This is a genomic window from Pseudenterobacter timonensis (genome assembly GCF_900021175.1).
GTDB classification, from domain to species: Bacteria; Pseudomonadota; Gammaproteobacteria; order Enterobacterales; family Enterobacteriaceae; genus Enterobacter; species Enterobacter timonensis.
In genome coordinates this window covers 1-87,576 of the sequence record NZ_FCOP01000004.1, presented here as the reverse complement: position 1 = coordinate 87,576, position 87,576 = coordinate 1, and the positions used below count along the sequence as shown (strand labels likewise).

The window sequence follows — 87,576 nt, the reverse complement described above, 5'->3', positions numbered from 1 at the left end:
ACGAGAGGACCGGAGTGGACGCATCACTGGTGTTCGGGTTGTCATGCCAATGGCACTGCCCGGTAGCTAAATGCGGAAGAGATAAGTGCTGAAAGCATCTAAGCACGAAACTTGCCCCGAGATGAGTCTTCCCTGAGACTTCGAGTCTCCTGAAGGAACGTTAAAGACGATGACGTTGATAGGCCGGGTGTGTAAGCGCAGCGATGCGTTGAGCTAACCGGTACTAATGAACCGTGAGGCTTAACCTTACAACGCCGAAGATGTTTTGGCGTGAGAGACCGATTTTCAGCCTGATACAGATAACAGAATTTGCCTGGCGGCTTTAGCACGGTGGTCCCACCTGACCCCATGCCGAACTCAGAAGTGAAACGCCGCAGCGCCGATGGTAGTGTGGGGACTCCCCATGCGAGAGTAGGGAACTGCCAGGCATCAAATTAAGCAGTAAACCGGGGCATTAAACCGGTGTGTAAAGAAGTATTCGGTGGAGCGGTAGTTCAGTCGGTTAGAATACCTGCCTGTCACGCAGGGGGTCGCGGGTTCGAGTCCCGTCCGTTCCGCCACCCTATTTAGGGGCGTAGTTCAATTGGTAGAGCACCGGTCTCCAAAACCGGGTGTTGGGAGTTCGAGTCTCTCCGCCCCTGCCAGAAAGAGAAAAATCCTTTGCTTCGGCAAAGGATTTTTTTTGTCTGTAAGATACCCTTTCGTTTTTATCTGTCTGCATCCATGCAATTTTGTATCATTCCATTACATTGATTTTTAAAACATCTTTTATCTGTTCCTGTTTATCGCTGTTCTGCAGCCAGATCGCATAGAGCGGTCTTTGCAGCGTAGCCGAATCAGTCACGGTATGTAATTCACCCTTTTTATTGGCCCAATTCATCGGCAGCCAGGTGCAACCCTTGAGAGAAGAGAGCTGCTGGCAGGCGATCTCTGCAGAACTGGTTGTCAGAACCGGCACGTCGTCAGCGGCAATCAAACCCGCCTCATGCTGATGAAAATCAGGACCCCATTCCAGACGTAAATAGCTCAGCTCGGCTTTCGTTCTGGCCGGTTCCGAGGCGTAAAGCGCAAGGCTGAATTGCCCCAAGACCTGGCTGCTGAACTCATCCATTTTCGGCGCCTCCGTCGTGATCAGCAGATCCAGCTGGCGCTCATGCAGCTGCTTAACCAGTGATTGCCGCTGTGCAATTCGTGCTTCAAATTGCAGATACCCGTGTGAACGATACAGCCGGCTGAGCCAGGCGCTCAGCATACACTCCCACAGAGAGGCGCTTGCACCGATTGAAAATTCATTATGCCGGGAGGTCTGCGCCACCTCCTTACGCGCTGTTTGCCAGGTGCTCATCAACGTTTCTGCATATGGCAGAAGCTTTTCACCGGCAGGTGTCAGACGTATGTTATTCCGGTGGCGAGTAAAGAGATTTACGCCGAGTTGGTTCTCCAGCTGACGAATACGAAAACTCACCGCTGACTGCGTCAGGTAGAGCGCTTCCGCGGCACGCCCGAAGTGGCGTGTTCTGCTCACTTCAAGGAAGGTTTTTAACAATTCCGTATCCACATCTCTCTCCGCAAATTTATTTGTCGTTATGATTTAAATGTTTTGTTTTACTCTCTGTCAAGCGTAACTAATACTCCGCGCCATAAATAGCTCGGCCAAAGAATTAGGAGCGTGTAGGATGGCGGAAAGCTTTACGACGACTAATCGATTTTTCGACAATAAACATTATCCACGTGGGTTCTCTCGTCACGGCGATTTCACCATTAAAGAGGCGCAACTGTTAGAGCGCCATGGTTATGCCTTTAACGAGCTGGATCTGGGCAAACGCGAACCGGCAACTGAAGACGAAAAGGCTTTCGTTGCTGTTTGCCGCGGTGAACGTGAGCCAGTCACTGAAGCGGAACGTGTATGGAGTAAGTACATGTCCCGTATCAAGCGTCCGAAGCGTTTTCACACCCTTTCTGGCGGTAAGCCACAGGTAGAAGGTGCTGAAGATTACACCGATTCAGACGATTAATGATGAAAGGGGCTTCGGCCCCTTTTTTCATGCCAGCAATTTTTGTAAGTGCAGTAAAAGTCGATCGATGGCCCGGTAGCTCAGTGCCTCCTGTAAATGGCTCCGTGTAATCAAGTCGCACGCTTCCAGATCGGCAATTGTGCGTGAAACTTTCAGCAACCGCTGCCAGGCCCTTACCGAAAGGCCAAACCGTGTCAGTGTCTCCTCCAGCCAGCGCGCATCTGCCTCTTCAAGTTCGCAAAACTGACGGATTTCCGCGTTTTCGAGCCTGCTATTAAGTTTTTCCTGACGGGCATACTGCCGGGCCTGTGCGGCGATCACTCTCGCCCTGACGGTAGCTGTACATTCACCCCGCCTATTTGTCTGACTAAGAAATCCCTGAGGCAGAAGCGGAATTTCAATGGATAGATCAAAGCGGTCGAGAAAGGGGCCAGAAAGACGTCCGAGATAGCGCAACGTCTGTTCAGGCGTACAGCGGTTATGATTGCCCTGATAATGGCCTGTGGGGCTGGGATTCATCGCCGCCACGAGCTGAAAGCGTGCCGGGTAGCTGATTTTAGCCCGCGTACGCGAGATATGGATTTGCCCGGATTCTATGGGTTCCCTGAGCGCATCCAGAACACGACGTTCAAACTCGGGTAATTCATCCAGAAATAAAATACCGTTATGGGCAAGGGAGATCTCCCCCGGCGCAGGAATAGCGCCGCCGCCAACCATTGCGTTCAGGGAAGCGCTGTGATGAGGGGCGCGAAAGGGTCTCTGTCGCCATTGGGTATAGAGGGAAGTAGCGTTAACCAGGCTCAGGATCGCTGCGCTTTCCAGCGCCTCATGATTGGTCAGGGGCGGCAGCAGGCCATTCAAACGGCTGGCCAGCATCGTTTTGCCTGTGCCTGGCGGGCCTATCAACAACAGGTTGTGCCCACCCGCCGCCGTAATCTCCAGTGCCCGCTTTCCCTGCTCCTGTCCGATAATATCACTTAAGTCATCCCTGCTTTCTGTATAAACAGCCGGATTGTCCTCAGGTTCTGCCAGGAGGTGTTTCCCTTCGAGAAAAGCGCAGACCTCCTGTAAATGACCAGCTATCAGACATCCCTTATCTTCTATAAGACTTACCTCAGCACCATTATCACTGGCAACAATAATTTCGCGTCCCGCCTTCAGGGCCTCCAGCGCGCCCGATATCGCCCCGGGAACCCCTCTCAGTGCGCCTGTGAGCGCCAGTTCGCCGATAAACTCGTACGAGCTAAGCCTCGGGCTGTTTAGCTGCTCAGACGCGACGAGAAGCGCGATAGCGATAGGTAAATCATATCGCCCTCCCTCTTTAGGCAGATCGGCAGGCGCCAGGTTAATGGTGATCTTCCTGGCAGGGAAGGTATAACCGCTATTGATGATAGCGCTGCGGACACGGTCTCTGGCTTCCTTAACCGTGGTCTCCGGAAGCCCGACCAGCGTCAGCCCCGGCAGGCCATTACTGAGATGAACCTCAACGGTAATAAGGGGTGCCTTAACTCCTAATGCGGCGCGTGTGTAAACAACCGACAATGACATATGACTCCTCCTGAGGCTGCGACTATGCCATTCTCTTTGCCGTTTTTTTAATGTGATTTGTTAGCATTACGAGGCAGTTTCCTCTCTTTTCGCAGCATAATGTAAGTCTTACATTTTTTCGGAACCAGGCTCGCAATCCCCTGATTCACGTTTTATCGGTCGCCCTTGTGCATAAAAAAATGAAAATTATTCATTTTTAATTTTTAGCCTTATAAAACAATCGTTTTAGTTAAATCCATTCGCCTGCTAAGTAAGTGCGTCATAAAAAAATCTTGTGCTTGCTTTGATATCTGTGATAACTCTTTAGGCATTCCTTCGAACAAGATGCAAAAAGAACTGAAAATGACAGCCCTTCTACGAGTGATTAGCCTGGTCGTGATTAGCGTGGTGGTGATTATTATCCCACCGTGCGGGGCTGCACTTGGACGAGGAAAGGCTTAAAAATCAGGCCTTAACGAACTAAGACCCCCGCACCGAAAGGTCCGGGGGTTTTTTTATGACTAAAAAATAATAATGAGGAGCAGAGAATGAGTAATAGCACAAAATTCTGTTTCTCCCGATTTATGACGGGGAACTAACTATGAACGGGGCACAGTGGGTAGTACATGCGTTGCGGGCGCAGGGAGTCGAAACAGTATTCGGTTATCCAGGCGGCGCAATTATGCCGATTTACGATGCATTGTATGACGGCGGCGTTGAACACCTCCTGTGCCGACACGAGCAGGGCGCAGCGATGGCGGCCATCGGCTACGCGCGTGCGACGGGCAGGACCGGTGTCTGTATGGCCACCTCCGGACCGGGTGCGACTAACCTCATTACCGGCCTGGCTGATGCCCTGCTTGATTCTGTTCCTGTGGTGGCGATTACCGGTCAGGTCGCCGCGCCATTTATCGGTACGGATGCGTTTCAGGAGGTGGATGTCCTCGGGTTATCGCTGGCCTGCACCAAGCACAGCTTTCTGGTGCAGTCCATCGAAGAGCTGCCACGCGTTATGGCGGAAGCTTTTCAGGTCGCCAGCTCAGGCCGCCCCGGTCCGGTACTGGTCGATATCCCGAAAGATATCCAGTTAGCCCAGGGCGATCTGGAACCCCATTTCTCCACTGTAGAAAATGAAGACGCTTTCCCGCATGAGGCGGTTGAAGAGGCACGCCGGATGCTGGCGCAGGCGCAGAAACCGGTACTTTATGCAGGCGGTGGCGTTGGCATGGCGCAGGCGGTACCGGCGCTGCGTACATTCCTTGCGACAACGGTGATGCCGGCGGTCTGTACGCTGAAAGGACTGGGCGCGGTAGAGGCAGATTTTCCTTACTATCTGGGCATGCTGGGGATGCACGGCACCAAAGCGGCTAACCTGGCGGTGCAGGAGTGCGATCTGCTTATCGCCGTTGGCGCACGTTTTGACGACCGCGTGACCGGCAGGCTGAATACCTTCGCCCCCAACGCCAACGTGATCCATATGGATATCGACCCGGCGGAAATGAACAAACTGCGCCAGGCGCATGTGGCATTGCAGGGCGATCTGAACGCGCTGCTGCCTGCGTTACAACAGCCATTGCACATTGATGAGTGGCGTTCGCATACCACCGGCATGCGTGCCGACTATGCCTGGCGTTATGACCATCCGGGGGAGGGAATCTACGCGCCGTTGTTATTAAAGCAGCTCTCGGATCGTAAACCAGCAGACTGCGTCGTTACCACCGACGTGGGCCAGCACCAGATGTGGTCAGCCCAGCACATGACCTACACCCGCCCGGAAAACTTCATCACCTCCAGTGGGCTGGGGACCATGGGTTTTGGCCTGCCAGCCGCCGTTGGCGCACAGGTTGCCCGTCCGAACGATACCGTGATCTGTATCTCCGGCGACGGCTCTTTCATGATGAATGTCCAGGAGCTCGGCACCGTTAAGCGTAAACAGTTACCGCTGAAAATCGTCTTGCTCGATAACCAGCGTTTAGGGATGGTTCGCCAGTGGCAGCAACTCTTTTTCGAGGAGCGCTACAGCGAAACCACCCTGACCGATAACCCCGATTTCCTCGTTCTGGCCAGTGCCTTCGGCATCCCGGGCCAGCACATCACTCGTAAAGACCAGGTTGAAGCGGCTCTCGACGCCATGCTGTCAAGCGAAGGGCCTTACCTGCTTCATGTCTCAATCGATGAACTTGAGAACGTCTGGCCGTTGGTGCCTCCCGGTGCCAGTAATGCCCAAATGATGGAGAAATTATCATGATGCAACATCAGGTCGCCGTTCAGGCTCGCTTCAACCCGGAAACGCTGGAGCGCGTATTACGCGTGGTCCGTCATCGCGGCTTTCAAATTTGTTCCATGAATATGGAAACCGCTGCCGATGCGCAGAACATAAATATCGCGCTGACCGTTGCCAGCCCGCGGTCAGTGGACTTACTGTTTAGTCAGTTAAGCAAGCTGGTGGATGTCGCCCACGTCGCCATCTGTCAGAGCACCACAACATCACAACAAATCCGCGCTTAAGCGTGACAGGAAGAAAAAATGACAACAAAAAAAGCTGATTACATCTGGTTCAATGGCGAGATGGTTCGTTGGGAAGAGGCTAAAGTCCACGTGATGTCCCACGCGCTGCACTACGGTACCTCCGTTTTTGAAGGTATCCGCTGCTACGACTCTCACAAAGGACCGGTGGTGTTCCGCCATCGCGAACATATGCAGCGTCTGCATGACTCAGCCAAAATTTATCGTTTCCCGGTTTCCCAGAGCGTGGATGAACTGATGGAAGCGTGTCGCGACGTGCTGCGCAAAAACAACCTTACCAGCGCCTATATTCGTCCGCTGGTCTTTGTTGGCGACGTCGGTATGGGGGTCAACCCGCCAGAAGGCTATACCACCGATGTGATCATTGCCGCGTTCCCGTGGGGCGCTTACCTGGGCGCGGAAGCGCTGGATCAGGGGATCGACGCAATGGTCTCTTCCTGGAACCGCGTCGCGCCAAACACCATTCCGACCGCCGCAAAAGCGGGCGGTAACTATCTCTCCTCCCTGCTGGTGGGTAGCGAAGCGCGCCGTCACGGCTATCAGGAAGGGATCGCGCTGGATGTGAATGGTTACCTCTCCGAAGGGGCGGGCGAAAACCTGTTTGAAGTAAAAGATGGCGTGCTCTTTACCCCGCCGTTTACCTCCTCCGCGCTGCCGGGCATCACCCGCGACGCGATCATCAAACTGGCGAAAGACCTCGGTATCGAAGTGCGCGAGCAGGTGCTCTCCCGTGAGTCCCTTTACCTGGCGGATGAAGTGTTCATGTCCGGCACTGCGGCAGAAATCACGCCGGTGCGTAGCGTAGATGGTATTCAGGTGGGCGCAGGCCGTTGTGGCCCGGTGACCAAGCGTATACAGCAAGCCTTCTTTGGCCTCTTTACTGGCGAAACAGAAGATAAATACGGCTGGCTGGATCAGGTTAATCAATAAATAAAAGATGGGACGGCACGCACCGTCCCATTTATCAGACAGAGACTGGGAGTAAAAAGCATGCCTAAGTACCGTTCCGCCACCACGACACACGGCCGCAATATGGCGGGCGCCCGCGCACTGTGGCGCGCAACCGGAATGACCGATGCCGATTTCGGCAAACCGATTATCGCTGTGGTCAACTCCTTTACCCAGTTCGTGCCGGGACACGTGCACCTGCGCGATCTTGGCAAGCTGGTTGCCGAGCAAATCGAAGCCAGCGGCGGTGTGGCGAAAGAGTTCAATACCATTGCGGTGGATGACGGTATCGCGATGGGGCACGGGGGCATGCTCTACTCCCTGCCGTCACGTGAGCTGATCGCCGACTCGGTAGAGTATATGGTCAACGCCCACTGCGCTGACGCGATGGTCTGTATCTCCAACTGCGACAAAATCACCCCGGGGATGCTGATGGCCTCCCTGCGCCTGAACATTCCGGTGATCTTCGTCTCCGGCGGTCCGATGGAAGCGGGTAAGACAAAGCTTTCCGACAAAATTATCAAGCTCGACCTGGTCGATGCGATGATTCAGGGGGCGGACCCGAAAGTCTCCGACGAGCAGAGCGACCAGGTTGAACGTTCCGCCTGCCCGACCTGTGGCTCCTGTTCCGGTATGTTCACCGCCAACTCCATGAACTGCCTGACCGAAGCGCTGGGCCTTTCTCAGCCGGGCAACGGTTCGCTGCTGGCGACCCATGCCGATCGTAAGCAGCTGTTCCTGAATGCTGGTAAACGCATCGTGGAGCTGACCAAACGCTATTATGAGCAGGATGACGAAAGCGCCTTGCCGCGCAATATCGCCAGTAAAGCGGCGTTCGAAAACGCGATGACTCTGGATATCGCCATGGGCGGCTCTACCAACACCGTTCTGCACCTGCTGGCGGCCGCGCAGGAAGCGGAAATCGACTTCACCATGAGCGATATCGACAAGCTCTCCCGCAAAGTGCCGCAGCTGTGTAAAGTCGCCCCGAGTACCCAGAAATACCATATGGAAGATGTCCACCGTGCGGGGGGCGTTATTGGTATTCTCGGCGAGCTGGATCGCGCCGGGCTGTTAAATCGTGACGTGAAAAACGTGCTCGGCCTGACGCTGCCGGAGTCGCTGGACAGATACGACGTCATGCTGACCAAAGACGACGCGGTGAAAAATATGTACCGCGCCGGGCCAGCAGGCATTCGTACCACCCAGGCATTCTCGCAGGATTGCCGCTGGGAGACGCTGGATGATGACCGCGCTGAAGGCTGCATCCGCTCGCTGGAACACGCTTACAGCAAAGATGGCGGTCTGGCCGTGCTGTACGGTAACTTCGCGGAAAACGGCTGTATCGTGAAAACGGCGGGCGTGGATGACAGCATTCTGAAATTCACCGGTCCGGCAAAAGTCTATGAGAGTCAGGAGGCCGCGGTAGACGCCATTCTCGGCGGCAAAGTGGTGGAAGGCGACGTGGTGGTTATTCGCTACGAAGGGCCGAAAGGCGGCCCGGGGATGCAGGAGATGCTCTACCCGACCACCTTCCTGAAATCGATGGGCCTCGGTAAAGCCTGTGCGCTGATCACCGATGGTCGTTTCTCTGGCGGCACGTCAGGCCTCTCCATCGGCCACGTCTCTCCGGAAGCGGCAAGCGGCGGCAATATTGCCATTATCGAAGATGGCGATCTGATTGAAATCGACATTCCGAATCGCGGCATTCAGCTGAAGCTGAGCGACCAGGAGATCGCTGCCCGTCGTGAAGCTCAGGAAGCGCGCGGCGATAAAGCCTGGACGCCGAAAGATCGTCAGCGTGAAGTCTCCTTCGCCCTGCGTGCCTACGCGAGTCTGGCGACCAGTGCGGACAAAGGCGCCGTGCGCGACAAGTCCAAACTGGGAGGCTAATCATGGCCGAATCGCAACCCTTATCCGCCGCCCCCGATGGGGCGGAATATCTTCGGGCGATACTGCGTGCGCCGGTCTATGAAGCGGTACAGGTTACGCCGCTGCAAAAGATGGAAAAACTCTCCTCGCGCCTCGATAACGTCATCCTGGTGAAGCGTGAAGACCGGCAGCCCGTCCACAGCTTTAAGCTGCGTGGCGCCTACGCGATGATGTCGGGACTGAGCGACGCGCAAAAAGCGCGCGGCGTTATTACCGCCTCGGCGGGTAACCACGCGCAGGGGGTGGCCTTTTCCGCTGCGCGGCTCGGCCTGAAGGCGCTGATTGTTATGCCGGTCGCCACCGCTGATATCAAAGTGGATGCGGTGCGCGGCTTCGGCGGCGAAGTGCTGCTTCACGGCGCCAATTTCGATGAAGCAAAAGCGAAGGCGATTGAGCTGGCGCAGCAGCAGGGTTTCACCTGGGTGCCACCGTTCGACCATCCGATGGTTATTGCCGGACAGGGGACGCTGGCGCTGGAGCTGTTGCAGCAGGACGCCCATCTTGACCGCGTCTTTGTGCCGGTCGGCGGCGGCGGGCTGGCGGCGGGCGTGGCGGTGTTGATCAAACAGCTGATGCCGCAGATCAAAGTGATCGCGGTGGAAGCGGAAGATTCAGCCTGTCTGAAGGCGGCGCTGGATGCGGGACAGCCGGTGGATCTGCCACGCGTCGGGCTGTTTGCCGAAGGGGTGGCGGTGAAACGCATCGGCGATGAAACCTTCCGTCTCTGCGAAGCCTGTCTGGATGACATTATCACCGTGGACAGCGACGCCATCTGTGCGGCGATGAAAGATCTGTTTGAAGATGTGCGTGCGGTGGCAGAACCGTCCGGCGCGCTGGCGCTGGCGGGAATGAAGAAATATATCGTACAGCACAACATTCGCGGCGAGCGTCTGGCGCACGTGCTTTCGGGAGCTAACGTGAACTTCCACGGCCTGCGCTACGTTTCCGAGCGCTGCGAGCTGGGGGAACAGCGTGAAGCCCTGCTGGCTGTCACCATTCCGGAAGAGAAGGGCAGCTTCCTCAAGTTCTGCCAGCTGCTCGGCGGCCGTTCGGTGACGGAGTTTAACTACCGTTTTGCCGATGCGAAAGATGCCTGCATTTTTGTCGGTGTGCGTTTAAGCCGCGGACTGGAGGAGCGCAAAGAGTTCCTGAGCCTGCTGCGCGAGGGCGGTTACAGCGTGGTGGATCTCTCCGACGACGAAATGGCGAAGCTACACGTGCGCTATATGGTCGGCGGACGGCCTTCCAAACCGTTACAGGAGCGTCTCTACAGCTTTGAATTCCCGGAATCACCGGGTGCGTTGCTGAAGTTTCTCTATACGCTCGGCACTCACTGGAATATTTCCCTGTTCCACTATCGCAGCCACGGCACCGACTATGGCCGTGTGCTGGCAGCGTTCGAGCTGGGCGAGCATGAGCCGGATTTCGAAACCCGGCTGAACGAGTTGGGCTATGAGTGTCATGACGAAACCCATAACCCGGCGTTCCGGTTCTTCCTGGCGGGTTAAATGGTTCGGGAAAATGCCTGATGGCGCAGCGCTTATCAGGCCTACGTTCTAAGGGTTGAACTGCGTGTAGGCCGGGTAAGCGCAGCGCCACCCGGCTTTAGTGGTTGGGCAATATCTTCCAGAACGCATCAATAAGCGGCTCATGCAGCCGCTTTTTTTGTGCGCACACGCCAAGCTCGAACGGCGTTTTCTCGTCGCTGCGCTCCAGAATCATCACGCGATTGCGCACCGGCTCCGGGCTGTTTTCCAGCACCACTTCCGGCAGCAGCGCTACGCCGCAGCCGAGCGCTACCATCGACACCATCGCCTCATGGCCGCCGACCGTGGCGTAAATCAACGGGTTACTGATTTTCTGACGGCGGAACCACAGCTCGATGCGGCGGCGTACCGGTCCCTGATCGGCCATGATAAACGGCACCGTGGACCAGTCCGGTTTCTCTACCGATACCTGGTTACGCACCGGGCAGGGCAGCGCCGGGGCAATCAGCACCACCGCCAGATTCTCCAGGATCGAGAACGCCACCGCACCCGGCAGGGTTTCGGGCTTCCCGGCAATGGCGAGATCCGCTTCGCCCGTGACCACTTTTTCCATCGCGTCGGCGGCATCGCCGGTAGTGAGCTTAATTTCAACCGAAGGATGTTCCGCGCGGAAGCGGTCGAGGATGGGGGGCAGATGGCTGTAGGCGGCGGTGACGGAGCAGAAAATATGCAGCTCGCCGGAAAGCGACGGCCCCTGCTGGTCGATGGTGTGCCGCAGCTGCTGATACTGCAACAAGGTTTGCTGGGCAAAGATGCGCAGCTCTTCACCTGCTTCCGTGAGGGTGACGGTGCGGTTATCGCGCACGAAAAGCGGCTGGCCGAGGTCTTCCTCCAGGCGCTGGATCTGGCGCGACAGCGTGGAAGGGCTGACGTGCATCGCCCTGGCGCTGCGGCCAAAGTGGCGGCTTTCCGCCAGATGCAGGAACATTTTCAGATCGCGTAAATCCACCGATTCCACTCCCTCTTTTTACATTGCAAAAATTGCAATGTGACGTTGTGAATATATCAATTTCCGCAATAAATTTCCTGTTGTAATGTGGGTACATTCTCGCAAATCAAATTTGCGAACCGAACAATAAGCACGACAACACAACATCACGAGGTATCACCCATGGCTAACTACTTTAATACACTGAACCTGCGCCAGCAGCTGGCGCAGCTGGGCAAATGCCGCTTTATGGGCCGCGAGGAATTTGCTGATGGCGCGAGCTACCTTCAGGGTAAAAAAGTGGTTATCGTTGGCTGTGGCGCACAGGGTCTGAACCAGGGCCTGAACATGCGCGACTCCGGTCTGGATATCTCCTACGCCCTGCGTAAAGAGGCGATTGCCGAGAAGCGCGCTTCCTGGCGTAAAGCGACCGAAAACGGCTTTAAAGTGGGTACCTACGAAGAGCTGATCCCGCAGGCGGATCTGGTGGTTAACCTGACTCCGGACAAGCAGCACTCTGACGTTGTGCGTTCCGTACAGCCGCTGATGAAAGACGGTGCGGCGCTGGGTTACTCCCACGGCTTCAACATCGTTGAAGTGGGAGAGCAGATCCGTAAAGACATCACCGTCGTGATGGTGGCGCCGAAATGCCCGGGTACGGAAGTGCGTGAAGAGTACAAGCGTGGTTTCGGCGTACCGACGCTTATCGCGGTTCACCCGGAAAATGATCCGAAAGGCGAAGGGATGGCGATTGCCAAAGCATGGGCAGCCGCCACCGGCGGTCACCGTGCGGGCGTGCTGGAATCCTCTTTTGTCGCGGAAGTGAAATCTGACCTGATGGGCGAGCAGACCATCCTGTGCGGTATGCTGCAGGCGGGCTCTCTGCTCTGCTTCGACAAGCTGGTGGAAGAAGGCACTGACCCGGCCTACGCCGAGAAACTGATTCAGTTCGGCTGGGAAACCATCACCGAAGCGCTGAAGCAGGGCGGCATTACGCTGATGATGGACCGTCTCTCCAATCCGGCGAAACTGCGTGCTTATGCGCTCTCTGAACAGCTGAAAGAGATCATGGCGCCGCTGTTCCAGAAACATATGGATGACATCATCTCTGGCGAATTTTCTTCCGGCATGATGGCGGACTGGGCGAATGACGACAAGAAACTGCTGACCTGGCGTGAAGAGACCGGTAAAACCGCGTTTGAGACCGCGCCGCAGTATGAGGGCAAAATCAGCGAGCAGGAGTATTTCGACAAGGGCGTACTGATGATCGCGATGGTGAAAGCGGGCGTTGAGCTGGCATTTGAAACCATGGTTGATTCCGGCATCATCGAAGAGTCCGCTTACTACGAATCGCTGCATGAACTGCCGCTGATTGCCAACACCATCGCCCGTAAGCGTCTTTACGAGATGAACGTGGTTATCTCCGATACCGCTGAGTACGGCAACTACCTCTTCTCTTATGCCTGCGTACCGCTGCTGAAGCCGTTTATGGCGGAAATCCAGCCGGGCGATCTGGGCAAAGCGATTGTGGAAGGTGCGGTAGACAACGCGCAGCTGCGCGATGTGAACGACGCAATTCGTAGCCACGCTATTGAGCAGGTAGGCCAGAAACTGCGCGGCTACATGACCGATATGAAGCGTATCGCGGTAGCGGGTTAATACCCTCGTCGGGTGGCGCTTCGCTTACCCGACCTACCAAACGTTAAGACGTAGGCCGGGTAAGGCGCAGCCGCCACCCGGCTTTTTTGCATTTTGTAGGCCGGATAAAGCGCAGCCGCCATCCGGCAAAGCCCGGAGCTTTGGCTCCCCCGGGTTTGTTATCAGTTACGGTACAGCACTTTAATGATGTGATAGCCGAACTGCGTATGCAGTGGGCCAGTCGGCTCCAGTACCGGGCAGGAGAAAACCACTTTGTCGAACGCCGGTACCATCTGCCCCTGGCGGAACTCGCCCAGGTCGCCGCCGCGTTTACCTGACGGGCAGATAGAGTGTTTTTTCGCCAGTTTGCCGAAGTCGGCGCCGTTTTTAATCTGCTCCAGAAGATCTAACGCCAGTTTCTCTTCTTTAACAAGGATATGCAGTGCTGCTGCCGTTTTTGCCATGATCGTACCTTGAGTGGGGTGGTTGAGGCTGGCTATACTACCACGCTCTAAATTCCCCCTCCCGACTTTCATTGAGTGACCTGCTTATGCGTTTAAACCCCGGACAACAACACGCCGTCGAATTTGTCACCGGACCTTGCCTGGTGCTGGCGGGGGCGGGATCCGGCAAAACGCGCGTGATCACCAATAAAATCGCCCACCTGATCCGCGGCTGCGGCTATCAGGCACGGCATATCGCCGCGGTAACCTTTACCAACAAGGCGGCGCGGGAGATGAAAGAGCGTGTGGCGCAAACGCTGGGGCGTAAAGAGGCGCGCGGCCTGATGATCTCCACCTTCCATACCCTGGGGCTGGATATCATTAAGCGCGAATACGCGGCGCTGGGGATGAAATCTAACTTTTCGCTGTTTGACGATACCGATCAGGTTGCGCTGCTGAAAGAGCTGACCGAAGGGCTGATCGAAGACGACAAGACGCTGCTGCAACAGCTGATCTCGACGATCTCTAACTGGAAAAACGATCTGCTGACGCCCGCGCAGGCGGCGGCTGCGGCGAAAGGTGAGCGCGATCGGATCTTCGCCCACTGCTATGGTCTGTATGATGCGCATATGAAAGCGTGCAACGTACTGGATTTTGACGATCTGATCCTGCTGCCGACCCTGCTGCTGCAGCGTAACGCTGAGGTGCGGGAACGCTGGCAGAACAAGATCCGCTACCTGCTGGTGGACGAATATCAGGATACCAACACCAGCCAGTACGAACTGGTAAAGCTGCTGGTAGGGCAGCGCGCGCGATTCACCGTGGTAGGGGATGACGATCAGTCCATCTACTCCTGGCGCGGCGCACGTCCGCAGAACCTGGTGCTGCTGAGCAAGGATTTCCCGGCGCTGCAGGTGATCAAGCTGGAGCAGAACTATCGCTCCTCAGGGCGCATCCTGAAAGCGGCCAATATCCTGATCGCCAATAACCCGCACGTTTTTGAAAAGCGCCTCTTTTCCGAGCTGGGCTACGGCACGGAACTGAAAGTACTCAGCGCCAACAACGAGGATCATGAGGCCGAGCGGGTTACCGGGGAGCTTATCGCCCACCATTTCGTCAATAAAACTGCCTATAAAGATTACGCTATTCTCTATCGCGGTAATCATCAGTCGCGTGTTTTTGAAAAGATGCTGATGCAGAACCGCATTCCGTACAAAATTTCCGGCGGGACCTCCTTCTTCTCGCGTCCCGAAATTAAGGATCTGCTCGCCTATCTGCGCGTGCTGACCAACCCGGACGACGACAGCGCCTTCCTGCGCATCGTTAATACGCCGAAGCGTGAGATTGGCCCCGCCACCCTCCAAAAGCTGGGTGAATGGGCGATGACCCGTAATAAAAGCCTCTTTACCGCCAGTTTTGATATGGGGCTAAGCCAGACGCTGAGCGGGCGCGGCTATGAGTCGCTCACCCGTTTCACCCACTGGCTGGGGGAGATCCAGCGTCTTGCCGAGCGCGAGCCGGTGGTAGCGGTACGCGATCTGATCCGCGGTATCGACTATGAATCCTGGCTCTATGAAACCTCCGCCAGCCCGAAGGCGGCGGAGATGCGCATGAAAAACGTTAACCAGCTCTTCAGCTGGATGACCGAGATGCTGGAAGGATCAGAGATTGATGAGCCGATGACGCTCACCCAGGTGGTCACCCGCTTTACCCTGCGCGATATGATGGAGCGCGGCGAAAGCGAAGAAGAGGCAGATCAGGTGCAGCTCATGACGCTTCATGCCTCGAAGGGGCTGGAGTTTCCTTACGTCTATCTGGTGGGAATGGAAGAGGGATTACTGCCTCACCAGAGCAGCATCGATGAAGATAATGTCGATGAGGAGCGCCGTCTGGCCTATGTAGGCATCACCCGCGCCCAGAAGGAGCTGACCTTTACGCTATGCAAAGAGCGACGTCAGTATGGCGAGCTGGTGCGTCCGGAGCCGAGCCGCTTTCTGCTGGAGCTGCCGCAGGACGATCTCATCTGGGAGCAGGAGCGAAAGGTCATTACGCCTGAAGAGAGGATGCAAAAAGGGCAGGCCAACATCGCCAATATCCGGGCGATGATGGCGAAAGCGAAGAAAGCGTAACTATCAGGCGATAAAGTGTTGCCAGCATGCTGAGAAGGGCATCACCAGAACGAGCGCCGGTAGCATGTTCGCCGTAGGAAACGCGCGGATGCCACACAGGCGAAACCCGGTTGCCAGCATGATAATGCCGCCGCAGGCGGTGAAGTCAGCGATCATGGAAGGGCTGATCATCGCCATAATAAAGCCAGCGGCGACAAAGAGAATGGCAAATACGATCAGCTGCGGTACAAAGATCACGGCGATAATGTAACCTAACGCGGAGGCGAAGATAGCCGCGGTAAAGAAATCGAGAATCGATTTGGTAAACAGGATGGTGGCGTCGCCCGTCATACCCTCCGTTAAGGCGCCAAAGATACCGGTGCCGCTGGCGCAAAACAGAATCAGGACCGCAATAAACTGGTTAATAAAATCCTCCGCATCCATGACGGCGCTCTCTTTAGCCGGAAAGATTCGCTCAATCGGGACGCGGAGCCTGGCACCTATTTTCTCGATCCGCTTTTCAATATTTAGCAGACCGCCAATAATCGTCCCGACAATAATTGCCAGCGCAATCGGGGGTAAATTTATCAGTTTGTTAAGGAAGAATACCCCCATGCTGATTGAAATTAGCCCGGCAATTAGCGGTAATGTCTTTTTAAAATGATCCGGGATATAACGGTTAAGGGAGGCTCCACATAGTGCCCCGGCTAATAATGAGCCACTGCAAACAAAAATACCTACCGGCATGGCATTTTCTCCTTGTGCTAAAAAAGAAAAGGGCCTGATGACAGGCCCTCGTAATAAAAAAGCAATTAATCAATATGGAAGACGCGGCTGGCGTTACCCCAGGCGATTTTATTTTTCAGTTCGGTCTCCAGCTCCAGCGGATCGAACCAGTCGCATGCCTGATGGATATCTTCATAAGGATAATCAACCGAGAACATCACGCGGTCCGGGCCCATAATATCAATCGCATTCTGTAAAGAATAGGTATTGAAATGGCCGCTGGTGGTCACGATGAAGTTATTCTGCAGATAATGCATCAGCGGTTTTTCCGCTTTACCCAGACCAATGCCGAAGCGCTGGCGATAAAGACGGTGCTGGGTACGCGGCAACATATGCACCAGGCCTTCACCCAGATGACCCAACACGATGTTGAGGTCAGGGTAACGGTCAAACAAACCGCTCATCATCAGGCGGATAGCGTGAACGGCGGTTTCCTGCGCAAAACCCCAGGCGGAACCAATCAGGCTTTCATAGCCGGTGTAAATGCCGCGCGCCGGGCCTTCCAGCGGTTCACGCGGATGCAGGTAAACCGGCACCTTCAGCTCATTCACTTTATCCCAGAAAACCAGCATGGATTCATCGTCCAGATAGAGGCCATGCTCATTATCTTTAATATTGGTATAGCCGTTAATTAATGCCCCTTTCATGCCCAGTTTTTTCACCGCACGCTCCAGTTCATCCGCTGCGGCTTCAGGATTTTGCAGCGCCAGCGTAGCAAAGGCGCTGAATTTATCCGGGTTAGGCTTAACGTAATTTTCAATAATATAATCGTTAGTCTCGCGGGCAAAAGTTACCGCTTTAGCTTTATCCAGAATAGACTGTGCACCCGGGGAGGTCAGAGAAAGAATAACGTGATCGATATTCCTTTGCGCCATTTCATCAAGCTGATAGCTGCGATCCAATAAGCGGCGCTCAACATCTTTCATATATTCTGAGCCGTTTCTTGCGGCTTCGCCGGTAGAATCCCACAGGCTGTTATTTGCGGGTGTGGATACATGTTCTTCTAGAGCGATTTTACCACGCATAATTTATTCCTCTGCTTTGTTCATTCACGAGAATCGATGAGAGGAGAATAGAGCGTTTAATAAGCGGCCAGCAATATCGGGATCTTTATAGTGACTATCGGGAAAACGAATAGAAGGTTGCTCTTCAGCTATAGTCTGCGCTCACGGCCGCGACCAGCGAGCGTAGCCAGACATGGCCCGGATCACGATGCAGACGCTGATGCCAGATCTGGCGAATGGCGATGTCCGGCAGTCCAAAGGGTAACGGCCAGCAGCGGCAGGGATAGCGCTTGCTGATATAGTGCGCCAGTTGCTCAGGCACCACCGCTACCCGATCGCTGTCGGCAATGAGTTCGCCGATGCCGAGAAAGCTGGGAAGGGTAAGGGCAATATGCCGGGGCATACCATATTCATGAAGCCATTTATCGATATCGCCATGTCCGGTTCCGTTGACATGGATCGCCAGATGTTTTTCTTCCCGCCAGTGGGTCGTGGTAAAAGCCTCGTGAATACGCGGGTGATTTTCCGCCGCCAGGCAAACGAAGGACTGGTTAAACAGGCGCTGCTGGTAGACGTTATCCGGCAGTTGCATCAGATAGCCAACGGCTAAATCGCATTTCCCGGATTCGAGCGCCCCCAGCGTTTGCTCATCAATATTCAGAATGGAGAAGGTGATGCCTTCCGCATTCTGCTGCTGCAGCTGTTTTTGCAGCGAGGGCAGGAGGGTCATCTGGCTGATGTCGGTCATGCCGAGCGTAAAATTTCGCCTGCTGGTTTGCGGAACAAATTCAGGATTAGCAGGCAGCTCGTTATCTGCCAGTTGCAGAATGGCGAAGACCGTATGGGCAATCGTATCGGCGCGAGGAGTGGGCGACATACGTTGTCCAACCCGGACAAAAAGCGGATCGTCAAAATAGTCGCGCAGCTTTTTCAGAAGCTGACTGCCGGTCGGCTGGCTGATGTTCAGCGCGTCGGCCGCCGGTGAGACGTTTCCCAGTCTGTAGAGCGCAGAGAAAAAACGCAGCGACTTAAAATCCAGCTCTTCCCGCATGGCGACTCCTTGCGACACTTATCCTGCGATGCTGGCCTCAGATTTATCGTTATACCGTAAAGGCCAGTGAACATAGCTTTGCCACTGGCTTTCCTGCACGATTAACTCTTTCCCTAACGGATGGGTCTCCAGCCAGCCATCAGGCAGGGTTAACGCCAGGCTCTCCTCTTCGGCCTGCAACATGACTTGCGGCAGAAGATCGTCGCGACGACGGCTGGCAAAGAGGATCGCCAGGCGCAGCAGGCGACAGAGGTGCTCCGCCACGCGCGGCGGCACCGCATTCTGCTGGTGGAGGGACGAGAGATCGACCGGGTTGGTCTGATTGAGCAGTAGCGTGGCTAACAGATTTTTCTGTGCCGGGGTAAAGCCGGGCAGATCCAGGTTACGCACCAGATAGGCGGCGTGCTGAGGCGCCTGTTTGAAATCAACGCTCAGGCCAATTTCATGCAGCTGACAGGCGCTTACCAGCAGTTCGCGGCCGACTGGCTCCAGTTTCCAGGCTTTTTCCGCCTGGTTAAACAAGGCGAGGGCCAGGTTTGCCACGCGGTTGGCCTGCTCGGTATCCACCATAAACCGACGCTGGATGTTACGTAGCGTGCGGCTGCGAATGTCGTGATCGACCGCCAGATGCAGCATGCCATAGACCAGCCCTTCGCGAAGCGCGCCGCCAGCCAGCGTCATGCCGCTGATGTTTAGCTCGGTAAAGATAGCGATCAGGATCGCCAGCCCGCTCGGGAATACCAGCGCCCGTTCAAGCGTCAGCCCCTCGATTTCAAGCTCTTCCAGACGCCCGCACTGAATGGCGCACTGCTTCAGCTGCTGGAGCTTGGCAAGGGTGATACGTTCATCCATCCCCTGCGCCATCATGATCTCCTGCAGCGCCTGTACGGTGCCGGAGGCGCCGACGCAGACCTTCCACCCGTGATAACGCAACGCCTCGATTACTGGACGCAGCACGTCGCGGGCCGCCTTTTCCGCCTCGTCAAAATTTTCCTGCGCGAGATGGCGGTCTGAGAAGTAGCGTTCCAGCCAGGTAACGCAGCCTATCGAGAGGCTGAACAGCGAGGTTGCCTGCGCGCCGGTGCCGGTAATCAGCTCCGTGCTGGCGCCGCCGATATCGACGACCAGGCGGCGATCGTCCCCGCCGGTTGTATGGGCAACGCCCTGATAAATCAGGCGGGCCTCTTCTTCACCGGAGATGACCTGTACCGGACAGCCGAGAATTGCCTCCGCTTTGGCAAGAAACTCCTTCGCGTTTACCGCCAGACGCAGCGTGGCGGTAGCCACAACACGGGTCTGACTGTGAGGAATATCCTGCAGGCGTTCGGCAAAGAGGCGCAGGCATTGCCAGCCGCGCTCCATCGCATCCCGGGAGAGGATGTTGTCGTGGCTCAGGCCCGCGGCGAGGCGGACCTTACGTTTGATGCGCGTGAGGGTTTGTATGCTTCCCGCCACCTCGCGCACAACCAGCATATGAAAACTATTTGAACCTAGATCAATAGCTGCATAGAGCGAGGGCGTGGTGCGCATAACATTTTTTAACCTGAACGACGACGATTACGCGGTGCGCCGGTACGGCGCGGACCGTTACCGGAGCGGGCGCGGGTCAGGCGCTTCGGCGGCGGCAGTTCGCTCAACAGAGCGTCCGGGTTATATTTGCTGACCGGGATCGAGTGCGCGATATAGGTCTCAATCGCCGGCAGGTTCAGCGCATACTCTTCACAGGCGAGGCTGATGGAGTGGCCGCTGGCCCCCGCGCGACCGGTACGGCCAATGCGGTGAACGTAATCTTCGCAATCGTCCGGCAGATCGTAGTTAAACACGTGGGTGACGGCAGGGATATGCAGACCGCGCGCAGCCACGTCTGTTGCCACCAGAATGTCTAAATCGCCGCGGGTAAACTCATCCAGAATGCGCAGGCGTTTCTTTTGCGCCACGTCGCCCGTCAGCAGGCCGACACGGTGCCCATCCGCAGCCAGATGGCCCCAGATATCTTCACAGCGGTGCTTGGTGTTAGCGAAGATGATCGCACGATCCGGCCACTCTTCTTCAATGAGCGTTTGCAGCAGACGCATTTTTTCTTCGTTAGACGGATAGAAAAGTTCTTCTTTAATGCGGTGGCCCGTTTTCTGTTCCGGCTCCACTTCGACATATTCGGCGTTGTTCATCTGTTCAAACGCCAGTTCGCGCACGCGATAAGAGAGCGTAGCGGAGAAGAGCATGTTCAGGCGCTGGGCAGCAGGCGGCATGCGGCGGAACAGCCAGCGGATATCTTTGATAAAGCCGAGATCGTACATGCGATCGGCTTCGTCCAGCACCACTACCTGAATGGCGCCGAGGTTAATATGGTTCTGCTTGGCGTAGTCAATCAGGCGACCGGTGGTGCCAATAAGAATATCGACGCCGCTTTCCAGCACCTTGAGCTGTTTATCGTAGCCGTCGCCGCCGTAGGCCAGACCAATCTTAAGCCCGGTGGACTCGGCGAGCGGTTCTGCATCCGCATGAATCTGCACCGCCAGTTCTCGCGTCGGAGCCATAATTAGCGCGCGCGGTTGGTTAACTTTTCGGTCAGCAATTGCGGGATGAGAGAGTAAATAATGAAACGTTGACGTCAAAAACGCCATCGTTTTGCCAGTACCGGTTTGCGCCTGCCCTGCAACATCGCGGCCTGCCAGGGTTAATGGCAGTGCGAGAGCCTGAATGGGCGTGCAGTTATGAAACCCTTTCTTTTCAAGGGCTTCGATGACTTTAGGGTGCAGGGCGAAGTCGGAAAACTTCTGTTCTGTTAAATGTGTTTTGCTCATAGTGTGGTAGAATATCAGCTTACTATTGCTTTACGAAAGCGTATCCGGTGAAATAAAGTCAACCTTTAGTTGGTTAATGCGACATCAACAGGCCGTTGATTTATCCTACACCAACACGCCAGGCTTATTCCTGTGGAGTTATATATGAGCGATAAAATTATTCACCTGACTGACGACAGTTTTGACACGGACGTACTTAAAGCCGACGGGCTGATCCTCGTCGATTTCTGGGCTGAATGGTGTGGTCCTTGCAAAATGATCGCCCCGATTCTGGATGAGATCGCTGACGAATATCAGGGCAAACTGACCGTTGCCAAGCTGAACATCGACCAGAACCCGGGCACCGCGCCGAAGTATGGCATTCGCGGTATCCCGACCCTGCTGCTGTTCAAAAACGGCGAAGTGGCCGCAACCAAAGTAGGCGCGCTGTCCAAAGGTCAGCTGAAAGAGTTCCTGGACGCGAATCTGGCGTAAGGCTTCTCTGTCCGTGGCGTCTGGGATCCGATTTAAGCCGGATCTCTGGACGCCCGGCTTTAGTCATGCTAAGTTACTTATGACTTCGTTTTAAACATACCTTGTCGTTCTGTTTTACCCGATACTTTCCGCCGTATGTAAACGGCGCGAGAAGTGGATAGATTCCGGGCTTGTCACTCAATCCGTCTTGTCGTTTCAGTTCTGTGCTCTTTCTCTTTGACCAGACCGCGATCAGACATGAGATGATGGCCGTTAACAGGCATGGATGACCCTGCCATACCATTCACAACATTAAGTTCGAGAATTACCCCGAGTTTAAGAACCCACACCATTATGAATCTTACCGAATTAAAGAATACGCCGGTTTCTGAGCTGATTACTCTCGGCGAAAATATGGGACTGGAAAACCAGGCTCGCATGCGCAAGCAGGACATCATTTTTGCCATCCTGAAGCAGCACGCTAAGAGTGGCGAAGATATCTTTGGCGACGGTGTGCTGGAGATACTGCAAGACGGATTTGGTTTCCTCCGCTCCGCAGACAGCTCCTACCTTGCCGGTCCCGATGACATCTACGTTTCCCCCAGCCAAATCCGCCGTTTCAACCTCCGCACTGGTGACACCATTTCAGGTAAGATTCGTCCTCCGAAAGAGGGTGAACGCTACTTTGCGCTGTTGAAAGTTAATGAAGTTAACTACGATAAGCCGGAAAACTCGCGCAACAAGATCCTCTTTGAGAACTTAACGCCGCTGCACGCGAACTCTCGCCTGCGTATGGAGCGTGGTAACGGTTCTACCGAGGACCTGACCGCACGCGTTCTGGATCTCGCTTCACCGATTGGTCGTGGTCAGCGTGGCCTGATTGTGGCGCCGCCGAAAGCGGGTAAAACCATGCTGCTGCAGAACATCGCGCAGAGCATCGCCTATAATCACCCCGACTGCGTACTGATGGTGCTGCTGATTGACGAACGTCCGGAAGAAGTGACCGAGATGCAGCGTCTGGTGAAAGGCGAAGTGGTTGCCTCTACCTTCGACGAACCGGCATCCCGCCACGTTCAGGTTGCCGAAATGGTGATCGAGAAGGCGAAGCGTCTGGTTGAGCATAAGAAAGACGTGATTATTCTGCTCGACTCCATTACCCGTCTGGCGCGCGCCTACAACACCGTGGTGCCTGCATCAGGTAAAGTTCTTACCGGTGGTGTGGATGCCAACGCCCTGCACCGTCCGAAGCGCTTCTTCGGCGCCGCGCGTAACGTGGAAGAGGGCGGCAGCCTGACCATCATCGCGACCGCGCTTATCGATACCGGCTCCAAAATGGATGAGGTTATCTACGAAGAGTTTAAAGGTACAGGCAACATGGAACTGCACCTCTCGCGTAAGATTGCTGAAAAACGCGTCTTCCCGGCTATCGACTACAACCGTTCCGGTACCCGTAAAGAAGAGCTGCTCACCACCCAGGAAGAGCTGCAGAAAATGTGGATCCTGCGTAAGATTATTCACCCTATGGGCGAAATCGACGCGATGGAATTCCTCATTAATAAGCTGGCGATGACCAAGACTAACGACGAATTTTTCGACATGATGAAGCGCTCGTAAGCAAAATAAAGCCGCTAAACGCCACGTTTTTACGTGGCGTTTTTCTTTTATGGACTATAGGCTATTAACGCGCGCTCCCATTTTGGTCTAACCAGTGCGACAATGCGTTAGTAGCACCGTTAAAAAATTAATTGATTGAAAAATATACAAAGGGAGTTGAAAGAGAGCTGCTTCGATTCTTCAGCGGCAGACTCTTCATGGGTATACTTCCGGGACTAACTTTTGTTGAGAGCAACCATTGTGAATCTACTCACTGCGGCAACTGAGCTAATCAGTATTTTTCTATTCACAACCTGCTTTTTGTTTATTGCGCGTAAAGTGGCAAAAAGAGTCGGGTTGGTGGATAAACCAAATTTTCGTAAACGTCATCAGGGATTGATTCCTCTGGTCGGGGGGATTTCTGTTTACGCAGGTATCTGCTTTACCTTCGCCATTGCCGATTACTATATTCCTCATGCGGCGCTCTATCTCGCCTGTGCGGGCGTGCTGGTCCTGGTTGGCGCGCTCGACGATCGCTTTGATATCAGCGTTAAGTTCCGCGCCTCGGTTCAGGCCGCCATCGGTATTATCATGATGGTAGTGGGCAAGCTTTATCTGAGCAGCCTGGGCTATATCTTCGGTTCATGGGAGATGGTGCTGGGGCCGTTTGGCTACTTCCTCACTCTCTTTGCCGTGTGGGCCGCCATCAACGCCTTTAATATGGTGGATGGTATCGACGGTCTGCTGGGCGGGCTCTCTTCCGTCTCCTTCGCCGCGATTGGCATTATCCTGTGGTTTGACGGCCAGTACAGCCTCTCCATGTGGTGTTTCGCCATGATCGCCGCCATCCTTCCCTATATCTGTCTCAATCTTGGCGTGCTGGGCCGTCGCTATAAAGTCTTTATGGGCGATGCGGGCAGTACGCTGATTGGCTTTACGGTTATCTGGATTTTGCTCGAAACCACCCAGGGCAAGACGCATCCTATCAGCCCGGTCACGGCGCTGTGGATTATTGCCATTCCGCTGATGGATATGGTGGCGATTATGTACCGCCGTCTGCGTAAAGGGATGAGTCCTTTCTCGCCTGACCGTCAGCATATTCACCATCTGATCATGCGCGCCGGTTTTACCTCTCGTCAGGCATTTGTGCTGATTACCCTTGCCGCCGCTATCCTCGCGGGGATTGGCGTCGCTGCAGAATATGCCCATTTCATTCCTGAATGGGTCATGTTGGTACTATTCTTGCTTGCCTTTTTCCTGTACGGCTATTGCATTAAACGCGCCTGGAAAGTGGCGCGCTTCATAAAGCGTCTTAAACGTCGGATGCGCAGAAGCAGTGGTAAAAATCCAACATTAACTAAGTAAACCGGGATTGTGATGACTGAACCGTTGGCAGGAGCGAAATCAGTGGTAACAGAAAACGAGCTGGATATTCGTGGTTTGTTTCGTGTTTTGTGGGCTGGCAAGCTTTGGATCGCAGGATGCGCGCTGGGGTTCGCCCTGCTGGCGCTGGCTTACACCTTCTTTGCTAAACAGGAGTGGAGCGCCACAGCAATTACCGACAGGCCAACGGTGAATATGCTGAGCGGGTTCTACTCTCAGCAGCAGTTCCTGCGTAATCTCGACATTAAAGCGAATCCGGCGACGGCGGATCAGCCGTCGGTGATGGACGAATCCTATAAAGAGTTCATCATGCAGCTCGCCTCCTGGGATACGCGCCGCGACTTCTGGTCCCAGACCGACTATTACAAGCAGCGCCGGGTGGATAACACCAAAGCGGACGCTGCACTGCTGGATGAGCTTATCAACAACATTCAGTTCATGCCCGCCGATCCGCTGCGCAATATCAACGACAGCGTCAAGCTGATTGCTGAGACCGCGCCGGATGCCAATAATCTTCTCCGTCAGTATGTCGCCTTTGCAAGCCAGCGTGCGGCGAGCCATCTTAACGAGGAGCTTAAAGGCGCCTGGGCGGCGCGTACTATCCAGATGAAGGCGCAGGTCAAACGTCAGGAAGAGGTCGCACGGACGATCTTTAACCGCCGCGTGCATAACCTGCAGCAGGCGCTGATTATTGCCGAGAAGAGCAATATTTCCCGCAGTGAAACCGACGTGCCGGCCGACGAACTTCCCGATTCTGAAATGTTCCTGCTGGGCCGCCCTATGCTGCAGGCGCGCCTGGAAAACCTGCAGGCGGTGGGGCCGGACTACGATCTTGACTACGACCAAAACCGCGCCATGCTCAACACACTGAACGTTGGGCCGGTTTTAGATCCGCGTTTTCAGACCTATCGTTATTTAAGAACTCCTGAAGAACCGGTAAAACGCGATAGCCCACGTCGTGCATTCCTGATGATCATGTGGGGGATTGTGGGCGCGCTGGTCGGCGCAGGCGTCGCGTTAACGCGTCGTCGCACACATTAAAAACGCCGTCTACGATGAAGGCTGTAGCCTTCATCGCCTACTCGAAGAGAATCGATGTGAAAGTACTTACCGTATTTGGCACAAGGCCGGAAGCCATCAAGATGGCGCCTCTGGTCCATGCGCTGACCAACGACGCCTGTTTTGAGGCAAAAGTCTGTGTTACCGCGCAGCATCGGGAGATGCTTGATCAAGTTTTAAATCTCTTTTCTATTGTCCCGGATTACGATCTCAATATTATGAAACCGGGACAAGGACTGACTGAAATTACCTGCCGTATTCTGGAAGGTTTAAAACCTATTCTGGAGTCTTTCAAGCCTGACGTCGTGCTGGTTCACGGCGATACCACTACCACCATTGCCACCAGCCTCGCCGCGTTCTACCAGCGTATTCCGGTTGGGCATGTGGAAGCGGGTTTACGCACGGGCGATCTCTATTCGCCGTGGCCGGAGGAGGCGAACCGCACCCTGACCGGCCATCTGGCAATGTATCACTTCGCACCAACTGAAAATTCCCGTCAGAATCTGCTGCGGGAGAATATCAGCGACAGCAAAATTTTCGTCACCGGTAATACGGTCATCGACGCGCTAATCTGGGTGCGCGACCGCGTCATGGCGAGCGACCATCTGCGTGCCGAGCTGGCGGAACGCTATCCCTTCCTCGACAGCAACAAAAAGCTGATTCTGGTCACCGGGCACCGCCGCGAAAGCTTTGGTCGCGGCTTTGAGCAAATCTGCCATGCGCTGGCGGAAATCGCGGCTAACAACGAGGATGTGCAGATTGTCTATCCGGTTCACCTGAACCCTAACGTCAGCGAGCCGGTTAACCGCATTCTCGGCCACGTTAAAAACGTGATGCTGATTGAGCCGCAGGACTACCTGCCGTTCGTCTGGCTGATGAATCACGCCTGGCTGATCCTCACCGACTCGGGCGGCATTCAGGAAGAGGCGCCGTCGCTGGGCAAACCGGTGCTGGTCATGCGGGAAACCACCGAAAGGCCGGAAGCGGTTGATGCCGGCACCGTGCGCCTGGTCGGCACCGACTCTCATCATATTGTTGAAGAGGTAACGCGGCTGCTGCGCGATGAAAAAGAGTATCAGGCCATGAGCCACGCCCATAACCCTTATGGCGACGGTCAGGCCTGTAGCCGTATTTTGCATGCACTTAAACACAATCGGGTATCGCTATGAGTTTTACTACCATCTCTGTCGTGGGTCTGGGCTATATCGGGCTGCCTACTGCGGCCGCCTTCGCCTCTCGTCAAAAACAGGTTGTGGGGGTGGATATCAACCAGCATGCGGTTGATACCATTAACCGGGGTGAAATTCATATCGTGGAGCCAGATCTCGATAAGGTGGTGAAAACCGCCGTCGAAGGGGGATTCCTGAAAGCCAGCACCACGCCGGTAGAAGCGGACGCTTACCTTATTGCCGTTCCGACGCCATTTAAAGGCGATCATGAGCCTGATATGGCCTATGTGGAAGCGGCGGCGAAAGCAATCGCCCCGGTGCTGAAGAGAGGGGCGCTGGTGATCCTCGAATCCACCTCCCCCGTCGGCGCCACTGAACAGGTGGCGGCCTGGCTCGCCGAGTCTCGCCCGGATTTGACCTTCCCGCAGCAGGCGGGGGAGCAGGCCGATATCAACGTGGCCTACTGCCCGGAGCGCGTGCTGCCGGGGCAGGTGATGGTGGAACTGATTAAGAACGATCGCGTTATCGGCGGCATGACGCCGGTCTGCTCCGCCCGCGCCAGCGAACTCTACAACATCTTCCTTGAAGGCGAGTGCGTGGTGACCAACTCCCGCACCGCTGAAATGTGCAAGCTGACGGAAAACAGCTTCCGCGACGTCAACATCGCCTTTGCCAACGAGCTGTCGCTGATCTGTGCCGACCAGGGGATTAACGTCTGGGAGCTGATCCGCCTGGCGAACCGCCATCCGCGCGTGAATATCCTTCAGCCGGGCCCGGGCGTCGGCGGCCACTGCATCGCGGTCGACCCGTGGTTTATCGTGGCGCAGAACCCTGATCAGGCGCGCCTGATCCGTACCGCCCGCGAGGTGAATGACGGCAAGCCGCACTGGGTGATGAATCAGGTGAAAGCCACCGTGGCGGATTGTCTGGCGCAGAGCGGCAAGCGCGCCAGCGAACTGAAAATCGCCTGCTTTGGCCTGGCCTTTAAGCCAAACATTGACGATCTGCGCGAAAGCCCGGCGATGGAAATTGCGCAGATGGTTGCCCAGTGGCACGCGGGCGAGACGCTGGTGGTCGAGCCGAATATCCACTCCCTGCCGAAAGCGCTGGCGGGGCATTGCCAGCTGGTCACCATTGACGAGGCGCTGGCGACGGCGGACGTACTGGTGCTGCTGGTCGATCACAGCCCGTTCAGGGCGATTGACGGTGAAGCGGTGCGCCAGCAGTACATCGTTGATACCAAAGGAGTGTGGCGTTGAGACGGCTCCTGATTACCGGCGGCGCGGGCTTTATTGGCTCCGCCGTGGTGCGGCATATTATTCAGCACACCCCCGACGCTGTCGTGGTGGTCGATAAGCTGACCTACGCGGGTAACCTGGCCTCGCTGGCGCCGGTTGCCGACGATCCGCGTTTCGCCTTTGAGCGGGTGGATATCTGCGACCGTGAATCGCTGGCGCGGATTTTTGACGCCTACCAGCCAGACGCGGTGATGCATCTGGCGGCGGAAAGCCACGTTGACCGCTCCATTGATGGCCCGGCGGTGTTTATTGAAACCAATATCGTCGGCACCTATACCCTACTTGAAGCTGCCCGCACTTACTGGAGCACGCTGGAAGCCGGGAAAAAAGCGCAGTTCCGTTTCCACCATATCTCCACCGACGAGGTTTATGGCGACCTGCACTCCGCGGATGATTTCTTCACCGAAACCACGCCGTATGCCCCGAGCAGCCCCTATTCCGCGTCGAAGGCCAGCAGCGACCACCTGGTTCGCGCCTGGCTGCGCACCTACGGGCTGCCAACGCTGGTTACCAATTGTTCAAATAATTACGGTCCGTACCACTTCCCGGAAAAGCTGATCCCGTTGATGATACTGAACGCCCTCGCGGGCAAGCCTTTGCCCGTTTATGGCAACGGCCAGCAGGTCCGCGACTGGCTCTACGTGGAAGATCACGCCCGGGCGCTCTATCTGGTTGCGACCGAAGGCAAGCCTGGTGAGACCTACAATATTGGCGGCCACAACGAACGGAAGAATCTTGAGGTGGTTACCACCCTCTGCGATCTGCTGGAGGAGCTGGTACCTGCCAAACCACAGGGCGTGAACCGCTATCGCGATCTCATCACGTATGTCACCGACCGTCCGGGCCACGATCTGCGCTACGCCATCGACGCCTCAAAAATTGAGCGCGAACTGGGCTGGAGACCGCAGGAAAGCTTCGAGAGCGGCATCCGCAAAACGGTGGAGTGGTATCTCACTCACGAAGCCTGGTGGCAGCAGGTTCTTGACGGTAGCTATCAGGGCGAACGGCTGGGCCTGAAGGGCTAAGCAGAGGGGGAGTTTATGAAAGGCATCATCCTGGCGGGCGGTTCCGGCACACGGCTGCATCCCATTACGCGCGGCGTATCGAAACAGCTGCTGCCCATTTACGACAAGCCAATGATCTATTATCCGCTCTCCGTGCTGATGCTGGCCGGGATCCGCGACATTCTGATCATCACCACGCCTGAAGATAAGCCCGCTTTCCAGCGTCTGCTGGGAGATGGCTCGGAGTTTGGTATCGCCCTGAGCTGGGCGGAGCAGCCCAGCCCGGACGGACTGGCACAGGCCTTCATCATCGGCGAAACTTTTCTGAACGGCGAACCCGCTTGCCTGGTGCTGGGAGATAACATCTTCTTTGGCCAGGGATTTAGCCCGAAGCTACGCAGCGTGGCGGCCCGTACCGAGGGGGCAACGGTCTTTGGCTATCAGGTGATGGATCCTGAGCGCTTCGGCGTGGTGGAGTTTGACGATAACTTCCGCGCCGTTTCGCTGGAAGAGAAGCCGAAACAGCCAAAATCAAACTGGGCGGTAACGGGGCTCTATTTTTACGACGGTAATGTGGTTGACTACGCGAAGCGGGTGAAACCCTCCGAGCGCGGCGAGCTTGAGATCACCTCCATTAACCAGATGTATCTGGAGGAGGGGAAGCTCACCGTCGAGCTGCTGGGTCGCGGTTTTGCCTGGCTCGATACCGGTACTCATGACAGCCTGATCGAGGCCAGCACCTTTGTGCAGACGGTTGAAAAACGACAGGGTTTCAAAATCGCCTGCCTGGAAGAGATCGCCTGGCGTAACGGCTGGCTGGACGACGATGGCGTGAAGCGCGCCGCCGCCCGGCTCTCAAAAACCGGCTACGGCCACTATCTGCTGGAGCTGCTCCGTGCCCGTCCACGCCAGTATTGAACCGCTCGCCTGGGAGAGCGATTTTTTTGGACTCTCGTCAGCCATTGTGCGTGTAAACGACGCGGCGTCCGCCCTGACTGAGGCCGATCTCGCGGCGTGGCAGCGGGTGCAGGTTAAGGTGCCGGCGGAGCGTACCGATCTGCTGGATGCGCTGCAGTCGCTGGGGTTTCAGCTGGTGGAAGGCGAAGTGGATCTGGCGATGCCGGTTACGCAGCACAGCGCGCCGGGCGCGGAAGTTGCCACGCAGCAGGATATCCCCGCGCTGCGCGAGCTGGCTGCTCAGGCGTTTGCCCGCAGCCGGTTTCGCGCGCCGTGGTATGCCCCGGACGCCAGCGGACGCTTTTACGCGCAGTGGATCGAGAATGCGGTAAAAGGCACGTTCGATCATGAGTGTCTGGTTTTCCGCGCGCCGGATGGCGAGATTAAAGCCTTTGTCTCCCTGCGCCAGCTTAATGCGCGCGAGGCGCGCATCGGCCTGCTGGCCGGTCGCGGGATGGGCGATAAGCTGATGCAGGCCGCGCTAACGTGGGCGCAGATGCGAAAGCTTTCAATATTGCGGGTGGCGACCCAGCTGGGCAACACCGCCGCGCTTAAACGATATATTGCAAGCGGGGCCAACGTAGAGGCAACCGCTTACTGGTTATACAGGTGAAACCATGATTCCATTTAATGCGCCTCCCGTTGTGGGAACCGAACTCGATTACATGCAGTCTGCGATGGGCAGCGGCAAGCTGTGCGGCGACGGCGGCTTTACCCGCCGCTGTCAGCAGTGGATGGAGCAGCGCTTTCACAGCGCCCGGGTGCTGCTGACGCCATCCTGTACCGCCTCTCTGGAGATGGCGGCTCTCCTGCTGGATATCCAGCCGGACGATGAAGTCATCATGCCAAGCTACACCTTTGTCTCCACCGCTAACGCCTTTGTGCTGCGCGGGGCAAAAATTGTCTTCGTGGATGTTCGCCCGGACACCATGAATATCGATGAAACCCTGATCGAAGCGGCGATTACCGACAAAACGCGCGTTATCGTACCGGTTCATTATGCGGGTGTGGCGTGCGAGATGGATACCATCATGGCGATTGCCAAAAAGCACAATCTCTACGTGGTAGAAGATGCCGCGCAGGGGGTGATGTCCACCTACAAAGGGCGCGCGCTGGGCACCATTGGCCATATTGGCTGCTTTAGCTTCCACGAAACCAAAAACTACACCGCAGGCGGTGAAGGCGGCGCGACTTTAATTAACGACCGTGAGCTGGTGGAGCGCGCGGAAATCATCCGCGAGAAAGGGACCAACCGCAGCCAGTTTTTCCGCGGGCAGGTGGATAAATATACCTGGCGCGATCTCGGCTCCAGCTACCTGATGGCGGATCTGCAGGCGGCCTACCTCTGGGCGCAGCTGGAGGCGGCGGATCGTATTAACCAGCAGCGTCTCTCCCTGTGGCAAACCTACTACGATGCGCTGGCCCCCCTGGCGCAGAGTGGTCGCATTGAACTGCCCACCGTCCCGGCAGAGTGCGCGCACAACGCGCATATGTTCTATATCAAACTGCGCGATAACGACGATCGCAGCGCGCTGATTGAGTGGCTGAAAGAGGCGGAAATCCTGGCGGTGTTCCACTATATCCCGCTGCACTCCAGCCCCGCCGGAGAAGCCTTTGGCCGGTTCGCGGGCGAAGATCGCTACACCACGAGTGAAAGTGAGCGTTTGCTTCGCCTGCCGCTGTTCTACAACCTCACGCCGGTGAATCAACGCACGGTGAGCAATACGCTTCTGAGCTATTTCCGCTGATATGTCGCTGGCGAAAGCATCGGTGTGGACCGCCGCGTCCACGCTTGTAAAAATTGGCGCCGGACTGCTGGTGGTTAAGCTGCTGGCGGTCTCATTTGGGCCTTCCGGGGTCGGGCAGGCGGGTAACTTCCGCCAGCTGGTGACCGTTCTCGGCGTGCTGGCCGGGGCGGGCATCTTCAACGGTGTCACCAAATATGTGGCTCAACATCATGACGATGCGCAAAAACTGCGTACCGTGGTTGGGACCTCCTCCGCGATGGTGCTGGGCTTTTCCACGCTGCTGGCGCTGGTCTTCCTGCTGGCGGCGGCGCCCATCAGTCAGGGGCTGTTCGGTAATCACCACTACCAGGGGCTGGTACGCCTGGTGGCGCTGGTACAGATGGGGATCGCCTGGGCTAACCTGCTGCTGGCGCTGATGAAAGGCTTCCGGGATGCGGCCGGTAATGCGCTGTCGCTCATTCTGGGCAGCGTGATCGGCGTCATTGCCTATTACCTCTGCTACCGGCTGGGCGGTTATACCGGCGCGCTGCTGGGGCTGGCGCTGGTGCCGGCGCTGGTGGTCATTCCGGCGGCCTTTATGCTGATGCGCAGAGGTACGATACCGCTGCACTACCTCAGGCCGCGCTGGGATCGCGCGCTGGCGGGCCAGCTGGGGAAATTCACCCTGATGGCCCTGATCACCTCCGTCACGCTGCCGGTGGCTTATGTGATGATGCGAAACCTGCTGGCGGCGCACTATAGCTGGGATGAAGTGGGGATCTGGCAGGGGGTAAGCAGTATCTCCGATGCCTACCTCCAATTTATAACGGCTTCCTTTACCGTCTATTTGCTGCCAACCTTATCGCGCCTGAGCGCAAAGCCAGAGATCACCCGCGAAATTTTGCGTTCTCTGCGTTTTGTGCTGCCGGCCGTGGCCGCCGCGAGTTTTACCGTCTGGCTGCTGCGCGATGTTGCCATCTGGCTCCTCTTCTCCGCGAAGTTCACCGCCATGCGCGATTTGTTCGCCTGGCAGCTGGTGGGCGATGTGCTGAAAGTAGGCGCTTACGTATTCGGTTACCTGGTGATTGCGAAGGCCTCGCTGCGCCTCTATGTGCTGGCGGAACTGAGCCAGTTTGCGCTGCTGACCGCCTTTTCTCACTGGCTGATCCCGAGCCACGGTGCGCTGGGGGCGGCTCAGGCCTATATGGCAACCTATATTGTTTATTTCGCCGCCTGTTGCGGCGTATTCGTGATTTGGCGTAAACGCGCATGACTGCACTGATTCATGTTCTGGGATCGGATATCCCACATCACAACCAGACCGTTCTGCGGTTTTTCAACGATGAACTGGCGGAACAGCACGCCAGCGCCCGCGAATTTATGGTCGCGGGGGCGGATAACGGCCTGAGCGCAGCCTGCCCGGCGCTGTCGATCGCCTTTTTCCCGGACAAAGCCCAGCTGGCCCGCGCGGTGGTCGCCAAAGCGAAGGCCAACCGCGCCCGGCGCTTTTTCTTCCACGGCCAGTTTAACGCGAGCCTCTGGCTGGCGCTGCTGAGCGGCGGGTTAAAGCCGTCGCAGGTGAGCTGGCATATCTGGGGGGCCGATCTCTATGAAGTCTCGCGCGGCTGGAAATTCCGTCTGTTCTATCCGCTGCGGCGGCTGGCGCAGGGGCGGGTCGGCTGCGTGTTCGCCACCCGCGGCGATCTCAGCTACTTTGCAAAACAGCACCCCAACGTGCGGGGCGAACTGCTCTACTTCCCGACGCGAATGGATCCGGCCCTGAACGCTATGGCCAACGACCGCCCGGGTGAGGGCAAGCTGACGATTCTGGTGGGCAACTCCGGCGATCGCAGCAACGAGCATGTGGCTGCGCTCAGGGCGGTACATCAGCAGTTTGGCGACACGGTGAACGTGATTGTGCCGATGGGCTACCCTGCCCATAATGAGGCCTGGATTGACGAAGTGCAGCGGGAGGGGCTGGCGCTCTTTTCCCCTGAGAACTTCACCGTGCTGCGCGAAAAGCTGGAATTTGACGATTACCTGGCGCTCCTGCGCCGGTGCGATCTGGGCTACTTTATCTTTGCGCGCCAGCAGGGGATCGGCACGCTTTGCCTGCTGATACAGGCGGGTGTGCCTTGCGTGCTTAACCGCGAGAATCCTTTCTGGCAGGATATGGCGGAGCAGCATATTCCGGTCCTGTTCACAACTGACGCGCTGAACGAGGCGGTGGTGCGGGAAGCGCAGCGCCAGCTGGCGGCGGTCGATAAAAATGCGATCGCCTTTTTCCGTCCTAACTATCTGGCCCCGTGGCATAACGCGTTGCGGATTGCAGCAGGAGAAGAGGCATGAGCCCGTTACAATTTAGCGGCCTGCTGGTGATTTGGCTTCTCAGCACGCTCTTTATCGCTACGCTCACCTGGTTTGAGTTCCGCCGGGTGCGTTTTAACTTCAACGTCTTTTTCTCGCTGCTGTTCTTGCTGACGTTCTTCTTCGGCTTTCCGCTGACCAGTATTCTGGTCTTTCGCTTTGATGTCAGCGTCGCGCCGCCGGAGATCCTGATGCAGGCGCTGCTCTCGGCGGCCTGTTTCTATGCCGTCTACTACGTGACCTACAAAACACGGCTGCGTCCGGCTGGCGGCGCCGCACCGCGCCGCGCGCTCTTTACCATGAACCGGGTGGAGACACATCTCACCTGGGTGATGCTGACGGCTATCGCGCTGGTGAGCGTGGGCATCTTCTTTATGCACAACGGCTTCCTGCTGTTTAAGCTGCACTCTTACAGCCAGATATTCTCGGCGGAAGTCTCCGGTGTTGCCCTTAAGCGCTTCTTCTACTTCTTCATTCCGGCGATGCTGGTGGTCTATTTCCTGCGCCAGGACAGCAAGGCGTGGCTTTTCTTCCTGGTGAGTACCGTCGCTTTCGGCCTGCTGACCTATATGATCGTTGGCGGCACCCGCGCCAACATTATCATCGCCTTCGCCATCTTCCTCTTTATTGGCATCATTCGCGGCTGGATCTCGCTGTGGATGCTGGCGGCGGCTGGGGTCTTCGGCATCGTCGGCATGTTCTGGCTGGCGCTCAAACGCTACGGACTGAACGTGAGCGGCGATGAGGCGTTTTACACCTTCCTCTATCTCACGCGCGATACCTTCTCGCCGTGGGAGAACCTGGCGCTGCTGCTGCAAAACTACGACAAAATCGAGTTTCAGGGGCTGGCGCCCATCGTGCGTGATTTTTACGTCTTTATCCCGACCTGGCTGTGGCCGGACCGACCGGGCGTGGTGCTGAATACCGCGAACTACTTTACCTGGGAAGTGCTTAACAACCACTCGGGGCTGGCGATCTCCCCGACGCTGCTCGGCTCGCTGGTGGTAATGGGCGGCGTCTGGTTTATTCTGCCGGGGGCGCTGGTGGTCGGGCTGATCATCAAATGGTTCGACTGGCTCTACGTGCGGGGCAATGAAGAGACTAACTGCTATAAGTCAGCGATTTTGCACAGTTTCTGTTTCGGTGCCATCTTCAATATGATCGTGCTGGCGCGCGAGGGGCTGGATTCATTCGTCTCCCGCGTGGTGTTTTTTATGGTGGTATTTGGCGCCTGCGTGGTGCTGGCAAAACTGCTGTACTGGCTGTTTGATAGCGCGGGACTGGTGCATAAACGCCAGCCTCAGGCCGCTGCCAGAACGCTGTCGCAAGTGTAAATAGGGACAAGAATGAGTGAAACGACTTCTGCGCCGGTCTACGCGTTACGCGGGCTGAAGCTGATCGGCTGGCGTGATATGCAGCATGCGCTGGATTATCTTTGGGACGGCGGCAGTATGAAATCGGGCACGCTGGTGGCGATTAATGCCGAAAAAATGCTGGCGGTAGAAAATAACGCTGAAGTGAGAAGCCTGATAGAGGCCGCCGAGTTTAAATATGCCGACGGCATCAGCGTGGTGCGCTCCATCCGTAAAAAATATCCGCAGGCGCAGGTCTCCCGCGTGGCGGGCGCCGATCTGTGGGAGGCGCTTATGGAACGCGCCGGAGAGGATGGCACGCCCGTTTTCCTGATTGGCGGCAAGCCGGATGTGCTCGCCCAGACGGAGCAGAAGCTGCGCACCCAGTGGAACGTCAACCTGGTGGGGAGCCAGGATGGCTATTTCAGGCCCGAGGATCGCCAGGCGCTGTTTGAGCGGGTTCGCGATAGCGGGGCGAAAATTGTCACCGTCGCCATGGGCTCGCCGCGCCAGGAGATCCTGATGCGCGACTGCCGGCAGGTCTGCCCCGACGCGCTCTATATGGGCGTCGGCGGTACCTATGACGTCTTTACCGGCCACGTTAAGCGTGCGCCGAAGGTGTGGCAAAACCTGGGGCTGGAGTGGCTTTATCGGCTGTTATCCCAGCCGAGCCGCATCACCCGCCAGATTAAACTCCTGCGCTACCTGGCCTGGCACTATACCGGCCGACTCTGATCGTTACGCAGCGCGATATGCCGATCGCGCTGCCCTTTCCCTGTAAAACTGCTGCATTTTTATCCATTGCGATCATTTTTTTAATGCATCGTTTGCCATTTGACACATTTTAAGAAACCATTCGCTCACTTATGGCGCGCCGCATGGCCTGCCAGAGCGCATATCGTTATGCATAACAATAACCGGCCTGGCCGGAAAGCAGCACGCAACAGAGGAACTATGGCAGAGAAGAAACCGGAGCTACAGCGTGGGCTGGAAGCTCGACATATTGAATTGATCGCCCTGGGGGGAACCATCGGCGTTGGCCTGTTTATGGGCTCCGCCAGCACGCTGAAGTGGGCGGGACCCTCCGTTCTGCTGGCCTATATTGTCGCCGGACTATTTGTCTTTTTTATCATGCGCTCTATGGGCGAAATGCTCTTTCTGGAGCCGGTAACCGGCTCCTTCGCCGTCTACGCGCACCGCTATATGAGCCCCTTCTTCGGCTATCTCACCGCCTGGTCCTACTGGTTCATGTGGATGGCGGTCGGGATATCAGAAATCACCGCGATAGGGGTCTACGTTCAGTTCTGGTTCCCTGAGATGGCCCAGTGGATACCGGCGCTTATCGCCGTCGGACTGGTGGCGCTGGCTAACCTGGCCGCCGTACGGCTTTACGGTGAAATTGAGTTCTGGTTCGCCATGATCAAAGTGACCACCATTATCGTGATGATTGTGGTTGGTCTGGGGGTCATTTTCTTCGGCTTTGGCAATGGCGGGCAGCCGATTGGTTTTGGCAATCTGACCGGGCACGGCGGCTTCTTCGCCGGCGGCTGGAAGGGATTCCTCACCGCGCTCTGTATTGTAGTCGCCTCCTATCAGGGGGTGGAGCTGATCGGCATTACTGCTGGTGAAGCGAAGAATCCGCAGGTTACCCTGCGCAGCGCGGTGGGTAAGGTGCTATGGCGTATCCTGATTTTCTACGTGGGCGCGATTTTCGTTATTGTGACCATCTTCCCGTGGAACCAGATCGGTACCACCGGCAGCCCGTTTGTCCTCACTTTTGCGAAAATTGGCATTACCGCGGCGGCGGGGATCATTAACTTTGTGGTGCTGACGGCGGCGCTGTCGGGCTGTAACAGCGGCATGTACAGCTGCGGACGTATGCTCTATGCGCTGGCGAAGAACCGCCAGCTTCCGGCGGTGATGGGTAAGGTCTCCCGCGCGGGCGTGCCGGTGGCGGGCGTGGCGGTGTCGATTATTATCCTGCTGGTGGGCTCCTGCCTGAACTACATTATCCCCAATCCACAGCGCGTGTTTGTTTATGTCTACAGCGCCAGCGTTCTGCCGGGTATGGTGCCGTGGTTTGTCATATTGATAAGCCAGCTGCGTTTTCGCCATGCCCACAGAAAAGCGATCGCCAGCCATCCGTTCCGCTCGATTTTGTTCCCCTGGTCCAATTATCTGACGATGGCGTTCCTGATTTGCGTTTTAATCGGGATGTACTTTAATGAGGATACCCGCATGTCGCTGTTTGTCGGGGCTATCTTTATGGCCGCGGTAAGCGTGGGGTACAAACTTTTTGGACTTGGCCGCCGTGGCGAGAGCCAAAGAGTGGGGGAATAAGCGGCGAAATGCGCAAAGCGTAACCAAACGCGCATTTATTTTAAAAAAGCACTAGACAGCGAGGCTGGAGGTCCGTAATATCCAGCCCCGCAACGGCGCTAAGCGCCCGTAGCTCAGCTGGATAGAGCGCTGCCCTCCGGAGGCAGAGGTCTCAGGTTCGAATCCTGTCGGGCGCGCCATTTTGTCCCGGCGCTTGAGCTGCGGTGGTCTGTAAAGTACATACCGCGTGAAAGAATAAAGTAGTGGTGGCTATAGCTCAGTTGGTAGAGCCCTGGATTGTGATTCCAGTTGTCGTGGGTTCGAATCCCATTAGCCACCCCATTATTAAAAAGTTGTGAAATGCGAAGGTGGCGGAATTGGTAGACGCGCTAGCTTCAGGTGTTAGTGTTCTTACGGACGTGGGGGTTCAAGTCCCCCCCCTCGCACCACGACTTTAAGGTATTGAACTAAAAATTCAAAAAGCAGTACATCGGCGAGTAGCGCAGCTTGGTAGCGCAACTGGTTTGGGACCAGTGGGTCGGAGGTTCGAATCCTCTCTCGCCGACCAATTTTGAACCCCGCTTCGGCGGGGTTTTTTGTTTTCTGCGATTTATGTATTTGTCTCAATCCCCCGACAGCGCTGTTCAATCCTGTCTCGTATTAACGACATTTAACTCATTAAAAATAAAAGAATAATTCTGCTTTTTTGAATTTGATGTCGCTATATAACGACACTTTACGGCCTGCGGTGCTGCGTGTCGCCCACGCGTAAGATAAAACTTAAGGCTAAAAACGCCTTTTATCTTAAAATGTTGCTCAATGTAAAAGTTTTGCCTGTAACGTTGGCACGTTACATGCAATAATATACGTGTAGATGCTCATTCCACTTTTTATGTTCGCCTTCGTGCCTCATATACCCCGGAATGACGCAGAGCCAATTTACGGTGCTTATCGTCCACAGACAGATGTCGCTTCGGCCTCATCAAACACCATGGGCATAACGTTGAGTGAAGCACCACTATGTTGTCAAACAGACCTGTTTAACGCCTGCTTTTATAGCAGGCGTTTTTTTATGGTTATTTCTGATAGCGGAGCGCAAGAATGGCTACCAGTACGAGCGCGCAACCTGAAACGGTATAAAACGCCCCTGTTGCGCCAAGTCTGGCGGAAACCAGCGCTGTGATGCAGGTAAAGCACGCGCCACTTACCGTCTGCCATCGCCAGGCTTTACCACTGGCCTCGGCTATCGACGCCGTCTGGAAATGGTGCAATATCCCAAATGTCCCCACCGCAAAAACGATATTCGACGCCACGTGGGCGATAAAAATCATTCCTGACGCGAGCGTTTGCAATCCGGTTAAAAACGGCACGACGCCGTAGGCAAGAAGAAATATGCTCAGGCAGGACAACAGGAGCCTGTTTTGACTGGCGTAACGGGGAAGCTGTTCTTTCTTCAGCAGCAGCGGGCCGCATAGCTGCCCCATACTTCGCGCAAAAAGTAAGGGGAGCGCCAGCCCGGTGGCATCCGAAGGCGATATCTGCTGGGCAAGAGCGGGGAGAAGTGACATGGCAGGCGCCCCCACCGCCGCCAGGGCAGGCAACATCAGCAGGGCCCGTTTCTGCGCTGGCTTAAGCGTGCGCCAGCGGAGCGCGGGTGGAGGCGTACTCTCTGCAAAAGCGTTCCCGTGCGGAGCGGCAAAAGCCCCACCTGCCAGGCGTAACATCAGCAGGGAACCAGCAAAACTAGCGGCATCGAACGCCAGCAAGACTTTTGGCGAGACCTCTTGATATAACATCACTCCCACGCCTGTTCCCAGGAGTACCTGCGACGCAAAAATAATATTTTCAAGGCACGTGGCGGCGGGAAGTTCCGCCTGCGTTAACCCACGCTTGAACAACAGCGTGAGCGCTGGCCAGCTCATTCCCCCCAGCAGGGCTTCCATGGTTTGCACCATCAACAGCGCGCTGACGCTGTGGAAATGAAGCGCTGCGAGGGGAAAAAGCAGGGCGAGAAGGCCTGCCATTTCAGCCACGATTAGCACCGCAAAGGGCGAAAATCGCTGGCAAAGCTTTTCACCCAACAGGCTACCTGCAAAGCCGGGGAGGGTGGCAAAAAGCCAGGCAAGGGTCAGGAGCGAGCCGGGCGTATTCCAGTCCAACAACAGGCCGAGGATGACGACCTGCGTTAATCCATTGCCCAGGGAGGTAAAAATGAAGGCGCAGCTAAGCCAGCGGAGCCAGCGATGGTGTCGCAGCGCTCCAAAAAGCGCGTACAGAAGAGTATTCATGAAGACGATCCTTTCAAAAACGGTTTATTCCACGCGCGAAAGCACGTGTACGAAAAAAGTTAATGAAAGGAGTTCGTTACATTGGCAGCTAAAGTCTCGTTGACGTGAGAAGAATGTAGCAGGGGTAAGAGAATAAAAAAAGGAGGCCGGTTGGCCTCCTGGTATTTTAACTGCCGTTATTTTGCAGGGTCAGCAGCAGGCCGTCGCGACGCATGGTCGCAGCCTCTTCCGGCTGATGCAGCCGGTCGAGAACGTCCGCCAGCCACGCATAATCAAACGCATCCGGGCGCTGTTTCAGCGCGGCGCGGAAAGCCAGGCTCGCCTCCTGCCACTCGCCATGCTTCATTAGCGACTGCCCCAGCGTGCTCCACAGCAGAGGGCGGTCGCCCACGTTCTTAATCTGCTGGCGCAGCATCTTCTCGATCTGTTCCGGGTTGTTGGTTTTCAGACGCGGGATCACCATCACCAGACGATCGTCATACTGGCGCTTCAGGCCGTCGAGAATGATCTCCTGGGCGGTGTCATGATCGTCACATTCAATAAGATGTTCCGCCATGGCCACCTGCAGCGGAACCTGCTGACGCGTTTTACGCGGCTGGTTTTTCCACCACTCTTTCAGACCGTCGCTGCCGCGATCGGCGCGCGCCTGCTCCATCAGACCAATCCAGGCCTGGCGCTGCAACGCTTCCCGGTGCTCCTCATCGCCCACGTTGGCTTTTGCCATTGATGGGATGATATCCAGCAGGGAGCTCCACGCGCCGGTACGGATATAAGCTTGCTCGGCGAGGCGCAGCACTTCAGGATGGCGGGGAGTGACCTCCAGCAGCCGGTCAACGCCGTGGCGGGCCGCGTGGTTTTCATTACGCGCCAGCTGCAGACGAACCCGGGTAATTTCAACCGGGATCTGATCGTCGTTAGCCAGTTCGGCGGCGCGCTCCAGATGCTGGTTGGCGCGCGCCTCATCGCCACGCTGCTGCGCCGCTTCCGCCGCCAGCAGATAGTTCACCACCGGCTGCTCGGCATGATCGGCGTTTTTCGACATCAGCTTTTCAACCTGCTGATAATCCCCTTCGGCCAGCTTCAGCAGTGCCTGTTCGGTCTGTTTACGGGCGCGACGACGCTTGCGACCGAGGAACCAGCCGCGGGTATGCGCCCCGGTGCGGAAGATGCGCCGCAGGATCCACTCGATCGCAAAGAGCACCACCATAGTGAGGATCAAGACGATCGCCAGGCCCGTGACGCTGGTTTCGATATTGTAGTTATCGGTCTGGATCAGCACGTAACCCTGATGTCCGGCCAGCATTGGGCCAAGCACGATCCCGGCGATCAGCAGTAAGAAGAGTAACAGAACTTTTAGCATGATTACTCTCCTTGCGGCGCGCTGTCAGGGGCGGCTGCCGTCGGTGCTGCCGGTACGCCGGGCTGCGCCAGCAGGTTACGCACGCGCGTCTGCATCAGCTTCTCCAGTACGGGCTGGCTTTCCAGCTTGTCCGGTACGTTCATGGCGATGTTCTGCTGGCTCAGCTTATCTACCTCATCCAGGAAAGCGGTGGTGCTGGCGTCGCTGGTATCGTAGTAGGCGCGTACCCATGTCGATACGTTGTCCAGCGCCTGCTTGTAGGTCTCTTCCTGATGGCGTGGCACGGCCTGGGCGGCTACCAGCAGACGGGAACGGATGTTCTCGCGCAGGTAGATATCCTGGTTCGGGGCCAGCAGTGGAACGGCGGTTTCGTCGCGGCGGCGAATAGTGATAAAGCTGTCCATAAAGTTCTGCCAGCTTTTTTGCAGGTTGATGCGCCACTCGCTGATGGAGCTGGAGAGTTCGCCGCCGTCATCATCCATCGGGGAATCGTCATCGTTATTATCCGCCAGACGCAGGTTGTCGATCTGGTTCGACAGCTGGTTCACCTTGAGGATAATGCCGTCGTAGTCGATCTGGGAGACGGCCGCCAGGCTGGCGATATCTGCGGTAATGGCGCGACGCGCATTAATCAGGCTGGGGTCGTTCATGTCCGCCAGGCTGGCGTCGGCGCTCTTGAGGAGCGCGGCGGCGGTCGTGACATCCTGATCGCTCCAGAGCTTACGTCCGGCCAGCTTCACCAGGAAGTCGGCCTGGGAGAGCAGCCAGGTTTTGGCGTCGGTGCCGGAGATAGTCGCGACTTTTTGCTGGAGATCGTCCAGCTGCTTCGTCAGCTGCTCCTGCCTGCTGGCGGCGTCGGCAAGGACGGTGGACTGCTGTTTAATCACCGCTTCCAGTTCAGTTTTTTGCGTTTGCTGGGCTTTTTGCAGGGCGCTGATTTGCGTGACCAGCGCATCGCTGGTTTCGGACTGGTTTACGGCCTGCTTTTTCACCAGACCATACAGGCCAACGCCTGCCGCCAGCGCAATGGCGATAGCAACCGCGCTCAGGGCCAGGCTGGTTTTATTACTGCCCTGCTTTTTTTCAGCCGTCGTCTCGATCGTCTCTGACTGGGGCGGGGTCTCCACAGTCTCCCTGGTTTCATCAACCACGGCGGAGGATTTTTCTTGTTCCGTCATTATGGCTTCCCATTTGAGAGTTATTGTAATGCGCGCAGCAGCGCATCGTTGTCAGCGTTATCAGCGATCCGAATATCATTCCAGCCCATCTCCCGGGCGAGGTTCGCCAGACGCTCGCTGACGACCAACAGCCGACAGCGGAGTAACCAGTTTTCACGATACCAAAGCGGTACCAGCGTCCAGAGCTGCTGCAGCATTTCGCCGCTGGTGACCACCAGGGTATTGACGCCACGCGCCTGCCAGCGCATCGCCTCTTGCGCACCATCGTAATGTTTCGCGCAGCGCTGGTAGCATTCCAGAAAAGTGACGTCGGCGCCGCGCCGGGTTAACGTCTCGCCCAGCAGTTCGCGTCCGCCGTTGCCGCGCAGTATTAGCGCGCGTTTTCCCGCAATAGTTTGTAATTCAGGTAATTGTAGCAATACTTCGCTAATTTCCCGATCCGTTGGATAGCGAACGTCAATTCCGCTGGCGGTATGCAGTGCCAGCGCGGTGGTACGCCCGATGGCAAAATAGCGCGGCGCGGTGGGCCACAGGCGACCCGCCTGCTGCAATCGGGCATGGGCAAAGGTCACCGCATGCTGCGAGAGGGCGAAAAGCAGATCGCCCTCCCGGAGGGCGACGAGCGCGTCGGTGAGCGCGGGAAGTTCCCGGCCGGGGGAGAACTCAATCAGCGGAAAGTGCCAGGCCACCTGCCCGAGTGCGCGCAGACGGCTCACTAATTGCTCTCCCGAAGGAGAAGGGCGGGTGACGAGAATACTCATGCCGGGGGTTCTCCCTGATAAACCTCTGCCAGAATTTCGCGGGCGCCATTGTTAAGTAGCTCCTCCGCCAGCGAGATACCGAGGCTTTCCGCCTCATGCGGCGGGCCTCGCCGTTCACCGCGGACCATCTGCGAGCCGTCCGGCGCGCCGACCAGCGCGCGAAGCCACAGTTCGCCCTCGGTTAATTCAGCATAGCTGCCAATCGGCACCTGACAGCCTCCCTCGAGGCGGGTATTCATCGCGCGCTCCGCTTTAACGCGAATCGCGGTCTCTTCATGGTTCAGCGGTGCCAGCAGTTCGCGGGTGCGCAGGTCGTTGAGACGGCATTCGATCCCCACCGCGCCCTGGCCTACGGCGGGTAAAGAGAGTTCCGGCGGCAACGCCAGCCGAATGCGCGACTCCAGATCGAGGCGCTTAAGACCCGCGACCGCCAGAATAATGGCGTCATACTCGCCGTTATCAAGCTTGCCCAGGCGGGTGCCCACGTTACCGCGCAGGGAACGAATCTCCAGATCCGGGCGGCGGGCGGCCAGCTGGCACTGGCGGCGTAAACTTGACGTGCCAACCACGCTGCCTGCGGGCAACGCGTCAAGCGAGTCATATTTATTCGACACGAAGGCATCACGCGGATCGTCGCGCTCGCAGATGGTCACCAGCCCCAGCCCCTGCGGGAACTCCACCGGGACATCCTTCATGGAATGTACGGCGATATCGGCGCGGTTTTCCAGTAGCGCCATCTCCAGCTCTTTAACAAACAGCCCTTTTCCGCCCACCTTCGCCAGCGGCGTATCAAGGATCACGTCGCCACGCGTCACCATTGGCACCAGCTCGACGCGCAGGCCGGCATGGCACGCCTCGAGGCGTTCCTTAACATAATGTGCCTGCCAGAGCGCAAGAGGGCTTTGGCGTGTGGCAATTCTTAAAACCTTGTCTAACATGCTTGTTACCGTCATTATCAGTCGCTGACCATCCTAACATTGTTGTCTCCGGGATGTCAGTTTTACGGTCGATGATGGCACGCGGGACAGGACGGAACGCAAAGCGCTCCTTGCCGTATGCGGGAATTTATACGTACAGAACGGTGCTACACTTACAGGTAGCGCATCTTTCTTTACGGTCAATCTGCAAGGTGTTAAATTGATCACGTTTTAGACCATTTTTTCGTCTGCGCCATGACAAAGATAAGGACGAAAAGGGTTACGGCTATTTTTGAAATACTGCGGGCCCGCCACCTTTCGCGTCATTAAACGGTAGCGCTGCCCGGAAACATCAGGCGATATGTCTTGTACCTCTATATTGAGACTCTGAAACAGAGACTGGATGCCATTAATCAGCTGCGTGTCGATCGCGCGCTGGCTGCTATGGGCCCTGCTTTCCAGCAGGTTTACAGTCTGCTGCCAACATTACTGCACTATCACCACCCGCTGATGCCTGGCTACCTTGACGGTAACGTTCCCAGAGGCATCTGCCTTTTCACGCCTGATGAAACACAACAGCATTATCTGCAGGAACTCGAACTCTATCGCGGCATGCCGCCCCAGGAGTCGCCGAAGGGTGAACTGCCCATTACCGGCGTCTACTCTATGGGCAGTACCTCGTCGGTAGGGCAAAGCTGCTCTTCCGATCTCGATATCTGGGTCTGTCATCAGGCCTGGCTCGATAATGAAGAACGTCAGCTGCTGCAGCGTAAATGCAGCCTGCTTGAGAGCTGGGCAGCCTCGCTTGGCGTTGAAGTCAGCTTCTTCCTGATCGATGAAAACCGCTTCCGCCATAACGAAAGCGGCAGCCTTGGTGGAGAAGACTGCGGTTCAACCCAGCACATCCTGCTGCTGGATGAATTTTATCGTACCGCCGTGCGTCTGGCCGGTAAGCGTATTCTGTGGAATATGGTGCCGTGCGAAGAAGAGGAACATTACGACGATTATGTGATGTCACTCTACGCGCGCGGCGTGCTGACCCCTAACGAATGGCTCGATCTGGGCGGCTTAAGCTCCCTCTCCGCCGAAGAGTATTTCGGTGCGAGTCTCTGGCAGCTCTATAAAAGTATCGATTCCCCCTATAAAGCGGTGCTGAAAACGCTGCTGCTGGAAGCATACTCCTGGGAATACCCCACGCCGCGCCTGCTGGCGAAAGATATCAAACAGCGCCTGCACGACGGAGAGATTGTCTCCTTCGGGCTTGACGCTTACTGCATGATGCTTGAGCGCGTCACCGAGTACCTGAAGGCGATCGATGACGAGACGCGTCTTGATCTGGTGCGCCGCTGTTTCTACCTCAAAGTGTGCGAGAAGCTCAGCCGCGAACGCGCCTGCGTAGGCTGGCGTCGCGAGGTAGTCAGTCAGTTAGTCAAAGAGTGGGGATGGGACGAGGCGCGTCTGGCAATGCTCGACAACCGCGCCAACTGGAAGATAGACCAGGTGCGCGAGGCGCATAACGAACTGCTCGACGCGATGATGCAGAGCTACCGTAACCTGATCCGCTTCGCGCGCCGTAACAACCTCAGCGTCTCCGCCAGCCCGCAGGATATCGGCGTTCTGACCCGTAAACTCTACGCCGCGTTTGAAGCGCTGCCGGGTAAAGTCACTCTGGTGAACCCGCAGATTTCGCCGGACCTCTCCGAACCGAACCTGACCTTTATCTATGTACCGCCGGGCCGCGCCAACCGCACCGGGTGGTATCTCTACAACCGTGCGCCGAGCATGGATTCGATCATCAGCCATCAGCCGCTGGAATATAACCGCTATCTCAACAAGCTGGTGGCCTGGGCCTGGTTTAACGGCCTGCTGACCTCTCGCACGCGGTTGTTTATCAAGGGTAACGACGTCGTCGACCTGGCCAAACTGCAGGAGATGGTGGCGGACGTGTCGAGCCACTTCCCGCTGCGCCTGCCCGCGCCGACGCCGAAAGCGCTCTACAGCCCGTGTGAAATTCGCCATCTGGCGATTATCGTCAACCTTGAGTACGACCCGACGGCGGCCTTCCGCAATCAGGTGGTCCATTTTGACTTCCGCAAGCTGGATGTCTTTAGCTTTGGCGAGCAGCAAAACTGCCTGGTGGGGAGCGTCGATCTGCTCTATCGCAACTCGTGGAACGAGGTGCGTACCCTGCACTTTAACGGCGAGCAGGCGATGATCGAGGCGCTGAAAACCATCCTCGGTAAGATGCACCAGGACGCCGCGCCGCCGGACAGCGTGGAGGTGTTCTGCTACAGCCAGCATCTGCGCGGCCTGATCCGTACCCGTGTGCAGCAGCTGGTGTCGGAGTGTATCGAGCTGCGTCTCTCCAGTACCCGTCAGGAAACCGGCCGCTTTAAAGCGCTGCGCGTCTCCGGCCAGACCTGGGGGCTGTTCTTCGAGCGCCTCAACGTGTCGGTGCAGAAGCTGGAAAACGCGATCGAATTTTACGGGGCCATTTCTCATAACAAGCTGCATGGCCTGTCGGTGCAGGTGGAGACCAACCACGTTAAGCTGCCGCCGGTGGTGGATGGCTTTGCCAGCGAAGGGATTATTCAGTTCTTCTTTGAAGAGTCCGGGGACGATGCCGGTTTCAACATCTACATTCTGGATGAGACTAACAGGGCAGAGGTCTATCACCACTGCGAAGGCAGCAAAGAGGAGCTGGTGCGCGACGTCAGCCGCTTCTACTCCTCCTCGCACGACCGGTTTACCTACGGCTCGAGCTTTATCAACTTTAACCTGCCGCAGTTCTACCAGATTGTGAAGGTGGATGGCCGCGCGCAGGTGATTCCGTTCCGCACGCAGGCGATTACTCCTGCCGTGCCCGCTAACCAGGAAACCGCGCCGCTACTGCAGCAGTATTTCTCCTGAACCTTTTGCCCGGGGGCGGCTACGCCTGCCGGGCCTGTCGCAGCTCGAACCGTAGGCCGGATAAGCGCAGCGCCATCCGGCAAAAGATCCTAGCGGAAACTCACCTCTTCGCCCGCCTGCGCGGTCGCCGCCTGTTCCAGCAGATCCCAGAAGTTCTCTCCGCTGCGATCGCAAATCCATTCGTCGCCTTTCAGGTCGAAATGGTAGCCGCCCTGTCGGGTCGCCAGCCACACCTGATGCAGCGGCTCCTGGCGGTTAATAATAATTTTGCTGCCGTTCTCGAAGCTTAAGGTCAGCACGCCGCCGTTGATTTCACAATCGATATCGCTGTCGCCGTCACGGTCGTCCAGACGTTCTTCGATGGTCTGCCAGAGGGTGTCGGCAATGCGATGAAATTCACTGTCGTTCATGATGGTATTCCTGTTTTTCGTGATGGCGGCAGTATAACGCTAAATAATTCCCATTGCAGGAAAGCGGCAAACTCTTGCTTTTGTGTCTTCTCCTGCGATGATAGAAAAAAGATTTGAATCGACGGGCAACCAAATAATGAAAAACGTTTTTCGAACGCTTGCTGTTCTCGTGACGCTGTTCAGCCTTACGGGCTGTGGACTGAAAGGGCCGCTCTACTTTCCGCCTGAGGATAAAAGCGCGCCGCCGCCAACCAAACCGGTGGATACCGGCATTGAGTCCACAACGCCCGTCACCAACGATCGTGGCAACGATGGTGGCCCAAGCCAGGTGAATTTCTGATCGACACTGTCTGAACCGCGTACTGGAGTAGATAATGCAGTTCTCTAAAATGCATGGCCTTGGCAACGATTTTATGGTCGTCGACGCGGTAACGCAGAATGTCTTCTTTTCGCCGGAGCTGATCCGTCGCCTGGCGGACAGGCACCTGGGGGTCGGCTTTGACCAGCTGCTGGTGGTCGAGCCGCCCTACGATCCCGATCTCGATTTTCACTACCGCATTTTCAACGCCGACGGCAGCGAAGTCTCGCAGTGCGGTAACGGCGCCCGCTGCTTCGCCCGCTTTGTGCGGCTCAAAGGGTTAACCAACAAGCGCGACATTCGCGTCAGTACGGCTAATGGACGCATGGTGCTCACCGTGAACGAGGATGAACTGGTTCGCGTGAATATGGGCGAGCCCAATTTCGAGCCCTCTCAGGTGCCGTTTCGCGCCAACAAAGCGGAAAAGACCTATATCATGCGCGCGGCGGAGCAGACAGTCTTGTGCGGCGTCGTCTCAATGGGCAATCCCCACTGTGTAATTCAGGTGGAGGATGTTGAAACCGCCGCGGTAGAGACGCTGGGGCCGGTGCTGGAGAGCCATGAGCGCTTTCCTGAACGTGCCAATATCGGCTTTATGCAGGTGGTGAAGCGCGATCATATTCGCCTGCGCGTCTACGAGCGTGGCGCGGGTGAGACGCAGGCCTGTGGCAGCGGCGCGTGCGCCGCCGTCGCGGTGGGCATTTCGCAAGGCTTACTGGCGGAAGAGGTGCGCGTGGAGCTTCCAGGCGGCCGGCTTGATATCGCCTGGAAAGGTCCGGGACAGCCACTGTTTATGACCGGCCCGGCGGCACATGTTTATGACGGGTTTATTCATCTATGAAGCAACCAGGGGAAGAAGAGCTGTTAGCAGGGACGGAACTGGACGATCGGGCCGTCGTTGATTATCTGCTGAAGAATCCCGACTTTTTTATCCGCAACGCCCGCGTGGTCGAACAGATGCGCGTGCCGCATCCGGTAAGGGAGAGCGTGTCGCTGGTAGAGTGGCATATGGCGCGGGCGCGTAATCAGATAAGCCAGCTTGAAGAGGATATGTCGCTGCTGATGGAACAGGCCAGCAGCAACGAAAGCCTCTTCTATCGCCTGCTGCGTCTGCAGGCGCGTCTGGCCTCGGCCCCGAGTCTGGAGGAGTTTCTCAACCGGCTGAACCGCTGGGCGCGGGATCTGGGGCTGGCGGGGGCCACCCTGCGGCTTTTCCCCGATCGCTGGCGCATCGGAGCACCTTCCCGTTTTACCCATCTGGCGCTCAGCCGCCAGGCGTTTGAGCCGCTGCGCATCCAGCGTCTGGGCCAGACGCGCCATTATCTCGGGCCGCTGAACGGGCCTGAACTACTGGTGGTGCTGCCCGACGCGAAGGCGATCGGCTCGGTGGCGATGTCGCTGATGGGACGCGAAGGCGATCTGGGCGTTATCCTTTTTACCAGCCGCGACGCCCATCACTATGAGCGTGGGCAGGGAACGCAGCTGTTAGAGGAAATCGCGCGGATGCTGCCGGAACTGCTTGAACGGTGGGTGGAGCGCGTATGACCGCCGCGCCGCTCGCCACGCTTGTTACGCGATTTCTGCGCTATCTCGGCGTGGAGCGCCAGCTTAGCCCGATCACGCTGCTCAACTACCAGCGCCAGCTCGACGCCATCATGGAGATTGTGGAAGAGACGGGGCTGAAAAGCTGGCAGCAGTGTGATGCCGCCGCCGTGCGCGGTATCGTGGTACGTAGCCGTCGCAAGGGGCTTGGCCCGGCGAGCCTGGCGCTCAGGCTCTCCGCGCTGCGCAGCTTCTTCGACTGGCTGGTGAGTCAGGGCGAGCTGAAGGCGAACCCGGCAAAAGGCATCGCGACGCCGAAAGCACCGCGTCATCTGCCGAAAAATATTGATGTCGACGATGTTAACCGCCTGCTGGATATCGATCTTAACGATCCACTGGCCGTGCGCGATCGGGCGATGCTGGAGGTGATGTACGGCGCGGGGCTGCGTCTCTCCGAACTGGTGAATCTCGACCTGAAGCATCTCGATCTTGATACCGGCGAAGTATGGGTAATGGGCAAGGGCAGCAAAGAGCGGCGCCTGCCTATCGGCCGTAACGCGGTGGTGTGGATTGAACACTGGCTCGACCTGCGCGGACTGTTTAGCGCTGAAGAAGAGGCGCTCTTCCTGTCGAAGCTCGGCAAGCGGATCTCCGCGCGTAACGTGCAGAAACGTTTTGCCGAGTGGGGCATTAAGCAGGGGCTTAACAGCCACGTGCACCCGCACAAGCTGCGCCACTCCTTTGCCACGCACATGCTGGAATCGAGCGGCGATCTGCGCGGTGTGCAGGAACTCCTCGGTCACGCCAACCTCTCCACCACCCAAATCTATACCCATTTAGACTTTCAACACCTGGCCTCGGTGTATGACTCGGCGCACCCGCGCGCCAAACGGGGGAAATAATGCGTTTTTACCGTCCACTGGGGGCGATCTCCGCCCTGACGTTTGATCTTGATGACACCCTGTATGATAACCGTCCGGTGATCCTGCGCACCGAGCAGGAGTCGCTGGCGTTTGTGCAGAACTACCACCCTTCCCTGAGCGCGCTACAGACCGCCGACTTTCAGAAGCTGCGCCAGGCGCTGCGGGCATCGGAGCCGGAGATTTACCATGACGTGACCGAGTGGCGGCGCCGGGCGATAGAGCAGGCGATGCGGGATGCGGGATTAAGCGCGGAAGAGGCGGCTATCGGCGCGGCGGCGGCGATGGAAAACTTCGCCAAATGGCGCAGCCGCATCGACGTACCTCAGGAGACCCATGAGACGCTGGCGAAGCTTGCCGAAAAATGGCCGCTGGTGGCGATCACCAACGGCAACGCTCAGCCGGAACTGTTTGGTTTAGGAGACTATTTTCAGTTTGTGCTGCGCGCCGGCCCCCACGGTCGCTCCAAGCCGTTTAACGATATGTACCATCTGGCGGCGGAAAAACTTAACCTGCCGACAGGGGAGATCCTGCATGTGGGAGATGACCTGACAACCGACGTGGCGGGGGCTATCCGCTGCGGCATGCAGGCCTGCTGGATCAAACCGGCCAGCGCCGACCTGATGCAAACCCTCGACAGCCGCCTGCTGCCGCACGTTGAAATTTCGCGGTTGGCATCTCTGACCTCGCTGATATAATCACCAGCAATATTGTATAAATTACCAGGGTTTTGCAGTTACCGCCCCGGTAAGCGAAGCGCCATCCGGCGTTTTGCCTGTTTCTGAAGACTATGTGACGGTGCCAATGGACGTTTCTTACCTGCTCGACAGCCTCAATGACAAACAGCGCGAAGCGGTTGCCGCCGCGCGCACCAATCTGCTGATTCTGGCTGGGGCGGGCAGTGGTAAGACGCGCGTGCTGGTGCACCGTATCGCCTGGCTGCAAAGCGTGGAGAACTGCTCGCCGTACTCCATCATGGCGGTGACCTTTACCAACAAAGCGGCGGCGGAGATGCGCCACCGTATCACGCAGCTGATGGGCACCAGCCAGGGCGGCATGTGGGTTGGTACCTTCCACGGTCTGGCGCACCGCCTGCTGCGCGCGCATCACATGGACGCTAACCTGCCGCAGGATTTCCAGATCCTCGACAGCGAAGATCAGCTGCGCCTGCTGAAGCGCCTAATCAAGGCGATGAACCTCGACGAGAAGCAATGGCCGCCGCGTCAGGCGATGTGGTATATCAACGGCCAGAAGGACGAGGGGATTCGTCCGCACCATATCCAGAGCTTCGGCAACCCCGTGGAACAGACCTGGCAGAAAGTCTATCAGGCCTATCAGGAGGCGTGCGATCGCGCCGGTCTGGTGGACTTTGCCGAACTGCTGCTGCGCGCCCATGAGCTGTGGCTCAACAAGCCGCACATTTTGCAGCACTACCGCGAGCGCTTCACCAATATCCTGGTGGACGAATTTCAGGATACCAACAACATTCAGTACGCGTGGATCCGCCTGCTGGCGGGCGATACCGGCAAGGTGATGATCGTAGGCGATGACGACCAGTCCATCTACGGCTGGCGCGGCGCGCAGGTGGAGAATATCCAGCGCTTCCTTAACGATTTCCCCGGCGCGCAAACCATCCGCCTGGAGCAGAATTACCGCTCCACCAGCAACATTCTGAGCGCGGCTAACGCCCTGATTGAACACAATAACGGGCGGTTGGGTAAAAAACTGTGGACCGACGGCGTCGACGGCGAGCCGATCTCCCTCTACTGCGCTTTCAACGAACTCGACGAAGCGCGCTTTGTAGTTAACCGCATCAAAACCTGGCAGGAGAACGGCGGCGCGCTGGAACACTGCGCGATCCTCTACCGCAGCAACGCCCAGTCGCGTGTGCTGGAAGAGGCGCTGCTGCAGGCGAGCATGCCCTACCGCATCTACGGCGGTATGCGCTTCTTCGAACGTCAGGAAATAAAAGATGCGCTCTCCTATCTGCGCCTGATTGCCAACCGTAACGACGACGCGGCGTTCGAACGCGTGGTGAATACGCCGACGCGCGGCATCGGCGATCGCACCCTGGACGTGGTACGTCAGGCGTCGCGTGACCGTCAGCTTACGCTCTGGCAGGCCAGCCGCGCGCTGTTGCAGGAGAAGGCGCTGGCCGGGCGCGCCGCCAGCGCGCTGCAACGTTTCATTGAACTTGTCGATGCGCTGGCGCAGGAGACCGCCGATATGCCGCTGCACGTCCAGACCGACCGGGTGATCAAAGATTCCGGCCTGTGGATGATGTACGAGCAGGAGAAAGGTGAGAAGGGCCAGACGCGTATCGAAAACTTAGAGGAGCTGGTGACGGCCACGCGCCAGTTCAGCTACAACGAAGAAGATGAAGATCTGATGCCGCTGCAGGCGTTTCTCTCTCACGCCGCGCTGGAGGCGGGCGAAGGGCAGGCGGATACCTGGCAGGATGCGGTGCAGCTGATGACCCTCCACTCGGCGAAAGGGCTGGAATTCCCGCAGGTCTTTATCGTCGGGATGGAAGAGGGGATGTTCCCGAGTCAGATGTCGCTCGACGAGGGCGGCCGTCTGGAAGAGGAGCGCCGTCTCGCCTACGTGGGCGTTACGCGCGCCATGCAGAAGCTGACCTTAACTTACGCAGAAACCCGCCGCCTCTACGGCAAAGAGGTTTATCACCGTCCGTCGCGCTTTATCGGCGAGCTGCCGGAGACGTGCATTGAGGAGGTTCGCCTGCGTGCCAGCGTCAGCCGCCCGGTCAGCCATCAGCGCATGGGCGCCCCGATCTCTGAAAACGATACCGGCTATAAGCTCGGCCAGCGGGTACGCCATGCCAAATTCGGCGAGGGTACCATCGTTAACCTGGAAGGCAGCGGCGAGCATAGCCGTTTGCAGGTGGCGTTTCAGGGGCAGGGGATTAAATGGCTGGTGGCGGCTTACGCGAAGCTGGAAACAGTGTAACTTTCAGAAAAATATCACTATTTTGCAATTATCTGCTAGCCTTATACGTTGAAGGTCAATTAATGCCCTTCAGCGTTCCGTTGCGTGTTGACGCCGCAGTTATTGCTGGCGTAACATGCGCGCACGATTACGCTAAGAGGACATTCGCCTTGGACACACCCAGTAGATACTGGCTCATTTCCCTGTCATCCAGGAACAACTCCTAAGGCTATCTCCTCTTTGCTGATGGCCTTAGTGGTTGTCAGCGACAATGCTTCCCGTCGCGCTGAGTCAGGCTGTTTAATGGTCTGAAACCCATATTGTTTCTGTGTGCCCACCGAACTGTCCGATATTTTTTGCATTGGGAGTCCCGGTCATGTTGAGCGCATTTCAACTGGAAAATAATCGTCTGACCCGGCTTGAAGCCGAGGAGGCGCAGCCCCTCATTGACGCCGTCTGGGTGGATCTGGTCGAGCCAGACGATGACGAGCGTCACCGCGTACAATCTGAACTCGGACAAAGCCTGGCGACCCGCCCGGAACTGGAAGATATCGAAGCATCCGCACGTTTTTTTGAAGATGAGGACGGGCTGCATATCCACTCCTTCTTCTTCTTTGAAGATGCGGAAGATCACGCCGGTAACTCCACCGTCGCGTTTACCATCCGCGATGGCCGCCTGTTCACCCTGCGCGAGCGCGAACTGCCCGCGTTTCGCCTCTACCGCATGCGCGCCCGCAGCCAGGCGATGATCGACGGCAACGCCTACGAACTGCTGCTCGATCTCTTTGAGACCAAAATTGAACAGCTGGCGGACGAGATTGAAAATATTTACAGCGACCTGGAAAAGCTGAGCCGTGTCATCATGGAAGGGCACCAGGGCGACGAGTATGACGAAGCGCTCTCCACGCTGGCGGAACTGGAAGATATCGGCTGGAAGGTACGTTTGTGCCTGATGGATACACAGCGTGCGCTGAACTTCCTGGTGCGCAAGGCGCGTCTGCCGGGCGGACAGCTGGAGCAGGCGCGGGAGATCCTGCGCGATATCGAATCCCTGCTGCCGCACAACGAATCCCTGTTCCAGAAGGTGAACTTCCTGATGCAGGCGGCGATGGGCTTCATCAACATCGAGCAGAACCGCATCATCAAGATCTTCTCGGTGGTCTCCGTGGTGTTCCTGCCGCCGACATTAGTGGCTTCCAGCTACGGGATGAACTTTGAGTTTATGCCGGAGCTGAAGTGGAGCTTTGGCTACCCTGGCGCGATTATCTTTATGATCCTGGCCGGGCTGGCGCCGTATCTGTACTTCAAGCGGAAGAACTGGCTTTGATATCCCGCCCGGTGGCGCTACGCTTACCGGGCCCGTGATCCCGTAGGCCGGATACGGCGTAGCCGCCATCCGGCAAAAAGGCACTACAACCCTTTACGCGTCCTGCGTTGGGTATAAATCGCATCCATCACAAAAATCGCCAGCGCCACCCAGATAAAGGCGAAGGTGACCATCTTATCCGCGCCCGGATGCTCGTCATAAAAGACCACCGCCAGCAGAAACATCAGCGTCGGGCCGATGTACTGAAAAAAGCCCAGCGTGGAGAGACGCAGGCGCGTCGCCGCGCCGGTAAAGCAGAGCAGCGGGATAGTTGTTACCACGCCCGCCGCCATCAGCAGCAGATTAAGCGACCACGGGTTCTCGCCCATATGGCTGGTCGGGCTGTCGGCAATACCAAACAGATAGAAGGCCGCCACCGGAAGGAGCCAGAGCGTCTCCACCAGCATGCCGGTCTGTGCCTCCACGGCGATTTTTTTCCGCACCAGACCATAGAACGCAAAGCTGAACGCCAGCCCGAGGGCGATAACCGGCAGCGATCCGAAGGTCCAGAGCTGAACCAGCACGCCACAGAAGGCCAACGCGACTGCCACCCACTGCAGGCGGCGAAACCGTTCGCCGAGAAAGATCATCCCCAGCAGAATGTTGACCAGCGGGTTGATAAAGTAACCGAGGCTGGCCTCCAGCATATGGTGGTTATTGACCGCCCAGATAAAGAGCAGCCAGTTACCGCCAACCAGTACGGCAGAGAGCGCCAGAAGGAAGATTTTTTTCGGCGTCTGTAGCAGCGTTTTGATGCCTGACCACTGGCGGCTGATACTGATGAGCGCCACCATAAAAAAGAACGACCAGATGACGCGGTGCGTCAGGATCTCATCCGCCGGTACAAAGTGAATCAGTTTGAAATAGGCGGGGGCCACGCCCCAAATAAAATAGGCGGCAAGGGCGAGTAAAACGCCCTGCCGCGTCTGCTTAGCATCCATCAGGAAAATCCGTTACAAAAAAGTAAATTAACTTTACCCGATTTCAGCCGCTTAACCCACCATATAAGTGGCCGTTGCGCTGGCGATGTAGAGCTGTTCTTCGTTATGCAGCTCCACGCGGGCGACGGCGACTTTATTGCCCGCACGCAGCAGGCTGCTGGTTGCGGTGAAGCGATTTCCCCGCCCGGGGCGCAGGTAATCGACGCGCAAATCGATGGTGCCCATCCGCGAGAGGCGCTGGCGCAGCTCATCTTCGTTGATGGTGTCATGGCGGGTCAGCGTGCTGCCGACGCAGACCAGGCCTGCCGCGACATCCAGCGCCGAGGCGATAACGCCGCCGTGCAGAATGCTCTGCGCCCAGTTCCCCACCATCATCGGCTGGTTATTGAAGCTCAGCTGGGCGAACGCTTTCTCATAACGCTCCAGCTCCAGCCCCAGGGCGCGGTTGAAAGGCATGTGATAAACAAAAATTTCGCCAACGAGTTTTAATGCTTCTTCGGCGGTTAGCGTTGCAGACATGAGGTACAACATCCTTATGTTAATAAAATGTTGATTTTATGCTTCGCAAGAAAGGATTTCCACTTTAAGAAATCATGAGGCGACGTTCGGATGGAAACAGGTAGAATGAGCGAGACATAACTATTCACATATTCTATTTTTTGCAGGAGAACACCAGCGATGCGGACGTATCTGGGTTGGTTACTGGCAGCGGTTGCGCTGCCCTTCACAGCTTATGCGCAGGAAGCGACAGTTAAAGAGGTACATGACAAACCGGCCGTACGCGGCAGCGTTATTGCTAACCTTCTTCAGGAGCATGACAATCCGTTCACGCTCTATCCCTACGATACAAACTATGTCATCTACACCGATACCAGCGATCTCAATAAAGAGGCCATCAGCTCCTATAGCTGGTCGGATAATGCGCGTAAGGATGAGGTGAAATTCCAGCTCAGCCTGGCCTTCCCGTTCTGGCGCGGCATCCTGGGGCCGAACTCGGTGCTCGGTGCCTCCTATACGCAAAAATCCTGGTGGCAGCTCTCCAACAGCGGCGAATCGGCGCCGTTCCGTGAAACTAACTATGAGCCGCAGCTGTTCCTCGGCTTTGCTACCGATTACGAGTTTGCCGGCTGGACGCTGCGCGATGTGGAGGTGGGCTACAACCACGACTCAAACGGGCGCTCCGACCCGACGTCGCGTAGCTGGAACCGCGTCTATACCCGTCTGATGGCGGAAAATGGCAACTGGCTGGTGGAGGTTAAACCCTGGTACGTAGTGGGCAGCACCGACGATAACCCGGATATCACCAAATATATGGGTTACTACCAGCTGAAGATTGGCTATCAGCTTGGCGATGCGATTCTGAGCGCCAAAGGCCAGTACAACTGGAATACCGGCTACGGCGGGGCGGAGCTTGGCTTAAGCTATCCGATAACGAAACATGTCCGTTTGTATACCCAGGTCTACAGCGGCTATGGCGAGTCGCTTATCGATTACAACTTCAACCAGACCCGTGTCGGCGTGGGTGTGATGCTGAACGATCTTTTCTAACCACATCGAATGTTTTTACGTTAAACGTTGAAGTTTATCTCTCAGGCGCTGAAAATAGCGCCTGTTTGATTTTTAGTAGATGGGGTTAATGTGGCGCAGGCGGAAGTTTTGAATCAGGAGTCGCTGGCTAAACAGGTTTTGCATGAAACCTTCGGCTACCAGCAGTTCCGCCCCGGCCAGGAAACCATCATTGAAACCGTGCTGGAAGGGCGCGACTGCCTGGTGGTTATGCCCACCGGCGGGGGTAAATCGCTCTGTTACCAGGTGCCGGCGCTGGTGTTAAATGGCCTGACGGTCGTGGTATCGCCGCTTATCTCGCTCATGAAAGATCAGGTGGATCAGCTGCTGGCTAACGGCGTGGCGGCCGCCTGTCTCAACTCCACCCAGACCCGTGAACAGCAGCTTGAGATCATGGCAGGCTGCCGTACCGGGCAGATTCGCCTGCTCTATATCGCCCCCGAACGCCTGATGCTGGACAACTTTCTCGAGCATCTCGCCCACTGGAATCCGGTGCTGCTGGCGGTGGATGAAGCGCACTGTATCTCACAGTGGGGACATGACTTCCGTCCTGAATACGCCGCGCTGGGCCAGCTTCGCCAGCGTTTTCCGGCGGTGCCTTTTATGGCGCTCACCGCCACGGCGGATGACACCACGCGGCAGGATATTGTTCGCCTGCTCGGGCTAAACGATCCGCTGATTCAGGTCAGCAGTTTTGACCGCCCCAACATCCGCTACACGCTGATGGAGAAATTTAAGCCGCTGGATCAGCTTTTGCGCTACGTGCAGGAGCAGCGCGGCAAATCGGGCATCATCTACTGCAACAGCCGCGCGAAGGTCGAGGATACCGCCGCGCGCCTGCAGAGCCGCGGCTTTAGCGCAGCGGCCTACCATGCCGGGCTAGAAAATCACATTCGCGCCGACGTGCAGGAAAAATTCCAGCGTGATGATCTGCAAATTGTCGTGGCGACGGTGGCGTTTGGTATGGGGATCAACAAACCGAACGTGCGCTTTGTGGTCCATTTCGATATTCCGCGTAATATCGAATCCTACTACCAGGAGACGGGACGCGCCGGACGCGATGGTCTGCCCGCCGAGGCGATGCTCTTTTACGATCCGGCGGATATGGCCTGGCTGCGCCGCTGCCTGGAGGAGAAACAGCCCGGCCAGCTCCAGGATATTGAACGTCACAAGCTCAACGCGATGGGCGCGTTTGCCGAAGCGCAGACCTGCCGCCGTCTGGTGCTGCTCAACTACTTTGGCGAAGGGCGCCAGGCGCCGTGCGGCAACTGCGATATCTGTCTCGATCCGCCGAAGCAGTACGATGGCCTGAACGATGCGCAGGTGGCGCTTTCCACCATTGGCCGCGTTAACCAGCGCTTTGGGATGGGCTATGTGGTGGAGGTGATTCGCGGGGCAAACAACCAGCGTATCCGCGAGCTGGGCCATGACAAACTCAAGGTCTATGGCATGGGGCGCGATAAAAGCCATGAACACTGGGTCAGCGTCATTCGCCAGCTGATTCACCTGGGACTGGCCACCCAGAATATCGCCCAGCACTCCGCCCTGCAGCTGACCGACGCCGCGCGTCCGGTGCTGCGCGGCGAGATCGCCCTGCAACTGGCCGTACCGCGCGTGGTGGCGCTTAAGCCGCGCGTGATGCAGAAATCCTACGGCGGTAATTACGATCGCAAACTGTTCGCCAAACTGCGTAAGCTGCGTAAGGCTATCGCTGATGAAGAGAATATCCCGCCTTATGTGGTCTTTAACGACGCCACGCTAATTGAAATGGCGGAGCAGATGCCGCTCAGCGCCGGGGAGATGCTCAGCGTCAACGGGGTCGGCACCCGCAAGCTGGAGCGCTTTGGGAAAGAGTTTATGGCGCTTATTCGCACCCATGTCGACGGCGATGATGAGGAGTAGTCAGCCAGCCTGAAAAGTGGCAGGATGATGACTCCCTGAACTTTCCCCCGCGAGACTATTATGTTGATGTTATTCCTCACCGTGGCGCTGGTGCACATCGTGGCGCTGATGAGCCCTGGCCCCGACTTTTTCTTCGTATCGCAGACCGCCATTAGCCGCTCCCGTAAAGAGGCGATGATGGGTGTTCTCGGTATTACGATGGGCGTTATGGTCTGGGCTGCCCTCGCGTTGCTGGGTCTGAACCTGATCCTCACCAAAATGGCGTGGCTGCATAACATTATTATGGTGGGCGGCGGGCTCTACCTGTGCTGGATGGGCTACCAGATGCTGCGCGGCGCGCTGAAAAAAGAGAAAGGTACAGCGCAGGAGCCGCGCGTGGAGCTGGCGACGGGTGGACGCAGCTTTGTGAAAGGGCTGCTCACCAACCTGGCGAACCCGAAGGCGATTATCTATTTTGGCTCGGTCTTTTCCCTGTTTGTCGGGGATAGCGTCGGCGCGGGGGCGCGCTGGGGGATATTCGTGCTGATCGTCGTGGAAACTTTCGCCTGGTTTACCCTGGTGGCCAGCCTGTTTGCCCTGCCGACGATGCGTCGCGGCTATCAGCGACTGGCGAAGTGGATCGACGGCATCGCCGGCGCGCTGTTCGCCGGCTTTGGCATCCATCTGATTATCTCTCGTTAAGCATGTCGCGCTGAAGCCAGCAGCGCGCCCACCGCCATAAACAGCGAACCAAACACTTTATTAAGGGCCTTCATCTGCTTAGGCCCTTTTATCCACGCCGCAATCCGCTGCGCCAGCGTCGCGTAACCAATCATCACGATGATATCGACCACAATGGTCGTCGTCCCGAGAATCACATACTGCATCACCTGGGGCTGATGCGGCACGATAAACTGCGGAAACAGGGCGGCGAGAAACACAATGCTTTTCGGGTTGGTCAGGTTCACAAAAACGGCGCGTTTATAGAGCCGTCCACGGGACTGCGTACGGGCGACCGCGTTCAGGTCGATAGCTCCCGCGGCCCGCCACTGCTGGATCCCCAGCCAGACCAGGTAAGCGGCGCCCGCCCACTTGAGCACTTCAAACGCCAGTAGCGAACGGGAGAAGAGTGTTCCCAGACCAACCCCCACCAGCACGATGTGAATGCCCAGCCCGGTCTGCAGGCCGGCAATGGAAGCCGCTGCGCCGCGATAGCCGTGATTAATGGAGGTGGTCATGGTGTTGATCGCGCCGGAGCCCGGTGAGAGGCTGAGGATAATGGATGTCAGCAGGTAGGCGAACCACCACTCGAAGGTCATTTTTGCAACTCCCGGTATGTCTGTTTTTATGCCACAATACGCTATTGCTCCGCCCGTGTACGGGGTGGCGTACAAAAAATGATTTTACCTGGATCACAGGGGTGAATACCCGATGTTTCAACCGAAAAAGGACTGGGAAACACGAGAAAATTCATTCGCTGCTTTTTCGATGGGGCCATTAACGGATTTCTGGCGCCAGCGTGAAGAGGCGGAGTTGACGGGCGTGGATGGCGTGCCGGTGCGCTTCGTCCGTTTTCGTTCCACCGAAAACGACCGGGTTATTGTGGTCTGTCCGGGCCGTATCGAAAGCTATGTCAAATATGCCGAGTTGGCCTTCGACCTTTTCCATCTTGGCTTTGATGTGCTGATTATCGACCATCGCGGACAGGGGCGGTCGGGTCGTCTGCTCTCCGATACGCACCGGGGGCATGTCGTTAATTTCAGCGATTACGTTGACGACCTCGCGGCGTTCTGGGAGCAGGAAGTGCAGCCCGGACCGTGGCGTAAACGCTATATTCTCGCCCACTCGATGGGCGGGGCTATCGCCACTCTGTTTTTGCAGCGTCATGCCCATAACTGTGACGCGATAGCGCTCTGCGCGCCGATGTTTGGTATCGTCATGCGTCTGCCGGACTGGATGGTACGGCAGATCCTCGACTGGGCTGAGGGCCATCAGCGCATTCGGGAAGGGTACGCCATCGGCACCGGGCGCTGGCGTCCGCTGCCGTTCGCCATCAACGTGCTGACGCACAGCCGCCAGCGCTATCGCCGCAACGTGCGTTTTTATGCCGATGAGCCGCGCCTGCGCGTGGGCGGTCCGACCTACCACTGGGTGCGGGAGGGCATCCTGGCGGGTGAGCAGGCGCTGGCAGGGGTAGATCAGGATACGACCCCCACGTTGTTACTGCAGGCAGAAGAGGAGCGCGTGGTGGATAATCGCGCCCATGACCGCTTCTGCGAACTGCGCGCCGCTGCCGGTCACCCCTGCGAAGGGGAGACGCCGCAGGTCATTCACGGCGCGTATCATGAGATCCTTTTTGAAAAGGACGCCATGCGCTCAGTCGCGCTTAGCGCCATTGTTGAATTTTTCGACAGGCATAACTGATTACTGTTTTACCACCAGAGGTTATATCTCCTATGTACCAGGTTGTCGCATCCGATCTCGACGGCACGCTTCTTTCTCCCGATCATACCCTGTCGCCTTATGCGAAGGAGACCTTAAAACTGCTCACCGCGCAGGGGGTAAACTTTGTGTTTGCCACCGGTCGCCACCACGTTGATGTAGGACAGATCCGCGATAATCTGGAAATCAAATCCTATATGATCACCTCCAACGGCGCGCGCGTGCACGACCTGGACGGTAATCTGATTTTTACCCATAACCTCGATCGCGATATTGCCACCGATCTCTTTAGCGTGATGCACAATAACCCGGCTATCGTGACCAACGTCTACCGCGATGATGAGTGGTTTATGAACCGCCACCGCCCGGAGGAAATGCGTTTCTTTAAAGAGGCGGTCTTTAACTACTCCCTCTACGAGCCGGGCCTGCTGGAGCCGGAAGGGGTGAGTAAAGTCTTTTTCACCTGTGAAAGCCACGAAACGCTGCTGCCGCTGGAGCAGGCGATTAATGCCCGCTGGGGCGACCGTGTGAACGTCAGCTTCTCTACGCTGACCTGCCTCGAAGTAATGGCGGGCGGTGTATCGAAAGGTCACGCGCTGGAGGCGGTCTCAAAGCGTCTCGGCTACTCCCTTACCGAATGCATCGCCTTTGGCGACGGTATGAACGATGCGGAGATGCTGACCATGGCGGGCAAAGGCTGCATCATGGGTAATGCGCACCAGCGCCTGAAAGATCTCTACCCGGAGCTGGAGGTTATCGGCACCAACGTGGATAACGCCGTGCCGCGCTACCTGCGTAAGCTCTTTCTTGAATAATCGTACGGCTCTGGCGACAGGCTAATTATCATCCAGATGTCAACCGAATAGTTCGCTACAATGCTTCTCCCTGTTCAAAGAGAGATGCATTGTGGCGCTACTTATCATCACCACTATCCTGTGGGCTTTCTCCTTTAGTCTGTTTGGCGAATACCTCGCGGGCCATGTCGACAGCTATTTTGCCGTACTGGTGCGGGTTGGCCTGGCAGCGCTGGTCTTTCTCCCCTTTCTGCGCACCCGCGGGCACAGCCTGAAAACGGTGGGACTTTATATGCTGGTGGGGGCGATGCAGCTCGGCATTATGTATATGCTGAGCTTCCATGCTTATCTCTATCTCACCGTGTCGGAACTGCTGCTGTTTACCGTTCTGACGCCGCTCTACATCACGCTAATCTACGATCTGATGAGTAAGCGCCGGCTGCGCTGGGGCTACGCGTTCAGCGCGCTGCTGGCGGTGATTGGCGCGGGGATCATCCGCTACGATCAGGTGACCGGCCACTTCTGGACGGGGCTGCTGCTGGTGCAGCTCTCTAACATCAGCTTTGCCATCGGCATGGTGGGCTATAAGCGGCTGATGGAGACCAGACCCATGCCGCAGCACAACGCCTTCGCCTGGTTCTACGTCGGCGCGTTTATCGTGGCGGCGATCGCCTGGCGTGGGCTTGGAAATGCGCAAAATATGCCGGAAACATCGCTCCAGTGGGGCATTCTGCTCTTCCTGGGCGTGGCGGCATCCGGGATTGGCTACTTTATGTGGAACTATGGCGCCACGCAGGTGGATGCCGGTACGCTGGGCATCATGAACAATATGCATGTGCCCGCCGGGCTGCTGGTTAATCTGGCGATCTGGCATCAGCAGCCGCACTGGGGAAGCTTTATTACGGGCGCAACGGTGATTCTGGCTTCGCTGTGGGTGCATCGCCGCTGGGTCGCTCCGCGCTCCGCACAAACGGAAGATGGTCGCAGGCGTGATTCCGCGCTGAGCGAATAAACGCCTCGGTAACCGGCTGGCGCTGTTCGCCGTCGCGCACGGCGGCGTACAGCCGGCTCCACAATCCCTCGCCCAGGGTTTTGGTCACCACCAGACCCTGGCGCTCAAAGCTCTCCACCACCCAGTGCGGCAACGCGGCAATACCCATGCGGGCAGCCACCATCTGAATCAGCAGCAGCGTGTTATCGACGCTTTTCAGCTGCGGGCTAATCCCTGCCGGTTGCAGGAAGTGACGCCAGATATCAAGACGGCTGCGCTGCACCGGATAGATCAGCAGCAATTCACTGGCTAAATCTTCCGGCGTGACGCGGGTTTTTTTGGCCAGCGGATGATCCGGCGCCAGCACCAGACGCACCTCAAAATCGAACATCGGGGAGTAGTGCAGGCCGCTGCGCGGCAGGATATCCGAGGTCATCACCAGATCTAGCTCCCCCTGCTGAAGGGAAGGCTGCGGATCAAAGGTCACGCCGGATTTAAAATCCATCTCCACCTGCGGCCACTTCTGGCGGAAATTCTCCAGCGCGGGCGTCAGCCACTGGATACAGCTATGGCACTCAATGGCGATGCGCAGTTTGGTCTGCTGCGGCTCGTTGCAGGCTTGCAGGGCGCTGGCAATTTGCGGCAACACCTGATTTGCCAGCTGCAACAGGATTTCGCCCTGCGGCGTAAAGCGCAGCGGCTGACTCTTACGCACAAACAGACGAAAGCCGAGGCGCTGTTCCAGATCGCTGAACTGGTGAGAAAGAGCAGACTGCGTCTGGTGCAGCGTGGCCGCCGCCGCCGCGAGCGAGCCGCAGTTCCGCAACGCCTGGAGCGTTTTCAGGTGTTTTATCTCGATCATGAAAGTCCTTCACTTCGCCATGAACATTTTGCGCTTGAGGAATATACAGTAACTGTCAATTATGGATGTGTAAACATCTGGACGGCTAAAATCCCTCGTCTTTTAAATTTATGGTGCGTTGGCTGCGTTTACTCCCCCCGGTCACTTACTTGAGTAAGCTCCCGGGGATGAGCAAACTTGCCGCCTTCCCTAAATTCAAAATCCACAGGATTTACAATTAACTAGAGGAAGAGAACATGACAATCCGCAATCACACCCTGGGCTTCCCTCGCGTCGGCCTGCGTCGCGAACTGAAAAAAGCGCAGGAGAGCTATTGGGCCGGTAACGCTACCCGTGAAGAGCTGCTGGCAACGGGCCGCGAGCTGCGCGCGCGCCACTGGGAGCAGCAGAAACAGGCAGGCATCGATCTGCTGCCGGTGGGCGATTTCGCCTGGTACGACCATGTTCTGACCACCAGCCTGCTCCTTGGCAATGTGCCGGCTCGTCATCAGAACAACGACGGCTCGGTGGATATCGACACCCTGTTCCGGATCGGCCGTGGACGCGCCCCGACCGGCGAACCGGCGGCAGCGGCGGAGATGACCAAGTGGTTTAACACCAATTACCACTATATGGTGCCGGAGTTTGTGAAAGGCCAGCAGTTTAAACTCACCTGGAGACAGCTGCTGGATGAAGTCGACGAGGCGCTGGCGCTGGGCCACAAGGTCAAGCCGGTGCTGCTGGGGCCGGTTACCTACCTGTGGCTGGGCAAGGTGAAAGGCGAGCAGTTTGATCGTCTGAGCCTGCTTAACGATATTCTGCCCGTCTATCAGGAGGTGCTGGCAGAGCTGGCGAAACGCGGTATTGAGTGGGTGCAGATTGATGAACCAGCGCTGGTGCTGGAGCTGCCGCAGGCGTGGCTGGAGGCCTGGAAGCCGGCTTACGATGCGCTTGCAGGGCAGGTGAAACTGCTGCTGACCACCTATTTCGAAGGGATCACCCATAACCTTGAGACCATCGCTGCGCTGCCGGTACAGGGGCTGCATGTGGATCTGGTGCATGGTCACGATGAGGTGGCGGAGCTACACGCCCGTCTGCCCGCCGACTGGCTGCTTTCGGCAGGACTGGTAAACGGCCGTAACGTCTGGCGCGCCGATTTGACAGAAAAATATGCCCAAATTAAGGAGATCGTCGGTAAACGTGAGCTGTGGGTTGCTTCATCCTGCTCGCTGCTGCACAGTCCGATTGACCTCAGCGTCGAAACCCGCCTGGATGAAGAAGTCAAAAGCTGGTTTGCCTTTGCTCTTCAAAAATGTCAGGAACTGGCCCTGCTGCGCGACGCGCTGAACAGCGGCGATACGGCGGCCATCAGTGAGTGGAGCGCCCCGATACAGGCGCGCCGTCACTCCAGCCGGGTTCACTACGCGGCGGTAGAAAAGCGTCTGGCGGCCGTCACCGCGAAAGAGAGTCAGCGCAATAATCCTTATGAAGTTCGCGCTGAAGCCCAGCGTGCACGCTTTAAGCTGCCGGCGTGGCCGACCACCACAATTGGCTCCTTCCCGCAGACAACGGAAATCCGCGGCCTGCGCCTGGACTTTAAAAAGGGCAATCTGGATGCCAGCAGCTATCGCACCGGCATCGCCGGGCATATCAAACAGGCGATTGCTGAACAGGAGCGGTTAGGGCTGGACGTTTTGGTACACGGTGAAGCCGAGCGTAACGACATGGTGGAGTATTTTGGCGAACACCTGGATGGATTCGTCTTTACCCAGAACGGCTGGGTACAGAGCTACGGCTCCCGCTGCGTGAAGCCGCCGGTAGTGATTGGCGATATCAGCCGCCCGGCACCGATTACGGTAGAGTGGGCGAAATATGCCCAGTCGCTCACCGACAAGCCGGTAAAAGGGATGCTGACCGGTCCGGTGACTATTCTCTGCTGGTCGTTCCCGCGTGAAGATGTGAGCCGCGAAACCATCGCCAAACAAATCGCTCTGGCGCTGCGTGATGAGGTGGCCGATCTGGAAGCGGCCGGTATCGGTATTATCCAGATTGATGAGCCAGCTTTGCGCGAAGGTTTGCCGCTGAAGCGCAGCGACTGGGACGCCTACCTGAAGTGGGGCGTGGAAGCGTTCCGCATCAACGCGGCGGTGGCGAAGGATGATACCCAGATCCACACCCACATGTGTTACTGCGAATTTAACGACATTATGGACTCCATCGCCGCGCTGGATGCGGATGTGATCACCATTGAAACTTCGCGTTCCGACATGGAGCTGCTGGAGTCGTTCGAGGAGTTCGACTATCCGAACGAAATCGGGCCGGGCGTATACGATATTCACTCCCCGAACGTACCGAGCGTAGAGTGGATTGAAGCGCTGCTGTTAAAGGCGGCTCAGCGTATCCCGGTAGAGCGCCTGTGGGTTAACCCGGATTGCGGCCTGAAAACCCGTGGCTGGCCGGAAACCCGTAGCGCGCTGGCGAACATGGTGAAAGCGGCGCAGAATTTGCGTCAGGCGTAGTCGCAACACGCCATTGCCCGGTGGCGCTTCGCTTACCGGGCCTACCGATGAAGTTCTGTAGGCCGGGTAAGGCGCAGCCGCCACCCGGCAACACGCCGTGAAGCGGGGCAGTATCGGAGCAGGACGGTAGGCCGGGTAAGGCGCAGCCGCCACCCGGCAACACGCCGTGAAGCGGGCCAGTATCGGGGCAGGACGGTAGGCCGGGTAAGGCGCAGCCGCCACCCGGCAACACGCCGTGAAGCGGGGCAGTATCGGAGCAGGACTGTAGGCCGGGTAAGGCGCAGCCGCCACCCGGCTTTTATCATCCGGCGCGATTATTTTTTACCGCCGTACTGGCGAAACCAGTCCAGCATCCTCTGCCAGCCATCTTTAGCCGACTCTTCATGGTAGCTCGGACGATAGTCGGCATTAAACGCATGCCCTGCATCGGGGTAAACCACGATTTCAGCTTTGGCATTTGCCGCGCGCAGCGCCTGGCGCATCGTTTCCACCGACTCAAGTGGGATACCAGTATCCTGTCCGCCATAGAGCCCGAGCACCGGCGCGGTCAAATCCGTGGCGATATCCACCGGATGTTTTGGCGAGTTCAGCGTTTTGTCACCCACCAGCCGGCCGTACCAGGTGACGGCGGCCTTGAGCTGCGGATTGTGCGCCGCATAGAGCCAGCTGATACGCCCGCCCCAGCAGAAGCCGGTGATCATCAGACGGTGCGGATCGCCGCCGTTGCGCGCCGCCCAGCTGGCGACATGGTCCAGATCGGCCAGCACCTGCGCATCCGGCACCTTTGAAACCAGGTTGCTGAAGAGTGTCGGAATATCGGTATACTCGTTCGGATCGCCCTGACGGAAATAGAGCTCCGGCGCCACGGCCAGATACCCTTCCAGCGCCAGGCGGCGGCAGATGTCGCGAATATGCTCATGTACGCCGAAAATTTCCTGTACCACAATCACAACCGGCAACGGGCCTGCGGCTGATTTTGGACGAGCGTGGTAAGCGGGCATATTCTCGCCCTGAGAGGGGATAGTCGTCTCGCCAGCCGTAATGGCCGCTTCTGACGTTGAAACGATGGTTGAGGCATGCGGGGCTGCAGCGGGTGCAAAACCGGTCTTTTCAGTCATGGCATTCTCCGTACCAATGAGTTAGCGCAAAGGTAAATATAGACACCAGGTTAACAACCCACAGTGCCCGAAACGGGCTATCTTTTGGGCAGCCTATATTGATATAACTTGTTAATGTGATGTAAATCACTATTTTATGGAAATCAACTGCAACCATTTTCATTCATGGTGAGTTGAGTCACGAAATTTCACCGTGTGCTTCTGTAAAGTACCGTTTTACTTCTTCTGACAAACCGACCCACAGAGGAGTCACCCTATGTCTAAGTCTGATGTTTTTCATCTCGGCCTCACTAAAAACGATTTACAAGGGGCTACGCTTGCGATCGTCCCGGGCGATCCTGAGCGTGTGGAAAAGATCGCCGCGCTCATGGATAAGCCGGTAAAACTGGCATCCCATCGTGAATTTACCACCTGGCGTGCCGAGCTGGATGGCAAAGCGGTGATCGTCTGCTCAACCGGGATCGGCGGTCCATCGACCTCCATTGCCGTTGAAGAGCTGGCGCAGCTGGGCATCCGTACCTTCCTGCGCATCGGTACCACCGGCGCGATTCAGCCGCACATCAACGTGGGCGACGTGCTGGTCACCACCGCCTCCGTTCGTCTGGATGGCGCGAGCCTGCACTTTGCACCGATGGAATTTCCGGCGGTAGCCGATTTTGAATGCACCACTGCGCTGGTTGAAGCGGCGAAATCGGTCGGCGCCACAACCCATGTGGGCGTAACGGCCTCCTCCGACACCTTCTATCCGGGCCAGGAGCGCTACGACACCTTCTCCGGCCGCGTGGTCAGCCGTTTTAAAGGCTCAATGGAAGAGTGGCAGGCGATGGGCGTAATGAACTACGAAATGGAATCAGCTACGCTGTTGACAATGTGCGCCAGCCAGGGGCTGCGTGCCGGTATGGTGGCGGGTGTGATCGTTAACCGCACCCAGCAGGAGATCCCGAACGCCGAAACGATGAAACAGACCGAAAGCCATGCGGTGAAAATCGTGGTTGAAGCGGCTCGTCGTCTGATCTAATTTCCCCCTCTGATAACGAAGGCCGACCCGTTCGGCCTTCTCTTTTTGCGTAGCGCCTCGCAGGAAAAGCCTTTCAAACTGGACGTTTATACAGCACAATCCTATTTTGTGCGGGAAAGGTTAATGCAGGGGACGTTATGGATATCTCAATCCTGATTTATGCGGTTATTGCGCTGGTGGGCGCGGGCATCGGCTGGCTCGCCGCGAGCCTCCAGCATACGCAACACCGTGCCGACCTGCTGGCCGATCGTGAAGAGATGATCGCCGAGCTGAGCGCAGTCAGGCAACAGCTCGCCCAGAGCGGCCACTGGCGCGACGAGTGCGAACTGCTCAATAACGAACTGCGCAGCCTGCGGGATATCAATAGCTCGCTTGAAGCCGACCTGCGCGAAGTCACCACCCGTCTCGAAGCCACCCAGCTGCATGCGGAAGATAAAATCCGCCAGATGATCAACAGCGAACAGCGCCTGAGCGAACAGTTCGAAAACCTCGCTAACCGTATCTTCGAACAGAGCAACCGCCGCGTAGATGAACAAAACCGGCAGAGCCTGAACAGCGTTCTCACTCCTCTGCGCGAGCAACTGGACGGCTTCCGGCGTCAGGTACAGGAGAGTTTTGGTCAGGAGGCGCGTGAGCGCCACACCCTTGCGCATGAAATCCGTCAGCTTCAGCAGCTCAACGCCCGGATGGCCCAGGAGGCTATCAACCTTACGCGCGCCCTGAAGGGCGATAACAAAGCGCAGGGCAACTGGGGAGAGGTAGTGCTGGCCCGCGTGCTGGAGGCGTCTGGCCTGCGGGAGGGCTATGAATATGAAACCCAGGTCAGCATTGAGACCGAGGCGCGTGCGCGTATGCAGCCGGATGTGATAGTCCGCCTGCCGCAGGGAAAGGATGTGGTGGTGGATGCCAAAATGACGCTTGTCGCTTACGAGCGTTACTTCAATGCCGAAGATGACTATACCCGCGAATCGGCACTACAGGAGCATATCGCCTCGGTGCGCAACCATATCCGCCTGCTGGGACGCAAAGATTATCAACAGCTGCCGGGACTGCGGTCGCTGGACTATGTGCTGATGTTTATTCCGGTTGAGCCCGCTTTTCTGCTGGCGCTCGACAGGCAGCCGGAGCTGATTAACGAAGCGTTAAAAAATAACATTATGCTGGTCAGTCCCACCACGCTGCTGGTGGCGCTGCGCACCATTTCTAACCTCTGGCGTTACGAGCACCAGAGCCGCAACGCGCAGCAGATCGCCGATCGCGCCAGCAAGCTTTACGACAAAATGCGCCTGTTTGTGGATGATATGTCCGCCGTCGGGAGCAGTCTGGAGCGTGCGCAGGATAACTACCGCCAGGCGATGAAAAAACTCAGTTCCGGGCGCGGCAACCTGCTGGCGCAGGCGGAGGCGTTCCGCGGGCTTGGCGTGGAGGTAAAAAGGGAGATTAATCCTGAACTGGCAGAACAGGCGATGGCGCAGGATGAGGAGTATCGCCTGCGCGAAGGGGCAAATGAACAGAATTTGGACTATAAAGACAATAAGTTAGCCCCGCAGAATGCCGATAATACCCGGTCAGATCGATTATTCCATGGGGGTTGAATCGTAGGGCAAATGCGCCCAATCTGTTACACTTCACGAACATTTGATTGATAAGCAGGCTCTGAGATGGTTGAAGATTCACAAGAAACAACGCACTTTGGTTTCCAGACTGTCGCCAAAGCGCAGAAAGCGGATATGGTGGCCCACGTGTTTCACTCCGTGGCGGCAAAGTACGATGTCATGAATGACCTGATGTCATTCGGCATTCATCGCTTGTGGAAGCGTTTCACTATCGACTGTAGCGGCGTGCGCCGCGGGCAGACCGTGCTGGATCTGGCCGGCGGTACGGGCGATCTCACCGCGAAATTCTCCCGTATGGTTGGAGAAAGCGGTCGCGTTGTGCTGGCAGATATCAACGACTCCATGCTGAAAATGGGGCGTGAAAAGCTGCGTAATATCGGCGTGGTGGGCAATGTGGAGTACGTTCAGGCCAACGCCGAAGCGCTGCCTTTTCCGGATAACACCTTTGACTGCATTACCATCTCCTTTGGTCTGCGTAACGTTACCGATAAAGAGAAGGCGCTGCGCTCGATGTATCGCGTACTGAAGCCAGGCGGACGTCTGCTGGTACTGGAGTTTTCCAAACCGATTATTGAGCCGATGAGTAAGGCCTACGACGCTTATTCTTTCCACGTGTTACCGCGTATCGGGGAAGTCGTGGCAAACGACGCGGAAAGCTACCGCTATCTGGCGGAATCTATCCGTATGCACCCGGATCAGGACACGCTGAAGGCCATGATGCAGGATGCAGAGTTCGAAAACGTTGAATATTTTAACCTGACGGCGGGCGTTGTTGCCCTGCACCGCGGGTATAAGTTCTGAATGGAGGCCGCTTATGCCTGTAAAACCGCTGGTCACAGCCGGAATTGAGAGCGTACTGAACACCTTTCTCTATCGTTCGCCGGCGCTGAAAACCGCCCGGCAGCGTCTGAATGGCAAAGTGCTTCGCGTGGTCCTGAAAGAGTTCTCAACGCCGCTGGTGCTGATCTTCAGCGAACGCCAGCTTGACGTGCTGGGCGAGTGGGAAGGCGAGGCGGACTGCTCTGTTATTACCCATCTTAACACCCTGCCGAAGCTGCGCGATCGTCAGCGGCTTACCGCGCTGATCCGCAGCGGCGAGCTGGAAGTAGAAGGCGATCTGCAGGTTGTACAGAACTTCGTTGCTCTGGCCGATCTCGCGGAGTTTGACCCGGCGGAGCTGCTGGCTCCCTATATTGGCGATATCGCCGCCGAGGGGCTGGGCAAAATCGTTCGCGGTGGCGCCTCTCTCCTGCTTAAAGGGGCCAAACGCCAGCAGCGTTACGCGGCGGAAGTGGTAACCGAAGAGTGGCGTCTGGCGCCAGGGCCACTTGAAGTGGCCTGGTTTGCCGAAGAGACCGCCGCCGTTGAACGCGCGGCTGATGCACTGGCGAAACGCCTGGAAAAACTGGAGGGCAAATGACGCCTGGTGAAATTCGGCGCCTGTACTTTATCATCCGAACCTTTTTGAGCTACGGGCTTGATGAGCTCATTCCCAAAATGCGTATCACGCTGCCGCTGCGACTCTGGCGCCAGACGCTGTTCTGGATGCCCAATCGCCATAAAGAGAGACTGCTGGGGGAACGCCTCCGCCTTGCTCTACAGGAACTGGGGCCGGTCTGGATTAAATTTGGTCAGATGCTCTCTACCCGTCGCGATCTCTTTCCACCGCACATTGCCGATGAGCTGGCGCTGCTGCAGGATAAAGTCGCGCCGTTTGACGGCGAACGGGCGAAAGAGCAGATCGAAAGGGCGATGGGCGGCGTGCCGATCGAAACCTGGTTTGATGACTTTGATATTAATCCGCTGGCGTCCGCCTCTATCGCGCAGGTCCATACCGCTCGTCTGAAAGAGAACGGCAAAGAGGTGGTCATCAAGGTGATCCGCCCCGATATCCTGCCGGTTATCAAAGCGGATATGAACCTTATCTACCGCCTTGCCCGCTGGGTTCCGCGACTGCTGCCTGACGGCCGCCGTCTACGCCCGATGGAGGTGGTGCGCGAGTATGAAAAAACGCTGATCGATGAACTCAATCTGCTGCGCGAATCAGCCAACGCGATCCAGCTGCGTCGTAACTTTGAAAACAGCCCAATGCTTTACGTGCCGGAAGTCTATTCCGACTACTGCAGCCAGGACATGATGGTAATGGAGCGCATCTACGGCATTCCGATATCGGATATCGCGGCGCTGGAAAAGCAGGGCACCAATATGAAGCTGCTGGCCGAACGCGGCGTGCAGGTCTTTTTCACCCAGGTGTTCCGCGACAGCTTCTTCCATGCCGACATGCATCCCGGCAACATTTTTGTCAGCTATGAACACCCGGACGATCCGCAATATATCGGTATCGACTGCGGCATCGTCGGGTCGCTGAATAAAGAAGATAAGCGCTATCTGGCTGAGAACTTCATCGCGTTTTTCAACCGCGACTACCGCAGGGTGGCGGAGCTGCACGTTGATTCCGGCTGGGTACCGCCAGACACCAACGTAGAAGAGTTTGAGTTTGCGATCCGTACCGTCTGCGAGCCGATTTTTGAGAAACCACTCGCGGAAATCTCCTTTGGCCACGTGCTGCTCAACCTGTTTAACACCGCGCGGCGCTTTAATATGGAAGTACAGCCTCAGCTGGTTTTACTTCAAAAAACATTACTTTACGTAGAGGGCGTAGGCCGCCAGCTCTATCCTCAGTTAGACTTGTGGAAAACGGCGAAACCGTTCCTGGAGACATGGATTAAAGATCAGGTCGGCATTCCGGCATTTGTGCGCTCGTTGAAGGAGAAGGCGCCGTTCTGGAGTGAAAAAATGCCCGAAATTCCTGAACTGGTTTACAACAGTTTGCGTCAGAGCAAGAACCTTCAGCAAAGTATGGATAGAATCGCAAGCGAACTGCATTCTAACCGCGTGCGCCAGGGACAATCCCGTTATCTTTTCGGTATTGGCGCAACGCTGCTTATTAGCGGCACGCTGCTGCTCATTAATCGCCCTGACTGGGAGATGATGCCCGCCTGGCTGATGGCCGGAGGGGTGGTCGTCTGGCTGATGGGGTGGAGAAAAACGCACTGATTGGGCATCGCTATCACCAGCCCGCATACGTATAATGCGGGTTGTTTAATTAATCATCTACTGCTTGAGGAAGTTGTATGGGTGGTATCAGTATCTGGCAATTGTTGATCATTGCCGTTATCGTCGTGCTGTTGTTCGGCACTAAAAAGCTGGGTTCCATCGGTTCCGATCTCGGCGCATCTATCAAAGGCTTTAAAAAAGCGATGAGCGATGATGACAAGCAGGAAAAATCGGGGCAGGACGCAGATTTTACCGCTAAATCCATCGCCGATAAAAAAGATGATGCCAGCAAGGGTGAAGCCAACAAGGATGACGCTAAACGCCACGATAAAGAGCAGGTGTAAGCTGTGTTCGACATTGGTTTTAGTGAACTGGTACTGGTCTTTGTGATTGGCCTGATTGTGCTCGGCCCGCAACGCTTGCCGGTCGCGGTCAAAACCGTAGTTGGCTGGGTGCGCGCGTTGCGCTCGCTGGCGACAACGGTTCAGAATGAGCTGGCGCAGGAGCTTAAGCTGCAGGAGTTTCAGGACAGCCTGAAAAAGGTGGAAAAGGCGAGCATGGACAACCTGACGCCGGAACTGAAAGCCTCCATGGACGAGCTGCGCGAAGCGGCGGAGTCGATGAAACGCTCCTACAGCATTCACGATCCTGAAAAGGAGAGTGACGAAGCCAACACCATCCATAATCCGGTAGTAAAAGGCAGCGAAGCGCAGCGCGAAGGCGTGACGCCAGCCAGCGCGGAGCATCAGGCCGCCGCGCCGGAGCAGACGCCAGACGCGTCTGACGAAAAGCAGACAGAAGCGGACGCTGCCGTTGCGAAAGCAGCGGTAACCGAGCCGAAAACCTCCGCAGCCGTCTCCGGACTTTCCCCCTCGTCGAGTGATAAAGCGTAAATATGGCAGTCGATGATACTCAACCGCTGATTACGCACCTTATTGAGCTGCGTAAGCGCCTGTTAAACTGCATTATTGCAGTTTTTGTAATTTTCTTAGGGTTGGTCTATTTTGCCAACGACATCTACCAGGTTGTCTCCGCGCCGCTGATCAAGCAGATGCCGCTGGGCGCGACCATGATTGCTACTGACGTCGCTTCGCCGTTCTTTACGCCTATCAAGTTGACGTTCTGGGTATCGCTCATCGCTTCGGCGCCCGTCATTCTTTATCAGGTCTGGGCTTTTGTGGCGCCAGCCCTCTATAAGCATGAACGCAAGCTGGTGATCCCGCTGCTGGTCTCCAGTTCGCTGCTGTTTTATATCGGTATGGCGTTTGCCTACTTTGTGGTCTTTCCGTTGGCGTTTGGTTTCCTGACCCATACCGCGCCCGAAGGGGTGCAGGTTTCCACCGATATCGCCAGCTATCTTAGCTTTGTTATGGCGCTCTTTATGGCGTTTGGCGTGGCGTTTGAGGTGCCGGTCGCTATCGTGCTGCTCTGCTGGGTAGGAGTAACCACGCCGGAGGATCTGCGTAAGAAACGCCCCTATATCCTGGTGGCGGCCTTTGTCATTGGCATGCTGCTGACGCCGCCGGATGTTTTCTCCCAGACGCTGCTGGCAATACCCATGTATTGTCTGTTTGAAGTGGGGGTCTTTTTCTCGCGCTTCTATGTGGGCAAACGCCGCACGGATGAGGATGACGAGACGTCAGACACGCCGACAGAAGAGTAAAATCAGCCGCCCGTCAGGGCGGTTGTCATATAGGGGATCCCATGTTTGATATCGGTCTGAATCTGACCAGTTCGCAGTTTGCCAGAGACAGAGATGAGGTGGTGGACCGCGCCTTCGCCGCCGGGGTGAAAGGGCTGCTATTGACCGGCACTAACCATGAAGAGAGCCGGCAGGCGCAGCAGTTCGCGCAGCGTTACGCCCGCTGCTGGTCAACCGCCGGGGTTCACCCCCACGACAGCAGCCAGTGGACCTCCGGGAGCGCAGAAGCTCTTTACGCCCTGGCACAAACGGAACAGGTGGCGGCGATTGGCGAATGTGGGCTGGATTTTAACCGTAATTTCTCGACGCCCGCCGAGCAGGAAAGGGCCTTTACGGCACAGCTTGCGCTGGCAGCGGAGCTGGAGATGCCGGTATTTATGCACTGTCGTGACGCGCATGCGCGTTTTCTGGCGCTGCTTGATCCCTGGCTTGATAAGCTGCCTGGCGGGGTATTGCACTGTTTTACCGGCTCCCGGGAAGAGGCGCAGGATTGCCTGGATCGCGGGCTTTATCTGGGCATTACCGGTTGGGTATGTGACGAGCGTCGTGGGCTGGCGCTGCGGGAGCTGCTACCGCACATTCCCGCCGATCGGCTCTTGATTGAAACCGACGCGCCCTATCTGCTTCCCCGCGATATGCCGCAAAAGCCCAAATCCCGTCGCAATGAACCCGCTTACCTTGGGCATATTCTTGAACGCGTGGCGCACTGGCGGGGCGAAGAGACCGAATGGCTGGAGGAGCAAACGGATAATAACGTCCGCCTCCTTTTTGGCGTGCAGTTTTAAGCTTTACGGAAGTCGGTGTTTTTCACGCTCTGCAGCACCTGCTTGTTCAGTAGATTAAGCAGCAGCATGGAGCGTGCTTCACCGTCTGGCTCGGTGAAAATAGCCTGCAACCCTTCAAACGCCCCTTCGGTGATCACCACGCTATCGCCCGGGAAGGGGGTAGCGGGATCGGTCAGGTCCTCCGGTTGCTGATAGACGGAGAGCTGATGGATGACCGAGGAGGGCACAATGGCCGGATGCGCGCCAAACCGCACAAAGTGGCTGACGCCGCGCGTGGCGTTGATGGTCGTGGTGTGGATCACTTCCGGGTCAAACTCCACGAAGAGGTAGTTAGGGAATAGCGGTTCGCTCACTTTAACCCGTTTGCCGCGCTGAATTTTTTCGAGCGTAATAACGGGCGTCAGGCAGTTCACCGCCTGACGTTCAAGATGTTCCTGTGCGCGCTGAAGCTGCCCACGTTTGCAATACAGTAAATACCAGGCCTGCATAGTCACTCTTTCCCTTGGTTCGGGGCGCAAGCATACCAAAACCCCGACGGGATCGCTAAGTTGATTATAATGGCCGGACGTTGATAATACGGTATAAGTTCACCCAAATTTAACAAAATTACAGCATCACGCGGGGGAACGCCGTATAATGAAGCGCTTACAGAGAGGCCTTGATTAACTGCATGAAATACCACGATCTACGCGACTTCCTGACGCTGCTCGAAAAGCAGGGTGAACTTAAACGCATTACGCTGCCTGTTGATCCTCATCTGGAAATAACAGAAATTGCCGACCGCACCCTGCGTGCCGGCGGTCCGGCGCTGCTGTTTGAAAATCCCAAAGGCTATGAGATGCCGGTTCTGTGCAACCTCTTTGGCACCCCGCGCCGCGTGGCGTTGGGCATGGGCCAGGAAGATGTCACCGCGTTACGGGAAGTGGGCAAGCTGCTGGCCTTTCTGAAAGAGCCGGAACCGCCGAAAGGCTTCCGCGACCTCTTTGATAAGCTGCCGCATTTTAAGCAGGTGCTTAATATGCCAACCAAACGCCTGCGTGGCGCGCCCTGCCAGCAAAAAGTGCTGACGGGAGACGAGGTTGACCTGACGGCTATCCCGGTTATGCAATGCTGGCCGGAAGATGCCGCACCGCTGATCACCTGGGGGCTGACCGTCACGCGCGGCCCGCACAAGGAGCGGCAGAACTTAGGTATTTACCGCCAGCAGGTGATTGGCAAAAACAAGCTCATCATGCGCTGGCTGTCCCACCGCGGCGGCGCGCTTGATTTCCAGGAGTGGTGCGCGGCTCATCCGGGCGAGCGTTTCCCCATCTCCGTCGCGCTGGGCGCCGATCCGGCCACCATTCTTGGCGCCGTAACACCGGTGCCCGATACCCTCTCTGAATATGCGTTTGCGGGTCTGCTGCGCGGCACCAAAACCGAAGTGGTTAAGTGTATTTCCAACGATCTGGAAGTGCCCGCCAGCGCGGAGATCGTGCTGGAAGGGTATATTGAGCAGGGCGAAATGGCTCCGGAAGGGCCGTACGGCGATCATACGGGCTATTATAACGAAGTGGATAATTTCCCGGTTTTTACCGTCACGCACATTACCCGGCGTGAAGATGCAATCTATCACTCCACCTATACCGGTCGCCCGCCGGATGAACCGGCGGTGCTGGGCGTGGCGCTGAACGAAGTGTTCGTGCCGATCCTGCAAAAGCAGTTCCCGGAAATTGTCGATTTTTACCTGCCGCCGGAAGGCTGTTCCTACCGTCTCGCCGTGGTGACCATGAAGAAGCAGTACGCGGGTCACGCTAAACGGGTCATGATGGGAGTATGGTCTTTCCTGCGCCAGTTTATGTATACCAAGTTTGTGATCGTCTGTGATGATGACGTCAACGCCCGCGACTGGAATGACGTTATCTGGGCTATTACTACGCGTATGGATCCGGCGCGGGATACCGTGCTCGTGGAAAATACGCCCATCGATTATCTGGATTTTGCCTCGCCGGTTTCCGGTCTTGGCTCAAAAATGGGACTGGACGCCACCAATAAATGGCCCGGTGAAACCCAGCGTGAATGGGGACGCCCGATCAAAAAAGATCCTGACGTCATCGCACGCGTGGATGCGATCTGGGACGAGCTGGCCATAATGAGTAACGGTAAAAGTGACCGTTAGCCCTATAGACTTCCCGACAGAGAGAGCGAATGACAACCTTAAGCTGTAAAGTGACCTCGGTAGATGCTATCACCGACACCGTATATCGCGTCCGTTTAGTGCCAGAAGCACCCTTCTCTTTCCGTGCGGGCCAATACCTGATGGTGGTGATGGATGAGCGTGATAAGCGTCCCTTTTCTATGGCCTCTACGCCTGCGGAGAAGGAGTTTATCGAGCTGCACATCGGTGCGTCAGAGCTTAACCTCTATGCCATGGCGGTCATGGACCGCATTCTCAAAGAGCGCCAGATCGTGGTGGATATTCCCCACGGCGAAGCCTGGCTGCGCGACGACGAGGATCGTCCTCTGATTTTGATCGCTGGCGGAACGGGCTTCTCATACGTGCGCTCCATTCTGCTTACCGCGCTGGCGCGCAATCCAAATCGCGATATCACCATCTACTGGGGTGGCCGGGAAGAGAAACATCTCTACGATCTGGCCGAACTGGAAGCGCTGAGCGTCACGCACCCGAACCTGCGCATTGAGCCGGTCGTGGAGCAGCCGGAAGAGGGCTGGCGCGGGCGTAACGGGACGGTGCTGACGGCGGTACTGCAGGACTATGGCACGCTGGCGGATCACGATATCTATATCGCTGGTCGTTTTGAAATGGCGAAAATTGCCCGCGACCTCTTCTGCAACGAGCGCCAGGCGCGTGAAGATCGTCTGTTCGGGGATGCGTTTGCTTTTATTTAAAGTTTAAATAAAAAACCCGCCCCTGACAGGCGGGAAGAACGGCAACTAAACTGTCTCTCTTCGCCAGTGAGCCATAACGGCGTTGGCTACGCTCGTTATGACGTCACTGGCTTTGAGATACTTTTCCTGATTTACACTCTCTCAAATACCGTCGCGATACCCTGACCCAGCCCGATGCACATGGTGGCCAGACCAAACTGGGCATCCTTGCGTTCCATCAGATTCAGCAGGGTGGTACTGATGCGCGCCCCGGAGCAGCCCAGCGGGTGACCCAGCGCAATGGCGCCGCCGTTGAGGTTGATCTTCTCGTCAATCTGCTCCATCAGCCCCAGATCTTTAATGCACGGCAGGATCTGCGCGGCAAACGCTTCGTTCATCTCAAACAGGTCGATATCGCTGGCAGCCAGCCCCGCTTTCTTCAGCGCCAGCTTAGAGGCCGGCACCGGACCGTAGCCCATAATTGACGGATCGCAGCCGACCACCGCCATAGAACGCACGCGGGCGCGGGGTTTCAGCCCCAGCTCGCGGGCGCGGCTTTCGCTCATCACCAGCATTGCGGCGGCGCCGTCGGAGAGGGCGGAAGAGCTGCCCGCCGTAACGGTGCCGGTCACCGGATCGAAGGCTGGACGCAGCGCGGAGAGCGCTTCGACAGTGGTTTCAGGACGAATCACCTCGTCGTAGTTAAACTGCTTCAACACGCCGTCGGCATCGTGGCCCCCGGTCGGGATGATTTCGTTTTTAAACGCGCCGGATTGCGTGGCGGCCCAGGCGCGGGCATGGGAACGTGCGGCAAACGCGTCCTGCATTTCACGGCTGATACCGTGCATACGGGAGAGCATTTCAGCGGTCAGTCCCATCATACCCGCCGCTTTGGCGACGTTACGGCTTAAGCCCGGATGAAAATCGACGCCGTGGCTCATCGGCACATGGCCCATATGTTCCACGCCGCCTACCATGCAGACCTGTGCGTCGCCGGTCATGATCATACGCGCCGCGTCGTGCAGCGCCTGCATGGACGATCCGCACAGCCGGTTGACGGTGACCGCCGGTACGGAGTGGGGGATTTCCGCCAGCAGCGCGGCGTTGCGGGCAATGTTAAAGCCCTGCTCCAGCGTCTGCTGCACGCAGCCCCAGTAGATATCGTCAATCGTGGCCGCTTCCAGCGCCGGGTTGCGCGCCAGCAGGCTACGCATCAGGTGCGCGGAGAGCTCCTCCGCACGCACGTTACGGAATGCGCCGCCTTTTGAACGGCCCATCGGGGTGCGAATTGCATCGACAATGACAACCTGTTCCATTGTGACTCCTTAAGCCGTTTTCAGTTCGCCAGCCGGACGGGCAGGCTCAACCGGGGGATAGTACGGTTCGTTATGGCGGGCTTTGTTACGCAGGCCCTCAGGCACTTCATACAGCGGGCCGAGGTGCTGGTACTGCTGGGCCATATCGAGATATTTCGCGCTACCGAGCGTATCCAGCCAGCGGAACGCGCCGCCATGGAACGGAGGGAAGCCAAGGCCGTAGACCAGCGCCATATCCGCTTCTGCCGGGCTACCGATAATGCCTTCTTCCAGGCAACGCACCACTTCGTTCACCATCGGGATCATCATGCGGGCAATGATCTCTTCCTCGCTAAACTCGCGTTTCGGCTGGCTCACTTCTGCCAGCAGGCTGTCTACCGCCGCATCTTCTTCTTTATTCGGCTTGCCTTTGTTGTCCTCTTTATAGCGCCAGAAGCCGAGGCCATTTTTCTGGCCGAAACGGTTTGCTTCAAACAGCGCATCGATGGCGTCGCGGTAATCTTTCTGCATACGCTGCGGGAAGCCCGCCGCCATCACCGCCTGGGCGTGATGCGCGGTATCGATACCCACCACATCCAGCAGATAAGCCGGGCCCATCGGCCAGCCGAACTGTTTTTCCATCACCTTATCAATTTTGCGAAAATCAGCGCCGTCGCGCAGCAGCTGGCTAAAACCGGCGAAGTAAGGGAACAGTACGCGGTTAACGAAGAAGCCGGGGCAGTCGTTGACCACAATCGGCGTTTTGCCCATTTTGCTTGCCCACGCCACCACTTTGGCAATCGTCTCATCCGAGGTTTTTTCGCCACGAATGACCTCTACCAGCGGCATACGATGCACCGGATTAAAGAAGTGCATGCCGCAGAAGTTTTCCGGACGCTTGAGCACGCTCGCCAGCTCGCTGATAGGAATGGTGGAAGTATTAGACGCCAGAACGGTATCCGGGCGAACTTTATCTTCGGTCTCCGTCAGCACCGCCTTTTTCACTTTCGGGTTTTCGACCACCGCTTCGACCACGACATCCACACGGTCAAAGCCGGAATAGTCGAGCGTAGGGTGAATTGTTGAAATGACGCCCGCCAGCTTCAGGCCGTCGATCCTGCCACGCTCCAGCTGCTTGTTCAGCAGTTTGGCCGCTTCGGTCATACCGAGCGTCAGGGATTTATCGTTGATATCTTTCATGACGACCGGCACGCCTTTCCAGGCCGACTGGTAAGCGATGCCGCCGCCCATAATCCCCGCGCCCAGCACGGCAGCCTGTTTTGGCGTCTCAACGTTTTTGGTCAGTTTTTTCGCCTGGCCTTTTACATACTGATCGTTGAGGAAGATGCCAACCAGGGCGCGCGCTTCGCTGGTATGCGCCAGCGGAACGAAACTTTGATTCTCCAGCTTCAGCGCCTCTTCGCGGCCAAAGCATGCGGCGGCTTCGATAGTTTTCACCGCAGTAATCGGCGCCGGATAGTGTTTACCCGCCGTCTGCATCACCATCCCTTTCGCGATGGTAAAGCTCATGGTCGCTTCGATCTTGCTAAGTTTCAGCGGCTCTAGTTTCGGCTGACGTTTAGCTTTCCAGTCCAGATCGCCGTTGATAGCCTGACGCAGGACGGCAAGCGCCCCCTCTTTCAGTTTTTCCGGCTTCACGAGGCCGTCGACCAGGCCGATTTTAAGCGCCTGCTCTGCGCCCACATCTTTACCGGCGGCGATAATTTCCAGCGCGCTGTCGGCGCCCAGCATGCGGGGCATACGTACGGAGCCGCCAAAGCCAGGCATGATACCCAGTTTGGTCTCAGGCAGGCCGATACGCAGATCCGGCGTGGCAAGGCGGTAGTCGGTGGCCAGCACGCATTCGCAGCCGCCGCCCAGCGCATAGCCATTTACAGCGGAAAGGGTAGGGACCGGCAGATCTTCCAGGCGGTTAAAAACGCTGTTGGCAAAGTGCAGCCACTGGCTTAGCTGCTCCTGCGGAACGAGGAACAGCGACAGAAATTCGGTAATGTCCGCGCCGACGATAAACGCGGCTTTTTCGGAGCGCAGCAGCAGACCTTTCAGGTCGGTTTGTTTTTCAAGCACGTCCAGCGCGTTGCCAAGGCTGGCTACCGTCGCGGTGTCCAGCTTATTCACTGAGCCGGGGGCATCGAACACCAGTTCGGCGATGCCATCTTCCAGCCAGTCTACGTACAGGGTGTCGCCTTTGTAGAGCATGTCAGTCTCCTGAATCCACTAATGGGATCTGGTCATACCAGATGAAGCGGAGTGTGGAATTTATGTTAATAAAATGCAAATTAGTCTTTAAATATTTGCTGGTCCGATCACGCTTGGTGGAAATCACGCAGCACAGGGCAGGTGTGCTAATATGCGATAACTTGAGGTCTGAAAAACGAAAGGAAAAACGATGGACTCCCTGGCCGCACTTTATAAAAATCATATCGTTACGTTACAGGAGCGCACCCGTGATGTGCTGGCGCGTTTTAAACTGGATGCGTTACTTATTCACTCCGGCGAGCTCGTAAACGTCTTTCTTGATGACCATCCTTATCCCTTCAAGGTCAATCCGCAGTTTAAAGCCTGGGTGCCGGTCACACAGGTGCCAAACTGCTGGCTGCTGGTGGACGGTGTGAACAAGCCGAAACTCTGGTTCTATCTGCCGGTGGATTACTGGCACAACGTTGAACCGCTGCCCACCTCCTTCTGGACTGAAGAGGTGGAGGTTATTGCGCTGCCGAAGGCTGACGGTATCGGCAGCCAGCTGCCTGCCGCGCGCGGCAACATCGCCTATATCGGCCCGGTGCCGGAGCGCGCTCTGGGGCTGGATATCGTCGCTGATAAAATCAACCCGAAAGGGGTGCTTGATTATCTGCATTATTACCGCGCCTATAAGACCGATTATGAGCTTTCCTGCATGCGCGAGGCGCAGAAAACGGCAGTAAACGGCCATCGGGCGGCGCAAGAAGCGTTCCTGTCAGGCATGAGCGAGTTTGATATCAACCAGGCTTATCTCACCGCGACCGGCCATCGTGATACCGATGTGCCGTACAGCAACATCGTGGCCCTCAACGAGCACGCCTCCGTTCTGCACTACACCAAACTTGACCATCAGGCGCCTTCTGAGCTGCGCAGCTTCCTGCTGGATGCCGGGGCGGAATATAACGGCTATGCGGCAGACCTCACCCGTACCTGGGCGGCGAATGGCGATACGGAATTTGCGGAACTGATCAAAGACGTTAACGGTGAACAGCTGGCGCTGATCGACACCATGAAGGCGGGCGTCAGCTACGTGGAATACCATATTCAGTTCCATCAGCGCATCGCGAAGCTGCTGCGCAAACATCAGATCGTGACCGACATGAGCGAAGAGGCGATGGTGGAAAACGATCTGACCGGGCCGTTTATGCCGCACGGTATCGGCCACCCGCTGGGGCTGCAGGTGCATGACGTCGCAGGCTTTATGCAGGATGACACCGGCACCCACCTCGCTGCGCCAGCGAAATATCCTTATCTGCGCTGCACCCGCGTGCTGCAGCCGCGTATGGTGCTGACCATCGAACCGGGGATCTACTTCATCGATTCGCTGCTCAATCCGTGGCGTGAAGGGCAGTTCAGCAAGCACTTCAACTGGCAGAAAATTGAGGCGCTGAAACCGTTTGGTGGTATCCGCATTGAAGATAACGTGGTGATCCATGAAAACGGTATCGAGAACATGACGCGGGATCTGAAGCTGGCCTGATGGAAAGCTGGCTGATACCGGCGGGGCCGGTCACCGTTGTTGAAGAGATCAAGAAAAGCCGCTTCATCACGCTGCTGGCGCACACCGACGGCGTGGAGGCGGCGAAGGCGTTCGTGGAGTCGGTCCGCGCGGAACATCCTGACGCACGCCACCACTGCGTGGCGTGGGTGGCCGGGCCGCCGGATGACTCTCAGCAGCTGGGTTTTTCCGACGATGGCGAACCCGCAGGTACAGCAGGCAAACCGATGCTCTCCCAGCTTATGGGAAGCGGCGTTGGGGAAATTACCGCCGTCGTGGTGCGTTACTACGGCGGCATATTGCTGGGCACCGGTGGGCTGGTAAAAGCCTATGGCGGCGGCGTACAGCAGGCGCTAAATCAGCTGGTCTCCGTCCGCAAAACGCCGCTGACCGAATATACTCTGTTGTGTGATTACGGACAGTTGTCCGGTATTGAAACGCTGCTTAAACAGTTTAACGGCGTGATTGTCCACAGCGACTATCAGGCTATGGTGCAATTGCGCGTGGCGCTTCCTCAGGCGGAACGGGCGGCTTTTTCGGCAAAACTGGCGGATTTTAGCCGTGGTGCGTTGCAATTAATGCCGATTGACGAATAATCCCCACCTTACTTTTTGACTATCTAAGGAAGCGGCAGAGATGCATTTTCGCGCCATTACCCGAATCGTTGGACTGCTGGTTATACTCTTTTCCGGGACGATGATCCTGCCGGGGCTGGTCGCGCTTATCTATCGGGACGGCGCGGGGCGCGCGTTTACCCAGACCTTTTTTGTGGCGCTGGTCATTGGCTCGCTGCTGTGGTGGCCGAACCGCCGGCAGAAAGGCGAACTGAAATCCCGTGAGGGGTTTCTTATCGTGGTGCTCTTCTGGACCGTACTGGGGAGCGTGGGTGCGCTGCCGTTTATCTTCTCTGAACAGCCTAATCTCACCGTCACAGACGCCTTTTTTGAATCCTTCTCCGGGTTAACCACCACCGGGGCGACGACGCTGGTCGGGCTTGATTCACTGCCGCATGCGATTCTTTTTTATCGACAGATGCTGCAGTGGTTCGGCGGTATGGGGATCATCGTGCTGGCCGTGGCGATTTTGCCGATACTGGGCGTAGGGGGAATGCAGCTCTACCGGGCGGAGATGCCGGGGCCGCTGAAAGATAATAAGATGCGCCCGCGTATAGCCGAGACGGCCAAAACGCTGTGGCTTATCTACGTTCTGCTGACCATCGCCTGCGCGCTGGCGCTGTGGTTTGCCGGTATGCCCGCCTTTGACGCTATCGGGCATAGCTTTGCCACCATCGCGATTGGCGGCTTTTCCACCCACGATGCCAGCGTTGGCTATTTCGACAGCCCGACCATCAACACCATCATTGCCATCTTCCTGCTTATCTCCGGCTGTAACTATGGCCTGCACTTCTCGTTGCTGAGCGGGCGTAGCCTGAAGGTCTACTGGCGCGACCCGGAGTTCAGGATGTTTATTGGCGTTCAACTGACGCTGGTTGTGATCTGTACGCTGGTGCTGTGGTTCCACGATGTCTATAACTCGGCGATGACGACGCTCAATCAGGCCTTCTTCCAGGTGGTGTCGATGGCGACCACCGCCGGATTCACTACCGACAGTATTGCCCGCTGGCCGCTCTTTTTGCCGGTGCTGCTTCTCTGTTCTGCATTTATCGGCGGCTGCGCCGGTTCAACGGGGGGCGGTCTGAAGGTGATTCGTATCCTCCTGCTCTTTAAGCAGGGGAACCGTGAACTGAAACGACTTGTGCATCCAAATGCGGTTTATAGCATCAAGCTGGGCAACCGCGCGCTGCCAGAACGTATACTTGAAGCTGTTTGGGGATTTTTCTCCGCCTACGCGCTGGTATTTATCGTCAGTATGCTGGCGATTATCGCCACGGGCGTAGATGATTTCTCGGCGTTCGCTTCGGTTGTGGCGACGCTTAATAACCTTGGGCCGGGGCTTGGTGTGGTGGCGGATAACTTTGCCAGCATGAACCCGGTAGCGAAGTGGATCCTGATTGCCAATATGTTATTTGGCCGTCTTGAGGTGTTCACTTTGCTGGTGCTGTTTACCCCTACATTCTGGCGTGAGTAAGGACAGACCGGTGAAAACATTAATTCTTTTTTCCACCCGTGACGGGCAGACGCGTGAAATCGCCCACTATATGGCGTCTGAACTCCAGGAGCTGGGCATCTGCGCCGATGTGGTCAATCTCAACCGTGCGGAGGAGATTAGCTGGGAGCAATACGATCGCGTGGTGATTGGCGCGTCAATCCGCTATGGCCATTTCCATCCGGCGCTCGATCGTTTTGTGAAAAAACATGCGGCAACGCTCAATGGATTGCCGGGCGCCTTCTATTCCGTCAACCTGGTCGCCCGTAAAGCGGAAAAGCGTACCCCGCAGACTAACAGCTATACACGAAAGTTTTTGATGCACTCTCCCTGGCGACCGGAGCTGTGCGCCGTTTTCGCGGGCGCGCTGCGTTATCCCCGCTACCGCTGGTATGACCGTTTTATGATTCGCTTCATTATGAAGATGACGGGCGGCGAAACGGATACGCGTAAAGAAGTGGTCTATACGGACTGGCGGCAGGTAGCCAGTTTTGCCCGTGATATTGCTCAATTAGCAGACTATTCGCACTTTTAATAAGCGTAAAGTTTGAAAAATAAGCGAACAAAAAGTTTTTTGAATTTTATGCTTGTCAGCGCCGAAGAACTCCCTATAATGCGCCACCACTGACACGGAACAACGGCACGCAAGCCGCCGGGTCAGCAGGGTTCTCCCGGCGAAAGCCGCTGAAGGATCCCGGAGAAAAGCGAAAATAAAAGCTTGACTCTGAAGCGGGAAAGTGTAATATGCACACCCCGCGCCGCAGCGAAAAACGAAGCGGCACTGCTCTTTAACAATTTATCAGACAATCTGTGTGGGCACTCAGGTGACATGGATTCTTAACGTCCCCGGACGAAAAATGAATACCAAGTCTCATTGAGTGAACACGTAATTCATTACGAAGTTTAATTCTTTGAGCATCAAACTTTTAAATTGAAGAGTTTGATCATGGCTCAGATTGAACGCTGGCGGCAGGCCTAACACATGCAAGTCGAACGGTAGCACAGAGAGCTTGCTCTCGGGTGACGAGTGGCGGACGGGTGAGTAATGTCTGGGAAACTGCCTGATGGAGGGGGATAACTACTGGAAACGGTAGCTAATACCGCATAACGTCGCAAGACCAAAGAGGGGGACCTTCGGGCCTCTTGCCATCAGATGTGCCCAGATGGGATTAGCTAGTAGGTGGGGTAACGGCTCACCTAGGCGACGATCCCTAGCTGGTCTGAGAGGATGACCAGCCACACTGGAACTGAGACACGGTCCAGACTCCTACGGGAGGCAGCAGTGGGGAATATTGCACAATGGGCGCAAGCCTGATGCAGCCATGCCGCGTGTATGAAGAAGGCCTTCGGGTTGTAAAGTACTTTCAGCGGGGAGGAAGGCG

Annotated in this window: 79 protein-coding genes, 6 tRNA genes and 3 rRNA genes; 65 read left to right on the top strand and 23 right to left on the bottom strand. The window is 56.9% G+C overall.

Annotated features, from left to right (window positions below; genetic code table 11):
* From BN3796_RS00960 to BN3796_RS00945, 4 genes are all read left to right on the top strand, one after another.
* A 23S ribosomal RNA gene (locus BN3796_RS00960) occupies positions 1-248 on the top strand; the annotation flags it as partial.
* Positions 249-312: 64 nt separating this feature from the next.
* A 5S ribosomal RNA gene (gene rrf, locus BN3796_RS00955) occupies positions 313-428 on the top strand.
* Positions 429-483: 55 nt separating this feature from the next.
* Positions 484-560, top strand: a tRNA-Asp gene (locus BN3796_RS00950).
* Between the two features lie 8 nt (positions 561-568).
* Positions 569-644, top strand: a tRNA-Trp gene (locus BN3796_RS00945).
* A 92-nt stretch (positions 645-736) separates the two neighbouring features.
* Here the strand turns inward: BN3796_RS00945 and hdfR are convergent.
* Positions 737-1,588 carry an HTH-type transcriptional regulator HdfR gene (gene hdfR / locus BN3796_RS00940; protein ID WP_407681200.1) on the bottom strand — a complete coding sequence of 284 codons (852 nt, stop codon included), beginning with the start codon at positions 1,586-1,588 and terminating at the stop codon, positions 737-739.
* An 88-nt stretch (positions 1,589-1,676) separates the two neighbouring features.
* Here hdfR and maoP point away from each other — a divergent pair, with 88 nt between their 5' ends.
* Positions 1,677-2,015 (top strand): macrodomain Ori organization protein MaoP, encoded by a 339-nt coding sequence (gene maoP / locus BN3796_RS00935; protein ID WP_061706596.1) that lies wholly within the window; start codon positions 1,677-1,679, stop codon positions 2,013-2,015.
* A 27-nt stretch (positions 2,016-2,042) separates the two neighbouring features.
* Here the strand turns inward: maoP and BN3796_RS00930 are convergent, their stop codons facing one another.
* Positions 2,043-3,563 carry a YifB family Mg chelatase-like AAA ATPase gene (locus BN3796_RS00930; protein ID WP_061706595.1) on the bottom strand — a complete coding sequence of 507 codons (1,521 nt, stop codon included), beginning with the start codon at positions 3,561-3,563 and terminating at the stop codon, positions 2,043-2,045.
* A gap of 342 nt (positions 3,564-3,905) precedes the next feature.
* On the opposite strand from BN3796_RS00930, the gene ilvL reads away from it, so the two are divergent.
* From ilvL to ilvA, 7 genes are all read left to right on the top strand, one after another.
* Positions 3,906-4,004, top strand: a complete 99-nt coding sequence (gene ilvL, locus BN3796_RS19740; protein ID WP_001311244.1) for an ilv operon leader peptide — start codon at positions 3,906-3,908, stop codon at positions 4,002-4,004.
* Positions 4,005-4,090: 86 nt separating this feature from the next.
* A complete protein-coding gene (gene ilvX / locus BN3796_RS20625) occupies positions 4,091-4,141 on the top strand; it encodes a peptide IlvX (protein ID WP_148381721.1) in 51 nt (16 codons plus the stop codon).
* A 2-nt stretch (positions 4,142-4,143) separates the two neighbouring features.
* The gene (ilvG, locus tag BN3796_RS00925; RefSeq protein WP_061706594.1) at positions 4,144-5,790 is read left to right on the top strand and encodes an acetolactate synthase 2 catalytic subunit; all 1,647 of its coding nucleotides are present in this window, start codon (positions 4,144-4,146) and stop codon (positions 5,788-5,790) included.
* Complete coding sequence (gene ilvM / locus BN3796_RS00920) at positions 5,787-6,050, top strand: acetolactate synthase 2 small subunit (RefSeq protein WP_061706593.1); 264 nt, start codon at positions 5,787-5,789, stop codon at positions 6,048-6,050. The genes ilvG and ilvM overlap by 4 nt, the downstream gene beginning before the upstream one ends.
* Before the next feature lie 18 nt (positions 6,051-6,068).
* On the top strand, positions 6,069-6,998 hold the full coding sequence (gene ilvE / locus BN3796_RS00915; protein WP_061706592.1) for a branched-chain-amino-acid transaminase: 930 nt from the start codon (positions 6,069-6,071) through the stop codon (positions 6,996-6,998).
* A 60-nt stretch (positions 6,999-7,058) separates the two neighbouring features.
* Positions 7,059-8,909, top strand: coding sequence for a dihydroxy-acid dehydratase (ilvD, locus tag BN3796_RS00910; RefSeq protein WP_061706591.1), 1,851 nt, complete (start codon positions 7,059-7,061; stop codon positions 8,907-8,909).
* A 2-nt stretch (positions 8,910-8,911) separates the two neighbouring features.
* Complete coding sequence (gene ilvA, locus BN3796_RS00905) at positions 8,912-10,456, top strand: threonine ammonia-lyase, biosynthetic (RefSeq protein ID WP_061706590.1); 1,545 nt, start codon at positions 8,912-8,914, stop codon at positions 10,454-10,456.
* Between the two features lie 97 nt (positions 10,457-10,553).
* Here the strand turns inward: ilvA and ilvY are convergent, their stop codons facing one another.
* Positions 10,554-11,444, bottom strand: a complete 891-nt coding sequence (gene ilvY, locus BN3796_RS00900) for an HTH-type transcriptional activator IlvY (RefSeq protein ID WP_061706598.1) — start codon at positions 11,442-11,444, stop codon at positions 10,554-10,556.
* Positions 11,445-11,606: 162 nt separating this feature from the next.
* On the opposite strand from ilvY, the gene ilvC reads away from it, so the two are divergent.
* Positions 11,607-13,082, top strand: coding sequence for a ketol-acid reductoisomerase (ilvC, locus tag BN3796_RS00895; RefSeq protein WP_061706589.1), 1,476 nt, complete (start codon positions 11,607-11,609; stop codon positions 13,080-13,082).
* 161 nt (positions 13,083-13,243) lie between these two features.
* Here ilvC and ppiC read toward each other — a convergent pair whose 3' ends face one another.
* Entirely contained in the window at positions 13,244-13,525 is a 282-nt protein-coding gene (gene ppiC, locus BN3796_RS00890; RefSeq protein WP_001140251.1) for a peptidylprolyl isomerase PpiC, read from the bottom strand.
* A gap of 86 nt (positions 13,526-13,611) precedes the next feature.
* Here ppiC and rep point away from each other — a divergent pair, with 86 nt between their 5' ends.
* Positions 13,612-15,633, top strand: a complete 2,022-nt coding sequence (gene rep, locus BN3796_RS00885) for a DNA helicase Rep (RefSeq protein WP_061706588.1) — start codon at positions 13,612-13,614, stop codon at positions 15,631-15,633.
* Between the two features lie 3 nt (positions 15,634-15,636).
* Here rep and BN3796_RS00880 read toward each other — a convergent pair whose 3' ends face one another.
* The 5 genes from BN3796_RS00880 to rhlB form a co-directional block, all read right to left on the bottom strand.
* Positions 15,637-16,359, bottom strand: coding sequence for a DUF554 domain-containing protein (locus tag BN3796_RS00880; RefSeq protein WP_061706587.1), 723 nt, complete (start codon positions 16,357-16,359; stop codon positions 15,637-15,639).
* A 65-nt stretch (positions 16,360-16,424) separates the two neighbouring features.
* Positions 16,425-17,423: an amidohydrolase family protein gene (locus BN3796_RS00875; RefSeq protein ID WP_061706586.1), complete on the bottom strand. Its 999-nt coding sequence runs from the start codon at positions 17,421-17,423 to the stop codon at positions 16,425-16,427.
* Positions 17,424-17,547: 124 nt separating this feature from the next.
* Positions 17,548-18,453, bottom strand: a complete 906-nt coding sequence (locus BN3796_RS00870; protein ID WP_061706585.1) for a LysR family transcriptional regulator — start codon at positions 18,451-18,453, stop codon at positions 17,548-17,550.
* Positions 18,454-18,471: 18 nt separating this feature from the next.
* Positions 18,472-19,983 (bottom strand): guanosine-5'-triphosphate,3'-diphosphate diphosphatase, encoded by a 1,512-nt coding sequence (gene gppA / locus BN3796_RS00865; protein ID WP_061706584.1) that lies wholly within the window; start codon positions 19,981-19,983, stop codon positions 18,472-18,474.
* Between the two features lie 8 nt (positions 19,984-19,991).
* Entirely contained in the window at positions 19,992-21,257 is a 1,266-nt protein-coding gene (gene rhlB / locus BN3796_RS00860; RefSeq protein ID WP_061706583.1) for an ATP-dependent RNA helicase RhlB, read from the bottom strand.
* Between the two features lie 144 nt (positions 21,258-21,401).
* Here rhlB and trxA point away from each other — a divergent pair, with 144 nt between their 5' ends.
* From trxA to BN3796_RS00765, 19 genes are all read left to right on the top strand, one after another.
* Positions 21,402-21,731, top strand: a complete 330-nt coding sequence (gene trxA, locus BN3796_RS00855; RefSeq protein WP_006179218.1) for a thioredoxin TrxA — start codon at positions 21,402-21,404, stop codon at positions 21,729-21,731.
* 333 nt (positions 21,732-22,064) lie between these two features.
* A complete protein-coding gene (rho, locus tag BN3796_RS00850) occupies positions 22,065-23,324 on the top strand; it encodes a transcription termination factor Rho (RefSeq protein WP_061706582.1) in 1,260 nt (419 codons plus the stop codon).
* 240 nt (positions 23,325-23,564) lie between these two features.
* Positions 23,565-24,668 (top strand): UDP-N-acetylglucosamine--undecaprenyl-phosphate N-acetylglucosaminephosphotransferase, encoded by a 1,104-nt coding sequence (wecA, locus tag BN3796_RS00845; RefSeq protein ID WP_061706581.1) that lies wholly within the window; start codon positions 23,565-23,567, stop codon positions 24,666-24,668.
* 12 nt (positions 24,669-24,680) lie between these two features.
* Positions 24,681-25,727: an ECA polysaccharide chain length modulation protein gene (gene wzzE, locus BN3796_RS00840; RefSeq protein WP_061706580.1), complete on the top strand. Its 1,047-nt coding sequence runs from the start codon at positions 24,681-24,683 to the stop codon at positions 25,725-25,727.
* 56 nt (positions 25,728-25,783) lie between these two features.
* Entirely contained in the window at positions 25,784-26,914 is a 1,131-nt protein-coding gene (wecB, locus tag BN3796_RS00835) for a non-hydrolyzing UDP-N-acetylglucosamine 2-epimerase (RefSeq protein WP_061706579.1), read from the top strand.
* Entirely contained in the window at positions 26,911-28,173 is a 1,263-nt protein-coding gene (gene wecC / locus BN3796_RS00830; RefSeq protein WP_061706578.1) for a UDP-N-acetyl-D-mannosamine dehydrogenase, read from the top strand. The genes wecB and wecC overlap by 4 nt, the downstream gene beginning before the upstream one ends.
* Positions 28,170-29,237, top strand: coding sequence for a dTDP-glucose 4,6-dehydratase (rffG, locus tag BN3796_RS00825; RefSeq protein WP_061706577.1), 1,068 nt, complete (start codon positions 28,170-28,172; stop codon positions 29,235-29,237). Before wecC ends, rffG begins: the two co-directional genes overlap by 4 nt.
* 15 nt (positions 29,238-29,252) lie before the next feature.
* A complete protein-coding gene (gene rfbA, locus BN3796_RS00820) occupies positions 29,253-30,134 on the top strand; it encodes a glucose-1-phosphate thymidylyltransferase RfbA (protein ID WP_061706576.1) in 882 nt (293 codons plus the stop codon).
* Positions 30,112-30,786: a dTDP-4-amino-4,6-dideoxy-D-galactose acyltransferase gene (rffC, locus tag BN3796_RS00815; protein WP_061706575.1), complete on the top strand. Its 675-nt coding sequence runs from the start codon at positions 30,112-30,114 to the stop codon at positions 30,784-30,786. The genes rfbA and rffC overlap by 23 nt, the downstream gene beginning before the upstream one ends.
* Before the next feature lie 4 nt (positions 30,787-30,790).
* Positions 30,791-31,921, top strand: a complete 1,131-nt coding sequence (rffA, locus tag BN3796_RS00810; RefSeq protein WP_061706574.1) for a dTDP-4-amino-4,6-dideoxygalactose transaminase — start codon at positions 30,791-30,793, stop codon at positions 31,919-31,921.
* A gap of 1 nt (position 31,922) precedes the next feature.
* Complete coding sequence (wzxE, locus tag BN3796_RS00805) at positions 31,923-33,173, top strand: lipid III flippase WzxE (RefSeq protein ID WP_061706573.1); 1,251 nt, start codon at positions 31,923-31,925, stop codon at positions 33,171-33,173.
* Entirely contained in the window at positions 33,170-34,249 is a 1,080-nt protein-coding gene (locus BN3796_RS00800; protein WP_061706572.1) for a TDP-N-acetylfucosamine:lipid II N-acetylfucosaminyltransferase, read from the top strand. The genes wzxE and BN3796_RS00800 overlap by 4 nt, the downstream gene beginning before the upstream one ends.
* Positions 34,246-35,601, top strand: coding sequence for an ECA oligosaccharide polymerase (gene wzyE, locus BN3796_RS00795; RefSeq protein WP_061706571.1), 1,356 nt, complete (start codon positions 34,246-34,248; stop codon positions 35,599-35,601). The genes BN3796_RS00800 and wzyE overlap by 4 nt, the downstream gene beginning before the upstream one ends.
* Positions 35,602-35,613: 12 nt before the next feature.
* Complete coding sequence (gene wecG, locus BN3796_RS00790; RefSeq protein ID WP_061706570.1) at positions 35,614-36,354, top strand: lipopolysaccharide N-acetylmannosaminouronosyltransferase; 741 nt, start codon at positions 35,614-35,616, stop codon at positions 36,352-36,354.
* 219 nt (positions 36,355-36,573) lie between these two features.
* On the top strand, positions 36,574-37,959 hold the full coding sequence (thrP, locus tag BN3796_RS00785; RefSeq protein ID WP_061706569.1) for a bifunctional threonine/serine APC transporter ThrP: 1,386 nt from the start codon (positions 36,574-36,576) through the stop codon (positions 37,957-37,959).
* Between the two features lie 102 nt (positions 37,960-38,061).
* A tRNA-Arg gene (locus BN3796_RS00780) sits at positions 38,062-38,138 on the top strand.
* A 66-nt stretch (positions 38,139-38,204) separates the two neighbouring features.
* Positions 38,205-38,280, top strand: a tRNA-His gene (locus BN3796_RS00775).
* Between the two features lie 20 nt (positions 38,281-38,300).
* Positions 38,301-38,387: transfer RNA gene (locus BN3796_RS00770), tRNA-Leu, on the top strand.
* 42 nt (positions 38,388-38,429) lie between these two features.
* Positions 38,430-38,506, top strand: a tRNA-Pro gene (locus BN3796_RS00765).
* Positions 38,507-39,014: 508 nt separating this feature from the next.
* Here BN3796_RS00765 and BN3796_RS00760 read toward each other — a convergent pair.
* The 5 genes from BN3796_RS00760 to hemC form a co-directional block, all read right to left on the bottom strand.
* The gene (locus BN3796_RS00760) at positions 39,015-40,226 is read right to left on the bottom strand and encodes an MFS transporter (RefSeq protein WP_061706568.1); all 1,212 of its coding nucleotides are present in this window, start codon (positions 40,224-40,226) and stop codon (positions 39,015-39,017) included.
* Positions 40,227-40,392: 166 nt separating this feature from the next.
* Entirely contained in the window at positions 40,393-41,586 is a 1,194-nt protein-coding gene (gene hemY, locus BN3796_RS00755) for a protoheme IX biogenesis protein HemY (protein WP_073885028.1), read from the bottom strand.
* A 2-nt stretch (positions 41,587-41,588) separates the two neighbouring features.
* Positions 41,589-42,764 (bottom strand): uroporphyrinogen-III C-methyltransferase, encoded by a 1,176-nt coding sequence (gene hemX, locus BN3796_RS00750; RefSeq protein WP_061706566.1) that lies wholly within the window; start codon positions 42,762-42,764, stop codon positions 41,589-41,591.
* Between the two features lie 20 nt (positions 42,765-42,784).
* Positions 42,785-43,525, bottom strand: coding sequence for a uroporphyrinogen-III synthase (gene hemD / locus BN3796_RS00745; protein ID WP_061706565.1), 741 nt, complete (start codon positions 43,523-43,525; stop codon positions 42,785-42,787).
* A complete protein-coding gene (gene hemC / locus BN3796_RS00740) occupies positions 43,522-44,463 on the bottom strand; it encodes a hydroxymethylbilane synthase (RefSeq protein WP_061706564.1) in 942 nt (313 codons plus the stop codon). Before hemC ends, hemD begins: the two co-directional genes overlap by 4 nt.
* Before the next feature lie 345 nt (positions 44,464-44,808).
* On the opposite strand from hemC, the gene cyaA reads away from it, so the two are divergent.
* The gene (gene cyaA / locus BN3796_RS00735) at positions 44,809-47,352 is read left to right on the top strand and encodes a class I adenylate cyclase (protein WP_061706563.1); all 2,544 of its coding nucleotides are present in this window, start codon (positions 44,809-44,811) and stop codon (positions 47,350-47,352) included.
* A gap of 89 nt (positions 47,353-47,441) precedes the next feature.
* On the opposite strand, the gene cyaY is transcribed toward cyaA, so the two are convergent.
* Positions 47,442-47,762, bottom strand: coding sequence for an iron donor protein CyaY (cyaY, locus tag BN3796_RS00730; protein WP_061706562.1), 321 nt, complete (start codon positions 47,760-47,762; stop codon positions 47,442-47,444).
* A gap of 136 nt (positions 47,763-47,898) precedes the next feature.
* Between cyaY and lptM the strand changes: the two genes are divergently transcribed.
* The 8 genes from lptM to corA all read left to right on the top strand — a co-directional run bounded on the left by lptM (position 47,899) and on the right by corA (position 54,855).
* On the top strand, positions 47,899-48,102 hold the full coding sequence (gene lptM, locus BN3796_RS00725) for an LPS translocon maturation chaperone LptM (protein WP_061706561.1): 204 nt from the start codon (positions 47,899-47,901) through the stop codon (positions 48,100-48,102).
* A gap of 34 nt (positions 48,103-48,136) precedes the next feature.
* Entirely contained in the window at positions 48,137-48,961 is an 825-nt protein-coding gene (gene dapF, locus BN3796_RS00720) for a diaminopimelate epimerase (RefSeq protein ID WP_061706560.1), read from the top strand.
* Entirely contained in the window at positions 48,958-49,665 is a 708-nt protein-coding gene (locus BN3796_RS00715) for a DUF484 domain-containing protein (protein ID WP_061706559.1), read from the top strand. Before dapF ends, BN3796_RS00715 begins: the two co-directional genes overlap by 4 nt.
* Positions 49,662-50,564 carry a tyrosine recombinase XerC gene (xerC, locus tag BN3796_RS00710; protein WP_061706558.1) on the top strand — a complete coding sequence of 301 codons (903 nt, stop codon included), beginning with the start codon at positions 49,662-49,664 and terminating at the stop codon, positions 50,562-50,564. Before BN3796_RS00715 ends, xerC begins: the two co-directional genes overlap by 4 nt.
* Positions 50,564-51,280, top strand: a complete 717-nt coding sequence (gene yigB / locus BN3796_RS00705) for a 5-amino-6-(5-phospho-D-ribitylamino)uracil phosphatase YigB (protein WP_061706557.1) — start codon at positions 50,564-50,566, stop codon at positions 51,278-51,280. The genes xerC and yigB overlap by 1 nt, the downstream gene beginning before the upstream one ends.
* A 106-nt stretch (positions 51,281-51,386) precedes the next feature.
* A complete protein-coding gene (gene uvrD, locus BN3796_RS00700) occupies positions 51,387-53,549 on the top strand; it encodes a DNA helicase II (RefSeq protein WP_061706556.1) in 2,163 nt (720 codons plus the stop codon).
* Positions 53,550-53,698: 149 nt separating this feature from the next.
* The gene (gene ysgD, locus BN3796_RS20915) at positions 53,699-53,755 is read left to right on the top strand and encodes a YsgD/CorL family protein (RefSeq protein ID WP_217480774.1); all 57 of its coding nucleotides are present in this window, start codon (positions 53,699-53,701) and stop codon (positions 53,753-53,755) included.
* A gap of 149 nt (positions 53,756-53,904) precedes the next feature.
* On the top strand, positions 53,905-54,855 hold the full coding sequence (corA, locus tag BN3796_RS00695) for a magnesium/cobalt transporter CorA (RefSeq protein ID WP_061706555.1): 951 nt from the start codon (positions 53,905-53,907) through the stop codon (positions 54,853-54,855).
* An 83-nt stretch (positions 54,856-54,938) separates the two neighbouring features.
* Here corA and rarD read toward each other — a convergent pair whose 3' ends face one another.
* Together rarD and yigI are read right to left on the bottom strand one after the other, a co-directional pair.
* Positions 54,939-55,835, bottom strand: coding sequence for an EamA family transporter RarD (rarD, locus tag BN3796_RS00690; protein ID WP_061706554.1), 897 nt, complete (start codon positions 55,833-55,835; stop codon positions 54,939-54,941).
* A 51-nt stretch (positions 55,836-55,886) separates the two neighbouring features.
* Positions 55,887-56,354 carry an acyl-CoA thioesterase YigI gene (gene yigI, locus BN3796_RS00685; protein WP_061706553.1) on the bottom strand — a complete coding sequence of 156 codons (468 nt, stop codon included), beginning with the start codon at positions 56,352-56,354 and terminating at the stop codon, positions 55,887-55,889.
* A gap of 159 nt (positions 56,355-56,513) precedes the next feature.
* On the opposite strand from yigI, the gene pldA reads away from it, so the two are divergent.
* From pldA to rhtC, 3 genes are all read left to right on the top strand, one after another.
* Positions 56,514-57,383: a phospholipase A gene (pldA, locus tag BN3796_RS00680; protein ID WP_061706552.1), complete on the top strand. Its 870-nt coding sequence runs from the start codon at positions 56,514-56,516 to the stop codon at positions 57,381-57,383.
* A gap of 90 nt (positions 57,384-57,473) precedes the next feature.
* The gene (recQ, locus tag BN3796_RS00675; RefSeq protein ID WP_061706551.1) at positions 57,474-59,303 is read left to right on the top strand and encodes an ATP-dependent DNA helicase RecQ; all 1,830 of its coding nucleotides are present in this window, start codon (positions 57,474-57,476) and stop codon (positions 59,301-59,303) included.
* 60 nt (positions 59,304-59,363) lie between these two features.
* Positions 59,364-59,984, top strand: a complete 621-nt coding sequence (gene rhtC, locus BN3796_RS00670) for a threonine export protein RhtC (protein WP_061706550.1) — start codon at positions 59,364-59,366, stop codon at positions 59,982-59,984.
* On the opposite strand, the gene rhtB is transcribed toward rhtC, so the two are convergent.
* Complete coding sequence (gene rhtB / locus BN3796_RS00665; RefSeq protein ID WP_061706549.1) at positions 59,981-60,601, bottom strand: homoserine/homoserine lactone efflux protein; 621 nt, start codon at positions 60,599-60,601, stop codon at positions 59,981-59,983. The genes rhtC and rhtB overlap by 4 nt on opposite strands.
* Positions 60,602-60,713: 112 nt before the next feature.
* On the opposite strand from rhtB, the gene pldB reads away from it, so the two are divergent.
* The 3 genes from pldB to BN3796_RS00650 all read left to right on the top strand — a co-directional run bounded on the left by pldB (position 60,714) and on the right by BN3796_RS00650 (position 63,530).
* Complete coding sequence (gene pldB / locus BN3796_RS00660) at positions 60,714-61,706, top strand: lysophospholipase L2 (RefSeq protein ID WP_061706548.1); 993 nt, start codon at positions 60,714-60,716, stop codon at positions 61,704-61,706.
* Between the two features lie 32 nt (positions 61,707-61,738).
* Positions 61,739-62,539, top strand: coding sequence for a sugar/pyridoxal phosphate phosphatase YigL (yigL, locus tag BN3796_RS00655; protein ID WP_061706547.1), 801 nt, complete (start codon positions 61,739-61,741; stop codon positions 62,537-62,539).
* Between the two features lie 91 nt (positions 62,540-62,630).
* Complete coding sequence (locus BN3796_RS00650) at positions 62,631-63,530, top strand: carboxylate/amino acid/amine transporter (RefSeq protein ID WP_061706546.1); 900 nt, start codon at positions 62,631-62,633, stop codon at positions 63,528-63,530.
* Here BN3796_RS00650 and metR read toward each other — a convergent pair.
* Entirely contained in the window at positions 63,418-64,371 is a 954-nt protein-coding gene (metR, locus tag BN3796_RS00645) for an HTH-type transcriptional regulator MetR (protein WP_061706545.1), read from the bottom strand. The genes BN3796_RS00650 and metR overlap by 113 nt on opposite strands.
* Positions 64,372-64,607: 236 nt before the next feature.
* Between metR and metE the strand changes: the two genes are divergently transcribed.
* Positions 64,608-66,869 (top strand): 5-methyltetrahydropteroyltriglutamate--homocysteine S-methyltransferase, encoded by a 2,262-nt coding sequence (metE, locus tag BN3796_RS00640; protein ID WP_061706544.1) that lies wholly within the window; start codon positions 64,608-64,610, stop codon positions 66,867-66,869.
* A gap of 314 nt (positions 66,870-67,183) precedes the next feature.
* On the opposite strand, the gene BN3796_RS00635 is transcribed toward metE, so the two are convergent.
* Entirely contained in the window at positions 67,184-67,987 is an 804-nt protein-coding gene (locus BN3796_RS00635; protein WP_061706543.1) for a dienelactone hydrolase family protein, read from the bottom strand.
* Positions 67,988-68,243: 256 nt separating this feature from the next.
* Here BN3796_RS00635 and udp point away from each other — a divergent pair, with 256 nt between their 5' ends.
* From udp to tatD, 9 genes are all read left to right on the top strand, one after another.
* Positions 68,244-69,005, top strand: a complete 762-nt coding sequence (gene udp, locus BN3796_RS00630; protein WP_061706542.1) for a uridine phosphorylase — start codon at positions 68,244-68,246, stop codon at positions 69,003-69,005.
* A gap of 137 nt (positions 69,006-69,142) precedes the next feature.
* Positions 69,143-70,600: a DNA recombination protein RmuC gene (rmuC, locus tag BN3796_RS00625; protein WP_061706541.1), complete on the top strand. Its 1,458-nt coding sequence runs from the start codon at positions 69,143-69,145 to the stop codon at positions 70,598-70,600.
* 66 nt (positions 70,601-70,666) lie between these two features.
* On the top strand, positions 70,667-71,422 hold the full coding sequence (gene ubiE, locus BN3796_RS00620; RefSeq protein ID WP_061706540.1) for a bifunctional demethylmenaquinone methyltransferase/2-methoxy-6-polyprenyl-1,4-benzoquinol methylase UbiE: 756 nt from the start codon (positions 70,667-70,669) through the stop codon (positions 71,420-71,422).
* Positions 71,423-71,435: 13 nt separating this feature from the next.
* On the top strand, positions 71,436-72,041 hold the full coding sequence (gene ubiJ, locus BN3796_RS00615; RefSeq protein WP_061706539.1) for a ubiquinone biosynthesis protein UbiJ: 606 nt from the start codon (positions 71,436-71,438) through the stop codon (positions 72,039-72,041).
* Positions 72,038-73,678, top strand: a complete 1,641-nt coding sequence (ubiB, locus tag BN3796_RS00610) for a ubiquinone biosynthesis regulatory protein kinase UbiB (RefSeq protein WP_061706538.1) — start codon at positions 72,038-72,040, stop codon at positions 73,676-73,678. The genes ubiJ and ubiB overlap by 4 nt, the downstream gene beginning before the upstream one ends.
* A gap of 77 nt (positions 73,679-73,755) precedes the next feature.
* Positions 73,756-74,022 carry a Sec-independent protein translocase subunit TatA gene (gene tatA / locus BN3796_RS00605; protein ID WP_061706537.1) on the top strand — a complete coding sequence of 89 codons (267 nt, stop codon included), beginning with the start codon at positions 73,756-73,758 and terminating at the stop codon, positions 74,020-74,022.
* Positions 74,023-74,025: 3 nt separating this feature from the next.
* Positions 74,026-74,571: a Sec-independent protein translocase protein TatB gene (gene tatB / locus BN3796_RS00600; protein ID WP_061706536.1), complete on the top strand. Its 546-nt coding sequence runs from the start codon at positions 74,026-74,028 to the stop codon at positions 74,569-74,571.
* A 2-nt stretch (positions 74,572-74,573) separates the two neighbouring features.
* Positions 74,574-75,341, top strand: a complete 768-nt coding sequence (gene tatC / locus BN3796_RS00595) for a Sec-independent protein translocase subunit TatC (RefSeq protein WP_061706535.1) — start codon at positions 74,574-74,576, stop codon at positions 75,339-75,341.
* 41 nt (positions 75,342-75,382) lie between these two features.
* Positions 75,383-76,165, top strand: a complete 783-nt coding sequence (gene tatD, locus BN3796_RS00590; RefSeq protein WP_061706534.1) for a 3'-5' ssDNA/RNA exonuclease TatD — start codon at positions 75,383-75,385, stop codon at positions 76,163-76,165.
* Here tatD and rfaH read toward each other — a convergent pair.
* Positions 76,162-76,653 carry a transcription/translation regulatory transformer protein RfaH gene (gene rfaH / locus BN3796_RS00585; protein ID WP_061706533.1) on the bottom strand — a complete coding sequence of 164 codons (492 nt, stop codon included), beginning with the start codon at positions 76,651-76,653 and terminating at the stop codon, positions 76,162-76,164. The two genes, tatD and rfaH, sit on opposite strands and share 4 nt — an antisense overlap.
* 173 nt (positions 76,654-76,826) lie before the next feature.
* Here rfaH and ubiD point away from each other — a divergent pair, with 173 nt between their 5' ends.
* Together ubiD and fre are read left to right on the top strand one after the other, a co-directional pair.
* Positions 76,827-78,323 (top strand): 4-hydroxy-3-polyprenylbenzoate decarboxylase, encoded by a 1,497-nt coding sequence (gene ubiD / locus BN3796_RS00580; RefSeq protein ID WP_148381719.1) that lies wholly within the window; start codon positions 76,827-76,829, stop codon positions 78,321-78,323.
* A gap of 29 nt (positions 78,324-78,352) precedes the next feature.
* The gene (fre, locus tag BN3796_RS00575; protein WP_061706531.1) at positions 78,353-79,054 is read left to right on the top strand and encodes an NAD(P)H-flavin reductase; all 702 of its coding nucleotides are present in this window, start codon (positions 78,353-78,355) and stop codon (positions 79,052-79,054) included.
* Between the two features lie 131 nt (positions 79,055-79,185).
* Here the strand turns inward: fre and fadA are convergent, their stop codons facing one another.
* Positions 79,186-80,349: an acetyl-CoA C-acyltransferase FadA gene (fadA, locus tag BN3796_RS00570; protein WP_061706530.1), complete on the bottom strand. Its 1,164-nt coding sequence runs from the start codon at positions 80,347-80,349 to the stop codon at positions 79,186-79,188.
* A 9-nt stretch (positions 80,350-80,358) separates the two neighbouring features.
* Positions 80,359-82,548, bottom strand: a complete 2,190-nt coding sequence (gene fadB / locus BN3796_RS00565; protein WP_061706529.1) for a fatty acid oxidation complex subunit alpha FadB — start codon at positions 82,546-82,548, stop codon at positions 80,359-80,361.
* A 190-nt stretch (positions 82,549-82,738) separates the two neighbouring features.
* On the opposite strand from fadB, the gene pepQ reads away from it, so the two are divergent.
* The 5 genes from pepQ to BN3796_RS00540 form a co-directional block, all read left to right on the top strand.
* On the top strand, positions 82,739-84,070 hold the full coding sequence (pepQ, locus tag BN3796_RS00560; protein ID WP_061706528.1) for a Xaa-Pro dipeptidase: 1,332 nt from the start codon (positions 82,739-82,741) through the stop codon (positions 84,068-84,070).
* Positions 84,070-84,684 (top strand): IMPACT family protein, encoded by a 615-nt coding sequence (locus tag BN3796_RS00555; RefSeq protein WP_061706527.1) that lies wholly within the window; start codon positions 84,070-84,072, stop codon positions 84,682-84,684. Before pepQ ends, BN3796_RS00555 begins: the two co-directional genes overlap by 1 nt.
* Before the next feature lie 40 nt (positions 84,685-84,724).
* Complete coding sequence (gene trkH, locus BN3796_RS00550; protein ID WP_061706526.1) at positions 84,725-86,176, top strand: Trk system potassium transporter TrkH; 1,452 nt, start codon at positions 84,725-84,727, stop codon at positions 86,174-86,176.
* Between the two features lie 10 nt (positions 86,177-86,186).
* On the top strand, positions 86,187-86,729 hold the full coding sequence (gene hemG / locus BN3796_RS00545; RefSeq protein WP_061706525.1) for a menaquinone-dependent protoporphyrinogen IX dehydrogenase: 543 nt from the start codon (positions 86,187-86,189) through the stop codon (positions 86,727-86,729).
* A gap of 393 nt (positions 86,730-87,122) precedes the next feature.
* Positions 87,123-87,576 (top strand): 16S ribosomal RNA (locus BN3796_RS00540); the annotation flags it as partial.

Coding starts and splice junctions, on each gene's coding strand:
- wzyE (WP_061706571.1), top strand. CDS start 34,246: ATGAGCCCGTTACAATTTAGCGGCCTGCTGGTGATTTGGCTTCTCAGC.
- metR (WP_061706545.1), bottom strand. CDS start 64,371: ATGATCGAGATAAAACACCTGAAAACGCTCCAGGCGTTGCGGAACTGC.
- rfbA (WP_061706576.1), top strand. CDS start 29,253: ATGAAAGGCATCATCCTGGCGGGCGGTTCCGGCACACGGCTGCATCCC.
- cyaY (WP_061706562.1), bottom strand. CDS start 47,762: ATGAACGACAGTGAATTTCATCGCATTGCCGACACCCTCTGGCAGACC.
- ubiJ (WP_061706539.1), top strand. CDS start 71,436: ATGCCTGTAAAACCGCTGGTCACAGCCGGAATTGAGAGCGTACTGAAC.
- hemC (WP_061706564.1), bottom strand. CDS start 44,463: ATGTTAGACAAGGTTTTAAGAATTGCCACACGCCAAAGCCCTCTTGCG.
- ppiC (WP_001140251.1), bottom strand. CDS start 13,525: ATGGCAAAAACGGCAGCAGCACTGCATATCCTTGTTAAAGAAGAGAAA.
- hemX (WP_061706566.1), bottom strand. CDS start 42,764: ATGACGGAACAAGAAAAATCCTCCGCCGTGGTTGATGAAACCAGGGAG.
- fadB (WP_061706529.1), bottom strand. CDS start 82,548: ATGCTCTACAAAGGCGACACCCTGTACGTAGACTGGCTGGAAGATGGC.
- maoP (WP_061706596.1), top strand. CDS start 1,677: ATGGCGGAAAGCTTTACGACGACTAATCGATTTTTCGACAATAAACAT.
- rep (WP_061706588.1), top strand. CDS start 13,612: ATGCGTTTAAACCCCGGACAACAACACGCCGTCGAATTTGTCACCGGA.
- BN3796_RS00875 (WP_061706586.1), bottom strand. CDS start 17,423: ATGCGTGGTAAAATCGCTCTAGAAGAACATGTATCCACACCCGCAAAT.
- wzxE (WP_061706573.1), top strand. CDS start 31,923: ATGTCGCTGGCGAAAGCATCGGTGTGGACCGCCGCGTCCACGCTTGTA.
- tatD (WP_061706534.1), top strand. CDS start 75,383: ATGTTTGATATCGGTCTGAATCTGACCAGTTCGCAGTTTGCCAGAGAC.
- yigI (WP_061706553.1), bottom strand. CDS start 56,354: ATGTCTGCAACGCTAACCGCCGAAGAAGCATTAAAACTCGTTGGCGAA.
- ilvD (WP_061706591.1), top strand. CDS start 7,059: ATGCCTAAGTACCGTTCCGCCACCACGACACACGGCCGCAATATGGCG.
- ubiE (WP_061706540.1), top strand. CDS start 70,667: ATGGTTGAAGATTCACAAGAAACAACGCACTTTGGTTTCCAGACTGTC.
- yigB (WP_061706557.1), top strand. CDS start 50,564: ATGCGTTTTTACCGTCCACTGGGGGCGATCTCCGCCCTGACGTTTGAT.
- wzzE (WP_061706580.1), top strand. CDS start 24,681: ATGACTGAACCGTTGGCAGGAGCGAAATCAGTGGTAACAGAAAACGAG.
- ilvC (WP_061706589.1), top strand. CDS start 11,607: ATGGCTAACTACTTTAATACACTGAACCTGCGCCAGCAGCTGGCGCAG.
- rhlB (WP_061706583.1), bottom strand. CDS start 21,257: ATGAGCAAAACACATTTAACAGAACAGAAGTTTTCCGACTTCGCCCTG.
- hemY (WP_073885028.1), bottom strand. CDS start 41,586: ATGCTAAAAGTTCTGTTACTCTTCTTACTGCTGATCGCCGGGATCGTG.
- tatA (WP_061706537.1), top strand. CDS start 73,756: ATGGGTGGTATCAGTATCTGGCAATTGTTGATCATTGCCGTTATCGTC.
- BN3796_RS00930 (WP_061706595.1), bottom strand. CDS start 3,563: ATGTCATTGTCGGTTGTTTACACACGCGCCGCATTAGGAGTTAAGGCA.
- BN3796_RS00760 (WP_061706568.1), bottom strand. CDS start 40,226: ATGAATACTCTTCTGTACGCGCTTTTTGGAGCGCTGCGACACCATCGC.
- rhtB (WP_061706549.1), bottom strand. CDS start 60,601: ATGACCTTCGAGTGGTGGTTCGCCTACCTGCTGACATCCATTATCCTC.
- ilvG (WP_061706594.1), top strand. CDS start 4,144: ATGAACGGGGCACAGTGGGTAGTACATGCGTTGCGGGCGCAGGGAGTC.
- BN3796_RS00635 (WP_061706543.1), bottom strand. CDS start 67,987: ATGACTGAAAAGACCGGTTTTGCACCCGCTGCAGCCCCGCATGCCTCA.
- ilvE (WP_061706592.1), top strand. CDS start 6,069: ATGACAACAAAAAAAGCTGATTACATCTGGTTCAATGGCGAGATGGTT.
- rfaH (WP_061706533.1), bottom strand. CDS start 76,653: ATGCAGGCCTGGTATTTACTGTATTGCAAACGTGGGCAGCTTCAGCGC.
- hemD (WP_061706565.1), bottom strand. CDS start 43,525: ATGAGTATTCTCGTCACCCGCCCTTCTCCTTCGGGAGAGCAATTAGTG.
- lptM (WP_061706561.1), top strand. CDS start 47,899: ATGAAAAACGTTTTTCGAACGCTTGCTGTTCTCGTGACGCTGTTCAGC.
- metE (WP_061706544.1), top strand. CDS start 64,608: ATGACAATCCGCAATCACACCCTGGGCTTCCCTCGCGTCGGCCTGCGT.
- dapF (WP_061706560.1), top strand. CDS start 48,137: ATGCAGTTCTCTAAAATGCATGGCCTTGGCAACGATTTTATGGTCGTC.
- rarD (WP_061706554.1), bottom strand. CDS start 55,835: ATGGATGCTAAGCAGACGCGGCAGGGCGTTTTACTCGCCCTTGCCGCC.
- wecG (WP_061706570.1), top strand. CDS start 35,614: ATGAGTGAAACGACTTCTGCGCCGGTCTACGCGTTACGCGGGCTGAAG.
- rffA (WP_061706574.1), top strand. CDS start 30,791: ATGATTCCATTTAATGCGCCTCCCGTTGTGGGAACCGAACTCGATTAC.
- fadA (WP_061706530.1), bottom strand. CDS start 80,349: ATGGAACAGGTTGTCATTGTCGATGCAATTCGCACCCCGATGGGCCGT.
- corA (WP_061706555.1), top strand. CDS start 53,905: ATGTTGAGCGCATTTCAACTGGAAAATAATCGTCTGACCCGGCTTGAA.
- rhtC (WP_061706550.1), top strand. CDS start 59,364: ATGTTGATGTTATTCCTCACCGTGGCGCTGGTGCACATCGTGGCGCTG.
- thrP (WP_061706569.1), top strand. CDS start 36,574: ATGGCAGAGAAGAAACCGGAGCTACAGCGTGGGCTGGAAGCTCGACAT.
- fre (WP_061706531.1), top strand. CDS start 78,353: ATGACAACCTTAAGCTGTAAAGTGACCTCGGTAGATGCTATCACCGAC.
- xerC (WP_061706558.1), top strand. CDS start 49,662: ATGACCGCCGCGCCGCTCGCCACGCTTGTTACGCGATTTCTGCGCTAT.
- pepQ (WP_061706528.1), top strand. CDS start 82,739: ATGGACTCCCTGGCCGCACTTTATAAAAATCATATCGTTACGTTACAG.
- BN3796_RS00555 (WP_061706527.1), top strand. CDS start 84,070: ATGGAAAGCTGGCTGATACCGGCGGGGCCGGTCACCGTTGTTGAAGAG.
- yigL (WP_061706547.1), top strand. CDS start 61,739: ATGTACCAGGTTGTCGCATCCGATCTCGACGGCACGCTTCTTTCTCCC.
- ubiB (WP_061706538.1), top strand. CDS start 72,038: ATGACGCCTGGTGAAATTCGGCGCCTGTACTTTATCATCCGAACCTTT.
- BN3796_RS00880 (WP_061706587.1), bottom strand. CDS start 16,359: ATGCCGGTAGGTATTTTTGTTTGCAGTGGCTCATTATTAGCCGGGGCA.
- BN3796_RS00800 (WP_061706572.1), top strand. CDS start 33,170: ATGACTGCACTGATTCATGTTCTGGGATCGGATATCCCACATCACAAC.
- trkH (WP_061706526.1), top strand. CDS start 84,725: ATGCATTTTCGCGCCATTACCCGAATCGTTGGACTGCTGGTTATACTC.
- rmuC (WP_061706541.1), top strand. CDS start 69,143: ATGGATATCTCAATCCTGATTTATGCGGTTATTGCGCTGGTGGGCGCG.
- ilvL (WP_001311244.1), top strand. CDS start 3,906: ATGACAGCCCTTCTACGAGTGATTAGCCTGGTCGTGATTAGCGTGGTG.
- wecC (WP_061706578.1), top strand. CDS start 26,911: ATGAGTTTTACTACCATCTCTGTCGTGGGTCTGGGCTATATCGGGCTG.
- BN3796_RS00715 (WP_061706559.1), top strand. CDS start 48,958: ATGAAGCAACCAGGGGAAGAAGAGCTGTTAGCAGGGACGGAACTGGAC.
- pldB (WP_061706548.1), top strand. CDS start 60,714: ATGTTTCAACCGAAAAAGGACTGGGAAACACGAGAAAATTCATTCGCT.
- ilvA (WP_061706590.1), top strand. CDS start 8,912: ATGGCCGAATCGCAACCCTTATCCGCCGCCCCCGATGGGGCGGAATAT.
- BN3796_RS00870 (WP_061706585.1), bottom strand. CDS start 18,453: ATGCGGGAAGAGCTGGATTTTAAGTCGCTGCGTTTTTTCTCTGCGCTC.
- trxA (WP_006179218.1), top strand. CDS start 21,402: ATGAGCGATAAAATTATTCACCTGACTGACGACAGTTTTGACACGGAC.
- gppA (WP_061706584.1), bottom strand. CDS start 19,983: ATGCGCACCACGCCCTCGCTCTATGCAGCTATTGATCTAGGTTCAAAT.
- ilvM (WP_061706593.1), top strand. CDS start 5,787: ATGATGCAACATCAGGTCGCCGTTCAGGCTCGCTTCAACCCGGAAACG.
- uvrD (WP_061706556.1), top strand. CDS start 51,387: ATGGACGTTTCTTACCTGCTCGACAGCCTCAATGACAAACAGCGCGAA.
- pldA (WP_061706552.1), top strand. CDS start 56,514: ATGCGGACGTATCTGGGTTGGTTACTGGCAGCGGTTGCGCTGCCCTTC.
- tatC (WP_061706535.1), top strand. CDS start 74,574: ATGGCAGTCGATGATACTCAACCGCTGATTACGCACCTTATTGAGCTG.
- rho (WP_061706582.1), top strand. CDS start 22,065: ATGAATCTTACCGAATTAAAGAATACGCCGGTTTCTGAGCTGATTACT.
- udp (WP_061706542.1), top strand. CDS start 68,244: ATGTCTAAGTCTGATGTTTTTCATCTCGGCCTCACTAAAAACGATTTA.